Here is a 111,352-nt window from a genome sequence, read left to right on the forward strand (position 1 = left end):
TTCATCAGACCGATGAGGGGCCAGCAAATAAATCGCAGGTCGCTTTGACCTTCGTTATGTCGGCAGATGAAATTCAGTCACTCTTGAACGAAATAGAGACTGAGGCGCCGCAGATCAAAAACACTCTAGAGAGCATGCGAAGCCACAATCTCCTACATCTAAGCTTATCAGTGATCCGTGACCCCTTCGTCGCGTTCGTTGATAAGGTAGAAGTGTCCCCTTCAGGTGCGCCGGGCGGTCGCATGACGCTCTTGTCAACAGGAGATGAAGCGGGGCGGGAACTGGCTAAGCGCCACCTCACCGCGAGCTCATTGCACAGTGCAATCACGGCGGCCGAGCGAAACGCGACCCGAGTTGCGGACCGAGATGAGATTAGCCGAACCTATGCACTAAATCGAGCAGTAGAAGACATCTCTGGCGCACAAAGGATCGCCCTCCAGAGCCGCCTTGAAAGAACGAACCCGAGCCGCTGGCGCGACATATTCGAGGAGGTCGTCGGCAGCTGGAAGGACGAGCTGAAAGAGCACGACCTAGAAGAGCTATCCCATCGCCTCACTACCTTTACGGGGGAAGCAACGACGGTCCCCGATTACATCTGGCGACTTCTTGACCGTGTCAAAAGCATACGGGTTTTGTATCTTAGCGAACAACGACGACCGGTCGGCTCAAATGAAGCCCAACAGCTCCTACGATTGAAAGTAAGGCGAGGCGGAAACACAGAACTCCAGGCAATCCAGGCAACAGTCAAGAACCTTCTTAGTGTCCAAGTAGACGCATTCGAAAGTGCCACGCCGAGAATTCCAGCCCCACGAACGTTCTCAGCGAGGCCAACAAACAATGCCCTATCCGCAGAGATGGATGTAGATAACTTCCTGGTCCAGATCAACGGGTCCGGCGTGAGGGAGGCCTTACGACTCATTCTGGATGTACGCTTTCAAGAGCCCGACATCTTACTGGTAGAGGAACCAGAGGTTCACCTACACCCTGCGCTGGAATTTAATGTTCTGCAATATCTTAAGCAGCAGAGCCAACTCCGTCAGATTTTCATCACAACACATTCCACAAACTTCCTCGATTCTGCCGAAACGAGTAGCGTTTTCTTGGTGGCAAAGCCCATCAGCACGACCGCGCGGAAGATTGCTCTCGACTCTCTGGACGAGGAAATCCCTCGCGAGCTGGGGCTTCGGCTCAGCTCAGTTTTCATGTTCGACCGACTATTATTCGTTGAAGGTCCATCGGACGAGGCAATCCTGCGGCAACTTGCCTTCCGCATGAAAATTGACTTCGGAAGGCAGAGCATTGGATTTGTGCGGATGGGAGGGGCTCGGAACTTCGCCCATTACGCCAATGCCAGCACGATGTCCATACTTTCTCGCAGGCAAGTGAAGGTCTGGTTCGTTATCGACAGAGATGAACGAACGGAAGAGGAGATTTCTCGCCTGGCGTCCATGTGCGGCGATTGGGCCAACCTTCACATCCTTGCACGCCGCGAACTGGAGAACTATCTTCTGGATCCGGCAGCAATAGCAAAGTTCATTGCTAAGAAGACGAACGGCCAATCTAGACCAACGGCCGACGAGGTAGGCACGGCACTCAGCGAGGTGGCCGAGGAATTGAAAGCGACAACAGTCGCGAAAATGATTGCGCGAAAATACTGCACCCCGCTGTATTTCGATATGTCAGAGGCAAAACTTGATTCACCGGATGATATCGCGTCGCGAACGCTATCTCAGCTTGGTCGCATGTCTGCGCGACTCGCAGAATTGGCAAGCTCCGTAGAGTCTGACGTCTCCAAGATGGAAGTAGAGATGAGCGCTAATTGGAGTGAGCGGAAACTCGTTTCAGCACCAGGAACAGAGCTCCTAGACGGAGTTGCGAAGCGTTTTGGCTGTCGGTATAGGAAGGATCGCGATGGCGCAATCATCGCGTCTTTCATGGAGCCCATCAGCATAGACTCGAACTTGCAGCGGCTACTCCGTGAGGTTGTTACTGGGTAATACCCTAAGAAAGATAGACAGCCAGAGGGCGTTGTCTTGAACAACGCCCTCTTCGGCATTCTCCCTGCGAGAAGTCGAGCAGCTCGCTGGTCGGACTCGGAAATCCGCAAAGTGGCTGCTCCTCCTCCGCCGTGGCCGAGTCGTGGCCGAGTAGTGCCGTAGGGCGTGCAGGTTCGTGGTGATGCCGAGCCGAGCTGTCATCCGACCGAACCGCTGGGTGGCCGTGTCCGGCACCAGTGGCGCACCACCGTCCGGGTCCGGCGAGAACACGTAGCCGTCAGCTTGCAGCGACAAGCTGAGGGCCAACGCACGATCCTCGCAGCGGGCCAGCTGGTCACGCAGCACCTCTACCGTCTTCGCGTCCAGCGCTACACGCCGCTGCTGATGCGTCTTGGTGTCCTTCTCTCGCAGCTTCCCCGTGTCATCCACGTACAGGGCGGTCCGCAGGAGCAGCACGGCCACGTCTAGGGTCGGCTGCGGACCACCGCAGCGCGCACAGCTCGCCCGTCGCGCCCCCGTCGTCATCGCCAACCAAACGAACGCGCCCCAGTCGGGGTCCTTCCACGCCTTGGTGACCAGTCGGGCCGCTTCGGGCGCCGTTGGTGGGTGCGGGTTGGGGGGCATCCCGGTCTTCTCCGCTTGATCTGCCGGATCGAGGCCGGGGCGAGCGGCTTGCACTCATGCGGCCGACACTTGTCGGTGCAGTCGTGCGGCCCTGCCTTCTGGTGCTCGATTGCCTTGCGAGGCAAGCCTCCACAGTGGTCCCGGCACTTCCGCAGCACCGCGTAGAACGACTCCAGCGTCTCGACGTCCAGCCGGCCCACCGGTAGCTTGCCGAGCAACGGCCGTCGCTGTCCCCATGGGGACAGACCGTAGCTTGCTCGCACCACGACTAGCACCACGGAAAGATCGACAGCCAGTGTTTGCGCTGGTGGGGCGGGCGGGGTTCGAACCCGCGACCGAGGGATTATGAGTCCCCTGCTCTAACCGGCTGAGCTACCGCCCCGTCACCGCGCGTCGGATCGTAACCCGCCGATCGATCACCGGCCACCACCGCTCCGGCGCTGTGAGCCGCCGTGACGCCACGATGGGCAACGCGAGGATAACAGCGAGCAGCGGAGCGCCGAATCAACCCCGCAACTCGTCGAGCACCGCGCCGGCGGTGCGCCAGCCACTGGCCAACGCGCCCTGGATGGACGGGCTGTCCCGGTGGTCGCCGGCCACGAACAGGCCGTCGCCGAGCGCCACCGGCTTGCGCAGCCGGCCCTGCGGCGGCGGGGCGGCCGGCAGCGCGTCGGGCACCGAGACGGTGGTGAGGTGGGTCCAGTCGGCGGTGGACCGGCCGTAGAGGCGGTCCAGCTCGCGGCGGATCACCGGCTCGGGCGGGGCCTGCGGGCCGACCACCGACGTGGCCACCAGGTGCTGGCCGGCCGGCGCGTACGTGGGGGCGGCGTTGCTGATCACCACCGTGTTGACGACCAGTTCCCGCCGGTCGCCGTCGAGCAGCAGGATCGGCTCGTCCAGCGGCGGCGTGTCGGTGCGGTGGTAGTAGGTGGTGTACGCGTGCATGCGTACCCGCTCGACGGCCGGCAGCAGCGTGGCCGCCGCCTGCGGGTCGGCGGCGACCACGACGGCGCGGCAGGTGATCTCGCCGGTCTCGGTGCGGACCCGGCCGGGCGCGACTCCGGTGACCGGCGTGCGCAGGGCGAGCTGCTCGGCGGGCAGCGGCGCGGCGACGGCTCGGGGCAGCGCGCCCATCCCCCGCGCGGGCAGGCCGATCCGGCCCCGGGCGAACGAGCGCAGGATGACCGCGAACACGTGGCTGGAGGTGGCCAGCTCGCGGTCGAGCAGCACGCCGGCCAGGAACGGCCGGATCAGTTCCTCGATGATCGCGTCGGAGAGCCCGGCCCGGCGTAGCGCCGTCTCGGTGCTGGTCTCCGTGGCGGCGAGCAGCCGCCCGACGGGCAGGGTGGCGCAGCCGGCGGCGAGCGCGGCCAGGCGCAGCCGGTCGCGCAGCGACCCGACCTTGGCGGTCAGCGCGCCGGGCGCGCCGGTGGGCTCGCGCAGCGGGTTGACCAGCCGGGCCAGCCGGTCGCCGCGGCGTACCAGCACGCCGGAGGTGAACCAGCCCAGGTCGAGCGTGTCGAGGTCGAGCAGCGCGCCGAGCCGGGGGTAGGCGGTGTTGAGCACCTGGAAGCCGCGGTCCAGCAGGAAGCCGTCGACCTCGTCGGTGGCGACCCGGCCGCCGAGCCGGTCGCCGGCCTCCAGCAGTCGCCACGACACGCCGGCGCGGTGCAGCCGGCGGGCGGCGGCGAGGCCGGCCAGGCCGCCGCCGACGATCACCACGTCGGTGTCAGGCACGGTCCACTCCCGCACCGGCCCGGTCGCCGTCGCGGTGCGACCGGGACAGGCGGCTGGGCCACCACACCTTCGGCCCGATGTCGTACGCGAGCGCGGGCACCAGCAGCGAGCGGACCACGATGGTGTCGAGCAGCACCCCGACGGCGACCGCCACGCCCAACTCCACCAGCACGACGAGCGGCAGCACGGCGAGCGCGGAGAACGTGGCGGCGAGCACGATGCCGGCGGAGGTGATGACGCCACCGGTGACCGCCAGGCCGGCCAGCACCCCGGCGCGGGTGCCGCGCCGCACCGACTCCTCGCGGACGCGGCTCATCAGGAAGATGTTGTAGTCGATGCCGAGCGCGACCAGGAACACGAAGGCGAACAGCGGGAAGGACTGGTCGACGCCGGGGAAGTCGAAGACGTGTCGGAACAGCAGCGCGCAGAGGCCGAGCGTGGCCAGGAACGACAGCACCACGGTGGCGATCAGCAGCACCGGGGCGACCAGGGCGCGCAGCAGCAGCGCCAGGATGATCGCGATGACCAGCAGCACCACCGGGATGATCACGTTGCGGTCCCGGACGGACGCGTCGGCGGTGTCCACGTTGATGGCGGTGAAGCCGCCGACCACGGCGTCCGCCCCGGGCACCGCGTGCACGGCCTCGCGCAGGTCCCGGATGGTCTGTTCGGCGCCGTTGCTGTCGGGTGGGTCGGCGAGCGTGACGTTGAGCTGCACCCGGCCGTCGACGACCTTGGGCGGGGCGTTCGGGTCGGGCGGCGCGTTCTGGCCCTGCTGGCCGAGCGGCGCCACCGAGGCGACGCCCTTGACCCCCTGGGCCACCTGGGCGACCCGCTGCGCGGCGGCCTGCTCGGTGAAGATGGTGGCCGGGCTGCCGGTGCCGGCCGGGAAGTGCCTGTCGATGACCTCCTGGCCGGCCACCGAGTCGGTGCGCTGGGTGAAGAGCTGGGACTGGCCGAGGGTGGTGGCGCCGAGCTGGGTCACCCCGATCGCGAGGGCCGCCAGCACCACGGCGGTGACGATCCAGACGGTACGCGCGCGGCGCGCCACGAAGCCGGCGATCCGCCCCCACAGGCCGTGCTCGGTACGCGGGTCGGCGTCGTCGTGCCGGGGTCGCCGGGGCCAGAACGCCCACCGGCCGCCGAGCACCAGCAGGGCGGGCAGGAACGTCAGCATCACCAGCAGCGTGGCGGCGATGCCGACGGCGCTGACCGGGCCGAGCGCCCGGTTGGAGTTGAGGCTGGACAGCAGCAGGCAGAGCAGGCTGACGATGACGGTGGCGCCGGAGGCGATGATGGCCGGGGCGGCGCCCTTCCAGGCGGCCTTCATCGCGTCCCAGGGGCGTTCGTGCCGGTGCAGTTCCTCCCGGTAGCGGGCGATGAGCAGCAGCGCGTAGTCGGTGCCGGCGCCGAAGACGAGCACGGTGAGGATGCCCTGCGCCTGCCCGTTGAGCTTCACCACGTCGTGCTTGGCCAGTTGGTAGACGACGACGGCGGCCAGCGAGTACGACATCCCGGCGGCCAGCAGCGGGAAGACCCAGAGCACCGGGCTGCGGTAGACGATCAGCAGGATGATCAGCACCACGACCAGGGTGACCAGCAGCAGTGGCCCGTCGATGGCGGAGAACACCTCGATCAGGTCGCCGAGCAGGCCGGCCGGGCCGGCCACGTCGACGGTGAGCCCGTCGCGGTCCGGGCCGGTGATGGCCCGCAGCTGGTCGACCACGCTGCGGATCTGTTCGCCCTCGGCGCTGTCGATCGGGACGATCACCTGGGCGGCCTGCTTGTCCTGGCTGACGACCGGCGGTGGCAGCGGGCCGACCACGCCGGGCACCTGGGCGAAGCGGGCCGCGTCGGCCTGGATGCGCTGCTGGTCGGCGGCGGTGATGCCGCTGGTGCGCTCGTAGACGACCAGGGCCGGGGTGGTCTCCCGGTCGACGAAGCCGGCGGCGAGGTCCTGGGCGCGGGTGGCCTCGGCGTCGGCCGGGAGGAAGGACGCGTTGTCGTTGGTGGCGACGTCGCCGAGCTTGCCGGCGTACGGGCCGGCGACGCCGCCGACGATCAGCCAGCCGAGCACCACCGCCACCGCGATCAGCGTCGCGGTCCAGCGGCTGCGTCCTGCGGCCATCTCCACCACCCTCGAATCGACGCAACAATCGACGCAGCGGGAGTCTAAGTCGACCTCGACCATCCTGCCGTCCGAAACGGCGTTCGCGGGCGGAAACCGGGCGGCCGTAGCGGGCCCGGCAATGAGAAACGCCCGTCGGCGTGGCCGACGGGCGTGAGGTGGAGCGAAGCTCCCCCGATTGGACTCGAACCAATAACCTGCCGGTTAACAGCCGGCTGCTCTGCCAATTGAGCTACAGGGGACCGTGCACCGCCCGGCTCGGATCTTCCCCGCGCCGTGCGACGGGAAAAGAATACAGGACATCGGGGGGTGGCGCGCCAGGGGGTTTGCCGGCGGCGCAGAATCGGGATAAATCGTCATCTCGGCACAGGCAGGCATGAGCGGCGAGCAGGATGGGTAGTTAGCCACCAACAGAGTTCAGGGACGGAAGGAGCCGCCATGCGCGGAAAGATCATGTTTCTTGGCGGGCTGGCAGCGGGGTTCGTCCTGGGCGCCCGTGCCGGCCGCGAGAAGTACGAGGAGCTGGTGGTCCGCGGGCGTAAGGTGCTCGACCACCCGACCGTCCAGGAGGCGGCCGGCGTCGCGCAGGCTCAGGCGACCCGGCTCTACTCCGAGGGCAAGGACAAGCTCGGCCAGACCAAGATCGGTGAGAAGATCTCGACCGGCAACGGCAGCAAGCCGGGGCTGAGCGACGCCGACAAGCCGTTCGCCGGCACGCCGGCCGCGGTGGGCAGCAAGGCCGGCACCAGCGGTACGGGGTCGACCGGCGTGACCGGTTCGACCACGACCGGCACGAGCACCAAGCCCAACGGCACGAGCAGCACCCTCTGACACAGACGGACAGCGGGCCGGCTCACCCTCGGGTGACCGGCCCGCTCCCGTGTGTCCTCCCCCCGCACGTCACGCCGCCGTGACGCCGGTGTGGCACATTCTCCGGTGGGGAGGTGGACGATCACATGACGATGGTCGGACCGGAGACCGCGGATCAGGCGCGGCTGCTGCGACTGCTGCGCGACGACGGCCCCCGGTCCCGGGTCGAGCTGGTCGACGTCCTCGGCCTGCCCCGGGCACGATTCGCCGCCGAGGCGGACCGGCTGGCCGCGCAGGGCCTGGTGGAGACCGCGGGGCCGGCCGCGTCCCGGGGTGGTCGCCGCTCGTCGTTGCTGCGGGTCGGCGCGCAGGTGCGCTTCGGCGCGGTGCTCGTCGGCGACGGCCGGCTGCGGGTCGCGCTCACCGACGGCGAGCTGAACCCGCTCACCCGGATCGACGAGCCCGTCGACGTGCGACTCGGCCCCGAGGTGGTGGTCGGCCGGGCGGTCGAGCTGCTCGGCAAGCTGCGGGCCGAGGCCGGGCTGACCCGGCTGACCGGCGTCGGGGTGGCGCTGCCCGCGCCGGTGGCGGTCAGGGACGGCACGCCCGTCTCCCCGCCCGCGCTGCCCGGCTGGCACCGGTTTCCGGTACGCGACACGCTCGCCGCCGAGCTGGGCTGTCCGGTGCACGTCGACAACGACGCGAACGCGATGGCGCTCGGCGAGTCGCACGCCGGCACCGGCCGCCCGTTCGACGACTTCCTGTACGTCAAGCTCGGCGACGCGATCGGCTGCGGGCTGGTGCTCGGCGGTTCGCTCCACCGGGGCGCGACGAGCGGCGCCGGCGACATCGGGCACCTCCAGCTGGCCGAGGACGGGCCGCTCTGCGGCTGCGGCAACACCGGCTGCGTCGAGGCGTACTGCGGGGACGCCGCCCTGGTCCGGGAGGCGGTGACGGCCGCGCGGGCCGGGCGCTCGACGGTGCTGGCGGAGCGGCTCGCGGCGGCCGGCGCGCTGACGGTGGCGGACGTGGCCGCGGCGGCGACCGAGGGCGATCCGGCGGCGCAGACGCTGGTCCGGGACGCCGCCCGCCGGCTCGGGCAGGTGCTGGTCGGGCTGGTCAGCTTCGTCAACCCGGCCATCGTCATCATCGGCGGCGCGGCGCCCGGCATCGGGCCGGTCCTGCTCGCCGAGATCCGGGGCGTGGTCTACCGGCGCTCCACGCCGCTGGCCACCGGCAGCATGCCGATCGTCCTGTCCGACCTCGACGACCGCGCCGCCCTGATCGGCGCCGCCCGCCTCATCAGCGACCAGGTCTTCACCACCCGCTGACCCCGAACGCCACCGCGTCTGCCCCGCCCGCGCTGGTCGCAGCCACTACCTCAGCTCCGAACCTGACCAGCGGCTCGTTGCGGCAGCCTGTCCCCTGCGTCGGCCCGCTGGCGCGAACAGTGGTGCGACGCCGCTCGTTTGCCTTTCGCGTCCTACAAACTTGATGGCGCAGGTGGGTCACGGGCGGCGCGTCCAGCCGGACCGCCTCACGGGACCGGCGGTGGGACGCCATGGAATGCCACGCAGGCCATCAGACATCCATACCGTTCCACCCACGCCGTCACCCCGCCGGGGTGGGTGTCCGGCCGGCAGCGAGGCGGCCCGCCGGGTTGACACAGCCGTCCGGATCAATGGAACCACGACGACAGGGCAGGCCAGGGCAACGGCAGCGGCCGGACCAGCGAGACCAGGGCGGCCTGCGGCGGGCCCAGCCGGGCCGCGACAACCACCGGACGAGTGGAGTCACGGCAACCGCCGGGCGAGTGGGGCCGGGGCGGCGGGCGAGTGGGGCCGGGGCGGCGGGCGAGTGGGGCCGGGGCGGCGGGCGGGAGAGGCGCGGCGGTTGGCGACTCGTCTGTGCCATCAAGGTTGTAGGCGCCGCGAGGAATGCCCCGGGGTCGCGCCAGGGCAGCCGCGGCCGACGTGCCGGAGGGGGCACGTCGGCCGGGCCGGGGGTGTCAGTCGCGGCTGCTGAAGGCGGCGTCGAAGGCGGCGGACGGGGCGTCGAAGGCGAGGCGGCGGACGAACTGGAGCGCCTCCGGCGCGCCGACCAGGCGGTCCATGCCGGCGTCCTCCCACTCGATCGAGATCGGGCCGTCGTAGCCGATCGCGTTCAACGCCCGGAAGCAGTCCTCCCACGGGACGTCGCCGTGGCCGGTGGAGACGAAGTCCCAGCCGCGCCGCAGGTCGGCCCAGGGCAGGTGGGAGGCGAGCCGGCCACGCCGGCCGTCGCCGGTGCGGACCTTCGCGTCCTTGCAGTCCACGTGGTAGATCCGGTCGGCGAAGTCGAAGATGAAGTTCACCGGGTCCAGCTCCTGCCAGACGAAGTGCGACGGGTCCCAGTTGAGCCCGAACGCCGGCCGGTGCCCGATCGCCTCCAGCGTGCGCTTCGTGGTCCAGTAGTCGTACGCGATCTCGCTGGGGTGCACCTCGTGCGCGAAGCGCACGCCCACCTCGTCGAAGACGTCCAGGATCGGGTTCCACCGGTCGGCGAAGTCCTGGTAGCCGCGCTCGATCATGGCGGGCCGCACCGGCGGGAACATCGCCAGCGTGTGCCAGATGGACGACCCGGTGAAGCCGACCACGGTGCGTACGCCGAGCTTCGCCGCGGCCCGCGCGGTGTCCTTCATCTCCTCGGCGGCGCGGCGGCGCACCCCTTCCGGCTCACCGTCGCCCCAGATCCGGGCCGGCAGGATGTCCTGGTGCCGCTCGTCGATCGGGTGGTCGCAGACCGCCTGCCCGACCAGGTGGTTGGAGATGGTGAACACCTGGAGGTTGTGCTTGGCGAGCGTGTCCCGCTTCCGCTCGACGTACGAGTCGTCGGCGAGCGCCTTGTCGACCTCGAAGTGGTCACCCCAGCAGGCGATCTCCAGGCCGTCGTAGCCCCACTCGGCGGCGAGCCGGCAGACCTCGTCGAACGGAAGGTCGGCCCACTGGCCGGTGAAGAGCGTGATGGGTCGCGCCATTGTCGTTCTCCCCTGTCGTGATGGGGGATTCCGTTGCGGGCCGGGGCGAGGGCGACCGGGGGACGGCGACGGGCGGCACCGGTGGACGCGTGAGCGTCTGCGCCCGACGGGTTGCGCCTCCCGACGGGTCACCGGCCACCTCGCGGTCGCCGTCCCCACTCTATGGCCTACCTCACGGCAGGGTCCAGCGCTGGTTGGCGGCCCCGGTGCAGGTCCACAGGTGCACCGGCGTGCCGTCGGCCGAGTTGTTGCCGGACACGTCCAGGCACTTGCCGGACTGCGGGTTGCGGACCGTGCCGTCGGCCTGCGCCGACCAGTTCTGCGCGCCGCTGCCGTTGCACGTGTAGAGCTGGATCTTCGTGCCGTCGGCGCTGCCGCCGCCCGAGACGTCCAGGCACTTGCCCAACGCCTTCACCGGCCCGTTCGGGGTCACCGTCCACGTCTGGGCCGTGGACCCGTTGCAGGTGTAGAGCTGGATCTGGGTGCCGTCGGCGGTGGCCGCGTTGCGCACGTCCAGGCACTTGCCGGCCAGGCCCTTCACCGGGCCGGTCCCGGCCGTGCCGCCGCCCCGCACCAGCGTGAAGTCGTCCACGTCGAACAGCCCGGACCCGCTGCCGGTGAACGTCAGGTACACCGTCTGGGTTCCCGACGGCACGCCGCTCAGCGCGGTGGTGACGTCGGCGAACGTGGTCCAGCTCCCGGTGTTCGGCACCGCCACCTGGCCGAGCAGCGTGCCGGTCGGCGAGCCGGTGCGCACTCCGATGGTGCCGCCGGGCCCGCCGGAGACCACCCGGGCCCGCAGCGACGTCACGCCGGTCAGGTCCAGGTTCTGGTACGCGGCCCAGTCGCCCGGGTCGACGTACCCCAGGGTCTGCCCGCCGTTGGCGCCGGCCTTGGCGAACGCGCTGACGCCGCTGGCCGAGCTGAACGCCTCGGCCTGGACGGTGGTGGTGCCGCCCGGCGGCGGGGTGCCGCCCAGTTCCTTGATCCGGATGTTGCGGAACGACGCGTCGTCGCCGGTGCCGTGGTTCTGGATGCCGATGTGCCCGGCGAGCGACCGGACCGGGTCGGTGTTGGTGAAGTCGTTGACGCGCACGCCGTTGAGGAAGACCTGCAACCGCTCGCCCTCGACCAGGATCTCGTAGGTGTTCCACTCCCCCGCCGGGTTCAGCGCCGCGTCCCGGGCGGCCAGGTCGGCGGACTTGAAGCCGTAGATCGCGCCGGTGGTCTTGTCCGCCGAGTCGGTGGGGTCGATCTGCACCTCGTAGCCGTTGTTCACCGCCGAGTTCGGGTCGCTCGACGGTGGGAAGCCGACGAACACCCCGGAGTTGTCGTCGCCGGCCAGCCGCCAGTCCAGCTTGAGCGAGTAGTTGGTGAACTGCTTCGCGCTGTACCAGTAGAGGCCCATGCCGCCGACCGAGGTCAGCGTGGCGTCGCTGTTGGTGAAGCTGCCCGGCCCGGCCTGCGACCAGCCGGTGGTGCCGCCGTCGTAGAGCGCGGTGTAGCCGGTCTCCGGTCGGCAGTCGGCCTTCGTGCGGCCGGCGGCGTAGCGGATGCCGCCGAGCAGGTGCGCGCGGAACGCGGGCTCGGCGTACGACGCCTGGGTGTGCCCGCCGCCGGTGTAGAACGACCGGCCGCCGCTGTACGTCTTGCACCAGGCGTGCGGGTGGTCGCCGCCCATCGAGCCGCCGCTGTACGTGGACTCGTCGAGGCTGGCCAGCACGTGCGCGGTGGAGCGCGCGTTGGTGCGGTAGTCGTACCACTCGTCGGTGCGGTTCCACCGCTGCGGCAGGTGCGCGGTGGCGGCGTGCGCCCGGTCCTCCACCTTGACCGTGGCCGGCTGGATCGCCGGGTGGGACGCGAACCAGGCGCCGACCAGGTTGCCGTAGAACGGCCAGTCGTACTCGGTGTCGGCGGCGGAGTGCACGCCGACGTACCCGCCGCCACCGCCGATGTACGCCTCGAACGCGGCCTGCTGGGTCGCGTTGAGCACGTCCCCGGTGGTGTTGAGGAAGATCACCGCCTCGAAGCGGGCCAGGTTGGCGGTGGTGAACTGGGTGGCGTCCTCGGTCGCGGTGACGGTGAAGTTGTTCGCCGCGCCCAGGTCACGGACGGTCTGCGTGCCGACCGCGATGGAGTCGTGCCGGAAGCCGGCGGTCTTGGAGAAGACCAGCACGTCGTACGGGGCGTCGGCGGCGCTCGCCGGGGTGCCGGCGACGGTGGCGGCGACGGCGGTCACCGCCACCAGCGCGGTACGGAGGAGTCTCATCGGTGTTCTCCTTGCCATCCTCACGGCAGCGTCCACTTCTGGTTGGCGGCCCCGGTGCAGGTCCACAGGTGCACCGGCGTGCTGTCGGCCGAGTTGTTGCCGGACACGTCCAGGCACTTGCCGGACTGCGGGTTGCGGACGGTGCCGTCGGCCTGCGCCGACCAGTTCTGCGCGCCGCTGCCGTTACACGTGTAGAGCTGGATCTTCGTGCCGTCGGCGCTGCCGCCGCCGGAGACGTCCAGGCACTTGCCGTACGCCTTGACCGTCGAGTTCGGCGTGACGGTCCAGGACTGCGCGGCCGTGCCGTTGCAGGTGTAGATCTGGATCTGGGTGCCGTCGGCGGTGGCCGCGTTGCGCACGTCCAGGCACTTGCCGGCCAGGCCCTTCACCGGGCCGGTGCGCACGCTCGACGTGGTGATCGTGAACGCGTCCAGGTCGTAGAGCGCTCCGGTGCCGCCGGCGAACGTGAGGTAGAGCGTGGTGGTGCCGGCCGGCGGGTTGGTGATCGTGCCGGTGACCGTGGTGAACGAGTCCCAGGCGCCGGTGACCGGGACGGTGGCCGAGCCGAGCACGGTGCCGGTGGCGGAGCCGGCCCGCACCTGGAGCGTGCCGCCCGCGCCGGCCGAGGAGACCCGGGCGGTGAAGCCGGTGGCGTCGGCGAGCAGGTACGGCTGGAACGCGATCCAGTCGCCGTTGTTGATGTCGCCGACGGTCTTGCCGCCCTCGGCGGTGCCCTTGTCGAACGTGTTGATCCCGGACGAGGTCTTGAAGTGCTCGGCCTGCCGGTGCCGGGGCTGGAGCGTGTGCTGGGTGTGCGTGGTGAGGCCGCCGGCGTCGGTGTACTCGGCGTCGAAGATGGCGAAGATGTTCGCCGCGTCGTCGTGCTCGCCGTCGACCGGGATGGCGATCGTGCCGGTGCAGCCGGTGGCCGAGGTGATCTGGTGGCCGTGCTGGTCGTGCCCGAGCACGTAGGTCATCTTGACCTTGGTGCAGTCGATCGTGCCGTCCTCCGGGTCGGTGACGGTGATCCGGAACGGCACCGTGTCGCCGAAGGAGAACAGCTTGCCGTTGCCGGGCGTCTCGATGACCACGGTCGGCGCGGTGTTGCCGACGGTGATCGTGACGCTGGCGGTGCCGGTGGCGCCCTGCGGGTCGCGGACGGTCAGCGTGGCGGTGTAGCGGCCGTTCGCCGCGTAGGTGTGCGACGGGTTGGCCGCCGTGGAGGTGCCGCCGTCACCGAACGTCCAGGCGTACGTCAGCGCGCCGCTCTCCGGGTCGGACGAGCCGGCCGAGGAGAACGCCACGGTCAGCGGCGCGGTGCCGGAGGTCTTGTCGGCGGCGGCGCGGGCCACCGGGGCGCGGTTGCCGCCGCCCAGGTAGTCGAAGCGGTACAACGCCGAGTTGGCGTCCCCGTTGAAGTAGCCGGTGCCGTAGTCGAGCACGTAGTAGGCGCCGTCCGGGCCGAACGCGGAGTCCATCACCTGCTTGCCGGTCCACGGGAACGCGTCGATGGTGCCGGGTGAGCCGTCCGCGTTGACGTGGATCGGCTTGATCCAGCCGCGGCCGAACTCGGTGGCGAAGAACTGCCCGTCGAAGGACTGCGGGAACTTGGTGGTGGACGGGTTCGCCGCGTCGTACCGGTAGACCGGGCCGCCCATCGGCGACTCGGAGCCGCCGCCGAACTCGGGCGGGCTGCCGGCGTCACCGGCGTAGCGGATCCAGGCCGGCTTGGCGGCCGGCAGCGTGGTCAGGCCGGTGTTGCGGAACGAGTTGTTGGTCGGGCCGCCGGTGCAGTTGAACTTCGCGCCGGCGGTGCCGGTGGCGAAGTCCCACTCGGCGTACGTCTCGGCGGCCGTGTTGGTGCCGGTGCAGTACGGCCAGCCGTAGTTGCCCGGCCCGGTGACCCGGTCGAACTCGACCTGCCCGGACGGGCCGCGCGCCGAGGTGGTGCCGGCGTCCGGCCCGTAGTCGCCGACGTAGACGACGCCGGTGGCCTTGTCGACGCTCATCCGGAACGGGTTGCGGAAGCCCATGGCGTAGATCTCCGGGCGGGTCTTCGCGGTGCCGGGCGCGAAGAGGTTGCCGCTCGGGATCGAGTACGTGCCGTTGGCGTTGACCTTGATGCGGAGGATCTTGCCGCGCAGGTCGTTGGTGTTGCCGGCGCTGCGTTGCGCGTCGTACCCGGGGTTGCGGTTGGTCCGCTCGTCGATCGGGGCGTAGCCGGCGGAGTCGAACGGGTTGGTGTCGTCACCGGTGGAGAGGTAGAGGTTGCCGGCGGCGTCGAAGTCGATGTCGCCGCCGACGTGGCAGCAGAGTCCGCGGTCGGCCGGCACGTCGAGCACGTCGACCTTGCTGGCCTGGTTGAGCGTGAAGTCGGCGTTGAGCGTGAACCGGGAGAGCCGGTTGACGCCCTGCCAGGCGGAGAAGTCGGTGCCGGTGGCCGGCGCGTCCCCGGCCGGGGTGGACAGCGGCGGCGCGTAGTAGAGGTAGATGTGCCGGTTGGTGGTGAAGCCGGGGTCGACGCCGACGCCCTGCAACCCCTCCTCGTCGTGGGTGTAGACCGGCAGCGTGCCGATGGCGGTGGTGACGCCGGCCGCGTCGGTGCGGCGCAGCGTGCCGTTGCGGGCGGTGTGCAGGACCGACCGGTCGGGCAGCACCGCGAGGGAGATCGGCTCGCCGGTCTCGGCGACGCCGCGGGCGAGTTCGACCTGCTGGAAGTCGCTCGCCGAGATGGGGTGGGCGGACGCCGGGACGGGCGTCGTGGCCAGCGTGACGGTGCCGGCGGTGACCGCGAGCAGCAGCGCCGCGCCGGCGGCGAGCCGTCGTCGGGCCGGAGGGTGGGGGTGGTGGTGGGGGTGGCTGGACATGCCGTGCTGTCCTTCCTGACGCGCGCAGCCAGGACCGGGCGCGCGTCGCGCCGGATGCCGAAAGGGGGGAGCGTTGTGCTGGCCACGACATTAGGACCTTTCGATCAGCGTGTCCATAGCTTCTGATCGATCAGCTTTGACTTTTGACGCGTCACGACAAAAGTCGGGTCAGGCGCGGCGCTCGACGGCGTGTTCCGCGAGCGTGGCCAACGCCCGCCGCGCCGACGCCGCCAGCGGCAGCGCGTCCAGCGCGACAAGCGCCGCGTCCGCCCGCGCGCGGATCATCCGTTCCACCGTGTCCCGGGCCCCCGACGCCTCGATGAGCGCGCGGGCCTCGGCGGCCCCCGCCTGGTCCAGGGCCGGATCGCCGACCAGTGCCCGCAGCCGGGCCGCGCCGGCCGGACCGGCCGCCGCCCGGGCCAGCGCCAGCAGCACCGTCGGCTTGCCCTCCCGTAGGTCGTCCATGGTGGACTTGCCGGTCACCGCCGGGTCCCCGAACACGCCGAGCAGGTCGTCGCGGAGCTGGAACGCGTCCCCCAGCGGATCACCGAAGCCGGCCAGCGCGGCCACCACGTCCGGCGCCGCGCCGGCCAGCGCGGCCCCCACCTGGATCGGCCGGGTCACCGTGTAGCGGGCCGTCTTCAGCCGCACCACGGTGAGCGCGCTCGCCACCGAGCCGTCACCGGTCGCCGCCACCACGTCCAGGTACTCCCCCGCGATCACCTCGGCCCGCATCCGGGCCAGCAACGGATGCCCCCGGCGCAGCCGCCCGGCCGGCAACCCGCAGCCGTGGAACATCTGGGCCGACCAGGTGGCGCAGAGGTCGCCGCAGAGCAACGCCGCCGCCCGCCCGTACGCCGCCGGGTCGCCCGGCCAGCCCGCGCCGGCGTGCAGCCCGGCGAAGTGCCGGTGCAGCGTCGGCTCGCCGCGCCGCCGGTCGCTGCGGTCCAGGATGTCGTCGTGGATCAAGGCGAACGCGTGGAACAGCTCCAGCGCCGACGCGGCGACCACGATGGGCTGCCCGTCCGGGCCGCCGAAGCCCCGCCAGCCCCAGTAGCAGAACAGCGGGCGCAGCCGCTTGCCACCGGCCAGGACGAAGCGGCGCAACGCGGTGTGGACGGCCCCCGTACCGTCGTCCGGCCGACCCGGCCGCCGCGCGTCCAGGAACGCGGCGAGCGCGGCGTCGAAGCGGCCCCGCAGCAGGGCCGGGTCGGTCCGGTCGACGGCGACGGTCATGGGGCCTCCCGGGCCAGTCCGGCGAGCTGGAGCAGCAACGCCTTGACGTCGGTCGCCGCGACCCGGGAGCGGGCCGCGGCCGGGTCGGAGCAGAGCAGCACCGGCCCGTCCGCCGGGTCGGCGGGCAGCCGGCCGTGCGAGCCGCGCACCGCCCGCGCCCCGGCGTCCAGCCCGACCACGCTCATCAGGTAGCGCATCCCCAGCTTCTTGCGGGCCAGCGCCACCGCCGCCCGGCGCTTCGCGGCACCCGGGGCGGCCGGGTCGAAGAACAGCTCCGCCGGGTCGTAGCCGGGCTTGCGGTGGATCTCGACCAGCCGGGCGAAGTCGGGCGCCCGCGCGTCGTCCAGCCAGTAGTAGTAGGTGAACCAGGCGTCCGGCTCGGCCACCAGCACCAGCTCACCGGCTCGGGGATGGTCCAACCCGTACCCGGCCTGCCCGGCCGCGTCCAGCACCTCGGCGACGCCGGGCAGCGCGGCACAGCGCTTCGCCACCGCCGGCACGTCCGCCGGGTCCCGCACGTAGACGTGCGCCACCTGGTGGTCGGCGACCGCGAAGGCCCGTGACGTCCACGGGTCGAGGTACTCCATCCCGGCCTGCGTGTAGACGCGCAGCAGCCCCTCGGCGCGCAGCATCCGGTTGACGTCCACCGGGCGGGAGACGTCGGTGATGCCGTACTCGGAGAGGGCCACCACGGTCGCGTCGCGCTCCCGCGCCGCGTCCAGCAGCGGCCCGAGCACCGCGTCCAGCTCCGCCGCCGCGGCGGCGGCCTGCGGCGCGGACGGCCCGAAGCGTTGCAGGTCGTAGTCGAGGTGCGGCAGGTAGACCAGGGTCAGGTCGGGGGCGTGGTCGGCCAGGATCCGCTGCGCGGCCCGGCTGATCCACGCCGACGACGGCAGCCCCGCGCCCGGCCCCCAGTAGCTGAACAGCGGGAACGTGCCGAGCGCGTCGGTGAGCGTGTCGTGCAGCTCCGGCGGGTCGGTCCAGCAGTCCGGCTCCTTACGCCCGTCGGCGTGGTAGACCGGGCGCGGCGTGACCGTCCAGTCGACGTCCGCGCCCATGGCGTACCACCAGCAGACGTTGGCGACCCGGTAGCCCGGCTCGACCCGGCGCGCCGCCTGCCACACCTTCTCGCCGCCGACCAGCGCGTGGTGCTGCCGCCAGAGCAGCACCTCGCCGAGGTCCCGGAAATACCAGCCGTTGCCCACCACGCCGTGCCCGGCGGGCGGCTCACCGGTCAGGAACGTGGCCTGCGCCGAGCAGGTCACCGCCGGCAGCACGGTGCCCAGCTCGGCCGCGAAACCCGCCTCGGCCACCGCGCGCAGCCGGGGCATGTGCGCCAGCAGGCGCGGCGTCAACCCGACCACGTCGAGCACCACCAGCCGCCGGCTCATGCAGAGCCTGCCTTCGTTCGCGACTGCGGGGCTCGCAGGACCGGCTCACTCCTCGCGCTCACGGACACCCCCGCCGCCGTGGCCAACCCGAGGCCGGTCAGCTCGTCGCGGGCGAAGGCCAGTTCGGCGGCGATGCCGGCGGCCAGCTCCGCGTCGCCGCGCGGCCGACGCGCCGCCGGCAGCACCCCCCAGGTGTACGTCTCCACGTCGAGGTGGTCGCAGCCGGCGGCCGGGCCGGCGAACAGCGCGGCGAGCGCGGCCCGCAGCACCGGCACCGTGGAGCGCAGCGGCGGCTCGGGTGGGGCGTGCAGCGGCACGTGGTAGTGCACCCGCCACGCCCCGGGCAGCCGCGCGTCCAGTGCCGCGTCCAGGTCGTCGGCGGCGTACGCCGGGTCGGCCGGATCGGTGGCGCCGGCGCAGCCCGCCGCGCGGGTCTGGTGCAGGAAGCGTGGCTCGACGAAGCGGCGCAGCGCGGCGGTCGCGCCGGCCGGGTCGGGGGCCTCGACGGCGGCGGAGACCTGCACCTTGACCACCGGCAGGCCGGCGTCACGCAGCCGGGCCAGCGCGTCGGCCGGCGCCTCCCAGGCGCACGCCAGGTGCGCCAGGTCCAGGCAGATCCCGAGCCGCTCGGTATCCATGGCTGACAATACCGCGCGGGCCTGTCCGGTGGACTCCACCAGACACCCCGGTTCCGGCTCGAAGCCGACCCGGACCACCCGGCCGGTGTCCCGCTGCACGTCGGCCAGCCCGGCGGCGAGCGCGTCGAGCATCCGCCGCGCCGACTCGGCCCGGCCGGCGTCCCACGGCGTGCGCCAGGCCACCGGCAGCGTGGAGACCGAACCCCGGGCCGCGTCGTCGGGCAGCAGGTCGGCCAGCACCCGGGCCAGGTCCAGCGTGTACGCCAGCCGCGCCGGCGTGGTCCAGTCCGGCTGGTACACCGCGCCCTTGACCACCGGGGCCTGGAACGCCGCGTACGGGAAACCGTTGAGCGTGACCACCTCCAGCCCGCGTACGGTCAGCTCGTGACGCAGCCGGCGGCGGGCCGCCGGGTCGGCGGCGAGCGCGGCGGCGGCCGGGGCGGCCAGCCACAGTCCCAGCCCGAGCAGGTCCGCGTCGAGGCGGCGACGTACCGCGACCGCGTACGTGTCGAGCTGCGCCAGGACGCCCGGCAGGTCCTCGGCGGGGTGGACGTTGGTGCAGTAGCCGAGATGGACGGTGCTGCCGTCGGCGTGCCGCAGCCGCATCACTCGCCTCCACGCAGGATGGAGTTGCCGGCGTACGTGGGCGCGGGCGCGTCCACGTCGCTGAGGTCGAGCCGGCCGGACTGGCCGTAGAACTCCACCGGGTTGCGCCACAGCACCCGGTCCACGTCGTCGGCGTCGAACCCGGCGGCCAGCATCGCCTCCCCGGTGTCCCGGGTGAGCAGCGGGTCGGAACGCCCCCAGTCGGCGGCGGAGTTGACAAGCATCCGCTCCGTCCCGTATCTCCGCAGCAGCTCGACCATCCGCGGCGGCGACATCTTCGTCTCCGGGTAGATCGAGAAGCCCAGCCAGCAGCCGGTGTCCCGGACCAGCTTCACGGTCACCTCGTTGAGGTGGTCGACGAGCACCCGCCCGGGCGCGATGCCCGACTCGGCGACCACCGCGAGCGTGCGTTCGACGCCGCGTGCCTTGTCCCGGTGCGGGGTGTGCACCAGCGCGGGCAGGTCGTGCGCGACAGCCAGCGCGAGCTGACCGGCGAACGCGGCGTCCTCGGCCGGGGTCATCGCGTCGTAGCCGATCTCGCCGACCGCGACCACGCCGTCCTTGTCCAGGTAGCGCGGCAGCACGTCGAGCACCGGCCGGCAGCGCGGGTCGTTGGCCTCCTTCGGGTTCAGCGCCACGGTGGCGTGGTGCCGGACGCCGAACTGCCCGGCCCGGAACGGCTCCCAGCCGACGAGCGAGTCGAAGTAGTCGACGAAGCTGTCCACGCTGGTACGCGGCTGGCCCAGCCAGAACGCCGGCTCGACCACCGCGCGCACCCCGGCGGCGGCCATCCGCTCGTAGTCGTCGGTGGTCCGGGACGTCATGTGGATGTGCGGGTCGAAGATGCGCATGTCACGCCTCCGTGGTGGGGATGGTGAGCCGGTCCAGCAGGTCGGCGGCGTCGTCGGGCATGCGCCGGCCGGCGGCGTGCCGTTCGGCGGCGTACGCGGCCAGCATCTGCGCCAGCTCGCCGTCGGCCCGGTCGGTCAGACTGTCGACCACGGCCAGCGGCACGCCGGTGAAGACGCACTTGAGCACCGCCTGCCGCCAGGCCGGCTGTTCCAGGTGCCGGGCGTAGGGGCCGAGCGCGGCGGCGACCAGCCGGGTGTCGTTGGTGCGGATCGCGTCGTGCAGCAGCGGCACGCACTCCGCCCCGATCGGCAGCAGCGGCAGCGCCCGCAGCACGGCCCGCTTCTCGGCCGCGTCGCCCTCCCGGTAGAGCGTCTCGGCCGCGCCGGCGTGCCCGGTGGGCAACGCGGAGAGCAGCAACGCGCGGGCCGCCTCGTCGACCGTCCAGCCGGGCGGGTCGGGCACCGGCCCGCGCCCGCACCGCCGGGCGGCGGCGGCGAAGTAGCGCGGGATCGCCGCGGGTTCGGTCGCGACGCGGCGCAGCGCCGCGTCCAGCCACTGCGGATCGGGTACGCCCCGCAGCGCGGCGCGCAGTCGGTCGGGTGTCATGCCGTCTCCCCTCTGCCGGGTGGTGGATGGTGGTCGCCTCACCGCCCCTCGCCGCGCCGGGCGGCGGCGCGCAGGAAGTCGAGTGAGCGGGCGGCGACGGTCGGGGCGGCGTGCGAGTGCCGGGGCAGTTCCACCGCGACCAGCCCTCGGTAGCCGACGTCGGCCAGCGCGGCCAGCACCGGCGGGAAGTCGATCTCCCCGGTGCCGAACTCCAGGTGCTCGTGCACGCCCCGGCGCATGTCGTCGATCTGCACGTTGACCAGGTGGTCGGCGACCGCTGCCACGCAGTCGGGCACCGGCAGCGGCTCCAGACAGCGGCAGTGTCCGATGTCGAGCGTGATGCCGAAGCCGGGCGGCGCGTCGAGCGCGTCGCGCAGCCGCCGCCAGCCGGCGATGTCCTCGACCAGCATGCCCGGCTCGGGTTCGAAGCCGAGCGGCACACCGGCCGCCGCCGCCTCGGCGCAGACCGTGGCGCAGCCGGCGACCAGGCGCTCCCACGCGACCGGTGGCGGCACCTCCGGCGGGCGTACGCCGGCCCAGCAGGAGACCGCCTCCGCGCCCAGGTCGGCGCCGATCCGGACCGCCCGGCGGAGGAACTCGACGCGGCGGGCCGGCTCGTCGTGCAGCAGCGTCGGGGCGTGCTTGTGCCACGGGTCGAGCAGGTAGCGGGCGCCGGTCTCGACCACCACGGCCAACCCCAGCGCGTCCAGCCGGCGGCGTACGGCGGCGACCCGGCCGGCCAGCCCGCTGGCGAACGGGTCCAGGTGGTCGTGGTCCAGGGTGAGCGCCACACCCTCGTACCCGAGGTCGGCGAGCACGGCGAGCGCGTCGTCGAGCCGGTGGTTGGCGAAGCCGTTGGTGCCGTACCCGAGGCGCAGCCGGCCCGGCTCGGGCGGTGACCGGCGGGGCGCGGCGGCCGGGGTCACGGTGGTCATGTCGGCGAGACCAGCCGGGCCAGGCGGCGCCCGAGCGGCGCGGCGGCGGCCACCGCGAGGCCGAGCAGCCCGACGCCCGGTCGTGCTCCGACCGCACCACCGCCGGCGCGGGCGGTCAGCGCGCCCTGCAACGCGGGCAGCCCGGTGATGCCGGCGCCGACCGCGGCGCGCACCCGGGCCGGCGACGGGTCGGCGAGCACCCGGGCCTGCGCCCGCCCGTACCGCACGGCGTAGCCGGCCGCGAGCGCCACCGGCACCAGGGCACCGAGCCGAAGGAAGGGCCCCCTCTTAACGCATTCGGTAGAGGAGGGGGCCCCGCTTAACACGGTCGGCCGGCCCGGGGCGGCGAGCGCGATCAGCGCGGTGCCGGCCAGGGTGAGGCCCGGCAACCGCCGGTCCGCCACCCCGGTCACCTCGCGGCGGGACAGCGCGGTGACGGTCCAGGTGTGCGCGGCGACGGTAAGCGCCGCCGGCAGCGCCCGCAGCAACGCCGGTCCGACGCTCCCGCCCGACCCGCCGGCACCCCGGCCGCAGCCGGTGCCGGACGGGCCGCCGCCGGGCCACCGGTCGCCGCCTGCGGCGCATCCCCGGGCGGTCGGGGTCGTGGTCGCGCCGAGCAGGACGTCCAGCCCCCGGCAGGCGGCCATCACGGCGGGACCGGCGGCGGTGTCCTTCGCGCGCAGGTCGTACCCCCAGATGGTGGCCGCGAGCGGGACCGCGACGGCCGCCGCGCGGACGCCCCCGGCGGCGGTGGCGACGGCGAGGCCGGCGGCGGTCAGGCCACCGGCCAGGCCGAGCGCGACGCCGGGGCGGACCCGGCCGGACGGGATCGGCCGCTCCGGGCGCTCCACCGCGTCGAGCCGCCGGTCCGCCCAGTCGTTGGCGGCCATCCCGGCCCAGTAGAGCAGCACCGACGCGCCGGCCAACGCGGGCGTACGCCGGCCGAGCGTCCCGGCCGACGCGGCGCCGGCCAGCACGTCCCCGGGCACGGAGAGCGCGGCCGGCGCGCGGACCAGCTCGGCCAGGTCGGCGAGCCGGGTCACCGGGCCGCCTCCGCGTGCAGGCCGGCCACGAAGTCGCACAGCACCGCCCACTGCTCACCGAGCGCGTGGCCGGTGTCGCCGAGCGGGTCCTTGAAGAAGAACGCCAGCTCGGCGAGGGGGCCCCGGCGGCCGGCGGCGTGCGCGGCGGCGGTCAGCCGGGCCAGGTCGAGCACCAGCGGGGCGGCCAGCGCCGAGTCGCAGCCGTGCCAGGTGAACTCCATCCGCATCCCGGTGCCCAGGAAGCCGGCGAACGTGACCAGGTCCCAGGCGGTCTTGAAGTCGCCCAGCTCCTCGACGTAGTCGATCCGGGTGCTGCCCTGCGGCAGGTAGCCGAGCGTCTCCGCGAGCACCCGCTGCTTGCTGCCCACCTTGGCGGCGTTGGCGGCCGGCTCGGCGAGCGTGGCGCCGTCGCCGCCGCCGAGCAGGTTCGTCCCGGACCAGGAACGCACCGCCAGGTGCCGCATCGCGAACATCGGCGCGAGCACCGACTTGAGCAGCGTCTCGCCGGTCTTGCCGTCGTGCCCGGCGTACGGCAGGCCGCGCTCGTCGGCCAACGCGGCCAGCGCCGGCAGCCGGGCGCCGGTGGACGGGGTGAAGTCGACGTACGGGCAGCCGGCGGTGAACGCCGCGTACGCGTACCGGGAGCTGGCCGGCAGCACGTCGAGCGCGGCGCGCAGCGCGGTCAGGTCGTGGTGGGCCGGGTGCGGGGCGGGCGCCGGCTCGGTGGCGGCCACGTTGACCACCACCACCCGGTCCAGGTCGTAGCGGCGGCGGAAGTCGGTCAGGTCGTCGACCACGGCGGCGATCCGCGTGGCCGGCTCGCCCTCGGTCGGCGCGGGTCGCAGCGCGGCCTCGACGTCGGCCAGCTCCGGCGCGACGGCGGCGGCGAGCCGGCCGGGCAGCACGCCGGCGGCGGCGAGCGCCTCGGCGCGTTTGGTCAGCGGGGTGGCGACCACGTCGTGGCCGCCGAAGACGAGATCGGCGAGGCCCGGCAGCGCGGGACCCCGCAGGTCGGGCAGTTCGGTGACGCAGCCGGTCGGTGCGGTGAGCCCGGCCCGCAGGGCGAGCGCCCCGACCACGCTTGTGGTCGCGACCGAACCACGTGCTCCCACCAGCCAGACACCCGTACGCATCGCGTTACCTCCCCAGGTCGGTGCCGGTCCACCGGTGCGGCCGGGGAATCCCGGTCCGGCCGCACCGGAGGGCCGTGCTGGTCGTGCCCCCCGGAGGACTCCGGTGGCACGCTCCCCGACGCCGGCCTCGTGCCCGCCGCGGGGCGCAACCGCGGTGGGCCCTCGCCGGCCGGCGCCGGAAGGGTGTCGGCGGCGCTCCCGCGCCGCGCGGAGTGGGCGGATTGTTAAGCGGGGCCCCCTCCTCTACCGGAGGCGTTAACCGGGGCCCCTTCCTTCGCCACCTCCGTGAAGGCGGCGGCCTCGGCGGAGCGCTCGACCGCGTCCAGCACGAGCTGCACCTGCAACGCGTCGGCGAACGACGGGGTCGGGTCGGTTGCGGTGGCGACCGCCTCGACGAAGTCGCGCATCTGGTGCGTGAAGGAGTGCTCGTAGCCGATGATGTGGCCGGGCGGCCACCACGCGTCCAGGTACGGATGCTCCGGCTCGGTCACCAGGATCCGGCTGAACCCCTGCTCGGCGGCGGGCCGGGTGGCGTCCAGGAACTCCAGTTCGTTGAGGCGTTCCAGGTCGAACACCACGCTGCCGCGTGAGCCGTTGATCTCGACCCGCAGCGCGTTCTTGCGGCCGGTGGCGAAGCGGGTCGCCTCGTACGTGGCGAGCGCGCCGCCGTCGAGCCGGGCCACGAAGACCGCCGCGTCGTCCACGGTGACCTCGCCGGTGCCCCGGCCGTTGCCGTCGGCCTGCGCGGCCAGGCCGCTCGACCCGGCCGGCAACGGTCGCTGCCTGACGAACGTCTCGGTGAGCGCGCTGACGCCGGTGACGAGCTGCCCGGTGACGTACTGCGTCAGGTCGATGATGTGCGCGCCGATGTCGCCCAGCGCGCCGGAGCCCGCCCGGTCCTTCTGCAACCGCCACACCAGCGGGAACTGCGGATCGACGATCCAGTCCTGGAGGTAGACCGCCCGGACGTGCCGGATCTCGCCGAGCCGCCCGTCGGCGACGAGCTGCCGCATCAGGGCGACCGCGGGCACCCGCCGGTAGTTGAAGCCGCACATCGCGCGGACCCCGGACGCCCGGGCCCGGGCCGCGGCGGCGGTCATCTCCCGCGCCTCGGCGACGGTGTTGGCCAGCGGCTTCTCGCACAGCACGTGCTTGCCCGCGGCCAACGCGGCGAGGGCGATCTCGCCGTGGCTGTCCCCCGGCGTGCAGATGTCCACCACGTCGATCTCGTCGGACTCGACGAGTCGCCGCCAGTCGGTGGTGTACCCGTCCCAGCCGAGCCGGTCGGCGGCCTCGGCCACCTTCGGTTCGTCCCGGCCGCAGACGAGCGCCATCCGCACCCGCGCCGGCAGGTCGAACACGCGGTTCACGGTGCGCCACGCCTGCGAGTGCGCGGCGCCCATGAACGCGTAGCCGACCATGCCGACCCGCAGGATGCTGTCGTGACTGGACAAGCTGGGTCTCCCCCCCGTGTGTGTCAGAACCCGAGCTTCAGGTAGTCGCCCGAGTTCTCCTTGGTGATCGTCTCGGAGGAGAGCACGATCTCCTTCGGTACCTGGAGTTCCACCAGGTCGGACATGCCCTTGCCCTGCCCGATCAGCCGGGCCAGGGAGATGGCCGAGGAGGCCATCGACGGGCTGTAGGTGACGGTGGCCTTCAGCACCGTGTTGTCGGCGGCGATGTCCTCCATGGCCTTCTTCGAGCCGGCGCCGCCGACCATGAAGAACTCCTTGCGGTTGGCCTGGGTGACGGCGGCGAGCACGCCGATGCCCTGGTCGTCGTCGTGGTTCCAGACCGCGTCGATCTTCGGCAGCGCCTGGAACAAGCCGGTGGCGGCCTGCTGGCCGGAGTCCACGGTGAACTCGGCCGGCCGGCGGTTGGCCACCTTCAGCCCGTACGAGGCGAGCGTGTCGGCGAAGCCCTTGGACCGTTCCTGGGTCAGCTCCAGCGACTCGATGCCGGGGATCTCGCCGATCACCGGGTTGCTGACTCCCTTCGCCTTGAGCTGCTCGGCGATGTAGGTGGCGGCGGCCACCCCCATGCCGTAGTTGTCGCCCTTGATCTGGAGCCGGTAGGCCTTGGGGTCGGGGAACGCCCGGTCCAGGTTGACCACCGGGATGCCGGCCTTCATCGCCTCCAGGCCGAACGCGTTGAGTTCCTTGCCGTCGTGCGGCAGCAGGACGATGACGTCCGGCTTCTGGGAGATCAGCGTGGACAGCGCCGCCCGCTGGGCCGCCGCGTCCGCGCCGGCCTCCACCGACTTCAGCTCCACGTCGGAGTACGCCCCGGCCTGCGCCTTGGCGTTGTTGGTGATGGCGGCGATCCAGCCGTGGTCGGCGGCCGGGGCGGAGAAGCCGATGGTCACCTTCTTGCCCGGTTCGGCGGCGGCGCCGGTCGCGGCGGCCTTGGTCTGCGCCTCGGTCGGGGACTGCTCGTTGCTCGTACAGCCGGCGAGCAGCACCCCGGCGGAGACGGCGGCCCCGCCGAAGAGCAACCGACGGCGTGACAGGTCACTGGGCATGACGGCCTCCTGATGAGGTGGTGGGGGTGGTTTCGGGTGCGGTGGGCCGGGCCACCGTCTGCGCGACGGCGGCCTGGCGGTGCGGTGGGTCAGGTGGTGGTGGCCCGGTTGCGGGCGAGGAACTGGGTCAGGCTGCGGAACTGCACCTGCTGGACCAGGACGGCGGCGACGATGATGCCGCCCTTGACCATGTTCTGGGCCTCGGCGGAGAGGTTGTTGATGGCGAACAGGTTGGTGATCGTGGAGAAGATGATCACCCCGAGCAGGGAGCCGATGATGGTGCCCCGCCCGCCGCTGAGCAGCGTGCCGCCGATGATCGCGGCGGCGATCGCGTCCAGCTCGTAGAGGTTGGCCATCGCCGCCTGGGCGGAGGTGGCCTGCGCGGTCAGCATCACCGCGGCGATGCCGCAGCAGAGGCCGGAGAGCGCGTAGAGCAGCACGGTGTGCCGGCGTACGTTGATGCCGGCGAGCCGGGCCGCCTCCGGGTTGCCGCCGACCGCCACCGTGCGACGGCCGAACGTGGTCCGGTTGAGCAGCACCCACCCGGCCGCCACCACCGCGATCAGGATGTAGACCAGCAGCGGGATGCCGAGCACGTTGGTGGTGGCGATGCCGTTGATGAACGAGCTGGTGGAGACCTGGGTCTGCTTGTCGGAGATCTCCGCCGCGAGCCCTCGGGCGGCCACCAGCATGGCCAGCGTGGCGATGAACGGCACCAGCCGCCCGTACGAGATGAGCAGGCCGTTGACCGCGCCGACGGCCAGCCCGACGGTGAGCGCGCTGAAGATCATGCCGCCGGCCCCGTAGCTCTGGGTGGCGACGGTGGTGGACCAGACGCCGGCCAGCGCCACGATCGCGCCGACCGACAGGTCGATGCCGCCGCCGATGATCACGAAGGTCATGCCGACGGTGACCACGCCGACCACCGAGGCGAGCTTGAGGATGGTGAGCGTGTTGCCCCACACCCAGTTCGGGTCGCCATACAGGTCGGGACGGGTCAGGATGCCGATGACCACCAGCACCACAAGCGTGGCCAGCAGGCCGAGGTTGCGCTTCGCGCCCTCCCCGCCGTCGCCGCGCCACCAGGAGAGCCGGGCCGGGGCGTCGACCTTGGCGGTCTCCGCCCGGTCCACCGGCGGCGACTGCGCGGGGAGCGTGGTGTGGGTATCGCTCATGCCGGTGCGCCTTCCATGAGGGACCCCGCCATCACGAGGTCGAGCACGGTGTTCTCGTCGAGTTCGCCGGCCGGGGCCTCGCGGACCACCCGGCCCTCCCGCATCACCAGCACCCGGTCGGCCAGGCCCAGCACCTCGGGCACCTCGCTGGAGACCAGCAGCACCCCGACGCCCCGGGCGGCCAGGTCGCGGATCACCTGGTACAGCTCGGCGCGGGCGCCCACGTCCACGCCCCGGGTCGGCTCGTCGAGCAGCAACAGCCGGGTGTCCCCGAGCAGCCACCGGCCGACCACCACCTTCTGCTGGTTGCCGCCGGACAGCGTGCGCACCGGCCGGCGGACGTCCCGGGGGCGCAGCTCCAGCGCGGCGGCGATCCGGTCCGCCTCGGCCCGTTCCCGTCCGGCGTCGGTGAAGCCCAGGCGGGCGTACCGGCCGAACGTGGCGAGCGTGACGTTGCGGTAGATCGGCTCGCCGAGCAGCAGCGCCTGACTCTTGCGCTCCTCGGGGGCCATGCCCATGCCGGCCCGGACCGCCGCGCCCACGCTGCCCGGACGCAGTGCCTTGCCGGCCAGCCGGACCGTCCCGGCGTGCGCCCTGCGGGCGCCGAAGATGGTCTCCAGCAGCTCGGAGCGGCCGGAACCGACCAGCCCGGCGATCCCGACGATCTCCCCGGCCCGTACGCCGAGCGAGACGTCGGCGAACTCGCCGTGCCGGGTCAGCCCGTCCACCCGGAGCAGCTCCGCGCCGGCCCCGTCGTCGGCCGGGCGCTGCGGGAAGACGTACTCGATGGTCCGCCCGGTCATCCGGGCGACCAGGTCGCGGGTCGGGGTGTCACGCGCCGGCAGGCTCGCCGCCGTGGTCCGGCCGTCCTTGAGTACGGTCACCCGGTCGCCGATCTCGCGGATCTCCTCCATCCGGTGCGAGATGTAGATGACCGCGATGCCCTGCGCGGTGAGTTCCCGGATGATCCGGAAGAGGTTGCCCACCTCGTCGTGGGCCAGCACCGCGCTCGGCTCGTCCATGATGATCAGTCGGGCCTCGCGGGACAGCGCCCGGGCCATGCTGACGATCTGCTTACCGGCCGCCGGCAGGTGCCGCACCAGCCGCCCGGGCGGGATCTCCGGGTGGCCGAGCCGGGCCAGGATCTGCCGGGTACGCCGGGCCATCTGCCCGCGCCGGACGAAGCCGAGCCGGCGCGGCTCGTGGCCGAGGAACGCGTTCTCCGCCACCGACAGGTCGTCGACCAGGTCGAGTTCCTGGTAGATGGTGGCGATGCCGGCGCGCATGGCGGCCTGCGGGTTGGCGAACGCGGCCGGTTCGCCGCGCCACACCACCTCGCCGGAGTCCGGCCGGTGCACGCCGGCGAGCACCTTGATCAGGGTGGACTTGCCGGCGCCGTTCTGCCCCAGCAGGCAGTGCACCTCGCCGGCCCGCACCTCCAACTGCACGCCGTCCAGCGCGCGTACGCCGGGGAACGTCTTCACCACGTCGGTGAGGCGCAGCACCACCTCGCCCGCGACGGCGTCGGCGGGCGCCTCGACCAGTGGTTCCTTCTCCGTGCTCACCTCGACCTCCCTCATGCGGTGCTGGTCGGGCATGCCCTCACGGCCCTCGCTCCGCTCGGTGCGCTCGGTCATGCGGTGCTGGCTGGGCATGCCCTCACGGCCCTCGCTCCGCTCGGTCATGCGGCTTCCCCGAACGCGACGTCGCTGGCGAGCACGGCCGCGCCGGCGACGCCGGCGCGCGGGCCCAGCTCGGAGAGGACGACCGGCAGGTTGCCGGTGGCCAGCGGCAGCGAGCGGCGGTAGACCACGCTGCGGATCTCGGCGAGCAGGATGTGGCCGAGCTGGGCGAGCCCGCCGCCGATGACGATCATGGACGGGTTGGTGAAGCTGACCAGCCCGGCCAGCACGCTGCCGACCCGCCGGCCGCCGTCGCGGATGAGCTGGATGCAGGTGACGTCGCCCTCGATCGCGCCCTGGGCCACGTCCAGCGCGGTGACCGCGCCCCGGGCGGTGAGCCGCTCGACCAGGGCCGGTGAGACCTCGGCGCGGGCCGCGGCGGTCGCCTCCCGGGCCAGCGCCGCGCCGCTGAACACCGCCTCCAGGCAGCCGAGGTTGCCGCAGGAGCACATCGGGCCGTTCGGGTCGACCTGGATGTGGCCGATGTCGCCGGCGCAGCCGTCGGTGCCCCGGTAGACCTCGCCGTGCAGGTAGATGCCGCAGCCGATGCCGGTGCCGATCTTGATGAAGAGGAAGTCGTCGACGGAGTGGGCGACGCCGCCGTGCCGCTCGCCGATCGCCATGATGTTGACGTCGTTGTCGACCACGGCCGGGCAGCCGTGCTCGCGGGTCAGCAGCTCGCGGACCGGGAAGCGGTCCCAGCCCGGCATGATCGGCGGCGAGACCGGCACCCCGTCGCGGAAGCTCACCGGGCCGGGCACGCCGATGCCGATCGCGTCGAGCCGCTCGTACGCGCCGTCCACCTTGGCCTTGTGCAGCAGGTCGTTGACCCGTTGCAGGGTCACCTTGGGGCCGGAGCGGATGTCGGCCGGTTCGGTGTACGCGGTCACCGGCTCCAGCCGGCCGTTGACCACCTCGACGTCGATCGAGCTGGCGCCCAGGTCGACCGAGGCGAAGCGCAGGTGCGGGCTCAGCTCGACCAGGGTGGAGCGGCGTCCGCCCCGGGAGGCGGCCAACCCGGCCTCGGCCACGTAGCCGAGGGAGACCAGCCGCTCCAACTCGGCGAGCAGCCGCGGGCGGGGCATCTGGAGGCGGTCACCGAGCTCGGCGCGGGAGATCGCGCCCTGGTCCCGGAGCAGCCGCAGGAGCCGTACGTGCAGGGGATCGACCGTCCGCACCGGCAGTCACCTCCGCATCGGAGTCGTTCACATCGACGCAATGCCGAGGTGTTGTGTCCGACACAGTAGGAGCCTTCCGGGTCGCCTGTCCATAGCTTCAGCGCATTTGGCGAAAACTTCTGTCCGTATGAACAAAAGCGTCTTCCGGATCATGAAAACGCGCCGCCCCGCCCGGTCGAACCGGGCGGGGCGGCGACGTTCGAGGTCAGCGTGGTGCGGGCGCGTTGCGCTTCTTCCGCAGCTTGCGGTCGTCGCGCAGCTCGACGTAGGGCTCCTTGTCCTCGGGGAGGCCGGCGGCGATGGCGCGACTGCGCTCCAGCTCGGCGTCGAACTCGGCGCCGAGCAGGATGGCCACGTTGCTCAACCAGAGCCAGACCAGGAAGATGATCACGCCGGCCACCGCGCCGTACGTCTTGTTGTACGAGCCGAAGTTGCTCACGTAGAGCGCGAACAGGCCGGACACCACCAGCCAGAGCACCACGGCGAGCACCCCGCCCGGGCTGACCCAGCGGAAGCCGCCGTGCCGGGCGTTGGGCGAGGCCCAGTAGAGGATCGCGAACATCAGGCTGACCAGCAGCAACAGCACCGGCCACTTGGCGATGTTCCACACCGTGACCGCGGTGGAGCCGAGCCCGATGGCGTTGCCGGCCTGCTCGGCCAGCCCGCCGGTGAACACCACGATCACAGCGCTGATCAGCAGCAGCACGCCGATCACCGCGGTCACGCCGAGCCGGATCGGCAGCGTCTTCCAGATCGGCCGCCCCTCCGGCACGTCGTAGATGCTGTTCGAGGCGCGCATGAAGGCCGCCACGTAGCCGGACGCCGACCAGAACGCGGCGATCACACCGACGACCGCCGCGACGCTCGCCAGCCCGCCCGCCTGACCGGCCTGGTCGATCGCCGTCTCGATGATCTTCCGGGTGTTCTCCTCCGGAACCGCCTGACCGACCGTGTCCCGGACGCCGTTGGTGGCCCGGTCACCGAGCAGGCCGAGCACCGAGATCAGCACCAGCACGCCGGGGAAGATGGAGAGCACGCCGTAGTAGGTGAGCGCGGCGGCCCAGTCGGTCAGGCTGTCGTCCTGGAACTCCCGGACGGTCCGCTTGAGCGTCGCCACCCAGCCCGGACCGGTCAGGTCGGTCGGGCTGTCCGGACCGTCGTCCGGCCCCACCGGCCCGGTGCGCTCGCGCCCCTCGCGGGCGGGAGACTCGTCGCTGGCCATCGCACCTCCCTCGTCGTCGTGTCGTCACTGCACGACTTGCCCCGAGGTCGGGTCGGGTAACCAGCCACCTCCCGGACAACCTGCCGGTACGCCGGAACGGGCGGGGCCGCATGAGCGGGGCGGCCCCGCGGGGGTCATCCCCGTCACACCGCCCCGGTGTGGGTCAGCGGGCGGGGAGCCGGTCGACGAACGCGCGCCAGGCGTCGGGCGCGAAGGCCAGCACCGGGCCGGCCGGGTCCTTGGAGTCACGCACCGCGACCACGCCGATCATGCCGTCCGCCACCTCCACGCAGGCTGCGCCCTGGCCGTTGCTGCGGCTGCTCTTGCGCCACCGGGCACTGCTCAGGTCCATGTCTCCGCCACCTCCGTCAAAAAGTCGAGGGACTGCTGGTGCGACAGTGCCTCGCCGCGGATCGACTCCCACACCTCGACCATCTGCCGCACGTGGTCGGCTCGGTCGATCACCTGCGCGTGGAGCTGCCCGTCCTGATAGACGACGTCCTCGCCGTGCGGCGGGGTGGCGAGCACGAACGGGCCACTCAGGCCAGGGTAGGCCCCGACGGTGAGCGGCACAACGTGGATCCGCACCCGGGGCAGCCCCGTGCCGGCCTTCACCAGGTGGCGCACCTGCTCGCGCATCACCTCCGCCCCGCCGACCCGGCGGCGCAGCACGTGCTCGTCGACGACGAACGTGAGCAGCGGGGGCCGCTCACGGGTCAGCAGCGCCTGGCGGTCCAGCCGCATCGTCACCTGCTGCTCCACCTCGTCCGGCGCGAACAGCCCGTCGCCTGAGAGCAGCGCGCGGGCATAGCCCTCGGTCTGGAGCAGGCCGGGCACGCAGAGCGGCTCGAACCAGCGCAGTGCGGTGGCCTCCGCCTCGATGCCGGGCCAGTCGCGGAACCACGGCACCACGGCCTCCCGGCCGATCCGCCGCTGGATGCGCTCGAAGCGCCCGTCGGTGCCGAGCACTGTGTCGCAGCGGCGGGCGAAGTCCAGGCTCGGACGGCGCTCGCAGGTCTCCACCTTGGCCACCAGCGCGCCGGAATAGGTAAGCGCCTCGGCCAACGACGTCTGGGACATGCCGTTGGCCGCGCGGGCGAGCCGTAACTCCTCCGCGAAGTGCTCCAGCATGGACGACAGTTCCACGGACAGCCTCCGTACATCCTCGACACACCCGGGGCCGGCCGCCGGACGCGCTGGTCGTCGCCGTGCCGGACGCCCCACCGTAGCCGCCCCGTCACCACACTGTCACGCAGCGGAACCGCTCACGGGATCGGACGGCGGGCGGAACCAGGCCGGGGGCGTCGGCGCACGACGAGGTCCGCCGACGCCCCCTCCCCACCGCGACGGAGGTTCACAGATGCCCCGGTACCGTCCGCACGTGGCGGCCCGCCCGTCCTGGCGCTGCCGGATCTGCGGCGCGGCGTGGCCGTGCTCCCCCGCCCGGCTGGCGCTGCTCGGTTCGTTTCGCGAGGACCGGATCGGGCTGCTGATCTATCTCGGGACGCTGCTGTGCGAGGCGACCGCCGACCTGACCGCCGGTCGGGACGGCGCCACGCCGCAGGGCCTGGCCGACCGCTTCATCACCTGGGCCCGGGCCCGCTGAACGGACACACTCTTCGATATGCTGCTCGTCAGCAGCCGCCGAGATAGTCGCGGGGGATGATGAGACGCCGATTCTCGTCGTACGGTCGTGGGCCGCAAGGCCACCGCTTGGTGCTGACACTCGGGATGGCGAGCGCCATCCTGCTCATCCTCGTCGGGGTCTCCACCAACCTGGTGAGCGAATACGTCGCCGAACTGGGTCTGCCCAGAGCGTTGGTGATCGGCGTCTTCCTCGGCTCGGCCGTGCTGGTGCTCCTGGTCACCGGCCTGCAGTTGCGGCATCAGACGGCGCAGGAGAGACGCTCCCCCGAGCGGCGGACGAAGGAACGTCGACAGGCGCTCGCCCGGGTGAGCGCCGCCATGCGCTCCGCCCTTGACCGGGCGCTGGGTTCGGTCCCCCGGCTGGCCCTCGCCACCGAGGCGCGGCCCGACCTGGTCCGGCACCCCGACGCGCTACCGGACGCGGCGATCGGCGAGGCGGGCAGGCCGAAGGTGCATGAGGAACCCCTCGTGCAGGTCTTCGACGACACCGGGCAGGCGCTTCTCCTGCTCGGCCAGGGCGGCAGCGGTAAGAGCACCCTGCTCGCCCGGCTCTGCCTCGACCTGTGCGAACGGGTGACCCCGGCGGACACCACCCCGTACGTTCCCGTGCTGGTGAACCTGACCTCCTGGACCGACGAGCGGCGGTCGTTCGCGCAGTGGCTGGCCGAGGCGATCGTCGACACCTACCCCGGCGTCGGCCCGGATCTGGCGCGTGAACTGATCGAAAATCGCGCGCTGGCCGTGCTCCTGGACGGCCTCGACGAGATCCCGACCGCGCGCCGCCGCAAGCGAGCGCTGCACGAGATCGACGCGTTCCTGGCCGCCGGAGCCTGCCCGCTGGCCATCGCCTGCCGCACGGAGGACTTCGACAGGCTCATCACGCCGACCGGCATCACCTACGCCGTCGAGGTCCTTCGCCCCTCGCGGGAGCGGGTCCAGGAGTTCCTGACCGGGCTGGGCACGCCCGCCGCCCTCTCGGTGCGGGACGTGCCGGCCACCGACCGGAAGTGGTGGTCGATGATGCGGTCGGTCATCATGCTGGGGATCGTGGCCCGGGTCTCCGCCGTTGACGCGCACGCCGACCTGGTCAGCGAGGGGACGCTGAGGGAACGCCGCCAGCACCTCATGGCGGTCTACGTGGACACCCTGCTGCGCCGGCGCGGGGGCCGCCGGGACGGCTACCCTCCCGACGACGCGCACCGGTGGCTGGCCTGGCTGGCGACGTGGATGGCCCGCCACGATCAGACGGAGTTCTACGTGGACCGCCTGCCGGTCGAGTGGATCCGGGACGTCAGCGAGGTGGCGAAGATCAAGCCACCGGCGCGGGATCCGGCGATCTTCGCCCTTTACGCGGGGGCCGGTTATCTCCTGGTGGTCAAGGGTGGGGCCATCGAGATCGCGGCGGTGACGCTGAGCTACATGACGGCGAGCATGGCTGCGGTGACGAACGCGCACATCCACCACTCGTCGACGACCGAGCCGATCCGGCTGGTGTGGCGGCTCCGCTGGTCCTGGGCCTTCCCCGCGCTGGTGGTGGTGCCATTCGTCACGTTGGGCGCGCTGGTCGCGGCCAGCGCGGCGGACAACGGGGTGCTCCGCATCGTGGCCTACATGCTGCTCAGCACGCCGGTGGCGATGCTCTCCTATGCCATCACGCCGACCAGCGCGCCGGACCAGGCCGGCCTGCCACCCGGAATGCGACTGCGCTGGTCGCGACGCAGGGCCCGTCGGGGCGCGCTGCTGGTCGGCCTACCGCTCGCGCTCGCCCTGGGCGTCCCGGTGGCGCTCGGCGCGCAGAGCGTGACGCACGGCCTGGTCGCCGTGGCACTGATGGCGGTCTTTCTCATGCTCGCGTGCTGGGACATCTGCGGCGGCGTCCCCGCCCGGCAGTACGCCCGGCTCTTCGCCGAACTCCGTCGTACCGGAAGGGGCCCCGGGGACTATCTCGGTTTCCTCGACTGGGCGCGGGAGCGTCTCCTTCTGGAGGCCAACGGCAGCGCGCTGCGGTTCCCGCACCGGGAGATCCAAAACCACCTGGCCGAGACGTGGGACGACGGAGCGACGCGGGCCGCGCCCGCGTGACCCCCACCTCTGCGCGGCGGGCATGCCGAACCGGGTGACGGGTCGGGACGCGCTGGTCGCGCACATGCGCAACTTCCCCGAGACCTTCCACGTGGAGTTCGTCGACCTGGTGTTCCACGAGACGCTCGACCCGAGCCGCGTGATCGTCGAGTTCGGTTCGACCGGCACGGCAGTGCCGACCGGCAAGCCCGTACGAGCAGCGGTGCATCTCCGTCGTCCGCACCGACGACGAGGGTCAGCCGTCACCGTCGCCGAGATCGGCTGCGGGAACCGCCACCGAAGAACCCTGAGCGGCCAGCACGTAAGGATGTCAAGGCGTCCAGTCGCGCCGGAGGAGGACCGGCTCGGGCTGCTGGTGCATCTCGGCACGCTGCTGTGCGAGGCCACCGCCGATCTTTTTGCCGACCGGGACGGCACCGCCGCTCAGGGCCTGTGGCAGCGCTTTGTCGGCTGGGCCCGGGCCCGCCGACCCGGGCAGATGGTGCTAGCATTGCTCTCAGTCGCCCGGGTCGGAGGAAATTCGATGGCAGCCCTCAGCATCAGAGATCTCGACGACGTGGTGCGGGAGAAGTTGCGCATTCGCGCCGCGCAACATGGCAAATCCATGGAATCCGAGATCCGGGACATCCTCACCGCGGCCGTCGCCGAGGACGCACCGGGGACCGATCTGTTCAGCGCACTCGCCGACCGATTCGCCAGACTCGGCGGCGTCGAGCTCGACCTACCGGCCCGTTCCACTGCGCCTCGCCCGGCGAGCCTGCCCGAGTGATGATCGTTCTCGACACCAACGTCGTCTCCGAGCTGATGCGGGCCGAGCCCGCGCCAGCGGTCCTCGCGTGGCTCCGCCGCAGCTCCAGTGCCGGCCTCTACACCACCGCGGTCACCGTCGCCGAGATCCGCTTCGGCATCGCTCGGTTGCCACAGGGCCAGCGCCGGGAATCACTGCACCAGTCCGCCAACGAGATCTTCGCCGCATTCCCCCGCCAGGTGCTGCCCTTCGACCTCGCGGCGGCCGGCGCCTATGCCGACGTGGTGGCCGGCCGGGAAATGCTCGGCCGCCCCATCGACGGGTTCGACGCCCAGATCGCCGCCATCTGCCGCACCCAGGTCGCCACGCTCGCCACGCGAAACACCAAAGACTTCGCTGATACCGGCATCGAGGTCACGGATCCCTGGCAGGAGAGCGTCGCCGACGAGCCGTGAACCGCCGGCACGCACGAATGTCAGGGCGTCCAGTCGCGCCGCAGCAGGCCGTAGATCACCAAGTCAGCGAAGCCGTCGCCGTCGTACGCGCGCTCCCGCTGGGTGCCCTCGTGGACGAAACCGCACGCCTCGGCGGTCCGCCGCATGGCGGTGTTGCCGGCCAGCGTCTCCAACTCCAGGCGGCGGAGGTTCCGGCTGCGGAAGCCGTACCGGCAGAGCAGCCGGATCACCTCGGTCCCGTAGCCCTGGCCACGTGCCTCGGGCACCAGCGAGATACCGAGGTGGGCGAACCGCTCGAACGCGCTGATCCCCCACAGCGTGCACCCGCCGAGGAACGTGCCGTCGGCCACGGTCTCAGCCAGGAACGACACCCAGGTGCGGCTGTCCGGCGGCTCGGTGACCTGCTTCTCCAGGCGGGCCCGTTCCTGCCCGACGTGGCGCGGCAGGAACGGCTCGTCGTCCGTGAGCAGGTGCAGCTCGGGGTCACCGTGCAGCCGGAACATGCTCGGCGCGTCGTCGGGTGTGGGTGGGCGCAGCCGGACCCGGTCGGTGGCGAACATCCCGCGACGCTAACAGCCGGCGTGGAACCCCGACGAGCGGTTTTGCCGGTGATCGGCTCCCACCGCCTCCGCGTCGCTCCTGGGCCTGAGCGATGGTGTAACACCAGGCGGTGGACCGTCCGACAAGCATGCTCGCGAGCTTGTACAATTTATTGTACGTAACGTTGGGAGGCAGCATGCGGACCGTGCCCTACTCAGAAGTCCGACAGAACCTGGCCAAGATGCTCGACCATGTCGTGGACGACGCCGAGGAAGTGGTGGTCACCCGCTCCGGCCGGGAGGCCGCGGTCATCATCTCGCTGCGTGAGTACGAGTCGTTGAAGGAGACGGCCTACCTGATGGCCAGCCCTGCGAACGCGCGCCGCCTGAATGAAGCCGTCGAAGAGCTGCGCAACGGGGGTGGGGAGATGCACGATCTGATCGACCCCGACGCCAGTTCAGGCGAGGCGTCGGCAGCGTGAAGGTCCAGTTCGCCGGTCGAGGCTGGGAGGATTATCTGACCTGGCAACGAGATCGCCAGATGCTCAAACGAGTGAACAGCTTGATCGAGGATATTCGACGCAACGGCCATCAGGGCATCGGCAAACCGGAGCAGCTTCGCGGCAACTGGGCCGGCTTCTGGTCGAGGCGCATCGATCAGGAACACCGCCTCGTGTACCGGATCACGGACGACACCGTGCAGATCGCGCAGTGCCGTTACCACTACGAATGAGGTAACCCACTGGCGCGCATCATCGAACGGTCGGAACACGGCGAGGAAATCGTCATCGGTCGGACGGACACCCCGGCGGCCAAGGCCATACCGCTGGTCCGGCGGGTCAGTCGCACCGCAGTCGGCTCCCTCGCCGGCCGACTGGACCTCTCCGGTGACTGGGACTCACCACGGACCAACGCCGAGATCGCCGACGACTTCGGCATCGGCGCATGAAACCGCTGCTGGACACTCACGTCGCGCTCCGGGCCATCCCCGCGTGACACCCGCGAGAGGCTCAGGCCCATCCACCCGGACCCGCGCCGGCTGCGGTCAGACGTCGGCGGGCGTGGTGGCGGCGCGGGCCTCGGCCACCAGACGGCCGGTCTCGGCGACCACCGCCTCGTCGTCGGCCGGCGTTCCCGGGTCGTAGCGGACCGTCCAGGTCAGACCGTCCACGCCGGACACCCGCCGGGCCGCGATCCGGCCCGCGCCGCCGGGCACCGGGTGGTGCGCGGTGTACGCCACCGAACCGGTGACCCGGGTCCGCACCTGGTACGGCAGCTCCCCGGGATCGAGCAGCAGATACGTCTCGGCCGGGGCGTCGGCGACCACCAGGTAGTCGTCCCGCTCGGTGACCGGCTCGGCCGGCGTGACGGTGAGTTCCCGGCCGGACCAGACCGCCTTGAGGACGTCGTGCCAGCCGAGGCGCTCACCCCGGCCCGGCAGCCAGAGCCCCCGGTTGCTGGCGACCAGCACGCCGTCGCCCTCGCCGTTGCCGGCGGCGGCCCAGGCGAGCACCCGCTCGTCGGCGGCGAGCGGCGGACGGTCGGCCGACGGCAGCTTCGAGCGGCGGCGGAAGAGTCCCATCACAGTCCTCCGGCGGCCTGCTCGCGCAGGGCCCGCGCGTGTTGTTCGAGCGAGAGCAGCTCCCCGAACAGGGCGAAGTATTCGTCCTTGTTGCTCACCGGGTTGACCCGCTGGATCTTCGACTTGAGGTCGCGGATCCGGCCGGTGACCGAACTCCACTGCAACCGGGCCATCGTCACCGAGACGTACCTCGGGTCGGGCTCGCCGTCGATGCGCAACGGCTCCACCGCCAACTCCCCCACCAGGGCCTGGGCGGCCAGGCCGGCGCAGGCGTCGCGGACCCGCTCGATCCAGACCGCACCGCCGGTGGCGCCGGCCGCACCGCCGGCCTCGGCGACGGCGACGCGCACCGCGGCGTGCACCGGATGCTGGTAGTCGCCTGCCTCGACCGCGTCGAACATCGGGCCGGCCAGCACCGGCTCCTGCAACGCCAGCTTCAGCGCCTCCCGCTCCACCATGGAACGGGGACTGTCCACGGCGGGCGTGGCGGGGCCGGGGCGGGTCGGCGCGGGCCGACCGTTGGCCGGCTGCCCGTTGCCGGCGGTCAGCACGGCGCGCTGCACCGGCTCGATCTCCATGCCGAGGTCGCCGGCGAGCTTGCGGACGTACTCCGGGCGCTTCTCCCGGTCCTTGATTTTCGCGACCAGCGGCGCGGCGCGGCGCATCGCCTCGACCCGGCCGTCGACGGTGTCGAGGTCGAACCGGTTGATGACGTGCCGGAGCGCGAAGTCGACGAGCGGCTCGCGGCGGGCCACCAGGTCGCGCACGGCCAAGTCGCCCTTGGCCAGCCGCAGGTCGCACGGGTCCATGTTGTCCGGGCTGACCGCGATGAACGTCCGCCCGACGAAGCGTTGGTCGTCCTCGAACGCGCGCAACGCGGCCTTCTGGCCGGCGGCGTCGCCGTCGAACGTGAAGATGATCTCCCCGGCCCGCTCGTCGCTGTCGAAGAGCACCCGGCGCAGCACCGAGATGTGGTCGCCGCCGAACGCCGTGCCGCACGTCGCCACCGCGGTCGGGACGTCGGCGAGGTGGCAGGCCATCACGTCGGTGTAGCCCTCGACCACCACCACCTTGCCCTGCTTGGCGATCTCCCGTTTGGCCTGGTCGATGCCGTAGAGGACGTGCGACTTCTTGTAGATCGGCGTCTCGGGGGTGTTGAGGTATTTCGGGCCGTCGTCGTCGTCGAACAGCTTGCGGGCGCCGAAGCCGATCACGTCACCGGTGATGTCGCGGATCGGCCACATCAGGCGACGGCGGAACCTGTCGATCAGCGAGCCGGACCGGGCCGGGCGGGACAGGCCGCCGGTGACCAGCTCGTCGTGGCTGAAACCCTGTTGGCGCAGGTGCCTGGTGAGCAGGTCCCACCCGTCGGGGGCGAAGCCGCAGCCGTAGCGCTCGGCGGCGGCCCGGTCGAAGCCCCGCCGGGCCAGGAACTCCCGGGCCGGGCGGGCGCCGGCGGTGGTGAGCTGGGCCCGGTAGAACTCGACGGCGGCGGCGTGCGCGGCCACCAGGCGCTGCCGCTGCCCCTGCTGCGGCCGGGCGCGCGGGGTGGACCGGTCGTCCTCGACGTAGCGAAGCTGGATGCCGGCGCGGGCGGCGAGGCTCTCCACCGACTCGATGAAGCCGAGATGCTCGGCGTCCATCAGGAACTTGATCGCGTCGCCGCCGACCCCGCAGCCGAAGCAGTAGAACACGTTGCGGGCGGGCGACACGTTGAACGAGGGGCTCTTCTCGTCGTGGAACGGGCAGAGCCCCTTGAGGTTGCCGCCCCCGGCCGACTTGAGCGTCACCACCTCGGAGATGACGTCCGCGATGGAGGTGCGCTCGCGGACCAGCGCGATGTCCTCGTCCCGGATCCGCCCCGCCATGACCGCCACCTCCTCGGCGTACATCCTGCCCTGCCGGACCGACGATCCGGCGGCCGGGGGGACGGACGTGTGGCGGACGCCGCCCGTCCCGCCGGCCTCACGCCGAGCGGCCGGCCCCGGCCGCGGCGTCGCCGATCCGGGGGAACGGTTCGATGGAGAAGACCACCTCGACCGGCACCTCGAAGTACGCGGCGATGCGCAGTGCCAGGTGCAGGCTGGGCCGGAACTCACCGCGTTCCAGGTAGCCGACGGTCTGGTAGTGCACCCCGAGCGCGTCGGCGAGCTGCCGGCGGGAGACGCCCCGTTCGGCGCGCAGCACCGCGATCCGGTTGTGCACGGTCTCGCTCATCGCCGCCCTCTCATCCGACCCGCTGCATGGCCCGCTCCCGCCGGGCCGCGACCCGCGAGCCGGACTCCCGGCGGGCCATCCGGCGCAGCACCACCGGGGCCAGCACCAGCCCGAGCACCGCCCAGGCGCCGAGCACGCCCAGCGTCTCCAGGTGCCGCCAGGAGCCGCCCAGCTCGACCGCCGCCAGGTCGGCCGGGAGCAGCGCCGAGCGCATGCCCAAGCCTAGCCAGTAGAGCGGGAAGACCTGCGCGACGCCCTGGAGCCAACCGGGCAGGCCGTTGATCGGGTAGAAGATGCCGGAGAGCGCGATCAGGCCGAAGATCGGCAGCACCACCAGGCCCATGTTGCGCGGATTCTCGATCACCGAGCCGATCACCGCGCCCAGCGGCAGCGTCGCGACCAGCCCGAGCGGCACCACCCAGGCCAGGGTGAGCCAGGCGCCGGGGTCGCCGAGCCGCAGCCCATCCAGGAAGAACAGACCGGGCACGAGCTGGATGACCACGCCGATCAGCGAGATCGCCGAGATCAGCACCAGCTTGCCGACCAGGTAGCCGAGCATGCCGTTGGGGATCGCCTTGGCCCGCAGCAACGTGCCGTCCTCCCGGTCGACGATGAGCTGCTGGGCCAGCCCGAGCAGGCCGCCGAAGAGCAGGCCCATGCCGAGCGCGCTGGGCAGCGTCCGGGCGCCGAGCGAGAAGTCGGTGCCGGGCACGGTCGAGCCGCGCATGAAGAACATGGCGACCAGCAGCACCGCCGTGGGGAAGAAGTAGTTCCACAGGTCCTGGCCGTTGGTGAACGTGGCGCGCAGCTCGATCAGGCCGCGCCGCAGCCCGGCCCGGAGCGCGGTGGTGGTCGGGGTCATCGCGTCGCCTCCTGCTGCCACGCCCGCTCGGCCCGGCCGGTGCGGATGCCGGTCTCCTCCTCGTGCACCAACGCCAGGTACGCGTCCTCCAGGCTGGCCCGGCGCACCTCCAGCTCCCGGACCCGGTCGCCGTGCTCGCGGAGCAGGTCGCGCAGGAACGCGGTGGCGTCGGCGGTGGCGTGCACGTACCGCTCGCCGTCGCGGGTCCAGCGGACCTCGGCGTCGGAGGCGACGCGGCGGGCCAACTGGTCCGGTGACCCCTCGGCGACGATCCGGCCGCCGGCCAGGATGAGGATGCGGTCGGCCAGCTTCTCCGCCTCGGCCAGGTCGTGCGTGGTCAGCACGATGGTGGTCTCGTCGAGGTCGGTGAGGCGGTGCACCAGCTCGTGGAACTCGCGCCGGGCCGCCGGGTCGAAGCCGACCGTCGGCTCGTCCAGGAACAGCAGCTCCGGCCGGCCGACGATGCCGACCGCCACGTCGAGCCGGCGGCGCTGCCCGCCGGAGAGCCGGGCCACCCGGGTGTCGGCGTGCCCGGTCAGCCCGACGGTGGCCAGCAGGTCGTCGACCGGCCAGGGCCGCGGCGTCCGGTCGGTCGCGTACGGCGCGTAGAAGTCGCCGAGGTGGGTGAGCAGTTCCCGGACCCGCCACTTGCCGTGGTCGCGCCAGGACTGGAGCACCACGCCGAGCCGGGCGCGCCAGCGCTCGTCGCCGCGGGCCGGGTCGACGCCGAGCACCCGGACCGTGCCGGCGGAGGGCAGCCGGAAGCCCTCCAGGATCTCGATGGTGGTGGTCTTGCCGGCGCCGTTGGGCCCGAGCAGCGCGACCACCTCGCCGCGCCGGGCGGTGAGGTCGACGCCGTGCAGCACGTCGACGGCGCCGTAACGCATGCGCAGGTCGCGGACGTCGAGGACCAGATCCTCGTCGGGAGGCCGGGGGGCCGCGACCGCCCCCGGGAGTTCGACCGCAGTCATGCCTCGGAATGTAGCACTCCTACTACATTCCGAGGGATACCCACTCACTCGCGGGGGTGGGGGTGGGTTCCTCGGCCTCGGCTTCGGCGTTCCAGGTGCGCTTGGTGGCGCGCCAACCCTCGTCGTCCAGGCCCAGGCGCCAGTAGCCGGAGATGGACAGGTCGGCCCGGGGCACGCCGCGCTCGACCCGCAGCAGCCGGCGCAGCTCCTTGACCGCGCCGGCCTCGCCGTGCACGAACACGTGCACCCGGCCGGGCGGGAACTCCAACGCCCGGACCGCCTCGACCAGTGCCGCGCCGACCGGACGCCCGGCCCGGTGCAGCCACCGCAGTTCCACCGCGCCGTCGCTGGCCAACGGCAGCTCGTCGGCCGGCCCCTCGACCTCGACGAAGACCCGGGCCGGCGCGCCGGCCGGCAGTCGCTCCAGCGCGGCGGCGATCGCCGGCAGCGCGCTCTCGTCGCCGGCCAGCAGGTGCCAGTCGGCGGTCGGGTCCGGCGCGTACGCGCCGCCCGGCCCGGTGAACAGCACCCGGTCGCCGGGGCGCAGCGCCGCCGCCCACGGCCCGGCCAGCCCTTCTTCGCCGTGGTGGACCACGTCGACGGTCAGCTCGCCGGCCGCCGCGTCCCAGGCCCGCACCGTGTAGGCCCGCAGCCGCGGCCACTGCGCCGCCGGGAAATCACGTTTGATGGTGGCCAGGTCGGCGGGGTGCGGGTAGGTCACCCCGGCCGGCGGGAAGACGAACTTCACGTAGTGGTCGGTGTACGCGCCCACCGGCAGGCCGGTCAGCTCGTCGCCGCCGAGCACGAGCCGGATCAGGTGCGGGGTGGGCCGCGCGGTCCGGACGACCGTGGCGGCGGTGAGCGTCTTCGGGCGATCCGTCATGCAACTGAGGCTACCCTCACCTGCCCGCCGGGCCGGGCGGGCGGTCAGCTCGCCGACACCAACCGGGCGTGCCAGGCCAGCGCGGCCGGATCGGTGAGCGAGGCGACCTGGTCGATCACCACACGCAGCCGCGCGGCGTCGTCCGGGGCGTCCCGCCAGAGCGGCGCGAAGACCTCGTCGAGCGCGTCCGGCGCCCGGTCGAGCAACACGGCGACCAGCTCGGCGAGGAGTTCCCGCTGCCGGTCGTAGCGGCCACTGGCGCCCGGCCGACGCATCACGTACCGCAACGCGATGCCCTTGAGCAGCGCACACTGCGCCCGGATCCGGCGCGGCACCACCAGGTCGGCCGCGTAGCGGCGGTGCGGGCCGGGACCGTGGCGCGCCTCGGTGGCGGCCACCACGCTCGACACGAACCGGCCGGTGAGCACGCTGGTGGTGGCCTTCAACGCGGCGAGCGCCCGGTGGCTGCCGTCGTACGCGGCGAGCGGGGCGAGCACCGGATCGGCGAGCAACTCGGCCAGCACCCCGCCCAGGTCCTCCGGGGCCTCGCCGGAGTATGCCGCCGCCACGTCGGCGCAGAGCGCCCGCCGCTCGTCCTCCTCGGCCAGCAGCGGGCGCAGGTCGACGTAGCCGCCGTGGATGCCGTCCTCGACGTCGTGCACCGAGTACGCCACGTCGTCGGCCCAGTCCATCACCTGGGCCTCCAGGCAGCGCCGGTCGCCGGGCGGGGCGCCGGCGCGCAGCCAGTCGAAGACCGGGCGGTCGTCGGCGTACAGGCCGAACTTGCGCTGGCCGGGGCGGCGCGGCCACGGGTACTTGCCGACCGCGTCGAGCGCGGCCCGGGTCAGGTTCAGCCCGGCGGACCGCCCGTCCGGGGTGAGCACCTTCGCCTCCAGCCGGGTGAGCACCCGCAGCGTCTGCGCGTTGCCCTCGAAGCCGCCGCAGCCGGCGGCCAGCGCGTCGAGCGCGTCCTCGCCGTTGTGCCCGAACGGCGGGTGCCCCAGGTCGTGGGCCAGCCCGGCGGTGTCCACCACGTCCGGGTCGCAGCCGAGCCGGGCGCCCATCTCGCGGGCGATCTGCGCCACCTCCAGCGAGTGGGTCAGCCGGGTACGCAGGAAGTCGTCGGTGCCGGCGGCGTGCACCTGGGTCTTCGCGGCGAGCCGGCGGAACGCCGCGCAGTGCAGCACCCGGGCCCGGTCCCGCTCGAACGGCGACCGACCGTACCCGGTGTCCTTCGGCGCCTCGGCGACCAGCCGCGCCGCGTCGTCGGTCAACGCGGTGGGAGAACGCAGAACTCGTTGCCCTCCGGATCGGCGAGCACCGTCCACCCCGCCTCGCCCTGCCCGACGTCGACGTGCCGCGCGCCCATGTCGACGAGCCGTTCCACCTCGGCCTCCAGGTCGGTCGGGCGCAGGTCGACGTGCAGCCGGTTCTTTCCCTGCTTCGGCCCGGAGACCGGGACGAAGACAAGGCCGGGGAGCGTGTCGGGCGTGCGGCGGATCTCCACCTCGTCCGGCTTGTCGGCGATCACCTGGTAGCCGAGCGCCTCGGCCCACCAGCGGGCGAGCCGGGACGGATCCCGGGCGTCGACGGTCAGGTTCTCCCAGACGGCGGTCATGCGGCCACCCCTCCTGTCGACACGTGGCGGAAGCTCAGGTTACGCCCGGGTGGCCGGAAAGGCGCGCCGGGCGGGGCCGCCGGTGGTCACCGGCGGGCCCGCCCGGGGAGTGCTCAGCGGGAGTCGGAACCGGTGGTGCTGACGGCCGCGCGGCCGGCCTCCAACCGGGCCACCGGCACCCGGAACGGCGAGCAGGAGACGTAGTCCAGTCCCACCTCGTGGAAGAAGTGCACCGAGTCCGGGTCGCCGCCGTGCTCGCCGCAGACGCCGAGCTTCAGCCCGGGCCGGGCCGCCCGGCCCTCCTCGGCGGCGATCCGGACCAGCCGGCCGACGCCGTCGGCGTCGATCGACTCGAACGGGGAGATGCCGAAGATGCCCAGCTCCAGGTAGCGCCAGAAGAACGCACCCTCCACGTCGTCGCGGGAGAAGCCCCAGGCCATCTGCGTCAGGTCGTTGGTGCCGAAGGAGAAGAACTCGGCCGCCTCGGCGATCTGTCCGGCGGTCAGCGCCGCCCGGGGCACCTCGATCATGGTGCCGATCAGCACCTCGACGCCGCTGTCGCCGACCACCTCAGCGATGATCTTCTCGGCCTCCGCGCGTACCGTCTCCAGCTCCTGGACGGCGCCGACCAGCGGCACCATGATCTCCGGACAGGCCGTGCCGCCGTCGCGGGTGACCGCGACGGCGGCCTCCGCGATCGCACGGACCTGCATCGCGAACAGGCCCGGGATGACCAGGCCGAGCCGGACGCCGCGCAGGCCCAGCATCGGGTTCTCCTCGTGCATCCGCCGGACGGCGGAGAGCAGCGCCTCCTCCTTGGCCACGTCCTCGCCGCGCTCCTGGGCGACCGCGACGTTGACCGCGAGCTGCTCCAGCGGGGGCAGGAACTCGTGCAGCGGCGGGTCGATCAGCCGCACCGTGACCGGCAGGCCGTCCATCTCCCGGAAGATCTCCACGAAGTCGGCCCGCTGGAGCGGCAGCAGCGCGGCGAGCGCGTCCTCCCGCTCCCGCTCGCCGGCGGCGAGGATGAGCCGCTCGACCAGCTCCCGACGGTCGCCGAGGAACATGTGCTCGGTGCGGCACAGGCCGATGCCCTCGGCGCCGAAGCGCCGGGCCCGCGCCGCGTCCGCGCCGGTGTCGGCGTTCGTCCGCACGCGCAGCCGCCGCGCCGCGTCGGCGTGCGTCATGATCCGGTGTACGGCGCGGACCAGCGGGTTGTCGATGTGCTCCGGGTCGAGGCTGCCTTCGAAGTACTGCACCACCTCGGACGGCATGACCGGCACCTCGCCGAGATAGACCTTGCCGGTGGTGCCGTCGATCGAGACCACGTCGCCCTCGCCGACGGTGTGCCCGCCGACGGTGAACTTCTTCGCCGGGACGTTCACCTCCAGCTCGTCGGCGCCGGAGACACAGGTCTTGCCCATGCCCCGGGCCACCACCGCGGCGTGGCTGGTCTTGCCGCCGCGCGAGGTGAGGATGCCCTTGGCGGCGATCATGCCGTTGAGGTCGTCCGGGTTGGTCTCCCGGCGGACCAGGATCACCGACTCCCCCTCGGCGGCCAGCTCGACCGCGCGGGCCGAGGTGAAGACCACCTTGCCGGAGGCGGCGCCCGGGGACGCGCCGATGCCCTTGGCGACCGGCGGGACGTCGTGGTCGAGCTGGAAGCGCGGGAACATCAACTGGGCGAGCTGCGCGCCGTTGACCCGGTGCAGCGCCTCGTCCAGGTCGATCAGGCCCTCGTCGACGAGCTGCCCGGCGATGACGAACGCGGCGGCGGCGGTGCGCTTGCCGACCCGGGTCTGGAGCATCCAGAGCTTGCCGCGCTCGATGGTGAACTCGATGTCGCAGAGGTCCTTGTAGTGCTCCTCCAGCCGGGCCATGATGCCGAGCAGCTCGTCGTAGGAGCGCTTGTCGAGCTGCTCCAGCTCCTGCAACGGCACGGTGTTGCGGATGCCGGCCACCACGTCCTCGCCCTGGGCGTTGGCCAGGTAGTCGCCGTAGATGCCCTGCGCGCCGCTGCCCGGGTCGCGGGTGAACGCGACGCCGGTGCCGGAGTCGGGGCCGAGGTTGCCGAACACCATGCTCACCACGTTGACCGCGGTGCCCAGGTCGGCCGGGATGCGCTCCTGCCGGCGGTAGAGGATGGCCCGCTCCGCGTTCCACGAGTCGAAGACCGCCCGGATGGCCAGGTCGAGCTGCTCGCGCGGCTCCTGCGGGAACTCCCGCCCGGTGTGCTTGGCGAAGATCTTCTTGTACGCGTCGACCAGTCCACGCAGGTCGTCGGCGTCCAGGTCGAGGTCGTTCCGCGTGCCCTTGGCGTGCTTGGCCTCGTCCAGCGCGTGCTCGAACTCCTCGCCCGGCACCTCGCAGACGGTCTTGCCGAACATCTGGATCAGCCGGCGGTAGGAGTCCCAGGCGAACCGGTCGTTCTGGCCGGCCTGCTTGCTCAGCCCGATGACGCTGCGGTCGTTGAGGCCGACGTTGAGGACGGTCTCCATCATGCCGGGCATGGAGAACTTGGCGCCGGAGCGTACCGAGACCAGCAGCGGGTCGCCCGGGTCGCCGAGGCGGCGGCCCATCTCGCGTTCCAGGGACTCCAGGTGCGCCTCGATCTGGCCGGCCAGCCCGTCCGGCTCGCGCCCGGTCGTCAGGTACGCCTGGCATGCCTCGGTGGTGATGGTGAAGCCGGGTGGGACGGGCAGGCCGAGGTTGGTCATCTCGGCCAGGTTGGCGCCCTTGCCACCGAGCAGGTCCTTGAGGTCCTTGTTGCCCTCGGCGAAATCGTAGACGTACTTGTGCTCGACCGTTTCCTGCGTTGCCACCAGAGCCTCCCACGCGCGCCATTGACACTTAACGAAGGTTCAGTTCGGACATACCCCGGGAGCCACCACCGGCAATCCCGGCTCGTCAGCGATCGGTGGGCGAAGGTTAAGCGAACTTCGCAGGACCTGGGACCGTTCGGTGACGATCGGCACAAGAGTCACCACTGCCCACGTCCGTACCGGTTTTTGGGAACGCTTCCACGCGCAGGATCACGCAATTCCGGATTCCCCTCGTACCCTTGACGGCACTGGATATCGCCGAACCTGACCTTTGCCATATCCCGCACGAATACACCCCCGGAGCCGTCGCCGTGCCGACCAACCCCACCGCCCCCGAGACCGGGCCGCAGCCACGCCCCCTGCCCGCCGACGCGCCGTCGCCCGGCGTCGATTTGCCCGCCGCGCCGGCCACCGCCGCCGAGCTGGCCCGCATCGCCGCCGATCGGGCCACCGGGCAGCTCGCCCCGCCCGCACCGGCCCGCCTCCACGACGTGGTGCCGGCGCCCGAGCAGGTGCGACCCGACCCGGCCGGCGACTTCACGCTGTCGCCGGACGCGGCGATCCGGGTCAGCGCCGCCGCCCGGGACGTGGCCGGGCAGCTCGCCGACTGGCTGCGCCCGGCCACCGGCTTCCCGCTCCCGGTGACCGACTCGGCCGGCCCGGGGCCGGACGGCCCGCTGACGCTCACCCTGTCGTCGATCGCCGCCCCGCCCGCGGGCTCACCGGCCCCCGCCCCGCCGACCGACCGCACGAGCGCCGCCGGCGCGGCCGGCGGCGACGTGGCGCTCGGGGACGAGGGCTACCGCCTCGACGTCACCGCCACCGGCGTCCGGATCACGGCCGACACGCCGGCCGGGCTGTTCCACGGCGCGCAGACGCTGCGGCAGCTCCTGCCGGCGGCGATCGAGAGCGCCACCCCGGTCGCCGAGCGCTGGGCGGTGCCCGGCGGCACCATCGTCGACCGGCCACGCTTCGCCTACCGGGGCGCGATGCTCGACGTCGCCCGGCACTTCTTCGGCGTGGACGACGTGCTGCGCGTGGTCGACCACCTGGCCCGGTACAAGCTCAACCACCTGCACCTGCACCTCACCGACGACCAGGGCTGGCGGATCGCCGTCGACTCCTGGCCCCGACTCGCCGAGGTCGGCGGCGTCACCGGCGTCGGCGGCGGCCCCGGCGGCTGGTACACCCCTGACGACTACCGGCGGATCGTCGCGTACGCCGCCCGCCGGCACGTGACAGTGGTGCCCGAGATCGACCTGCCGGGGCACACCAACGCGGCGCTCGTCGCGTACCCCGAACTGGCCCCGGGCAAGACCGCGCCACCGCCGTACACCGGCACCGACGTCGGGTTCAGCTACGTCGACCCCACCGACGAGCGGACGTACGCCTTCGTCGCCGACGTGTTCGGCGAGCTGGCCGCGCTGACCCCCGGTCCGTGGCTGCACCTCGGCGGCGACGAGGCGTTCAAGGTGCCGGCGGAGCGCTACCGCGCCTTCGTCGAGCGGGCCCAGGCCCTGGTCGCGGCCACCGGGAAGACGGTCGTCGGCTGGCACCAGCTCGCCCCGGCCGCACACGTCGACGGGCGCGTCCTCCAGTGGTGGGGCACGAACGGCGACGACCCCGGGACAGCCGACGCGGTACGCCGTGGCGCCCGGCTGATCCTCTCCCCCGGCAACCACGCCTACCTGGACATGAAGTACGCCCCGGACACCCCGATCGGGCACGACTGGGCGGGCCTCGTCGACGTGCGGCGCGCGTACGACTGGGACCCCGGCACCCACGTCCACGGCGTACCGGTCGAGGCTGTGCTGGGGGTGGAGGCGCCGCTGTGGACCGAGTCGGTCACCACCCGCGCCGAGATCGAGTTCATGATGTTCCCCCGCCTGCCCGCCGTCGCCGAGCTGGGCTGGTCACCCCGGTCGACGCACGACTGGGCCGGGTTCCGGGAACGGCTCGCCGGTCACGGCCCGCGCTGGGCCACCGCCGGCATCACCTTCCACCCCTCTCCCGAGATCCCCTGGCCGCACTCCGCGACCGCCGGCATCCCGCGCCAGCCCGCGCACGGCCAGACCGACACCGTGGCGTGATCCACCCGAGACCCGACACACCGGCCATCGGCACTCCGGGCGGGCGACGGGTGCGCTCTCGACGGCCTGTCGACCTGATGGCGTGAACGACTCACCCCGGCTCTGACCCGTCCACGCCATCAGGTTCGTAGGCACGTCCCCGCGTACGCGGGCCGTACTCCGTCACGCTCCGGCGCTCCGGCGGCGACATGTCCGTTCCGGGTGGGTGGTCGACGCCACCGCCACCACGGAATCGACCCCGGGGCGGGGGCGTTGTACCTGGCTGACCGTGCCGCACCCGCCCGCCGACCTCGCCGCGAACCGGCGGGGAATGACCCCGGGCCGCCGGTCGTTACACCCCCGAGCCGCCGGAGCAGGCCCCCTGGCCGCCCGCGCTGGCCACCACACTTCCGCGGCATCCCCCGATCGCCGCGCGCCCCCGACAGAGAGGCAACTGATCATGGCTACCACTCTGCTGCGCAAGACCGTGCTGACCGCCGCCGGGATCGCCGCCACCGCCGGTGGCATCGCCGGCCCCGCCATCGCCGCCCAGGCCACCCCCGCCGAGCGCGCCGCTGCTGTGGTCGCCGACCGCAAGAGCGGTGAGCGTGAGCTGGGCGTGCGCTACGAGGCCCAGCCCAACTTCTACTTCTGCGGCCCGGCCGCGGCCCGCAACGCGCTCAGCGTGCAGGGCAAGAACATCGACGTGGCCGCCATGGCCGAGGAGATGGGCACCACCGAGGCCGGCACCAACTCCATCAACGACATCACCCCGGTGCTGAACAAGGAGACCGGCAAGGACGTCTACAAGTCCACCGAGATCCCTGTCGACAAGGCCGGTGACAAGGTCGACAAGCTGCGCGCCGACGTCGTGCGCGCGGTGGACGACGGCCGGGCCGTGGTGGCCAACATCGCCGGGACCGCCACCGACACCGACGGCACCGTGCACTCCTTCGAGGGCGGCCACTACATCAGCGTGGTGGGCTACCGCGACGGCGGGAAGGTCGTGACGATCGCCGACTCGGCGAACCCGGACCAGGCCTCCTACCGGATGGACGTGGACGCCCTGGCGCACTGGATCGCCAGCCGCGGCTACAGCTCCTGACCGCAGGACATGACGAAGGGCCCGACCCCACCCGGGGTCGGGCCCTTCGGCGTACCGGGATCAGCCGCCGGAGTCGTCCAGCTCGGCGCCCTCCGGCGGGGTGTCGTCGTCGCGGCTGGCCAGCCAGCCGTCGGGCAGGAAGACCTTGCCCGGGGAGTTGGTCCGGCCGCGTGGCTGGCCGAGCGTCTCGACCGGGAAGGGCACCTCCGGGTCGAGCTTGCCGAGCAGGTCGTCGAGCTGGGCCAAGCTCTCGATCATGGCGAGCGAGCGGCGCAGCTCACCGCCGATCGGGAAGCCCTTCAGATACCAGGCCACGTGCTTGCGGAAGTCGGTGCAGCCGTCCCGTTCGCCGCGGGCCGGGTTGCGGGCCCCGGCGACGAACTGCTCCACCAGCAGCTCAGCGTGCCGCCGCATGGTCACCGCCACCTCGCCCAGCGTGGGCAGCCGCCGGTCGGTGCGCCCCTCGAACGCGGCCTCCAGGTCGGCGAAGAGCCACGGTCGGCCCAGACAGCCACGCCCCACCACCACGCCGTCCACGCCGGTGTGGGCCACCATCCGCAACGCGTCGTCGCCCTCCCAGATGTCGCCGTTGCCGAGCACCGGCACGTCCAGCGCCGCCTTGAGCGTGGCGATGGCGTCCCAGTCGGCGGTGCCCGAGTAGCGCTGCGCCGCCGTACGCCCGTGCAGGGCGACCGCCGCGACGCCCGCGTCCTGGGCGGCGAGCCCGGCCTCGACGTACGTCAGGTGGTCGTCGTCGATGCCCTTGCGCATCTTGACCGTGACCGGCACCCCGGCGGGTGACGCGGCGTCCACCGCGGCCTTGACCAGCCGGGCGAAGAGCCGGCGCCGCCACGGCAGGGCCGAGCCGCCGCCCCGGCGGGTGACCTTCGGGACCGGGCAGCCGAAGTTGAGGTCGATGTGGTCGGCGAGGTCCCGCTCGACCACGATCCGCACGGCGGCGGCGGTGATCTCCGGGTCGGTGCCGTAGAGCTGGAGGCTGCGCGGGTGCTCGTCGGCGCCGAAGGCGATCATGCGCAGCGTCTTCGGGTTCCGCTCGACCAGCGCGCGGGTGGTGATCATCTCGCAGACGTAGATGCCGCCGCCCTGCTCGCGGCAGAGGCGCCGGAAGCCGACGTTGGTGATCCCGGCCATCGGCGCGAGCACCACCGGCGGCCACACCGCATACGGCCCGATCTTCAGCTCACTCACCGCCCAAGTGTAAGGAGGGGCCCCCTGTTAACGCCTTCTGCATAGGCGGGGCCCCCGCTTAACACGGCGCATATCACAGATCAGGCAGGGCGGCGGCCTTCGGGGATGGTTGACTTCACCACCGAACTCGCGGAGACGGCGCACCGGCAGCAGCAGATCCTCACCCGCGCCCAGTTGCTCGCCGCCGGCTTCGACGACATGTACCTCTACCGGCAGACCCGCCGAGGGCTGTGGCAGCGTGTGCTGCCGGCCACGTACGCGCTGGTCACCGGCACCTTGACGGAGGAGCAGCGACGGATCTCCGCGGCCCTGTACGCGGGTCCGGAGGCTCAGCTCACCGGGCTGGCCGCGCTGCGCTGGTACGGCTTCCGGTACAGCCCGCGCACGGACGACGTACACCTGGTGGTGCCGCACCGGACGCGGCGGAGGTCTTCCGGTCACGCGGTGATCGCCCGCGCGCTGGCGGTCGACGGCAAGGCCCGGCACACCGCCCTCTACCCGGTCTGCTCGCCCGCCCGCGCGGTGGTCGACGCGGCCCGCGACCTGCGACAACTGCGGCCGGTACGGGCCGTCGTGGCCGAGGCCGTGCAACGCGGGTTCACCGACCTCGCCGCGCTCGACGAGGAGATCCGGCGGGCCCGGCGGAGCCGGACGGCCCTGGTCAGGAAGGCGTTCTCCGAGGTCGTCGCCGGTGCCCGGTCCGCGCCCGAGGCCGAGCTGCGGGAGTGTCTGGCCGGCAGCCAGCTGCTCCCGGACCTGCTCTGGAACCCGGGGCTGAGCGCCGGGGACGGGCGGCGGCTCCCCACGCCGGACGGCTACCTGGCGGACGCGGCGGTGGCGCTGGAGGTGGACTCGCAGGAGTTCCACTTCACGCCCGACGACTGGGCGCGCACGCTCGACCGGCACAACGAGCTGAGCCGGTTGGGGTGCTCATCCTGCACTTCACTCCGGCGCAGATCCGGCGGAGCCCGACGCTGGTGCGGCGGACGGTCGAGGAGGCGTACGAGTCGCGGCGGGGCTTGGCGGCCACCCTCGACGTACGCGTCTCCCGAACAGGTGTGAGAAGGGGCCCCTTCTCGACCGGAAACGTTAAGAAGGGGCCCCTGCTTACACCGTCAGCAGCCGGGGAGGCGCTCGATCAGGTAGCGCTCTACCTGGTCCAGGGAGATCCGCTCCTGGGCCATGGTGTCCCGGTTCCGGACCGTCACCGCGTTGTCGTCGAGCGTGTCGAAGTCGACGGTGACGCAGAACGGCGTGCCGATCTCGTCCTGGCGGCGGTAGCGGCGGCCGATCGCCTGCGAGTCGTCGAACTCGACCACCCAGCGCTTACGCAGGTCGGCGGCGAGCTGCTTGGCCTTCGGCGAGAGCGCCTCGTTGCGGGACAGCGGCAGCACCGCCACCTTGACCGGGGCCAGTCGCGGGTCGAAGCGCATCACGGTGCGCTTGTCCACGCCGCCCTTGGTGTTCGGCGCCTCGTCCTCGTCGTACGCCTCCAGCATGAACGCCAGCACCGCGCGGGTGAGGCCGGCGGCCGGCTCGATCACGTACGGCATCCAGCGTTCCTGCTTCGTCTGGTCGAAGTACGACAGGTCGACGCCGGAGTGCTTGCTGTGCGTGGAGAGGTCGAAGTCGGTGCGGTTGGCGATGCCCTCCAGCTCGGCGAACTCGGTGCCGCCGAAGCGGAACTTGTACTCGATGTCGACGGTGCGCTTCGAGTAGTGGGAGAGCTTGTCCTTGGGGTGCTCGTAGAAGCGCAGGTTCTCCTCGGACAGGCCGAGGTCGAGGTACCAGTTCCAGCGCTCGGAGAGCCAGTACTCGTGCCACTGCTCGTCGGTGCCCGGCTCGACGAAGAACTCCATCTCCATCTGCTCGAACTCGCGGGTGCGGAAGATGAAGTTGCCCGGGGTGATCTCGTTGCGGAACGACTTGCCGGTCTGCGCGATGCCGAACGGCGGCTTCTTGCGGGCGACCGTCTCCACGTTCTTGTAGTTGACGAAGATGCCCTGGGCGGTCTCCGGGCGCAGGTAGTGCAGGCCCTCGTCGCTCTCCACCGGGCCCAGGTAGGTCTTCATCAGGCCGTTGAACATCTTCGGCTCGGTGAAGGTGCCCTTGTTGCCGCAGTTGGGGCAGTTCAGCTCCGTCAGCGAGGTGAGCGGCTTGCCGTGCTTGGCCTCGTACGCCTCTTCCAGGTGGTCGGCCCGGAACCGCTTGTGGCAGGACTGGCACTCGGTCAGCGGGTCGACGAACTCGGCGATGTGGCCGCTGGCCTCCCAGACCTTGCGGGCCAGGATGACCGCCGAGTCGAGGCCGACCACGTCGTCGCGCTGCTGGACCATGGTCCGCCACCACTGCCGGCGGACGTTCTCCTTCAGCTCGACGCCGAGCGGACCGTAGTCCCACGCCGACCGGGTGCCCCCGTAGATCTCACTGGAGGGGAAGACGAAGCCCCGGCGCTTGGCGAGGCTGACGACGGCGTCGATACGGTCGGCTGGCATGTTTCCTCCTACGCCGGCTGGCGGTCGGCGCGGTCGAGATGGATGGAACCGGGCTGTTCGGGACCACGGTACGACCGCCGCTGCCCCGAGCCCAGCAGAATACCGGGGGCCGGTCAGCTCACCCCGCAGACCTCCATGCCGCCGGTCTGCCGGTCGGGCGCCAGCGTGACGGTCTGCGCCTCCCGGCGCCCACCGGCCAGCGTGACGTCCACCGGCACGGTCAGCGTGGCGGTGTCGACCTTGCCCACCCGGTAGCCGGAGATCTGCGGCTCGGTGGCGGCCCGCCGCGCGAACTCCGGCCGGGACTCGCGTCGCCGGGCGTCGTCGCAGAGCCGGTCGTACGCCTTGGACCACTCCCGGGCGACAAGCGCCTGGTAGTAGTCGTCGGTGACGGCCCGGCCCTGCTCGCCGACCGCCTGCACGTTGCTCACCGCGAGCCCGACCACGGCCGCTCCGCCCCCGCCGCAGCAGAGCACCACGGCCAGCGCGCCGACGCCGAGGCCGAGCCAGAGCCGGGCCCGCCCGCCCTCGGTGGGCGGGGCGGCGAACGGCGGCGCGACGCCGGGACCGGGCGGCGGCGCGGGCACGCCCGGCTCCGCCGGGGCGGCCGGCGGCGTGCCGGGCGGCACGGGTGGCGGGGGCGGCGCGGCCGGTCCGGGAGCGGTCATACGCGCCAGGGTAGTGCCCCCGGACTCAGCGGTACGGGCCTGCGGCACGATCACTGGCGACGACGACGATCTCGCCCTGCGGGGCGGCGTTGGCGAGCGTCTCGTACGCCGACGGCTCGTCCACCGAGCGGGCGAGCAGCGGCACGGCGGTGACCTTGACGTCGAACCCGCCCAGCGCCCGCCGGTACGCCCCGACCGACTCCCACTCGGTGAGCAGGCACCAGTGGGTCGGGTCGTCGAGCGCCCGGAGCAGTTCGCCGCGCAGGTAGCCGGGGCGGGCGGCGAGCGCGGCCAGCGCGGCGTGCGCCTCCCGGGTGAACTCGTCAGCCGTTTCGGCGTCCACCACGAACCGGTTGGTGACCAGCACGGCGTTCCTCCTCGTAGAGTTTGTGGCATGCAGCGTACGCAGAGTCCCGTGCTGTCCCGGTTGGCCCGGCTCAACCCGACGACGGTGTTCCTCGCCGCGCTGGTGCTGGTGCTGGTCGGCCTCTTCGCGCCCGGCCCGGCCGGCGGCGTCCTGCTGTTGGTGCTGGCGGCCGGGCTGGTCGCGTTGATGTCGGTCACCTGGCCGGTGCAGCGGCCGGCGACCCGGGTGCTGCGGCTGTTGATGCTCACCCTGTTGATCGCGGTGGCGCTGGCGAAGCTGACGGTCGGCTGAGCCGCTCCGGGTCGGGCCGACCCGCGCTGACATGCAAGCATGCGTTTTTGACAATAATTTTCGTTATCGCGGACAGTTGCTTCCATGACCGCCCGTGCCACCCCCCGCGTCCTGACCGTCGCCACCGCCGCCCTGCTCGCCCTGGGCGGGCTCAGCGCCTGCTCGGACAGCGACGGCGGCGGTAAGGACCCGGACCGGGTCGACGTGGTGGCCGCGTTCTACCCGCTCCAGTTCCTGACCGAGCGCATCGGCGGCGACCGGGTCGTGGTCGGCAACCTGACCAAGCCCGGCGCGGAGCCGCACGACCTGGAGCTGAACCCCCGCCAGGTCGGCCAGGTGGTCGACGCCGAGCTGATCGTCTACCTGACCGGCTTCCAGCCGGCGGTGGACGAGGCGGTCGAGCAGAACGGCGGCGACCGCGCGTTCGACGTGGCCGGTGTCGCCCCGCTGCTCGACGCCGCCGCCGGCGGCCACGAGCACGAGGGCGAGGGTGAGGCCGGCCACGAGGAGAAGGGCGGCGGCAAGGATCCGCACCTCTGGCTCGACCCGACCCGGCTGGCCACCGTCGGCGACAAGCTCGCCGAACGCCTCGGCGCGGTCGACCCGGACCACGCCGCCGACTACACCGCCCGGGCCGGCGCGCTGCGCGCCGAGCTGACGACGCTCGACACCGAGTACGCCGAGGGCCTGCGTACCTGCCTGCGCCGGGAGATCGTGACCAGCCACACCGCCTTCGGTTACCTGGCCGAGCACTACAAGCTGGAGCAGATCGGGCTCACCGGCCTCACCCCGGAGGCCGAACCCTCCCCGCAGCGGCTCGCCGAGGTCGCGCGGGAGGCCCGGGAGCACCAGGCCGGTACGATCTTCTTCGAGACGCTGGTCAGCCCGAAGGTCGCCGAGACGATCGCCCGGGAGGTCGGGGCGAAGACCGCGGTCCTGGACCCGATCGAGGGCCCGCCCGCCGAGGGCGACTACCTGTCGGCCATGCGCGCCAACCTCCAGACCCTGCGAACCGCCCTGGACTGCTCATGACCTCATCACCCGTGATCGACATCGCGCACGCCACCGTCGGCTACGACGGCCGGCCGGTGCTGCGGGACGTCTCGCTGACGCTGACCGCCGGCGAGGTGGTCGCCGTGCTCGGCGCCAACGGCTCCGGCAAGTCGACGCTGGTCCGCGCCGCGCTCGGCCTGGTGCCGCTCGGCGCCGGGTCGGTCACCCTGTTCGGCTCGCCGCAGCGCCGCTTCCGGCAGTGGCACCGCATCGGGTACGTCCCGCAGCGGCTCGGCGCCGGCGGCGGGGTGCCCGCCACGGTGGCCGAGGTGGTGGCGTCCGGGCGGCTGGCCCGCCGGGGTGTGCTCCGGCCGGCGGGGCGCGCGGACCGGGAGGCGGTGGCGGCGGCGCTGCGCGCGGTCGGGCTCGCCGACCGGGCCGGTGACCCGGTGGCCACGCTCTCCGGCGGGCAGCAGCAGCGCGCCCTGATCGCCCGCGCGCTGGCCGGCGGCCCGGAGCTGCTGGTGCTGGACGAGCCGACCGCCGGCGTGGACGCGGCCAGCCAGGAGGCGTTCGCCGGGGCGCTGCGCGGGTTCCGCGACGGCGGCGGCACGGTGCTGCTGGTCGCCCACGAGCTGGGGCCGCTGCGCCCGCTGATCAGCCGGGCCGTGGTGGTGCACCAGGGCGGCATCGCCCACGACGGCGCGGTGCCCGAGCCGGCCGGCCACCACGCCGACCCGGACCACGAGCATGTGCACCCGCACTGCGACGAGGAGCCCGCCGGGCTCTGGAGGAGCATCTGAGATGGACCTCTTCCAGTACGACTTCATGCTCCGTGCCCTGGTCGGCGCGCTGGTCATCGGCCTGGCCGCGCCGGCGCTCGGCATCTACCTGGTGCAGCGCCGGCTGGCGTTGATCGGCGACGGCATCGGGCACGTGGCGCTCACCGGCGTCGGCGCCGGGTTGCTGCTCAACCGTTCCCCGGTGCTGGTGGCGGTGCTCGCCGCCACGCTCGGCGCAGTCGTGATCGAGCTGGTCCGCGCGTACGGGCGCACCTCCGGCGACCTCGCGCTGGCGCTGCTGTTCTACGGCGGCATCGCCGGCGGTGTGATGCTCGTCGGCCTCTCCGACGCCAGCAGCGGGTCGCTCAACGCGTACCTCTTCGGGTCGCTGACCACCACGTCGCAGGGCGACCTGGTCACCATCGGCGTGCTCGGCGCGGTGCTGCTGGTGACCATGCTGGTGCTGCGCCCGGCGCTGTTCGCGGTCTGCCACGACGAGGAGTACGCGCGCGTCTCCGGCCTGCCGGTGCGGGCGCTGAACCTGCTCGTCGCGGTGGGCACCGCGGTGACCGTGACCATCGCCATGCGGGCGGTCGGCGTGCTGCTGATCAGCGCGTTGATGGTGGTGCCAGTGGCCACGGCCCAGCAGGTGACCCGCGGTTTCCGGTCCACCATGACGGCGGCCATGGCGTTGGGGCTGTTCGCGGCCGGGGCCGGGGTGTGGGTGGCCGCCACGGCCGACACCGCGCCGGGCGCCTCGGTGGTGCTGGTGGCGATCGGCTCGTTCCTGGTGGTGGCGCTGCTGGCGGCCGGCGGGCGGACGCTGCGGCGGCGTCGCGGCCGGGCGACGCCGACTCCCGCGCCGGTCGAGCCGGCCGAGCACGAGGTGCTGCTCGGATGAGAGCGCCCCAACCGGCAGTGGTTATCGTTACGGGGTGACCGGGACCAACGGGTACGACGCCTTCGAGGGCGCGGGCGAGCTGCTCCGTGCCCTCTCGGCCCCGATCCGGCTCGCCATCGTCAGCGAGCTGGCCGAGGGTGAGCGCTGCGTGCACGAGCTGGTCGAGACGCTCGGCGCCCCGCAGCCGCTGGTGTCCCAGCACCTACGCGTGTTGCGCGGCGCCGGGGTGGTGCGCGGCTCGCGACGCGGTCGGGAGATCGCGTACGCGCTCGTCGACGAGCACGTCGCGCACATCGTGGCGGACGCCGTCAGCCACGCCGGGGAGGGATCGGCATGACCACCGGCACGCCGCGTACCACCCGGCAACGCAGCGCGGTGAGCGCGCTGCTGGACGAGGTCGAGGGCTTCCACAGCGCCCAGGACCTGCACGCCATGCTGCGCCGACGGGGCGACCGGATCGGGCTGACCACGGTCTACCGGACGTTGCAGGTGCTCGCCGACGCCGGCGAGATCGACGTGATGCGCCCGCCGGGTGGCGAGCACCTCTACCGGCGGTGCAGCGACGACGGGCACCACCACCACCTGGTCTGCCGGGGCTGCGGTCGTACTGTCGAGGTGGCCGGGCCGGCGGTGGAGAAGTGGGCGGACCGCATCTCCGCCGAGCACGGCTTCACCGAGGTCAGCCACACCCTGGAGATCTTCGGCACCTGCCCGGCCTGCGCCGGCCGGTAAATCCGACCGGTGCCGCCGGGGCCGCGCCGTGGCAGGCTGTCCCGCGTGAAGATCTACGCCGACCGTTTTCCGACCGCCCTCCGCCAGCTCCTGACCGACCTGCTCGTGGTCGTCTGGGTGTACGCGGCGATCCGCTTCGCGCTCTGGCTGCACGACCTGGTCGAGAAGCTCGCCGTACCCGGGCAGAAGCTGGAGGGCGCCGGCGGCGGTCTCGCCGACAACCTGGCCGACGCCGGCGGCAAGGTGGGCCGGGTGCCGCTGGTCGGCGACGAGCTGACCGCGCCCTTCACCCGGGCCGCCGACGCCGCGCGCGCGATGGCCGAGGCCGGCCGGGACCAGCAGGAGCTGGTCGGCCAGTTGGCGCTCGCGTTGACCGTCGCGGTGCTGGTGTTCCCGCTCGGCCTGGTGCTGTTCGGCTGGCTGCCGCTGCGGGTGCGCTGGATGCGCCGGGCCGGCGCGGCGAAGGCCATGTCCGCCGCGCCCGCCGGCCGGGACCTGCTGGCGTTGCGCGCGCTCGCCGGTCAGCCGCTGTCGAAGCTCCAGCGGATCGCACCGGACGTGGCCGAGGCGTGGCGGCGCGGCGACGACGCCACCGTCGACGCGCTCGCCGCGCTGGAGCTGCGCGGACTGGGGTTGCGCACCGGCCGGTAGGGTGTCCCGGTGCTGTACTTCCTGATCGTCGTGGCCGTGCTGCTGCTGGCCTACGCGGGCGTGCTGGTGAGTTTCGTCCGCAAGGGTCGCAAGATCCCGCCGGCGGCCTACCTGGTGCTGGCCGCCCTCAACGGCCTGATCCTCGCCGCGGTGATCGCCTGGGCCATCGCCCGCCGCTGAGCGGGTGTTGGAAGGGGCCCCCTCCTATACCGGAGGCGTTAGCAGGGGGCCCCTCCTTTCACAGTCGGCGGCGGACGTCGTCGGCGGTGGAGGGGCCTGGGGTCCAGGGGGCCACCCAGGGGAGGTCAGTTGGTGGGGTGATCACGCCGGCCTCCACGGAGGCGTACCGGCCGGCGACGATCCGCTTCGCGGCGGCCACGTCGACCGAGTCGGTGTTCGACCAGAGGCCGGTGAACAGCTCGTCGACGCGCAGCCGCGCCTGGCGGCAGAACAGGTCGGCCAACTCGATGTTCTCCGGGTGTTCGAGCCGCTCGGCGTACGCCCGGACGCAGACCGCGGACATCGCGAACAGCTCCGCGCCGATGTCCACCACCCGGCCGAGGAACGCCTGCTTGCGCTCCATCCTGCCCTGCCACCGGGACATCGCGTAGAACGTCGACCGGGCCAGCTTGCGGGAGGTCCGCTCGACGTGCCGCAGGTGCCCGGCCAGCGGCCCGAACTCTTGGTACGCCCCGGGCGCCTGCCCCTTGCCGACCGCGAGCGTGGGCAGCCACTTCGCGTAGAAGGCACCGGCCCGCGCGCCGGCGGCGGCCTTGCGGCCCAGCCCGGCGTCCGGGTCGATGATGTCGCCGGCCACCGAGAGGTGCGCGTCGACCGCCTCACGGGCGATCAGCAGGTGCATGATCTCGGTGGAGCCCTCGAAGATCCGGTTGATCCGCAGGTCCCGCAGGAGCTGCTCGACCGCGGCCGGTCGTTCGCCCCGGGCTTCGAGCGAGTCGGCCGTCTCGTAGCCGCGCCCGCCCCGGATCTGGATCAGCTCGTCGGCGATCCGCCACGCCATCTCGCTGGCGTAGAGCTTGACCAGCGCCGCCTCGATCCGGATGTCGTTGCGGTCGTCGTCGGCGAGCAGGCAGGACAGGTCCAGCATGGACTCCATGCCGTACGTGGTGGCGGCGATGAACGACAGCTTCTTCGCCACCGCCTCGTGCTCGCCGACCGGCCGGCCCCACTGGACCCGGTCGGCGGCCCACTCCCGGGCCACGTTCAACGCCCACTTGCCGGCGCCCACGCACATCGCCGGCAGCGACAGCCGGCCGGTGTTCAGCGTGGTCAGCGCGATCTTCAGGCCCTTGCCCTCGCCGCCGATCACGTTCTCGGCCGGCACCACCACGTCGTGGAACCGGGTGAGGCTGTTCTCCAGGCCGCGCAGCCCGACGAAGGAGTTGCGCCGTTCCACCGTGATGCCCTCGCTGTCGCCCTCCACCACGAACGCGGTGATCCCGCCGCGCCGCCCCTCGGTGGCCGGCACCCGGGCCATCACCACCAGCAGGGTGGCGACCGTGCCGTTGGTGGCCCAGAGCTTCACCCCGTTGAGCCGGTAGCCGGTGCCGTCCTCGGTCGGCTCGGCGGTGGTGGCCAGCCGCGCCGGGTCGGAGCCGACGTCCGGCTCGGTGAGCAGGAACGCGGAGACCTCGCCGGCGGCCAGCCGGGGCAGGAAACGGTCCTTCTGCTCGGGCGTGCCGAACATCTTCAGCGGCTGCGGCACGCCGATCGACTGGTGCGCGGAGAGCAGCGCGCCGATCGCCGGGCTCACCGAACCGGCGAGCATCAACGCCCGGCAGTAGTGCAGGTTGCTGAGCCCGAGGCCGCCGTACTTCCGGTCGATCTTCATGCCGAACGCGCCGAGCCCGGCCATGCCGTGGAACACGTCGTCCGGGATCCGCGCGTCGCGCTCGATCGCCGCGCCGTCCACCTCGGCGCCCAGGTACGCCCCGAACGCGTCGAGGAACTCCGCCGCGCGGGCGGTGTCGGCCGGGTCGGACCGGGGCCACGGGTTGATCAGGTCGAGCCGGAACCGGCCGAGGAAGAGTTCCTTGCCGAAACTGGGCCGGTCCCAGGCCGCCTCGCGGGCCGCCTCGGCGACCTGGCGGGCCTCCTTCTCGGAGACCTGGCCGGCCTCGGTGGGCAGCGGTCCCACCCCGTCGGCGTTGTTCTGTGTCGTGGTCACGGCTGCCTCCTGGATGGTCGGTCCGGCTGCGATCGACGCGCTCGACGAAAACGACGCTACCCCCGGGTGTTACCCAGGGGTAGCGTCGCGTGCACGTCCGATTTGGCGGACCGTCAGTCGCCGGCCAGCGTCTGCGGGTCGTCGTCATCGTCGTCGATGTCGTCCTCACCCCAGTTGCGCCGCGCGAACGGCAGGATCGCCCAGAACGTCAGGAACCAGATGCCGGTGAGCGCGCTGAGCAGGAACGCGATCGGCCGGTCCAGCACGAAGTCGCTGACCAGCAGCACCGAGCTGACCATCGCGATCAGCATGAAGAACAGGCCGCCGGTGGCCATCCGGTGGGCGAAGCGGACCAGCTCCGGCTTGCGGCCCTGGCGGAACAGCGCCCGGTGGAACGCCACCGGCGAGATGATCATCGCGGCGGACGCGGCGGCGGCCAGCAACGCCAGGATGTAGACGTCGCGCTGGAACTCGGTGGTCCGGGTGAACCCGTTGCTGAACGGCAGCGTCAGCAAGAAGGCGAAGAGGATCTGCACGCCGGTCTGCGCGACGCGCAACTCCTGGAGCAGATCGGCGAAGTTGCGCTGCCAGCGCTGCTTCTCGGATTCCTTGGACACTCGCGAACCTCCGGTGAAGACGGCACGGCCGGCGGGTGAACGCCCGCCGGCAGCAGCGCCTGTGCCCGATTCCGGTGATCGCGAAACCGGCTCAGGATCCCCGGCGGATCCGTCCTGCGTACCGGGCTTCCAGCTCCGCGTTGTGCTCGTCGCCGCCGGTGATGTTGGCGGACAGGTAGACCGGCGGCCGCTCTCCCGCCGCCACCAGCCGGGCCACCACCTCGACGGTGATCTGCTGGGCCAGCAGCGCCGCGGTGATCGACGAGACCGCGCCGACCGCGCCGCCGCCGGGCAACGGCAGCGTCGCGTCGCCGTACGGGGCGCCGTTGTCCAGCACCACGTCGGCGAAGTCGGCCAGCTTCCGCCCGGACGGGTGCCGCGAGGTCATCCGCGCCGAGTGCCGCGCCGAGGTGATCGCCACCAGCCCGTGCCCGCGCTGCTTCACGATCGACGCGAACTCGACCATCGCCCCGTTCACGCCCGAGTTGGAGGCGAGCACGAACACGTCCGGCGGCCGAACCGGGGCCAGCTCGTAGAGCCGGCGCGCCACCGCCGGCTCGCGTTCCAGCTTCGGACCGAGCACGTCGGCCGGCTCGCCGCCGTGCAGTACCAGGTCGCGCAGCGCGATGCGGTTGGTGGGCACCAGCCCGCCGGCGCGGCCGGCGATCTCCATGGCGAGCGCCTCGGAGTGCCCGGTGCCGAACGCGTGCACCACCCCGTCGGCACGGAGCGCCGCCACGATCAGATCGGCCGCCTCCGCCACGTTCCCCCGCTGCTCGGTGGCCACCTGCTGCATCGTCGACGTCACCGTCGCCAGGTACGCCTCGGCGCTCACCGTCATGCCTCCTCCGTCCCTCGGACCCGGGCCAGGACCGCCTCGGCCAGCGGGCCCGGGGCCTCGTCGGGGATCCAGTGGCTGACGCCGGCCAGGGTCACGAACCGGTAGTCGCCGGTGACGTGTCCCGCGCACGCCTCGGCGGCGGTCCGGCCGACCGCCACGTCCTTGTCGCTCCACACGTACGTGGTCGGCACCGCCACCGGGCCGACCGCCTTCATGTCCGACCCGCTCATCGCGCGGTACCAGTTCAGCGCCGCAGTGAGCGCTCCCGGCTCCCGCATCGGGTCGGCGTACCGGGCGACGGTGGCCGCGTCGCCGACGCCGCGCAGCATCCGGCGCAGCACGGCGCCGTGCAGCGCCAGCAGGACCTTCTCCGCCTTGCCCGGCATCCGGAACAGCGCCATGTAGGCGGACTTGGCCTTCTGCCGGGGATCGTTGGCGAGCGCGTGGCCCATCGCGGCCGGGTGCGGCACCGACACCGCGGTCAGCGTCCGCACCCGCTCCGGGTGCGCCGCCGCCAGGCCCCAGGCCACGATCGCGCCCCAGTCGTGGCCGACCACGTGTGCGGCGGTCACCCCGAGCGCGTCCAGCACGGCCGCCGCGTCGGCCACCAGCTCCGGAATCCGGTACGCCTCGACCGCCGCCGGCCGCGCGCCGGGCGAGTAGCCGCGCTGGTCGAGCGCGTACGTGCGCAGCCCGGCGGCGTGCAGCGCGGGCGTCACCGCGTCCCACTCGCCGGAGTGCTGCGGAAAGCCGTGCAGCAGCAGGACGGGGTCGCCGCCCTCGGGGCCGCCGGTGCGTACCTCGAACGTCAGATTTCGCGTCTCGACCCGCATGATCGCCAGCCTACCGACAGTCGCCCTGCTGGGCCCGGCCCCGACGTCGGTGCTAGCGTCTGCGACGAGACAACTTCACATCCGACAGGGGAGCGCACAGCGCTGAGAGTGCGGGCCGGTGCCCGCAGACCCTCGAACCTGATCTGGGTAATGCCAGCGCAGGGAGTTCGGTCGACCTCCAGCCGCGTCGACGTCCGGCATTCCGGGCGCGGCGTGCGTCTTCTCCTGGTTCCTCACCACGAACTGGGAGCCACCGTGAACCACACCGACAGCAACCGCTGGCGTACCGTCGACATCGTCGTCGCCTCGGTCATCGCCGTCGCCTTCGGCGTCGTCTTCTGGGCCTGGGGCCTGCTCTGGAGCGCCACCGACGCGGCGTTCGCGTTCTTTCCGCCGGCGCAGGCGGTGCTCTACGGCGTGTGGCTGATCCCGGCGGTGCTCGCCGGCCTGATCATCCGCAAGCCGGGCGCCGCGCTCTACTGCGAGACGGTGGCCGCGATCGTCTCCGCGCTGCTGGGCAGCCAGTGGGCGGGCATCGTGATCCTCCAGGGCCTGATGCAGGGCATCGGCGCGGAGTTGGCGTTCGCCGCGTTCCGCTACCGCTCGTTCAAGCTGCCGGTGGCGGTGCTGGCCGGCGCGCTGACCGGCCTGGGCGCGGCGATCTTCGACTTCGTCTACTGGAACAAGGCGTACGAGCTGACCTCCTACCGCATCCCGTACGCGCTCATCACGATCGTCAGCGCCACGGTCGTCGCCGGCCTCGGCGCCCACCTGCTGACCCGCGCCCTGGCCAACACCGGCGTCCTGGACCGTTTCCCCGCCGGCCGCGACCGCGCCCTGGTCTGACGGCGTCCGCCGTTGATCAAGGAGTTTGCGTCGGCGGCGGGCGGTTTCCCTGACGCGAACTTCTTGATCAACGAGGCTGGGGAGGGGGTGGCGCGGTGAGCGGGGTGGTTCTGCGGGGGTTCGGGTGGCGGCACGGGGGGCGGAAACGCTGGGCGGTGCGCGGGGTGGACCTGCGCGTCGAGAGCGGGGAGCGGGTGCTGCTGCTGGGGGCGTCGGGGGCCGGGAAGAGCACGCTGCTGGCGGCGCTGGCCGGGCTGCTGCCGGAGGACTCCGGCGAGCAGGAGGGGGCCGTCGAGATCGACGGGCTGGACCCGCGCAAGGCCCGCGAACGCGTCGGCGTGCTGTTCCAGGACCCGGAGACCCAGCTCGTGATGGCCCGCTCCGGCGACGACGTCGCGTTCGGGCTGGAGAACCGCGGCGTGCCGGCCGGGGAGATCTGGCCCCGGGTCGACCACGCGTTGCGCCGGGTCGGCTTCCCCTACCACCGGGACCGCCCGACCGCCGCGCTCAGCGGCGGCGAGCAGCAGCGGCTGGCCCTCGCCGGGGCGCTCGCGCTGCGGCCGGGGCTGTTGCTGCTCGACGAGCCGACCGCCAACCTCGACCCGGCCGGCGCCGCGCTGGTCCGCCGGGCGGTCGCGGACGGGCTCGACCCGGACACCACGCTGATCCTGGTGGAGCACCGGGTCGCCGAGGCGCTGCCGCTCGTCGACCGCGTGGTGGTGCTGGAACCGGGTGGCGGCGTGCGCGCCGACGGGCCGCCCGGCGCGGTCTTCGCCGCGCACGGCGAGGCGCTCGCCGCCGCCGGGGTCTGGGTGCCCGGGCACACCGTGCCGCCGCGACACGCCACCGCGCCGGCCGGCGACGTGCTGCTCACCGCCGACCGGCTCGGCCTGCCGCCCCGGCTGGCCCCCACCGACCTCCGGGTACGCGCCGGCGAGGCGCTCGCCGTCCTCGGCCCGAACGGCGCCGGCAAGTCCACGCTGGCACTGCTCCTCGGCGGCCTGCTGCGCCCCGGCACCGGCACGGTCACCGCGGCCACGGAGCTGGCCGGGCGGGACGCGCGCACTCCCCCGCACCGCTGGCGGGCGCCGGCGCTGGCCCGCCGGATCGGCTCGGTCTTCCAGGACCCGGAGCACCAGTTCGTCACCGGTACGGTCCGCGACGAACTGGCGCTCGGCCCGCGCCGGACCGGGCAGCCCGAGGTGGCGGTCACCGCCACCGTGGACGCGCTGCTGCACCGGCTGCGACTGGACCGGCTGGCCGGCGCCAACCCGTACACCCTCTCCGGTGGCGAGGCGCGGCGGCTGAGCGTGGCGACCGCCCTGGCCACCGCGCCCCGCCTGCTGATCTGCGACGAGCCCACGTTCGGCCAGGACCGGCGCACCTGGCGGGAACTGGTCGACCTGCTCGCCGAGCTGCGCGACGCCGGCCACGGCGTGGTCACGGTGACCCACGACGCGGACTTCGTCGCCGCGCTGGCCGACCGGACGCTCACCCTGGACCGCCCGGCCGGGTCCGACGAGCCGGGCCGGTCTCCCTCGCCGCCGGGCCGAGGGGCGGGTACGCCGTGATCGACCTGGAGCCGGTGGCGACGCCGGGCGCCCCGCTGGCCCGGCGCAACCCGGTGGCGAAGCTGGCCGCCGCGATGGTGTTCACCATCGTGCTGGTGGCGACGCTGGACCCGGTCGCGCCGGCCATCGCCATCGCGGTCGAGCTGGCCGTGCTGCCGCTGTTCGGGGTCCGCTACCGGGTGCTCGCCCGCCGGGCGTGGCCGCTGCTGGCCGCCGCCGTCGGCATCCTGGTCACGCTGGTGCTCTTCGCCGCCGACCGGTCCGGGCCGGTGCTGGTCGAGGCCGGGCCGGTGCTGGTCACCCAGGGCGTCCTGGTCACCGCGCTCGGGCTGGTGCTGCGCATGCTCGCGGTGGCGCTGCCCGGCATCATCGTGTTCGCCACCACGGACCCGACCGAACTGGCCGACGCGCTGATCCAGAACGCGAAGGCGCCGGCCCGGTTCGCCATCGGCGCGCTGGCCGCGTTCCGGCTGGTGCCGCTGCTCGAACAGGAGTGGCGGATGATCAGCATGGCCCGCCGGGCCCGGGGGGTGGACGCCGGCCGCAACCCGGTGGCCAAGCTGCGGCTCTTCGCGTCCACCGCGTTCACGCTGCTGGTCGGCGCGATCCGGCGCGGTACCCGGCTGGCCGTGGCGATGGACGCCCGCGGCTTCGACGCGGGCACCCCGCGTACGGTCGCCCGCCGACAGCGCTTCACCCGCGCGGACGCCCTGCTCGTGCTCGCCGCCGCCCTGCTGGCCGGTGCCGCCCTGACCACCAGCATCCTCCTCGGCACCTTCCGCCCCCTGATCGGCTGACCCCCTCCCCTCCCGGCCCGGCGATCATGAAGTTGACGGCATTCCCTGTCCGTTTTGCCGCCGCCAACCTCATGATCGACGCACCGCGGGGCGATCTTGGAAGGAAACGGCCCGTGGAGGGGCCGGGAGCTTCCAAGATCTATTGCGATCTCCGCGCACCCCCCGTGACGGGGCACGCAGAGATCGGGGACGGATGAGGATCAGCTGCGCCGGAAGGCGTAGAACCGGTTCTGGCCGGCTCGCTGGCTACGGCCGGCCAACCGGGCGTCGCGGCCGGCGGACGGGCCGGCCTTCGGTGCCGAGCGAGCCGACGTCGAACCAGCCGACGTCGAACCAGCCGGCTCCGACCCGACCGGCGCTGAACCAGCCGACACCGGCCCGGCCGACGCCGAACCGGGCGTCGAAACGGACAGGGTCACCGGTGTCGACGGGGACACGGTGAGCGCGTCGAGATCCGTCGGCGTCAACCCCAGCGGGGACGACGACGGCTTACGGGACTTCTTCGGGTTGCGCTTCGCGGGCATCCGCGGGCCTCCTGTCTGTCGGGCGCGCCGACCACGGTCGCGCCGGGGGCGCGCCGTTCGGGGACGCGCCGAGCGGGTGCGATCCGGTGCGATCCGACCGCGACAGACACCGCGAACAACGGCGACGGGAAGGGATGCGGACGCCCGGAGCAGGACGGGTCCGCGGCATCTGCGGCGGCGGACCGGCTCGGAGGAAGGGCGTCAGTTGCGCATGCCGACACGCTAACCCGACGCCACCGACACCCGCACCCGAATTACTGACACCATCGTCGGCATGCTTGTCGCGTTCTCCATCACCCCGCTCGGCGTGGGTGAGTCCGTGGGCGACCCGGTCGCCGACGCCGTCCGGGTGGTCCGCGATTCCGGCCTGCCGAACCGGACCGATGCCATGTTCACCACTGTCGAGGGTGAGTGGGACGAGGTGATGGCGGTGGTGAAGCGGGCCGTCGACACCGTCGCGGCCCAGGCGCCCCGGGTCAGCCTGGTGCTCAAGGCCGACCTGCGCCCCGGCGTGACCGACGCGTTGACCGCGAAGGTGGCGCACATCGAGGCGCGTCTCGCCGAGGGATGAGACGCGCCGCCACCGCCTCCTCACCCCTCGTCGCGGTGTGATCCCCTCACGCCACGACCGCGATACGGTCGCAGGACGGCAACGAGGACGGCCGCGGTCAGCGGCGCGGACGAGAGGTGGCGGTACGCATGGCAGAGCAGGCGACGGCGCAGATCGGGGTCACCGGTCTGGCCGTGATGGGTCGCAACCTGGCCCGGAACCTGGCCCGCAACGGCTTCGCCGTGGCGGTGCACAACCGGTCGCCGGAGCGCACCCGCAGCCTGGTCGCCGAGCACGGTGACGAGGGCACGTTCGTGCCGTCCGAGTCGCTCGCCGACTTCGTCACCTCGCTGGAGCGGCCACGCGCGGTGATCGTGATGGTGAAGGCCGGCGCGCCGACCGACGCCGTGATCGACGAGCTGATCCCGCTGCTGGAGGAGGGGGACATCGTCGTCGACTGCGGCAACGCGCACTTCGCCGACACCCGCCGCCGGGAGGAGGCGCTGCGCGCGCACGGGCTGCACTTCGTCGGCACCGGCGTCTCCGGCGGCGAGGAGGGCGCGCTGCGCGGCCCGAGCATCATGCCGGGCGGCTCGGCGGAGTCCTACCAGAAACTCGGGCCGATCTTCGAGAAGATCGCCGCACAGGTGGAGGGCGCGCCCTGCTGCCGGCACGTCGGCCCGGACGGCGCCGGCCACTTCGTGAAGATGGTGCACAACGGCATCGAGTACGCCGACATGCAGCTCATCGCCGAGGCGTACGACCTGCTGCGGGCCGGCCTGCCGGCGAGCCCGGCGGAGATCGCGGACATCTTCCGGGAGTGGAACGGCGGCGAGCTGGAGTCGTTCCTGATCGAGATCACCGCGGACGTGCTCGGGCACACCGACGCGGCGACCGGCCACGCGTTCGTGGACGTGGTGCTCGACCAGGCCGAGCAGAAGGGCACCGGCCGCTGGACCGTGCAGAGCGCGCTGGACCTGGGCATCCCGATCACCGGCATCGCCGAGGCCACGTTCGCCCGCTCACTGTCCGGCCACGCGGACCAGCGCGAGGCGGCCCGTCGCGTGTTCGCCGACGCCGGCGAGAAGTGGCAGGTGGAGGACCGGGACACGTTCGTCGAGGACGTGCGCCGCGCGCTGCTGGCCAGCAAGATCGTCGCGTACGCGCAGGGCTTCGACCACATCCGGGCCGGCAGCCGGGAGTACGACTGGAACATCGACCTGGGCGGCACGGCCACCATCTGGCGGGGCGGCTGCATCATCCGGGCCCGCTTCCTGGACCGCATCCGGGAGGCGTACGACGGCGAGCCGGAGCTGGCGACGCTGCTCGTCGCGCCGTGGTTCGCCGACCGGGTCAGCGCCGGTGTCCCGGCCTGGCGGCGGGTGGTGGCCGACGCGGCCCGGGCGGGCGTGCCGACCCCGGCCTTCGCGTCGTCGCTGGCCTACTTCGACGCGCTGCGGGCGCAGCGGCTGCCGGCCGCGCTGATCCAGGGGCTGCGGGACAACTTCGGCGCGCACACCTACCACCGGGTGGACCGGGACGGCGCGTTCCACACCCGCTGGGCCGGCGACCGCTCCGAAGTGGAGGGCTGAGCCCCACCACGCTCACCCGGCGGGCGGCCCGGGTCACGGCGCGGCACCGGACGCGCCGGGCCGGGGCCGTCGCCGGGTCACCGGGCCCAGTCCGCCGCCGGCTCACCGGCGGCCAGCTCGCCGATCTCGCCGGAACGGACGGTGGGGGTGTGTCCGAGGTCGGCGCACCACCGCTCGGCGACGCCGGCGCACAGCTCGGCGACCGTCTCCCGGCGGCTCGGCTCCACCAGGTCGGCGGCGGCCAGGGCGGCCGTCATCTCGTACCGGAGATCGCGCATCTTCCACCCCCGTGGCGGCGCGTCCCGGCGGCGCGCCCTGCGCCGATGGTAAAGCGGAACGCCCCACGGATGCGGGGCGTTCCGCCGATGGCCGGCCGACGCCGGCCGGCAGGTCAGAAGAACCGACGCCGCTTGGCCTTCTGCGGCCGGAGCAGGTCCGCGCCCTTGGTCAGCAGGCGGCTCACCCCGGTCGGCCCGCGACGGGCCTCCAGCGTGTGGCTGAGCCGGCGGGCGCCGGCCGCCGCCAGCGGCACGGCGACCGCCATGACCGCCCACTGCCCGATCCGCTTCTGAATCATGTGGCTCACCTCCGCGTTTGCTGTTGTCCCTACCGGTACCCAGCGCGTCGCCTCGGTAAGCGTGAGCTCAGACTCCCGGGGCCACCGGGTTGGGCAGCGCGCCGCCGAAGCGGCGGTCCCGCTGGGCGTACAGCTCGCAGGCGTACCAGAGATGACGGCGGTCGAAGTCGGGCCAGAGCGTGTCCAGGTAGACCAGCTCCGCGTACGCGGTCTGCCAGAGCAGGAAGTTCGAGATGCGCTGCTCGCCGGAGGGACGCAGGAACATGTCCACCTCGGGCACCTCGGGGTGGTAGAGGTAACGTGCCACCGTCTTCTCGGTGACCTTGTCCGGATGCAGCTTGCCGGCGGCGACGTCCCGGGCGATCGCGGCGGCGGCGTCGGCGATCTCCGCCTGGCCGCCGTAGTTGACGCAGAACTGGAGCGTCAGCGTCGAATTGTCCCGCGACATCTCCTCGGCGGTCTGCAACTCGGAGATGACGCTCTTCCAGAGCCGCCCGGCCCGGCCCGACCACACCACCCGGACGCCCAGGTCGACGAGCTGGTCCCGGCGGCGGCGGATGACGTCGCGGTTGAAGCCCATCAGGAAGCGGACCTCGTCCGGCGAGCGACGCCAGTTCTCGGTGGAGAACGCGTACGCGGACAGGTAGGGGATGCCCATCTCGATCGCGCCCTCGACGGTGTCGAACAGGCTGTGCTCGCCCTGCTCGTGCCCCTTGGTGCGGGGCAGCCCCCGCTCCTTGGCCCAGCGGCCGTTGCCGTCCATCACGATGGCGACGTGCCGGGGCACCGCGGCGGGTGGCAACGCCGGCGGCCGGGCACCGGACGGGTGCGGGGTCGGCGGCACCGGCTCACGGCGGTGCGCCCTCGTCGATCGGATCACTCGGTCATCTCCCTGTTCACACCAGCGACGGCGGGCCCGTCGCCGGTGCGCGGCGGGACCACACCCGGCCCCGCGCCGCCGGGCGGCGGGACCGCGCCGGGCGCCGGGGCACCCCGGTCGACCAGCGGCAGCGAGCGTAGCGCGCGCTCCAGATGCCACTGGAGGTGCGCCGCGACCAGCCCACTGCACTCCCGGCGTACGCCGTTCTCGGCGGCGTCGGCGTACGCCCAGTCGCCGGTGGTCAGCGCGGACATCAGCACGAACGTGGCCGGCGCGGGATGGGCGGCGCCGGGCGGCCGGCAGTCCGGGCAGACGGCGCCGCCGGCCGGCACCGAGAACGCGCGGTGCGGACCCGGCTCGCCGCAGACCGCGCAGGCGGCCAGCGCCGGCGCCCAGCCGGCGAACGCCATGCCGCGCAGCAGGTACGCGTCGAGCACCAGCGTGGTGGCGTGATCGCCGCGGGCCAGGGACTTCATCGCGCCGAGGGTGAGCTGGAACAGCCGCAGCGACGGCTCCCGCTCGACCGGGGTCAGCCGTTCGGCGGTCTCGGCGATCGCGCTGGCCGCCGTGTAGCGGGGGTAGTCGCCGAGGAACCGCTTGCCGTACAGCTCGATCGCCTCGACCTGGCTCACGGTGTGCAGCGAGCTGCCCTGGTTGCCCTTGGGGTCGCCGGCGAGCTGGAGGTCGACGTGGCCGAACGGCTCCAGCCGGGCGCCGAACCTGCTGGTGGTGCGCCGGACGCCCCGGGCCACCGCGCGCAACCGGCCGTGCCGCCGGGTGAACAGCGTGATGATCCGGTCGGACTCGCCCAGCTTCTGCACGCGCAGCACCACCGCGTCGTCGCGGTAGAGCTGTCGGCGGTACCCGGCCATCGGTCCATTCTCCCTCGGGGTGCGATCTCAGGGTCGGCTCGGGGTGGACCGGCGGGCGATCCCGGATGTGGCGGTCACCCGGCCGGCCCTAGTGTGCTGGCCATGGCTTCGCTCCGAACGGCGCTCCGGCCGCGTGGCACCGCTTCCCGGCCGTACGGCGCCGCTTCCCGCCCGCGCACGGTGGTGGCGGCGACCGCGATCGCCGCGCTCATCGTGCTCGCCGGGTGTGACACCCTCTCGTTCCGCCGGCTCGACTACGACCAGTCCGAACGCGCGAAGATCACCCGGATCACCGTGGACGGCAACGGCGACGGCTCCGGGGACGTGGTGGTGCGCGCCACCGGCCCGGTCGACCAGGTGCAGATCAAGCGCGTGGTCCGCTACCAGGGCAGCGAGCCGGACAGCCGGTACGAGATCAGGGGCGACGAGCTGGTGCTGCCCACCGACTGCGGGCAGCGGTGCAGCATCTCCTGGGAGGTGACCGCGCCGCCCGGCGTGGCGGTCCGGGGCGGCACCGGCTCGGGCAACGTCGACCTCACCGAGGTCGGGACGGTGGAGTTCACGCTCAGCTCCGGGGACCTGACCATCAGCGGAGCCCGCGGCGAGGTCCGCGCCTCCACCGAGTCGGGCAACATCCGGCTGACCGAGGTGGCCGGTCCGGTCCGGCTACGGACCGGCTCCGGCGACATCGAGGCCCGCCGGCTCGCCTCCGCGGTCGACGCGGAAGCGGCCCCGGGCAACCTGACCGTCGAGCTGGACCAGCCGGCCCCGGTCCGACTGCACGCCACCAGCGGGAACATCGACCTCGCCGTGCCGGCTGGCCGATACCGGGTGCGGGCCGACGCGAAGTCCGGCGACACCGACGTGCGGGTGTCGAACGACCCCGGTGCGTCCCTGCTGCTCGACGTGACGGCCACCAGCGGCAACGTCACCGTCAGCAGCCGCTGAGCCGGCCGCCGCTCAGTTGGCGGCGCGGACGCCGGACGATCCGGCGGCGCGGCCCGCGGACGACCCGGCGGCCCGGTCCCGGGGCGCGTCGGCGTCGGCGGGCGGCCCGTCGGATCGGCCGGGCGTCGGCCCGGGAGCACGGCGGGGTGCCGGCACCCGGGCCCCGGCGCCGACCAGCCGGCCGGCCGCGCCGGCCGGGGCCGGGCTGGCCGGCGCGTCCGCCGCCCGCGCCGGCACGGTCCGCCGTGGCCGGCCGGGCACCAGTTCCGGGGTACGCCGAGCAGCCACGTCCTCGACCCAGCCGACCAGCAACGTCACCACGCCGACGAGCACGAAGACCAGCCCCACCCGCAGCCACAGGCCGACCGGGTCCCGCGGCGACCAGCCGACCAGGCCGACCAGCGGGGTGAGCGCCACCACGAACGGCATGTGCCAGAGGTAGACGGTGAGCGCCCGCCGGTTCACCACGGTCACCGCCCGGCCGAACACCGGGAACCGGTCGATCCACGCCGCGCCCGTGGGCGCCCGTCCGATCGCCACCAGGATGAACGCGGTCGCCCAGAGCGCATTGCCCAGCGGGATGTCGTTGATGTCGTAGCCGCGCGGCCCGGGATGGGTGACGATCCAGGCCAGACCGGCCGCGCCGAGCACGCCGGCGACCGGCAGCAGCACCCGGTTGCGCATCCGGCGCAGCAGGCCGTCGTGGTGGGCGAAGCCGAGCAGCCACGCGCCGAAGTAGAGGCCGAACTCGCGCAGCACCGTCGGCGGGTTCAGCAGGATGCCGAACTCGATGGCGGCGAGCAGCGCGTACGGGGCGACCAGCGTGGGCAGCGGCGCGCGGCGGAACAGCCACAGCGCCACCGGCGAGGCGAGCACGAACCAGAGGTAGTCCCGCAGGTACCAGATCGGGCTGAGCGCCAGCCCACCCCAGTAGTTGGCCGGCGGATCACTGATCGGGAAGAGCCAGAGCAGCACCTTCGGCTCGAACGCCAGCCCGGTGAGCAGCATCGCCGGCACGAAGACCGCCGCCGCCACCCAGAGCGAGGGCAGCAGCCGACGCAGCCGGCGCCCCACGGCGGACACCCCGCTGCGGTCCAGCGACGCGGCCATCAGCGACCCGGCCAGGGCGAACATCACCGCCATCGCCGGGAACACCAGTGTGAGCGTGGCGTAGCCGGTGACGTGGTAGGTGACGACGCGCAGGATGGCCAGGAAGCGGAGCAGGTCGAGGTAGCGGTTTCGCATCAGCTCGCAGCGGGGTCCGGGGGCAGAGACAGAAGTCCCTACCCTGCTCCCGCCGCCTGTGAAACGTGTAAGAACGCCCACGGAACGTGAGATGCCCCATAAGACTGACTGATCCGGCCCTCAGAAGCCGAGCTTGCGCAACTGCTTCGGGTCGCGCTGCCAGTCCTTCGCCACCCGCACGTGCAGGTCCAGGTAGACCCGGGTGCCCAGCAGCTCCTCGATCTGCCGGCGCGCGGTGGTGCCGACGTGCTTGAGCCGGCTGCCCCGGTGACCGATGACGATCGCCTTCTGGCTGGACCGCTCCACGTAGAGATCCGCGTAGATCTTCGTGAGGTTGCCCTCCGGGATCATCTCCTCCACCACCACGGCGATGGAGTGCGGCAGTTCGTCCCGGACCCCCTCCAGCGCCGCCTCCCGGACCAGCTCGGCGACGAGCACCTGCTCCGGGTCCTCGGTGAGCATGTCGTCCGGGTAGAGCTGGGGCGACTCCGGCAGGTATCCGGTCATCACGTCGACGAGCGTGTCGACCTGGTGGCCGGAGACCGCGCTCACCGGCACCACGGCCGCGAACTCGCCCAGCTCGCTCACCGCGAGCAGTTGCTCGGCCAGGCGCTTCTTGTCCACCAGGTCGGTCTTGGTGACCACGGCCAGCACGGTCGCCTTGAGGCTGGCCAGCTCGCCGGTGATGAACCGGTCGCCCCGGCCGACCGGCTCGTTCGCCGGCACGCAGAGCCCGATCACGTCGACCTCGCTCCAGGTCTCCCGGACCAGGTCGTTGAGGCGCTCGCCGAGCAGCGTGCGGGGACGGTGCAGGCCGGGCGTGTCGACCAGCACGAGCTGCGACTCCGGCCGGTGCAGCACCGCCCGGATGACGTGCCGCGTGGTCTGCGGCTTGCTCGACGTGATGGCGATCTTGGTGCCGACGATCGCGTTGGTGAGCGTCGACTTGCCGGCGTTCGGCCGGCCGACGAAACAGGCGAAACCGGCCCGGTACGGGCGGTCCACGGGGGCCGTCACTCGACCACCGTGCCGAGCACCGAGCCGTCCGGCGCGGCCACGTGGATCGGCGCGTCGGCGGAGAGGTCACGCACCGCGGCGTGTCCGGCGCCGTCCAGCGTCGACGCCTCGGTCACCACCACCGCGGCCTCCAGCCGGCTCGCGCCCGCGGCCACCGCCGAGGCGACCGCCAACTGGAGCGCGGTCAGGGTCAGCGACGGCAGCGCCACGCTGGCCGCCGCGTACGTCCGGCCGTCCTGGTCGCGGACCGCCGCGCCCTCCACGGCCCCCACCCGGCCCCGGGCGCCCCGGGCCAGCACGACCAGCTTGCCGTCCTCGGCGCTCAGCTCGGCCGGATCGGCGGGGGTGGGCCGGGCGGCCGGCACGGCGGGTGACTCAGGCATCGGCGGGTTGCCTCTCCTCGGAACGGTTGTGGTTGCCACGGGACTCGGTCGGATCGGGCCGCCCCGCGCCATCCGGCGCGGAACCCGGCTCGGACCGGCTCACCAGCACGGTGTCGATCCGGTTGCGTCGGCCGGTGGTGCCCTCGGCGATCAGCCGCAGGCCGGCCACCTCGGCCTCGGCGCCCGGGATGGGCACCCGGCCGAGCGCCTGGGCGAGCAGGCCACCGACCGTCTCCACCTCGTCGGTGGGCAGGTCGGTGTCGAACAGCTCGCCCAGATTCTCCACCGGCAGCCGGGCGGTCACCCGCACGGCCCCGTCCGGCAGATGCTCCACCGGTGGGCGCTCGACATCGTACTCGTCGGTGATCTCACCGACGATCTCCTCCAGGATGTCCTCGATGGTGACCAGCCCGCCGGTGCCGCCGTACTCGTCGACCACGATGACCAGGTGGTTGCGGGCCGCCTGCATCTCGGAGAGCAGGTCGTCCACCGGCTTGGACTCCGGCACGAACGTCGCCGGGCGCATCAGCTCGGCCACCGGCATCTGCCGCGCTCCCCGGTCACCCTGGGTCCGCCGGATCAGATCCTTGAGGTAGAGCACGCCGAGCACGTCGTCGACGTTCTCGCCGATCACCGGGATGCGGGAGAACCCGGACCGCAGGAAGAGCGCCAACGCCTGCGCGAGCGTCTTACGTTCCTCTATCCACACCATCTCGGTACGCGGCACCATCACCTCACGGGCGATCGTGTCGCCGAGCGCGAAGACCGAGTGGATCATCTGACGCTCGCCGTGCTCCACCACGCCGCGCTGCTCGGCCAGGTCGACCAGCTCACGCAGCTCCACCTGGGTGGCGAACGGCCCCTCGCGGAAGCCCTTGCCCGGGGTCACCGCGTTGCCGATCAGGATCAGCAGCGACGCCAGCGGGTTGAGCGCCCGCCCCAACCAGCGCACCAGCGGCGCGACCGCCCGGCCGACCGCGTAGGCGTGCTGCCGGCCCAACGTGCGCGGCGCGACACCGACCACCACGAAGCTGACCACCGTCATCGCCCCGGCGGTGACCAGGGCCGCCCGCCAGCCGGCGCCGAACGTGTCCACCGCCACCAGCGCGACGAGCGTGGTGGCGGTCAGCTCGGCCAGCAGGCGGAGCAGGAGCAGCAGGTTGAGGTGGCGGACCACGTCGCCGGCGACCGCCTGGAGGGCACGCGCGCCGCGCGCCCCGTCGCGGGCCAGCTCGGCCGCGCGCGCCGGGGAGACCGCCGCCAGCGCCGCCTCGGTCATCGCGATCAGGCCGGCGAGCACCACCAGCCCGGCCCCGAAGAACAGGAGCTGAAGATCGGGCAGGCCGGCCGGGGCCGCCGCCGCGAGAGTGACCATCACCGGGACCGGGTCGACCGCCAGCTGGCCAGCAGCCGGGCCTGGAGACCGAACATCTCCCGCTCCTCCTCGGGCTCGGCGTGGTCGTAGCCGAGCAGGTGCAGCACGCCGTGCACGGTGAGCAGGTGCAGCTCGTCGGCGGCGGAGTGCCCGGCGGTGGCCGCCTGCTTGGCGGCCACCTCCGGGCAGAGCACGATGTCGCCGAGCAGGGCCGGCTCGCCGCCGGCCGGGCTGCTCTCGCCCGGGCCGTGGTCGACGCTTCCCTCGTCCATCGGGAACGCGAGCACGTCGGTCGGGCCGTCGCCGCCCATCCAGCGGTGGTTCAGCTCCGACATGTATTCGATGTCGACAAGCAGCACGGACAGCTCGGCGAGCGGGTTGACCCCCATCTCGTCGAGGGCGTGCCGGGCGACGGCGAGCACGGCGTCGGTGTCGACGTCGGCACCGGACTCGTTGGCGATCTCGATGGACAACTGTCTTCCTCTGGTGGTTAGCGGCGCCGACCGGCCCGGCCGCCCTGGGCGGTCCGCCCCGGCACGGCGTGCACGCTCTGCGCCTGCTGGTTCTCCCGCTCGGCGTCCCAGCGGGCGTACGCGTCGACGATCTCACCGACCAGCTTGTGGCGGACCACGTCGGAGCTGGAGAGCTGGGCGAAGTGCACGTCCTCGACGTTGTTCAGGATCTCCCGGACCACCCGCAGGCCGCTGCTCGTCCCGCCGGGAAGGTCCACCTGGGTGATGTCGCCGGTGACCACGATCTTGGAGTTGAAGCCGAGTCGGGTGAGGAACATCTTCATCTGCTCGGGCGTGGTGTTCTGCGCCTCGTCGAGAATGATGAACGCGTCGTTGAGCGTGTTGTGGGTGACCAGGAAGTCGTCGGTGACGTAGAGCGAGTCCTCCGCCGCGACCTGGATGCACATCGTCTCCCGCACCCCGGCCGGGATGATCGAGTCGATGAAGCGCATCGGCCGGCCACCGCCGTGCTCGTCGTACAGATGGCGCTTGCGCGACAGGCGGAACGGCGCGACACCGGCCGGAAGACGGATCTCCACGGCATAGGCGTCGGAACGGTAGGGAACCGGGCGGCCGTTCGCCAGGCCGGGCTTGCGGCCCTCGGCCGGGCGGACCCGCGCCGTCGCCACCCCGCCGAGCGACTCGACCAGGTGGACCACGTCGTCCGCCAACTGGGCGGACGTGGTCGTGTACTGCACCCGGCAGGTGCGTCCGGCCTGGGTGACCGGCCCACCGTCGGTGTCCAGCAGCCCCTGGAGCACCGCCAGCCGGACGCCGACGCTGTTGTTCAGGTAGACCTCGGGGACGAACTTCGTGCCCGACTTCGCTCCGGCGAGGCCCAGCTCGCGGAGCGCCGCCGTCACCGGGTTGACCACGATCACCCCACCTCGACGCCCGTTGACGTGCCGGAGGACGTAGTCGTAGTCGTTCTTGCGGACCAGCTCGATGTCGACCAGCGCCTCCTCCAGCGCGACCGCCAACTCGGGGTCGGCGGTGCAGAAGGCCGGCGTCGCATGAGTGGAGAAAGCGCCGTCGCCGAGCAACAGCCCCACCGCGTACGGGTCGAGCGGAACCGCACGCGACGCCATCTGCACCGGTTCGACAAGCGGCAGCTCGTAGCGGCGGGTGCGGCCCCGCCACTCCTTGCCGATCATCTCCTGCGTCTCGATGGTGCGCCGCCGGCCACGCCGCTTGTCGTCCGGCGTGGCGACGGTCCACAGGTGCTCGCCGCAGCAGAGCGTGGACGCCCCGTCCTGCGTGGTGACCCGGTAGACCTGCTTCGGGCCCTGGGGATAGATGCCGATCACCGGCGTGGGCGTCCCGTTCGAGCCGATGACCAGGTCACCGACCTGGAGCGAGCCGAACGGCCGGAAGCCCTCCGGGGTCAGCACCCGGGCGTCGTACGGCTGCGCCCGGCCGCGCATGTATGCCAGCGGCGCGACCTCGATCGTGCCGGCGGCCATCAGCTTCGGGATGGACTCCGGGTCGAGCATGTCGTGCAGCGCGTCGTAGAGCGGGCGCAGGTAGGGGTCGATCTTCTCGTTCAGCGTGCCGGGCAGGAAGCCCAGCCGCTCGCCCGCCTCGACCGCCGGCCGGGTCAGGATGATCCGGTTGACCTGCTTGGCCTGGAGCGCCTGGACCGCCTTCGCCATGGCCAGGTAGGTCTTGCCGGTGCCGGCCGGGCCGATGCCGAAGACGATGGTGTGCGAGTCGATCGCGTCGACGTAGCGCTTCTGCCCGAGCGTCTTGGGACGGATGGTGCGACCGCGCCGGGAGAGGATGTTGAGCGTCAGGACCTCGGCGGGCCGCTCGGCGCCGCCCTGCTCGAGCATGCCGACGGTACGCCGAACGGCGTCTGTGGTCAGGGTCTCGCCTTTCTCGATCAGTTCGAGGAGCTCACTGAAGAGACGCTCGGCGAGGGCGTTGTCGGCGGGCGCACCGGTGATGGTGATCTCGTTGCCGCGCACGTGGACGTCGCTGTTGACCGAGCGTTCGACGAGACGCAGGATCTCGTCGCCCGCGCCGAGCAGGTTCACCATGATCTTCTGGTCTCCGACCGTGATCCTGGTCTGCACCCGGGGCGGGTCGGGAGGTGGGGTGCCGGTCATAGGTCGGGCCCGTCGGGCCCTGCGCCACCTGCTCTCCGATCTCGGCGCCGGGCCCTGCTGGCGCGGCGTACGGTGACCTCCATCGTATCGGGTCCGCACCGTACGCACCGCGCCCATTTCCGGTGCCCGGCGGTCAGCCGCCGGCGCGGAAGTCGTACCCGTCGAACGCCTCCTGCCGCCGGGTGAAGCGGTAGGTCGCCCAGTGCATCCGGACCACCTCGCCCCGCTCGTCCCGGGTGAGCCGGAGCAGCTCGCCCGCCTCCCGGCCGGAGACCGTGCGGAACACGTCCGGCCGGTCCGGCAGCGGCGCGAACACCGACGGCGGCTTGCCGGCCGGGTCGTCCGCGCCCCGGGCCCGCAGCGCGCCGTCGTGCCAGGAGAAGACGGACTCGAACCCCTCGCCCCACCAGCGGCCCAGCATGCCGCGCAGGTGTTCCGGGGCGGGTGGGCCGGGACACCACGGCTCGATCTCCGCCGGGTCGTGCTCGGCGGCGGCGGCGAGCAGCTCGTGCGCCAGGTCGAGCACCTCGACGCCGGTGCCGGACGAGCCGAGCACCGCGCAGCCCATCGCCCCGGCCGTGCCCTCGCCGCCACGGCGACCGTAGACGGCGGCCAGGAAGCCCGGCATCGCACCGTCGTGCCCGACGTGGGTCACCCGGCCCGGTCGGGGCACCAGGATCAGCCCGAGCCCGAAACCGGCCGTCCAGAGCGACTCGTCGGTGGTGGTGAGCGGCCAGCGCATCTCCTCGACGGTGGTCGGGGCGAGCACCGCGCCGGCCGGGTCCAGCGCCGCCGGGTCGGCCAGGAACGCCGCCCAGCGGGCCATGTCCGGCGCGGTGCTCCAGAGCTGGGCGGCCGGCGCCACCGCGCCGAAGTCGACGGGCGGCTCCGGGTGCGCCTCGTCGGAGTACGCGTCCACCAGGAAACCGGTGACGGCCCGCTCCCCCGGCGTGACGCCGGTGGCGGTCAGCCCCAGCGGGGCGAGCACCCGCTCGGCGAGCACCTCGGCCCAGGTGCCGCCGCGCCGCCGCGCGACCGCCGCGCCGAGCAGTGCCAGGCCGAGGTTGGAGTAGTGGAAGCGACGGCCGGTGGGCAGCACCCGCTCCACCCGGGCCAGGTCGGCCAGCAGCTCGTCGACGGCCGGGGCACGCAGCGTGTCCCACACGTCGCCGTACGGCTCGCGTTGCAGGCCGGCGGTGTGCGACAGCAGCCGACGGACGGTCAGCTCGCCGTACGCGGGCAGGTCCAGGTGCCGCCCGATCGGGTCGTCCAGGTCGAGCAGCCCGTCGTCGCGGCACTGCATGACCAGCACCGCGGTGAACGTCTTGGTGACCGAGCCGATCCGGAAGACGCTCTCCGGATCGAGCGCGGTGTCGTTGCCGGTGCCGCCCACCGCGCAGGCCCAGAGCGGCCGGTCGGCCCGGTGCAGCGCCGCCGACAGCGCCGGGACCCGCCCGTTCGCCTGGGCCCGCCGGGCCATCCGGTCGAGCCGGTCGGAGATCGAGGTCATGCCTCAGCGGCAGAGCATCGGGCCGAGTGGCGCGCCACCCAGCAGGTGGGCGTGCACGTGGAAGACCTCCTGGCCGCCGTACGGGCCGGTGTTGAACATGAGGCGGAACCCGTCCACGGTCAGGCCCTCCTCCTCGGCCACCAGGGCGGCGGTGTGGAGCACCTCACCGGCCAACGTGGGGTCACCCTGGGCGAGGGTGGCCACGTCCGCGTAGTGCTCCTTCGGGATCACCAGCACGTGGGTGGGGGCCTTCGGGTCGATGTCCCGGAAGGCGAGGGTGGTGGCGGTCTCGCGGACGATGGTGGCGGGGATCTCCCCGGCGACGATCCGGCAGAACAGACAGTCCATCGCAGCAGTGTAGGGAACGTCCGGCAGGATGGCCGACATGGCGGGACGGGCGGTACTGGTGACGGGGGCCTCGCGGGGCATCGGGCGGGCGGTGGCGCGGGCGTTCGCGGCCGGCGGCGACCGGGTGGCGGTCCACCACCGGGACTCGGCCGGGCTGGCCGAGGCGTTGCGCGCCGAACTGCCCGGCGACGGCCACGTGGTGGTCCGCGCCGACCTGGCGGACCCGGACGCCGTACGGGCCATGGTGGACGAGGCGGCCCGGCTGCTCGGCGGTCTTGACGTGCTGGTCAACAACGCCGGTGTGTTCGGGCCGGCCGACCCGCCGCACCCGGTCTTCGAGAGCAGTTACGAGCAGTGGCGGGCGCGCTGGCGCGAGGTGCTGGACACCAACCTGGTCGGCGCCGCCAACGCCGCCTGGTGCGCCGCCCAGCACATGCGGGAGCGGGGCGGTCGGATCGTGAACGTCTCCTCCCGGGGCGCGTTCCGGGGCGAACCGGCCAATCCGGCGTACGGGGCCAGCAAGGCGGGGATGAACGCGATGGCACAGTCGCTCGCGGTGGCGCTGGCGCCGTACGGCATCGGGGTGGCCTGCGTGGCCCCGGGCTTCGTCGAGACCGACATGACCAACGAGCACCTGAAGAGCGAGCGCGGCGAGGCGGTCCGGGCGCAGTCGCCGTTCCACCGGGTGGCCCGCCCCGAGGAGATCGCCGCCGCGGTCCACTGGCTGGCCAGCCCCGACGCGGAATGGGCCGCCGGCACCATCGTCGACCTGAACGGCGCCTCCTACCTCCGCACCTGACCGCCCGGAGGGGTTGGGGGTTACCAGCGGGGGAGGCGGGTGGAGAGGACGGCGAGGGCGGCTACGCCGGCGGTGGAGGTGCGCAGGACCGAGGGGCCCAGGCGGACCGGGCGGGCACCGGCCTCGCGGAACGCGGCCAGCTCCTGCTCGGCGATGCCGCCCTCGGGGCCGACCACCAGGACGATCTCGCCGGTCGACGGCAGCGCGACGGTGGTCAGCCGCTCGTCGGCCTCCTCGTGCAGCACGAAGGCGGCGTCGGCGCCGGCGATCCGGCGGGCCACCGTGACGGTGGACTCGTCCGGGGCGCCGGCCACCACCGGCAGCCACGGGCGGCGGGCCTGCTTGGCGGCCTCCCGGGCGGTGGCCACCCACTTCTCCCGGGCCCGGACGCCCCGGTCGCCGCGCCACTGGGCGACCGAACGGGACGCCGCCCAGGGCACGATCTCGTCCACCCCGACCTCGGTCATCGCCTGCACGGCCAGCTCACCCCGCTCGCCCTTGGCGATCCCCTGCACCACCACCAGCCGGGGGACGCACGCGTCGGCGTACCCCCGGGAGGTGACGCGCAGGTCGAGCGTGCCCCGGCCGACGGCGGTGACGACGGCGGCGGCGGTGCCACCCCGGCCGTCGGCGAGCAGCAGTTCCTCGCCGACGCGCAGCCGCTGCACGGTGGCCGCGTGGTGGCCCTCCGGGCCGTCCAGCGTCACCGTGTCACCGGCGGGCAGCGCCTCGACCAGGAACAGCGGCGCCGACACCTCAGGCGTGCCCGTTGAACGCGTCGCGCATCCGGGAGAAGAAGCCGCCCTGCTTGGTCAGCTCGGCGACCTCCTCGCCGCGGGTCTTGGCGAAGTCGCGCAGCATCCGCTCCTGGTCGGCGTCGAGCTTGGTCGGGGTCCGCACGTCCAGGTGGACGTAGAGGTCACCCCGGCCGGTGCCGCGCAGGTGCGGCACGCCGCGGGCGCGCAACCGCATCGTGCTGCCGGGCTGGGTGCCGGCCTTGACGTCGACGATCTCCTCGCTGTCCAGCGTCTTGATGGTCAGCCGGGTGCCGAGCGCGGCGGCGGTCATCGGCACCGTGACCCGGCAGTGCAGGTCGTCGCCCTTGCGCGAGTAGACGTCGTGGGTCCGCTCGTGGATCTCGACGTAGAGGTCGCCGGCGGTGCCGCCACCCGGGCCGACCTCGCCCTGCTGGGCCAGCCGGATCCGCATGCCGTCCTCGACGCCGGCCGGGATCTTGACGGTCAGCGAGCGGCGGGTCCGCACCCGCCCGTCACCGGCGCAGGTCGGGCAGGGGTGCGGGATCGTGGTGCCGTAGCCCTGGCAGACGGTGCACGGCCGGGCGGAGACCACCTGGCCGAGGAACGTCCGCTGCACCGACTGCACCTCACCGCGGCCACCGCACGCCTCACAGGTGGCCAGGTGGGTGCCGGCGGCGGTGCCGGCGCCGGAGCAGGTGGTGCAGAGCACCGCGGTGTCGACAGTGATCGGCGCCTCGACGCCGAACGCGGTCTCGTTGAGGTCCAGTTCCAGCCGCAGGATCGCGTCGGCGCCCGGCCGGGTACGCGGCCGGGGACCCCGGCTGCCGCCCGCCGCGCCGCCGAAGAACGCGTCCATGATGTCCTGGAAGCCGACGAACGGGCCGGCGCCGCCCGGGCCACCCGCGCCCGCGCCCCCGCCGCCCGGGGCGAGCGGGTCGCCGCCCAGGTCGACGATCTGCCGTTTCCGGTCGTCCGAGAGGACCTCGTACGCGGCGTTGATGTCCTTGAACTTCTCCTGTGCCTCCGGGTCCGGATTGACGTCCGGGTGGTACTGCCGCGCCAACTTCCGGTAGGCACGCTTGATGTCGTCGTCGGAGGCGTCCCGGCTCACGCCGAGAATTCCGTAGTAGTCCCTGGCCACTGCGTTCGGTGTCCTCATGTTCGTCTCGCGTCGCCGGTCGCCGGCCGTTCCCGGCCGTCGGCCCTGACTGGTCAGTTCTGGGCCAGCAGTTCGCCCACGTAGCGTGCCACGGCCCTCACCATGGCGATATTGCCGGGGTAGTCCATCCGGGTGGGCCCGAGCACGCCGAGCCCACCGACGATCGTGGCACCCGGGCCGTAACCGGTGCTGACCACCGAGGCGGCCCGCAGATTGTCGATCTCGTTCTCGTCGCCGATGAGCACCCGGGTGGTGTTGCTCGGCTCGGTCTCGCCGATCAGCTTGAGCAGCACGACCTCCTCTTCGAGCGCCTCGAGGATGGGGCGCAGCGAGCCCTGGAAGTCGAGCAGGCCGCCCCGGGTGAGGTTGGCGGTGCCGGCCAGCGCGATCCGCTCCTCGTGCCGCTCGACGAGCGTCTCCAGCAGCACGGTGGAGAGCGTGGTCATGGCCGGGCGCAGGTGCGGCGCGGACTCCTCGACCAGCGCCTGCACCAGCGGGGGCGTCTCGGCGAGCTGGCTGCCGACCAGTTTCTCGTTGACCAGCCGGCGCAGGTCCGTCACGTGTTCGGCGGGGACCGGGGCGGGCAGCTCGACCAGCCGCTGCTCGACCCGCCCGGTGTCGGCGATCATGACGACCATCAGCCGGGTGGTGGAGATCGGCACCAGTTCCAGGTGGCGCACCTTGGAGCGGGCCAGGCTCGGGTACTGCACCACGGCCACCTGCCGGGTGAGCTGGGCCAGCAGCCGGACCGTGCGGTGCACCACGTCGTCGAGGTCGACGGCGCCGACCAGGAAGCGCTCGATCGCCCGGCGCTCGGCCGGGCTGAGCGGCTTGACCCGGGAGAGCCGGTCCACGAAGAGGCGGTACCCGCGGTCGGTGGGCACCCGGCCGGCACTGGTGTGCGGCTGCCGGATGTAGCCCTCCTCCTCCAGCACCGCCATGTCGTTGCGCACGGTGGCCGGTGAGACGCCGAGCTGGTGGCGCTCGACCAGGGCCTTGCTGCCCACCGGCTCCTGCGTGGCGACGTAGTCCTCGACGATGGCGCGCAGCACGGCGAGCTTGCGGTCGTCGAGACCCATCTCCCCACCTCCTGACGCACCTCGGCCGGGTGACGCGCGGCATCCGGCGGGCAACTGGCACTCGACTGTAGCGAGTGCCAGTCTACGTCGGCACCCCCGCCGGCGCGATGATCAGCGCCGCACCCCGGGTGCGGTCCGCCGGGGTCGGGCGGCGCGTCGGGCCGAACAGCCCTGGTGCCGCTTGCCCCCGGGACCTACCGTGACGTCCATGACTGAACCTCCTCGCCCTCCCGGAGCGGGGGACCCCGGCCCCCAGCCCGACCCGTTCCCGCCGTCGGCGCCGTACGGCTCCTCGCCGGCCGACGAGCCCCCCACCGCACCACTGTCCGGGGCGCCGGGCGGGGGCGGCTATCCCCCGCCCGGCGGTTATCCGCCCCCGGGCGGCCAGCCTCCGCCGGGCGGCTACCCCCCGCCGGGCGGCTATCCCCCGGCCGGTGGTGACACGCCGGGCTACGGCGCGCCCGGCGGTGGCGCCCCGGGCTACGGCGCGCCGGGCGGCGGCTACCCCGCCGGCGGCTCCTACGGCCCGCCGGCCGGCTACGCCAACAACGACGACAAGACCTGGGCCCTGGTGGCGCACTTCGGCGGCGCGGCCGGGATGCTGATCGGCGGCGGCGTGCTGGGCTGGGTCGCGCCGCTGGTGGCGCTGCTGGCCCGGGGCAACCAGTCCCCGACCGTCCGGGCGCACGCGGTCGCCGCGCTGAACTTCCAGCTCATCTGGTCGATCATCGCGCTGGTCGGCTGGATCCTCACCTGCATCCTGATCGGCCTGGTGGTCGGCTTCGGCGCCATGATCGTCGGCATCATCTTCGGCATCCTGGCCGGCGTGAAGGCCAACGAGGGGCAGCTCTACCGCTACCCGATGTCGGCCAGCCTGATCAAGTGACAGCCGCCGGCCGGTCCCGCACGGCGGGGCCGGCCGGACCGGTCAGGGCAGCAGGTCGCGGACCACGCCGTCGGCCAGCAGTCGACCGCGCAGCGTGAGCACGGCGCGACCGTCCGCGTACGCGTCGGCGTCCAGCAGCCCGCCGGCCCGGGCCCGCTCGGCACCCACCCGGCCGGCTTCGTCCAGCACGACAAGCGGCAGCCCGGAGTCGAGCCGCAGCCGCAGCATCACGTCCTCCATGTGCTGCTCGTCGGCGGTGAGCCGTTCCCGGGCCAGCGCCGGCGAGGCGCCGCCGGCGAGCCGCTCCGCGTACCCGGCCGGGTGCTTGACGTTCCACCAGCGCACGCCGCCGACGTGGCTGTGCGCCCCCGGGCCCAGGCCCCACCAGTCGGCGCCGGTCCAGTAGAGCAGGTTGTGCCGGCACCGGGCCGCCTCGGAGCGGGCCCAGTTGGAGACCTCGTACCAGGAGAAACCGGCCGCGTGCAGCGCCGCCTCCGCGGCCAGGTAGCGGTCCGCCGCCACGTCGTCGGAGGGGTACGGCAGCTCGCCCCGGCGCATCCGCGCGGCCAGCCGGGTGCCGTCCTCCACGATCAGGGCGTACGCGCTGACGTGGTCCACGCCGGCGTCGACCACCTGGGCCAGCGAGGCGGCGAAGTCGTCCGCGGTCTCCCCCGGCGTGCCGTAGATCAGGTCCAGGTTGACGTGGTCGAACCCGGCGTCGCGGGCCTCGGCGGCGGCGGCGGCGGCCCGGCCCGCGCTGTGCCGCCGGTCGAGCACGGCGAGCACGCCCGGGGCGGCGGACTGCATGCCCAGCGAGATCCGGGTGTAGCCGGCCGCCCGCAGCGTCTTCAGCGACTCCGGGGTGACCGACTCGGGGTTGGCCTCGGTGGTCACCTCGGCGTCGGCGGCCAGCCCCCAGGTGCGGTCGATGGCGTCCAGGATCCGGGCCAGGTCGTCGGCGGGCAGCAGGGTGGGTGTGCCGCCGCCGACGAAGACGGTGTCCACCCGGGGCGGCGGGGAGTCGCCGAGCACCCGGCCGGCGAGCGCCAGCTCGGCCAGCACGCTGTCGGCGTACGTCTCCCGGCTCACCCCGCCGCCCAGCTCCGCGGCGGTGTACGTGTTGAAGTCGCAGTAACCGCACCGGCTGGCGCAGAACGGGACGTGCACGTACACGCCGAAGCCGCGGGCGCCGACGGCGCGGCGGGCGGTGGCGGGCAGCGACCCGTCGCGCGGGACGGGTTCGCCTTCTGGAAGGACGCCGGGCATGGCCACTAGTGTGCCCGGCATGACCTCTCCGGACGCTCTCGTGCGGGTCGCCACGGCCCGTGGGGTGACGACCCTCACCCTGGACAGCCCGCACAACCGCAACGCGCTCTCCACGCCGCTGATGACCGAGCTGCTGGCCGGGCTGGCCGCGGCGGTCGCCGACGACACGGTCCGGGCGATCGTGCTGGACCACACCGGCCCGGTCTTCTGCTCCGGCGCCGACCTGAAGGAGACCGCCGCCGCGTACGCCAGCGGGACCGTGCCGGCCGGCATGCTCGGCGACGTGCTGGTCGCCGTCCGGGAGTGCCCGAAGCCGGTGCTGGCGAAGGTGGCCGGGCCGGCCCGGGCCGGCGGGCTGGGCCTGATCGCCGCCGCCGACCTGGTGGTCTGCGCCGAGGAGGCGACGTTCGCGTTCACCGAGGTCCGGATCGGCGTGATCCCGGCGGTGATCTCGGCGACCGTGCTGCCCCGGCTGAGCCCGCGGGCCGCCGCCGAGCTGTACCTGACCGGGGAGACGTTCGACGGCCGGCGGGCCGCCGAGATCGGCCTGGTCACCGCCGCCGTGCCGGCGGACGGGCTGGACGCCGCCGTGGAGCGCTACCGCGCGGCGCTGGTGAAGGGCGCGCCGAAGGCCCTCGCCGGGGCGAAGGAGCTGCTGCGCCGGCCGGCCGCCGCCGACCTGCGGGCGGAGATCGCCGCGTTGGCGGCGCTCTCCACCGGGTACTTCCTCTCCGAGGAGGGGCGGGAGGGGGTGCTCGCGTTCCGCGAGAAGCGTCCGGCGGCGTGGGTGCCCGCCGGAGAATAGAAGGAGGGGCCCCCTGTTAACGCCTCCGGTATAGGCCGGGGCCCCGCTTGACAGCGACCCGTCACGGGGCGGTGACGCGGCGGCGAGCAGGCCGGTCGGCCGAGCCGGAAAGTGGGACGGGCGACGTACGCTGGTCGGACTGTCAGGAACAGGGGGTGCGGGTGCGGACGCGACCGGCGATCGTGGCATCTGGTGTGGTGGTGTGCGTGCTGGCCCTGCTCGCGATCTGGTTCGTGACCAAGCAGTTCGGTCACCACCTGCGGCTGCCGCTGGCCAGCCGGACCTGCACCGTCCAGGCCGACGGCGAGGTGGTGCTGGGCGCCGACCAGATGGCCAACGCGGCCACCATCGCCGCCATCGGCGCCCAGCGCCGGATGCCCGAGCGCGCGGTGGTGGTGGCGCTGGCGACCGCCTACCAGGAGTCGCACCTGCGCAACATCGCGCACGGCGACCGGGACTCGCTCGGCCTGTTCCAGCAGCGCCCGAGCCAGGGCTGGGGCACGCCGGAGGAGATCCAGGACCCGCGCTACGCGGCCCGGAAGTTCTACGCCGCGCTGAAGAAGGTCAAGGGCTGGGAACGGATGCGGGTCACCGAGGCCGCCCAGCGGGTGCAGCGGTCGGCCTACCCCGAGGCGTACCAGAAGTGGGCGGACGAGTCGGAGGTCCTCACCCGCGCGTTGCTCGGCCAGGCGACCGGCGCGGTGGCCTGCACGGTCGGTTCGACTCCGACGCTGCGGGGCCCGGCCGCCGCCAGCGCGGTGCTGGAGGGTCTGACGCTGGACTGGGGCCTGCCCCGCCTGACCGCGGCGACGACGCTGACCGGGCTGACCGTGCCGGCCGGTGACGACCGCGACGGCTGGCGCTACGCGCACTGGCTGGTCTCGCACGCCGACGACAACGGCGTGAAGCGGGTCCGCTTCGGCAGCCTGGAGTGGACCGCCGAGCAGGGCACCTGGGGCCGGGTGAAGGGCGACCCGGCGACGCAGGTGCTGGCCGAGGTCTTCGCCGACACCTGAGCCGACACCTGAGCCGGCGACGGGCCGCCGGCGTCCCGCCGACGGCCTGTCATCGAGGTCGACCGGGGATCAGCCCTTCACCGCGCCGGCGACCAGCCCGGAGACCATCCGGCGCTGGACCAGCAGGAAGAAGATGATCACCGGCAGCGTGAACAGCGTGGACGCGGCCATCACCGAGCCCCACGCGGTGTCGTCCCGGCCGAAGAAGAACGTCATCGCCACCGGCAGCGTGTACCGCTGCTGGTCGTTGATGAACGTCAACGCGAAGATCAGCTCGTTCCAGGCGGTGATGAAGGAGAAGATGCTGGTCGCCACCAGACCGGGCGCGACCAGCGGGAACAGCACCTTGCGGAACGTCTGCGCCCGGCTGGCCCCGTCGATCGCGGCGGCCTCCTCCAACTCCTTCGGCACCGCCGCGACGAAGCCGCGCAGCATCCAGACCGCGAACGGCAGCGAGAAGCCGAGGTAGGTGAGGATCAGGCTGGGCAGCGTGTTGTAGAGGCCGAGCCGCTGGATCATCAGGAACAGCGGGATGACCAGTGCCTCCAGCGGGATCATCTGCACCACCAGGAGCAGGATCAGGAAGCTGGTGCGCAGTTTGAACCGGAACCGGGCCACCGCGGTCGCGGCGAGCAGCGCGACCAGCCCGCTCAGCAGCACGGTGGCCACCGCGACCAGCACGCTGTTGAGGAAGAAGTCGAGGAACGTCACGCCGGGGATCAGGTTGCCGGTGAGGATCTCCCGGTAGTGCTCCAGGGTGGGCTCCGCCGGCACCGGGCGCGGCGTGGCCGAGAATATCTCCCGGTTGGGCTTCAGCGACGTCGCGATCATCCAGTAGACGGGGAACGCGGCGAAGAGCGCGACCAGCAGGCCGGCGCCGTTGAGCGCGATCTTCTTCACGACTCGTCCTCCTGCTTGAGCACCATGCGGACGTACAGGGCGGTCACCGCGAGCAGGATCACGGTGAGGATGACGGCGATCGCCGAGCCGAGGCCGTACTTGGGCGGCGGCGAGAACGCCTCCGCGTACGAGTAGATCGACAGCATGAACGTCGACCGGTCCTGGGTGCCGCCGGCGAGCACGAACTGCTGGGTGAAGACCTTGAAGTCCCAGATCGTCGAGAGCACCACCAGGATGCCGAAGACCGGCCGGAGCATCGGGAACGTGACCGACCAGAAGACGCGCCACGGCCCGGCGCCGTCGACGCGGGCCGCCTCCTGCAACTCGGTGGGCACGCTCTTGAGCCCGGCCAGCACGCTCACCGCGATGAACGGGAACGAGTGCCAGACCACCACCAGCGTCAGGATGCCGAAGAACAGCAGCGGGTCGTTGAACCAGCCGTAGCCGGTCCAGTCGCTACGCCCGAACAGCGTCGTGGAGAGGCCGTCGGGCAGCTTGTTGAACAGCCAGGTGACCAGGCCGCTCGTGTCGTCGAAGATCCACTTCCAGACGATGGTGCCGGTCAGCGCCGGGGTGGCCCAGGCGAGCATCACGCAGCTCGCCACGAACGTGGCCATCTTCTTGCCGAGCCGGTTGAGCAGCAGCCCGACCAGCGTGCCGAGCACCATGGTGAGCGCCACGTTGGCGACCGCGAAGAGCACCGTGTTGCGCAGCACGGTCCGGAAGAACGGGTCGCCGAGGATCTGCGCGTAGTTGGCCAGGCCGACCCAGGGCCACTCGCGGTCCCCCCGGAGCTGCCGGACGCTGTCCAGCTTGTAGAAGGACATCATCACGACCTGGCCGAGCGGCCAGAGCAGCAGCACGGCGATGATCGCCAGGCAGGGCAGGAGCAACAGGTACGGGAGGCGGTCCACCTTGCGGCGGCGCCGCCGCGCGGGGTTCTCCCGCGCGGCGGCCTCGCCGGTGGCCTTGGTCAGCGTTGTCACTTGGCGTTGAGAATGCTTTCCATCTCGGTGGCCGCGTCGGCGGTTGCCTTCTCGACCGTCTTCTGACCCTTGATGACCGAGCTGTTCATCGCCTGGGTCACCGTCTTGGTGCGGCTGACCTCGACCCACTTCGGGGTGAGCGGGGTCAGCTTGGTGTTCTGGATGGCGGTCGCGAACGCGGCCATCACCTTGTCGTTGGCGTAGTTCCCGCCGCTGACCAGGTCCTGGTAGACCGGGAAGAAGCCGAGGCTGCTGGCGAACTCCTGGTCCTTCTGCTTGCTCAGCAGCACGGTCATGTAGTCCCAGGCCAGCGCCTGCCGCTCGCTGTCCTTCCAGACCGCGATGTCGGAACCGCCGGCGAACGCCGGGGCGGCCTTGCCGTCCGGGCCGGGGATCGGGAACGTGCCCCAGACCTTCTCGATGTCGGGGTTGTCCTTCTTCATCGCGCCGCCCTGCCAGCTACCGGCGAACGCCATGGCGGCCTTGCCGGTGGCGAACTGGGTCCGGGCGTCGACCTCGTTCCAGCCGGCGGCGGCCGGCGGGGCGACCTTGTGCACGGTCACCAGGTCGGTCCAGAACTTGACCGCCTTCTGCGCCTCGGGCGTGTTGTAGCCGGACTTCCAGCTGTCGCCGTCCTTGGTGGCGATCTCGCCGCCGGCACCCCAGAGGAAGGAGTAGAACGGCAGCTCGGAGTTGCCGGGCAGGGCGATGCCGTAGGTGCCGGGCTTCTTGGCCTGGACGGCCTTGGCGGCGGCGACCATCTCGTCCCAGTTCGTCGGCGGCTTCACACCCGCCTCGGCGAACCAGTCGGTGCGGTAGTAGACGGCGCGCACGCCGGCGTACCACGGCACGCCGTACTGCTTGCCGTCGAGCTGGGCGTTCTTCACCAGGTCGGGCAGGATGTCCTTGCCCTCGGACCAGCCGTTGAACTTGTCCGTCACGTCGGCCAGGGCCTCCTGCGCGGCCCACCCCTGGGTCTCGGTGTTGCCCAGCTCGGTGACGTCCGGGCCCTCGCCGCCGGCGAGCGCGGCCTGGAACTTCTTCGGCGCCTCGAGCCAGGGAATGTACTGCACCACGACGTCGGTCTCGGGGTGCTTCTTCTTGAACTCCGCCTCGACCGTGTCGAGGAACGTGGTCTGGGCGTCGCCGCCCTCGCCCATCATCCAGACCGTCAGCTTGCTGTTGTCGGCGGCCTTGTCATCGTCGCCGGAGCCACCGCAACCGGTCAGCACCAGCGCGGCCGACGCCACGATGGCGGTGACCGGAGCCAGCCGCTTCCACCTGTTCACGCCATATCTCCCTCAGGGCCGTTTGGCACTAACCTTCTCCGCCGCACCTTAGTAGGAAAATTTCCTTTACAACAGGGGGTGGGCCCGGCGGGCGACCGAGGCGACCGTATCGCAGCCGAACGCCCGGCCGGCAGGGGTGCCGTCCGGGCAGGTCAGAGCGGGAGTACGCGGACGGGCGCCCGGCCGGTGGCCGGGCGCCCGTCGAGCGTCGTGGTGGGGGTCAGTAGCGCGAGACGCCACGCCGACGGCCGACACCGGCCACCAGGGCGACGCCGATGGCGGCGAAGAGCACCTGCAGCAGCAGCTCGCGCCAGTCGATGCCGGCGGTCTCGGCGAAGCCGGAGGCCCGGGCGACGATCGTGCCCAGCAGCGCGGCGCCGACGCCGATCAGCATGTGCAGCCACATCGGCATGTTCTGCCGGCCCGGCACGACCAGGCGGCCCAGCGCGCCGACGATCAGACCAACGACCAGCGCCGTGATGATGCCCCAAACGGTGAGCTCCATGGTCGCCCTCCTCCTTCAGATCGAGTCACACGATGTCGTGTGGTTTCTGTCGTGACCGCTAAGTTCCCGACCGGCGAAAAATCCAAACCGACTCCGGTGACGAATTGTTCATCCCTACCCTGAGCTTTGGTTTCCCGCCCAAAGTCCGGCCGGGGCTGCCGTCGTCCATACCGTCAGCGAACCGACCAACTTCAATGCCAAACGGCGACGGGCACCCGGCCGGTCGGCCGGGCGCCCGTCGCGGCGCGTTGGTACGCGGTCAGTGGTGGGTGACGCCCCGCCGACGACCGACCCCGGCCACCAGGGCCACGGCGATGGCGGCGAAGAGCACCTGCAGCAGCAGCTCGCGCCAGTCGATGCCGGCGGTCTCGGCGAAGCCGGAGGCCCGGGCGACGATCGTGCCCAGCAGCGCGGCGCCCACACCGATCAGCATGTGCAGCCACATCGGCATGTTCTGCCGGCCCGGCACGACCAGGCGGCCCAGCGCGCCGACGATCAGGCCGACGATCAGCGCGGTGATGATGCCCCAGACGGTGAACTCCACGGTCGGTCCTCCTATAAGCGGTTTCGCACGTTCTGTGCGGTTGCTGTCGTGACCGGTAAGTTCCCGACCGGTCGAAAACCGAAACCGGCCGAATCCGCGACACGCCGGAAGTCGCCCGACCGCCGAGCCAAAACCGCAGGTGGGAGCGGTTCCGGAAGCTGAAAATTTCCTGAGTACGCGAACCGGCCGGCACCCTCGACGGAGGGTGCCGGCCGGTTTCGTGGGTCGCCGGGGCTACTTCTTGCCGGCGGGCTTACCGTCGCCGGAGTCGGACGAGAGCGCCGCGATGAAGGCCTCCTGGGGAACCTCCACCCGGCCCACCATCTTCATCCGCTTCTTGCCCTCCTTCTGCTTCTCCAGCAGCTTGCGCTTCCGGCTGATGTCACCGCCGTAGCACTTGGCGAGCACGTCCTTGCGGATCGCGCGGATCGTCTCCCGGGCGATCACCCGGCTGCCGATGGCCGCCTGGATCGGCACCTCGAACTGCTGACGGGGGATCAACGAGCGCAGCTTCGCCGCGATCGTGGTGCCGTAGTTGTACGCCTTGTCCTTGTGCACGATGGCGCTGAACGCGTCCACCGGCTCACCGTGCAGCAGGATGTCCACCTTCACCAGGTCGGACGCCTGCTCGCCGGAGGTCTCGTAGTCGAGCGAGGCGTACCCCTTGGTGCGGCTCTTGAGTTGGTCGAAGAAGTCGTAGATGATCTCGGCCAGCGGCAGCGTGTAGCGCAGCTCCACCCGGTCGGCGGAGAGGTAGTCCATGCCGAGCAGGTTGCCCCGGCGGCCCTGGCACAGCTCCATCACCGCGCCGACGTAGTCGTTCGGCGTCAGCACGGTGGCCCGCACGGTCGGCTCGTACACCTCGGCGATCTTGCCGGTCGGGTACTCGCTCGGGTTGGTCACCACGATCTCCTGGGCGTCCTCCGTGATGGCCCGGTAGACCACGTTCGGCGCGGTGGAGATCAGGTCGAGGTTGAACTCCCGCTCCAGCCGCTCCCGGATGATCTCCAGGTGCAGCAGGCCGAGGAAGCCGCAGCGGAAGCCGAACCCCAGCGCGCCGGACGTCTCCGGCTCGTAGACCAGCGCCGCGTCGTTGAGCTTGAGCTTGTCCAGCGCCTCACGCAGGTTCGGGTAGTCCGAGCCGTCGATCGGGTAGAGGCCCGAGTAGACCATCGGCTTCGGGTCCTTGTAGCCGCCGAGCGCCTCCTTGGCCGGGTTGCCGTTGATGGTGACCGTGTCACCGACCCGCGACTGGCGGACGTCCTTCACGCCGGTGATCAGATACCCCACCTCGCCGACGCCGAGCGCGTCGGCCTTCACCATCTCCGGCGAGATGACGCCGATCTCCAGCAGCTCGTGCACCGCGCCGGTGGACATCATCTTGATCCGGTCCCGGGCCGAGATGCGGCCGTCGATCACCCGGACGTACGTGACCACGCCGCGGTAGACGTCGTACACCGAGTCGAAGATCATCGCGCGGGCCGGATCGTCGGCCTCCCCGACCGGCGGCACGAACTGCCGGACGATCTCGTCGAGCAGGTACGGCACGCCCTCACCGGTCTTGCCGGAGACCCGGATGCAGTCCGCCGGGTCACCGCCGATCAGGTGCGCCAACTCCTCGGCGTACTTCTCCGGCTGGGCGGCCGGCAGGTCGATCTTGTTGAGCACCGGGATGATGCGCAGGTCGTTCTCGAGCGCCAGGTAGAGGTTCGCGAGAGTCTGCGCCTCGATGCCCTGCGCGGCGTCGACAAGCAGGACCGCGCCCTCGCAGGCGGCCAGCGAGCGGGACACCTCGTAGGTGAAGTCGACGTGGCCGGGGGTGTCGATCATGTTGAGCACGGCGGTCTCGCCGGCCCGGTCCCCCTCCCGGATCGTCCACGGCATCCGGACGGCCTGGCTCTTGATGGTGATGCCACGCTCGCGCTCGATGTCCATCCGGTCCAGGTACTGCGCGCGCATCTGCCGGGGGTCGACCACGCCGGTCAGCTGCAGCATCCGGTCGGCCAGGGTCGACTTCCCGTGGTCGATGTGGGCGATGATGCAGAAGTTCCGGATGCGCGCCGGGTCGGTGGCACCAGGAGCGTTCGCGCCGGGATCGAGCTTCGGTGGCACAGCGGTCCGTTCTGGTCGGCTGACGTGAGCGGGCCGGCGCGCCGCCGGCCCCCTCTATGCTCCCACGTCGTCCGGCGCGCGCCCGGGCTCCCCCAGCACTGCCCGGCCACCCGCCGCCACGCGGGGCGTCACTCCGCCGGCGGTTCGACGAAGAGCGCGGCGAGCCGGGGCAGCCGGCGGCGGGCCTCCTCCTCGTCGTCGAAGTCCCAGAAGTCGTTCAGGTCCGGCACCTTCACCGGGTCCCGGTCGGCCGGCAACTCGGACGCGGTGGCCTGCCGGTACGCCTCCCAGGGCACCGACAGCATCCGCTCGCACTCGAACTCCTCGCCGCTGAGCGCGGCGGAGCGGACCCGGGGCAGCTCGGCCAGCGAATCCGGCTCGGTCACCGCCCGCGCGAAGACGGCCCGACCCTGCGTCATCAGCCAGCCGCGGAAATATTCGAAGCCGTCGTCCGAGGCGCCCCCGTTGATCAGATACGCCGCGCCCCACAGGTCGACCCGGTAGGAGGCGGCGAGCACCCGCCGCTGGTGGTGGGCGTACCCGACGATCTCCTCCGGATCACGCGCGGCGAGCAGCGCGACCGCCCGCACGGCGACCGCGTCGGCCTCTCCCCCGGCCCCGGCCCGGGCCTGGTCGATCAACTGCCAGAAGTCCTCGGTCCTCATGGTCGGCAGTCTGGCAGAGCCCACCGACGCGCCGCCCGCACCGGCGGTGGTGGCGGTGCGGCAGCATGGTGCGGTGCGTGCGATCTCGCTACCACCCGTTCCGTACGGGGAGACGGCCGAACGACCCGGCTGGGCCGACCTGCCGGACGGGCTGCGCGACGCGCTGACGGCCCGGCTCGGCGGTCCACCGGCCGAGGTCCGGGTGGCCGGCGGCGGCTTCACGCGCGGCTTCGCCGCCGTGCTGACCGGCCCGGCCGGCGACCGGGTGTTCGTCAAGGCGGCGGCGCTGGCCGGGCAGCGGCACCTGGTCGACTGGTACGCCCACGAGGCCGCGATCCTGGCCCGGCTCCCCGCCGGCCTGCCGGTGCCCCGGCCGCGCTGGGCGTTGACCGAGTCCGGCTGGTACGCGCTCGCGCTCGACGCGATCGACGGGCACACTCCCCGGCTGCCCTGGGACCCGGCCGAGCTGGCGGCGGCCCTCGCCACGTACGCCGAGGTGGCCGCCGCGCTCGCCGAACCGCCCGGGGACCTCGTCGCGCTCGGCCTGCCGCGCCTGGCCGACCTGGCCCGGGACGACATCCTGTGGTGGGGCGAGGTGGCCGCCGGTCGCGAACCGCTGCCCGCGGCGGCGGCGGGCGTCCCGCTGGCGGAGCTGGTCGCGCTGGAGTCCCGCCTCCCCGGCTATGCCGACGCCGCCCCCGGGCTGGCCCACGGTGACCTGCGGGTGGACAACCTCCTGCTGGACGCCGACGGCCGCGCCTGGCTCTGCGACTGGACCTGGCTCTGTCACGGGCCCGCCTGGTTCGACCTGGCCGGCCTGCTGCTCACCGGGTACGCCAGCGGCCTCGACGCGGACGCCGCCTTCGCCCGCCACCCGGCGACCGCCGGTGCGCCCGCGGACGCGCTGGACGTGAGCCTCGCCGCACTCGCCGGCTACTTCCTCACCGGCGCCGCCGCCGGCCCGTCGAGCGCCTCCCCACACCTGCGCTCCCACCAGCAGTGGAGCGGCACCCAGGCCCTCACCTGGCTCACCGCCCGCCGCGGCTGGGCCCGGGGGCAAGGAGGGGCCCCCGCTTAACGTTTCCGGTAGAGAAGGGGCCCCTTCTCACCCCTGCTGACCGGTGCGTTCGGGAGGCGTTTTGGCTCGTCCGGGAACGACCTGGTAGCCTGACCATTCGCGCGGCGATGACGCATGCTCGTCGCGCACGCAAGCTGACCAACCCGAGCTATCAAGACGAGGCTGTCGCGTGGCGAACATCAAGTCCCAGATCAAGCGCAACCGGCAGAACGAGAAGCGCCGGCTGCGTAACAAGTCGGTCAAGTCGTCGCTGAAGACCGCCATCCGCAAGTTCCACGAGGCTGCCGAGGCGGGCGACACCGAGAAGGCCGCCGTGCTCATGCAGGAGGCCACCCGGAAGCTGGACAAGGCCGCCAGCAAGGGTGTCATTCACGCCAACCAGGCGGCGAACCGGAAGTCGGCGATCGCCAAGCGCGTCGCTTCGTTCTCGGCCTGACGAGACCGTAGACCTGACCGGAAGCCCCGGGGCCACCGCCTCGGGGCTTCCGGCTGTCCGCGTTTCCCGCCGGGGGCGAGGTCAGGCACGCGGTCCGGCTGGCTGGGCTGCATGGGCCGCGGCCTGACTGAGTGGCGCTGCTTACTGACTGGCGCGGCTGGGCGGAGCGGGCGGCGGTCAGCGGAAGGAATCGGGCCAGGTGATCTCGGAGGCGGTCTGCCGCCCCCGCTCCTCGGGCCGGTCGAGCGGCGGCGCCGAACGCCCCGCCCGGTGGTAGGGAGCCGCCGAGCGGGTGGCACTGTCGCCGGTCAGGCTCAGGCCACCGGACACCGCCCGGACCGTGGCCGGCACCCGGGCCCGCCCGACGACCGGCTCCATCTGCCGGCGGAAGCGGTCCCGCTCCTGGTCGGGCACCTGGGCCGCGGTGCGGATCACGATCTCGGCCACCACGTCGTTGAGCTTGACCATGACCGCCACGGCGGTCGGCAGCACCAGCACCGCCCACCAGCTCACCAACTCGGCGAGCGAGAGCAGCACGGCCAGCGCCACCGCGCCCTCGAAGAAGAGGAAGCAGAGCACTCCGCCCGGGTTGACGAAGCGCAGGCCGAGCACCCGGGCGTAGAGGGGCCGGTAACGGTCCTCGTCCGTCGGCACGGTCGACCACGCTCGGGTCACCGGGCGCCGCCCTGCCGGGCTGCGGCCACCGAGAAGACAGCCCGCTCCAACGCGTACGCCCGGTCGTCGGCACCGCCCTTGACCGCCGCGTTGCACTCGGCGGCGGCCCGCATCGCCGTGACCAGGCCCTCCGGCGTCCAGCCCCGACCCTGGCGTTGGGCCCGCTCGATCTTCCACGCCGGCATGCCCAGGCTGCTGGCGAGCTGGTAGGCGCTGCCCCGCCCGGCCGAGGCGACCCGGGCCACGGTCCGTACGCCGTCGGCGAGCGCGTCCGCGATGGGCACCGGATCGACCCCGACGTGCAGCGCCCAGCGCAGCGCCTCCAGGGCACCGGGAACGTCACCGACCATCGTCGCGTCGGCCACGGTGAAGCCGGTCACCTCGACCCGGCCCCGGTAGTAGCGGGCGACCGTCTCGGCGTCGATCCGACCGTCGGTGTCGGCAACGAGCTGTGAGCAGGCGGCGGCCAGCTCACGCAGGTCGTTGCCGACGGCCGCGATCAGCGCCTCGGCCGCGTCCTCGGCACACTTCCCGCCATGGCGGCGGATCTCGTCCCGGACGAAGGCGACCCGCTCACGGTGCCCCTTGAGCTTGCCCGCCGGCACCACGGTGGCGCCCGCCGACCGCAGGCCGTCGGCGAACGCCTTGCCCTTGGCGCCGCCCAGGTGCAGCACCACGAGCTGCACGTCCGGGTCGGGATTCTTCGCGTACGCCAGCAGCGCGGCGGACAGGTCCTTGCGGGTGTCCTGGCCGGATCGGAGCACCAGCACGCGGCGACCGCCGAACAGGGACGGGCTCAGCATCTCGTCGATCTCACCGACCGCCAGCGAGCCGGCCTGGTATTCCCGCACGTCCACGTCGGGGTCCACCGCGCGGGCCCGGGCGACCGCGTCGGAGACCGCGCGCGTGGCGAGCAGCTCCTCGTCGCCGAGGACGAGCAGAATGGGAGGCAGGCTGGCGGGGGTCACGTCGCACATACTCGCACGCCCTCGGGGCGGATCGTGCCTGCTCATCGCGGACTGTGACGGCCCAGCCCGCACTCAACGCAAATCCAGACATTTCCCTTGATCCCGCACCTATAGCAACAGAACCCCAGCACGTTCACCACGACCGTCCGGGCCCGCTACCGCGCGCCACCACCGCCAGACCGGCGCCGACCCGGGCGGCCTTCACCGGGGCGGCACCCCTGCGGGAGAGTAGGTTCCGCTCGGCTCTGCCGCGTCCAGCAGCACCGCGCTCGTCCAGTCGACCAGCGCGCGCACCGACCGGGAAGCATCCCGGACCGTCAGCGACCAGGAGACCTCCGGTCCGGCCGTGGGCGTCGACACCGCACGCCTCGCCGGAGGTCTCGCCTGGTCTCAGGCCGTCACGCCGTCGACGAGGCCCATGGTCGCCACGACTAGCCGATGCAGATGGCGACGGCCCTGATGGTCTGGACCGTCGCGCCCCGGTTGCTGCCGCGCACCGCCCAGCCGTTGCCGGAGGCGAAGGAGTCGGTGATGAAGATGTCGAAGGCGGATGTCTGGCCGCCACCGCCGGTCACAATCGTGCCGGACGGGCAGGTGACGGTGGCGACCCCGTTGGCCCCCGGCGACACCGACACGGAGGTGCCGGTCCGCTGGGACATCGGAGCCATCGCCGCCTGCGACTTGGCTGCCGTGGTCGAGCCGGGGTCGGCGGCGGCGGCAGTCAGGGGTACGGCCAGCAGGAGGCCGCCGGCCAGTGCCGCCCCCGCGCCGGCGAGGATCAACTTCTTGTTCTTCATGGCTGGAATTCCCTTCGCTTGTCGAGACATGGTCGCCCGTACGGTGGCCCCAGGTTGGCTCACTCCGGGGGATCAAATCCATAGATGACCGGCTAAATTCCAGATAAGACAAATCTATCGACATTCATCTGGTTTGGCCCACGGCAGTATCCTCTGACCAGGGTTTTTGCCCCGCCTGACCGCCGTTGGCCGCCTGGTCGTCAGCAGGCCACTCCGGCGGATGGGTCTGCCAGCGGCCGCGGCAGTGTGGCGGGCAGAGCTTCAGCGCGACCGTCCGGGCCCGGTGCCGCGCGCCACCACCGCCAGGCCGGCTCCGGCCCGGACGACGGCCACGTCCCCGTCGGTGTCGGTACGCATCACCCGGGCGCCACCCCTGCTCAACCGCCCCAGCAGACCGGGGTTGGGATGCCCGTAGTCGTTGTCGACACCGACGCAGACCAGCGCGACCGCTGGGCGCACCGCGGCGAGGAAGTCCGGATCCTGGTAGGCGGACCCGTGATGCGCCACCTTCAGCACCTCCGCCCGGAACGCGCCGGCCGGCACGGTCTCCAGCAATGCCCGCTGCTCCTCGGTCTCGGCGTCCCCGGCCAGCAGGATCCGCACCCCGGCCACCGTGGCGGTCAGCACCAGGGAATTGTTGTTCGGGTCGGAGCGGCTGCCGCGCAGCGGGTACGGCGGCCCGACCGCGACCAGCTCCACCGCACCGGCCCGCCAGCGCCAACCCGCCGACGCCGGGGCGAGCGACGCACCACCCCGACGGGCCGCCTCGCGCACCTGGGCCACCCCGTAGGGCGGCTCGGACCAGGGCGGGCCCACCACCGCGCCGACCCGGCGGCCCCGGAACACCCCGGCCACCCCGCCCACGTGGTCGGCGTGGAAGTGGCTGACCACCAGCAGCGACACCTCGCGTACGCGGAGGCGGCGCAGACAGGCGTCCACGCCGGACGGCTCCGGGCCGGCGTCGACCACCACGACCCGGCCGGGGGTGACCGGCAGCACCACGGCGTCGCCCTGGCCCACCGCGCACGCCACCACCACCCAGTCGCGCGGCGGCCACCCGGAGGCGAGCAACCGGATCGGCAGCGCGCCCAGCGCCACGGCGAGCGCCACGACCGCGACCAGCCGTCGGGCCCGACGTCGCCGGGCGGCGAGCAGCAGCGCCACGCTCACGGCGGTCAGCAGCAGGCCGCCGGTCACCCCGCCCGGCCAGGGCAGGTTCCCGGCCGGCAGCCCGGCCCCGTGGGTCGCCACCGCCACCAGCCAACGCGCCGGCCAGCTCGCCAGCCAGGCGAGGAACTCCGCGCCGGCCGGCCACACCGGTGACAGCACCGCGGCGAGCACACCCAGCACCGTGGCCGGCGCGACGGCGGGCACCACCAGCAGGTTCGCCGGCACCGCCACCAGGCTGACGGTCGCGGACAGCGCGGCGATCACCGGGCCGCAGGCGAGCTGCGCGGCGGCCGGCACCGCCAACGCCTCCGCCAACCCCGGCGGTACGCCCCGGCGACGCAGCGCGTCCCGCCAGCCCGGCGCGAGCAGCAGCAGCCCGCCGGTGGCACAGACCGACAGCGCGAAGCCCGGGTCACCGGCCAGATCCGGGTCCAGCAGCACCAGCCCGGCGACCGCCGCGGCCAGGGCGGGCAGCGCGGCCCGGGGCCGCCCGGCGGCCAGCGCGGCGAGCCCGATCGCACCCATCGCCGCGGCCCGCACCACGCTCGGCGAGGGTCGCACCAGGATGACGAAGCCGACAAGCGCCAGGCCGCAGAGCGCCACGGCGGTACGCGGACCGGCGCGCGCCCAGCGGGCCAGCAGCAGCACCGCTCCCACGACGATGGCCACGTTGGACCCCGACACCGCGTTGAGGTGCGTCATCCCGGTGGCCCGGAAGTCCTCCTCCACCTCGGGCAGCAGCCGGCTGGTGTCGCCCACCACCAGGCCGGGCAGCAGCCCACCCGGGGCGTCCGGCAACGGTTCGCAGGCCCGCTGCAACCCGGACCGCAACGCGCCGGCCGCCCGCTGCGGCCACGACGCGGCGCCGTGCCGGGTGGGCGGCCCGGTGGCCGAGAGCACCGCCGCGGTCAGGTCGCCGCCGCGCGGCGCGGCGAGCCGTCCCCGGGTGGTGACCCGCTGCCCCGGCAGCAGCCCCCGCCAGCCGGGGTCGGTGGCGAGCACCAGACCGCGCACCGGGCCGGTGACCTGACCGCCGTCGGCGCCGGTGAGGCGTACCAGATCGACCCGGACCAGCAGGGTGGCCGCGCGGCCGGGCGCGCCGCGCACCGGGCGGGGGTCGTCCCGGACCACCAGGTCGGCGGTGACAAGCGCGCGTTCGGCGACGAGCGCGCGGACCGGGGCGGCGTCGCGGACCGCGACCCGCGCCCCGGTGGCCGCCGCCCCGCAGAGCGCGCCGAGCAGGACGGTGACGGCGATCCAGCCGTACCGGCGCGCCGGGCCGACGGGGTGACCCAGCACGCCACCGAGGTGCAGGCCCGCGACGAGCGCGAGCGCGGCGGCGACGGCGGCCAGCCCGGCGGTCCACGGGAGGGAGAGGTGCAGCCCGGCCAGCGCGGCGAGCCAGGCCGCCACCGCGAAGCCGGCCAGTCGCAGGTCCGGACCGGCCTCCCCACCGTCGGCGCTCACACCGTCACCAGTTCCTTGAGCTGCTCGTAGCGGGCGTCCCCGATGCCGTCGACCTGACGCAGGTCGGCCACGGACCGGAACCCGCCGTGCCGGTCCCGGTGGTCGAGGATCCGCTGGGCGAGCACCGGGCCGACGCCGGGCAGCGCGTCGAGCTGGGCCAGCGTGGCGGTGTTCAGGTTGACCGGCCCGGCCGCCGGTCCACCGGGCGCACCGCCGCCGGCCGCCGGACCGGGTGCGGGCTGTCCGGGTGGGGCAGTGACGCCGACCAGGATCAACTCACCGTCGGTGACCTTGCGGGCGGGGTTGAGCAGCGCCACGTCGATTCCGGGCAGTGCTCCCCCGGCCGCCGTCAGGGCGTCGGCCAGCCGGGCGCCGGCCGGGAGCCGGACCAGCCCGGGGCGGCGGACCTTGCCGGCGACCGTGACGACCACCTGGCCGGACGGACCAGCCAGGTCGGCCGCTTCGGTCGCCGCGCCGACCGCCGCCCGCGTCGCCGCGCCGGCCGGCGTCTCGCCGACCGGCGCGGCCGGCCGGACCGGTTCGGCGCTCGGACGGGATCGCCACGCCCAGACGGCGGCCACCAGGACGACGATCGCGGCCACCACGGCCAGGACGCGGACGCCCCGCCGCCCCGGGTCGAACGCGCCCGGCCCGGGCAGCCGGGACGTCAGCCCGGGCCCGGCCTCCGGGTCCGGGCTGTCCTCGTGGGACCCGTCAGCATCGTCCGTCGTCGGTGTCCCCGACAGGGGCGCCAGGTGTCCACGTCGCGGTCCGGGGCGGCGGTCCGGCTCGGCGAACGGGTAAGCCGGTGGCGGCTCGGGCACCGCCGCCCGGACGGCCTGCTGTGCACTGCCGGCGGGAGCCGGGACGACAGCGCTGCCCGCCGCCGGCGTGAACAGCCGGGTGAGCCTCCGCTGTACCGTCGTCTCCTCGTCGTCTGACACGGCCGGGACGCTAGCGGCGACGCCGGGCCGAGAGCTGTCCCGCGTACCCTCGCCTGTGGACACCGGGGCGGTTGTGGACAACCACCCGATCATGCGAGCGATGTGCTGGCGATGACTGGGCGGGTGGATGGTCCGCGGTGGGTGGAACGTCATGGTTGCCAAAACGGGCCGGAGACAGCCATGGCGTTCCAGTCACGGGCCGGGTGGGGCTTGAGTGGAATGGCACGGGTGTCTCCGGCGCGCCCGTCACTCACGGCCAGCACGATCCGGAGGAGCGCGCCGGTCAGCGTGCCTCCGGGTCCAGCCCGAGCGCGGCCCGACCACCGTCGACCGGCAGCGTCACACCGTTGACGAACGAGGCCGCCTCCGACAGCAGGAACGCGACCACGTCGGCCACCTCCCCGGTACGCCCCATCCGGCCCACCGGGTGCAGCCGGGCCAGCTCCGACTCGACGTGCTCCACCCCGGCCCGGTCCAGCCCGGCCAGGTAGGCGGTATGCCGTTCGGTGTGGATCGAGCCGAGCGCGACCGCGTTGGTGCGGATGCCGTGCCGGCCGTAGTCGACCGCGAGCGCCCGGGTCAGCCCCTCCACGGCGGCCTTCGCGGTGGCGTACGGCAGGGCGCCCGGCACCGCCCGGCGGGCCTGGTGGGAGGAGACGTTGACGATCGCGCCGCCGCTCCCGGCGGCCAGGAACCGGCGTACGGCCGTGCCGGCACCCACCACGGCGGGGCGCAGATTGGCCGCGATCAGGTCGAACACCTCGGTCGCGGGCACCCGGTGCAGGTCGCCGTCGCGGAAGACCGCGGCGTTGTTCACCCAGCCGGCCAGCGGCGCGGACGCCTCGGCGCGGTCGGCGGCCCGGCCGGTGACCGCCTCGTCGGCGGCGTCCCCGGTGACGGCGTGCAGCCGGTCGGCGGCCGGATGCCCGGTCAGCCAGTCGAGCGCGCTGCCGTCCCGTTCGACCACGACCACCACCGCACCGTCGGCGGCCAACCGTTCGACGACGGCCCGACCGACCCCCCGTCCGCCTCCGGTGACGACGTACGATCGCGCGTTCATCCGGCCAAGCTAGCGTGCGGGCGACCGCGGCGTGCCCGGTGACCGCCCGCCACCGGGACCGTCACGGGCGGCGGTGGACGACCACGCAGGCCAGCCCGGGACCGGCGTGCGCGGCGACCACCGCACCGGCCTCGGTGACGTACGTGTCGTGCAGCCGGTCCCCCAGCCGCTCGGTCAGCGCCGCCAGCAACGCCTCGGCACGCTGCGGGGCGGCGAGGTGGTGCACGCCGAGGTCGACGTCGTGGTCGCCGGCCGCCTCGACGGCCAGGTCGACCAGGCGCGCCACGCCCCGGCTGGCGGTGCGGACCTTGTCCCGCACCACGATCGCGCCGTCCGGCATGTGCATGATCGGCTTGACCGAGAGCGCGGTGCCGAGCAGCGCCTCCGCCGCGTTGATCCGGCCGCCCCGACGCATGAACTCCAACGTGTCGACGTAGAAGAAGATGGTGGTCCGGTCGATCGCGTCCAGCGCCGCCGCGCGTACCCCGGTCAGGTCGTCGCCCCCGGCGGCGGCCGAGGCGGCGGCGAGCGTCGGGAAGCCGAGTCCCATGCCGGTGGAGCGGCTGTCCACCACCGCGACCCGGTCGTCGCCGACCTCGGCGGCGGCGAGCCGGGCGGCGTCGACGGTGCCGGACAGCTCGGCGGAGAGGTGCACGGAGACCACACCGTCCGCGCCGTCGGCGAGCAACGCGCGGTAGACCTGCGCGAACTGTTCCGGCGCGGGCCGGGAGGTGCTCACCGAGACGCGCCGGGCACCCAGCGCGCGGGTGGCGTCCGCCGGGAAGGTCTCGATGCCCTCCAGCCCTTCGGCGCCGTTGAGCACGACGGTCAGCGGGACGACGGTGAGCCGGTACGCGCGGACCAGCTCGGGGGGCAGGTAGGCGGTGGAGTCGGTGACGACCGCTACGGGCATGACCGGCACGCTAGCCGATGTCGCGGTGCCGCGCCGGGGCCGACCGGCTCAGACCGCGTCGGTCAGCGCCGGCTGGGTGATCAGCCCGACATTGTGCGCGCGCAGGTGCCAGCCGCGGACGTCGTCGTGGCGCAGCTCGGTCCAGTGGCAGTTGCCCAGCGAGCCGACGCTGCGCAGCACCGCATGGTCCCAGCCGAGCAGGTGACCGATGCCCTGCCGGGCCCCGCCGCCGTGGGTGGTGACCACCACGGTGCCGCCGGTGGCCAGGTCGGCCGCGTCGCGGAACGCGGCGCCGAGCCGCCCGCCCAGGTCGTCGAGGCTCTCGATGCCGGCGCCGGGGTCGGGGTCGCCGGCCCGCCAGCGGGCGAACTCGTCGGGGAACCGCTCGGCGGCCTCGGTCAGGGCCAGGCCCTGCCACTCGCCGAAGTGCCGCTCGCGCAGTCGCGGGTCGGAACGGACCGGCAGCCCGGTCGACGCGGCCAGCGCGGCGGCGGTGTCGGCGGCGCGGCGCAGGTCGCTGGCGACGATGGCGTCCGGGCGCAGCGCGGCCAGCACCGGCGCGGCGGCGCGGGCCTGCTCCCGGCCGAGGTCGTTGAGCGGCACGTCGGTCTGGCCCTGGACGCGGCTCTGCGCGTTCCAGTCGGTGTTGCCGTGCCGCCAGATGATCAGACGGGTCATTCGGCGGTGGCGGTGCCGGCGGCCGAGTCGGCGAGGTCGCGGTCCACGAACGGGATCTGCGGGCAGTCCTTCCAGAGCCGGTCGAGCGCGTAGAACTCGCGCTCCTCGGTGTGCTGGACGTGCACCACGATGTCGACGTAGTCGAGCAGCACCCAGCGACCGCCCCGCTCACCCTCGCGGCGGACCGGCTTGGCCTTCTCCGGCAGCTCCAGCAGGCGCTCCTCGATGGCGTCGACGATGGCGAGGACCTGACGCTCGTTCGGAGCGGAGGCCACCAGGAACGCGTCGGTGATCGCGAGCTGGTCGCCCACGTCGATGATGACGATGTCCTGTGCCTTCTTGTCGGCCGCGGCCTGGGCAGCGGCCATCGCCAGCTCATAGGCGCGTTCCGGAATGGTGGTCACCGTTCTCCTTCGATCAACCGTGCGACTCTCCAAGCCTCTCACACCGGGCGGCGTGACGACCTGTCAGTTCTGGCCGGTTATCGGCACGAACGGGGCGGTAACGGGCGAGATCATCGCTGGTAGAGGCGACGTTTGGCGATGTACTGCACCACACCGTCGGGTACCAGGTACCAGACCGGCTCGCCCCGGGCGACCCGGGCGCGGCAGTCGGTCGAGGAGATGGCCATGGCGGGCACCTGCACCAGGCTGACCGAGTCGGCCGGAAGGTGCTTGTCGGTCAACTCGAAGCCGGGGCGGGTCACCCCGATGAAGTGGGCCAGCTCCAGGACGTCGTCCAGGTCCTTCCAGGAGAGGATGCGCTCCAGCGCGTCCGCGCCGGTGATGAAGAAGAGCTGCGCCTTCGGGCCGTACTCGGCGTGCAGGTCGCGCAGCGTGTCGACGGTGTAGGTGGGCCCGCCGCGGTCGATGTCGACGCGGCTCACCTGGAAGCGGGGGTTGGAGGCGGTGGCGATCACGGTCATCAGGTAGCGGTCCTCGGCCGGGCTGACCGGTTCGTCCGCCTTCTGCCACGGTTGCCCGGTCGGCACGAAGACCACCTCGTCCAGCCCGAACCGGTCGGCCACCTCGCTCGCCGCCACCAGGTGACCGTGGTGGATCGGGTCGAACGTGCCGCCCATGATGCCGATCCGCCGGATGTCTTCCTCCACCCCGCGATCCTAGGCCGCGCCCCGGTGTCGGTCGGCCGGGGTCGCCGGCTCGCGCCGGGCGGGCGGTCGGCCGCCCGGCGCGATGCGTCGGTCAGGCGCCCACGGCGGCCACCGCCGTCCGGGCCACCAGCGCGCGGCGCAGGTCGTCGTCCAGGTCGACGACCCGCCGGCGCAGCCCCGGCGTCAGGTCGTCGCGGGCCAGCAATGCCGCGGCCAGTTCCCGGGTGGACTGCGTCACGGCGTAGCGCGGGAACGCCACGGCCGCCACCCGGTCGGCCACCCACGCGGTACGCAGACGCGCGGTCGCCGGCATCTCGGCGAAGTAACGCTCGACGTAGCCGGCGGTCAGCTCCGCCTGCTCCGGCTGCCAGAACCCCTCGGCGGTGGCCTCCACCAACCGGTTCGACAGCTCGGTATTGCTGACGATGACCTCCCAGGCCGCCCGCTTGGCGTCAGCGTCCGGCAGGGCCGCCCGGCAATCGGCCGCCCGCTCGGCGCCGGTGGCACTGCGGTCGGCGGCCGACTCGGCGGCGATCTCCGCCTCGCCGGCGCCACCCAGCACCACCAGCCGGTGCAACAGCGCCCAGCGCAGGTCGGCGTCGACCGCCAGGCCGTCCGGCACGCCCGCGCCGGCCAGCCAACCGTGGAGCAGGTCGGCGTCCGTGGTGGCGCCGATCAGGCCCCGCACGGCGGCGAGCTGGAGCGAACCGCCGGCGGGGGCGCCGACCAGCAGCGCCCGGCACGCCTCGGCGATCCGCAGCAGCGCCGCGTCCCGGGCCAGCGGCTCCAGGTAGCGGTCGACGAGGTTGCGGCTGAGCGCGAGCACGTCCTCCGCGATGATCACCTCGGTCTCGGCCGGCAGCGCGGCGGTGATCAGGGCGACCAGCTCGGCGACCGGCCGCTCGCCGTCGGTCGCGGCGTCCAGCGCCTCACCCCAGAGCAGCGCCCGGGCCAGCGAGTCGTCGAGCCCGGGGAGCAGCATCGGCACCGCGTCGGCGGAGGCCGCGTCGAGCCGGATCTTGGCGAACGTGAGGTCGCCCGCGTTGGGCAGCAGCAGGCCGGTGGCGGGCCGACCGGTCAGCTCGGGCAGCGGCGTCCGGCCGCCGTCGGCGTCCGGGTCGAGGTCGACCTCGAACCGGCGCGTCGGGCCCTCGGCGGTGTGGTGGGCCACGCCGATGCGGTGCGGTCGCAGCACCGGATGGGTCGTCGGCGCGGTCTGCGTCACGGCCACCTCGGCCCACCGGCCGTCGGCGTCCACCACGGCCTCCATCCGCAGCGTGTTGACCTGCGCCCGGCGCAGCCACCGCTCGGCCCAGCCGCTGAGGTCCCGGCCGGCGGCCGAGGCGAGGCTGTCGAGCAGGTCGGCGAGGGTGGCGTTGCCGAACCGGTGCGTGGCGAAGTGGGCGTTCAGGCCGGCGAGGAACACGTCGTCACCGAGCCAGGCGACGAGCTGGCGCAGCACGCCGGCGCCCTTGGCGTACGAGATGCCGTCGAAGTTGAGCAGGCCCGCCGCGGCGTCGGCGACCTCCTCGGGTGCCACCGGGTGGGTGGAGGGGCGCTGGTCGGCGGCGTATCCCCACGCCTTGCGGCGCAGCGCGAAGGTGGTCCAGGCCTGGTCGAAGCGGGTGGCCTCGGCAGTGACGCGGGTGCCGAGGTACTCCGCGAACGACTCGTTCAGCCACAGGTCGTCCCACCAGCGCATGGTGACCAGGTCGCCGAACCACATGTGCGCCATCTCGTGGGCGATCACGGTGGCCCGCTGCTCACGCTGGCTGTCGGTGACCGCGGAGCGGAAGACGTAGTCGTCGCGCAGCGTCACCAGGCCCGGGTTCTCCATCGCGCCGGCGTTGAACTCGGGCACGAACGCCTGGTCGTACTTGTCGAACGGGTAGCGCTCGGCGAAGAGCTGGTGGAAGCGGTCGAGGCACTGCCGGGTGACGGTGAGGATCTCGTCCGCGTCGGCGTCGAGGTGCGCCGCGAGCGAACGCCGGCAGTAGAACCCGAGCGGGATGCCGTCGTGCTCGGCACGCAGCACGTGCCAGGGCCCGGCGACCAGCGAGACGAGGTAGGTGGCCAGCGGCGCGGTCGGGGCGAACTCCCACCGACCCGGCGCCGGCCGGTCGGCGAGCTGCCCGTTCGCGGCCACCGTCCACTCCGGTGGCGCGGTGACCGCCAGCGTCACCGGGGCCTTCAGGTCGGGCTGGTCGAAGGCGGCGAAGATGCGCGGCCCGTCGTCCAGGAAGGACATCGCGTAGAGGTACGTCTCGCCGTCGGCCGGGTCGACGAAGCGGTGCAGCCCTTCGCCGGTGTTGGAGTAGGCCATCTCGGCCTCGACGGTGATCTCGTTGGTCCCGGCCAGCCCGGTGAGCGGCAGTCGCCCGTCGGTCAGCAGGGCCGGATCGAGGTCGCGGTCGTTGAGGCGGACCCGTAGGAGTCGGCGGGGCTTGACGTCGACGAACGTCTCGGCGCCGGGGGTGGCCCGGAACCGGATGGTGGTGGTGGAGCGGAACCGCTCGACGTCGCCGGTCACGTCGAGGTCCACCTGATAGGACTCGACGGTGATCGACGCGCCACGCGCGGTCGCCTCTGCACGGGTCAGGCTCGGCATCCGCTTATCCTGCCCGATGAGGTCCGCACGGGCCTTCCCGTGACGCGTGGCGATGGAGGTAAAACGATGGGTCAACACCCCAAGGGCGATTTCGACCTTTCTCGGGCGGTTTGGCAGCGAGCGGAGGGCGACACGTCCGAGGGCGCGGTCGAGGTGGCTTTCGTCGACGACCTGATCGGGATGCGCAAC

107 protein-coding genes, 2 tRNA genes, 3 pseudogenes and 1 riboswitch (2 of these 113 running past the window's edge) are annotated in these 111,352 nt (G+C 72.9%); of the genes and pseudogenes, 34 read left to right on the forward strand and 78 right to left on the reverse strand.

Annotated features, from left to right (window positions below):
- Window positions 1–1,997 carry the 3' portion of an AAA family ATPase gene (locus tag AB0B02_RS15950; RefSeq protein ID WP_357300823.1) on the forward strand. It extends 244 nt beyond the left edge of the window, so only the last 1,997 of its 2,241 coding nucleotides appear in the window; its start codon lies off the left edge, out of view; its stop codon occupies window positions 1,995–1,997.
- 929 nt (window positions 1,998–2,926) lie between these two features.
- On the opposite strand, the gene AB0B02_RS15955 is transcribed toward AB0B02_RS15950, so the two are convergent.
- The 4 genes from AB0B02_RS15955 to AB0B02_RS15970 form a co-directional block, all read right to left on the reverse strand.
- Window positions 2,927–3,003, reverse strand: a tRNA-Ile gene (locus AB0B02_RS15955).
- Window positions 3,004–3,125: 122 nt separating this feature from the next.
- Entirely contained in the window at window positions 3,126–4,358 is a 1,233-nt protein-coding gene (locus AB0B02_RS15960) for an NAD(P)/FAD-dependent oxidoreductase (protein WP_357300825.1), read from the reverse strand.
- The gene (locus AB0B02_RS15965; protein ID WP_357300827.1) at window positions 4,351–6,486 is read right to left on the reverse strand and encodes an MMPL family transporter; all 2,136 of its coding nucleotides are present in this window, start codon (window positions 6,484–6,486) and stop codon (window positions 4,351–4,353) included. Before AB0B02_RS15965 ends, AB0B02_RS15960 begins: the two co-directional genes overlap by 8 nt.
- Before the next feature lie 169 nt (window positions 6,487–6,655).
- Window positions 6,656–6,728: transfer RNA gene (locus AB0B02_RS15970), tRNA-Asn, on the reverse strand.
- Between the two features lie 196 nt (window positions 6,729–6,924).
- Here AB0B02_RS15970 and AB0B02_RS15975 point away from each other — a divergent pair.
- Together AB0B02_RS15975 and AB0B02_RS15980 are read left to right on the forward strand one after the other, a co-directional pair.
- Window positions 6,925–7,317: a hypothetical protein gene (locus AB0B02_RS15975; protein WP_281937089.1), complete on the forward strand. Its 393-nt coding sequence runs from the start codon at window positions 6,925–6,927 to the stop codon at window positions 7,315–7,317.
- A gap of 125 nt (window positions 7,318–7,442) precedes the next feature.
- Window positions 7,443–8,627 (forward strand): ROK family transcriptional regulator, encoded by a 1,185-nt coding sequence (locus AB0B02_RS15980; RefSeq protein ID WP_357300830.1) that lies wholly within the window; start codon window positions 7,443–7,445, stop codon window positions 8,625–8,627.
- A 677-nt stretch (window positions 8,628–9,304) separates the two neighbouring features.
- Here AB0B02_RS15980 and AB0B02_RS15985 read toward each other — a convergent pair.
- The 19 genes from AB0B02_RS15985 to AB0B02_RS16075 form a co-directional block, all read right to left on the reverse strand.
- Window positions 9,305–10,312, reverse strand: a complete 1,008-nt coding sequence (locus tag AB0B02_RS15985) for a sugar phosphate isomerase/epimerase family protein (protein ID WP_357300832.1) — start codon at window positions 10,310–10,312, stop codon at window positions 9,305–9,307.
- 172 nt (window positions 10,313–10,484) lie between these two features.
- The gene (locus AB0B02_RS15990) at window positions 10,485–12,581 is read right to left on the reverse strand and encodes a ThuA domain-containing protein (protein ID WP_281937095.1); all 2,097 of its coding nucleotides are present in this window, start codon (window positions 12,579–12,581) and stop codon (window positions 10,485–10,487) included.
- Window positions 12,582–12,601: 20 nt separating this feature from the next.
- Complete coding sequence (locus AB0B02_RS15995) at window positions 12,602–15,448, reverse strand: RICIN domain-containing protein (protein ID WP_357300834.1); 2,847 nt, start codon at window positions 15,446–15,448, stop codon at window positions 12,602–12,604.
- A gap of 168 nt (window positions 15,449–15,616) precedes the next feature.
- Window positions 15,617–16,684 carry a polyprenyl synthetase family protein gene (locus tag AB0B02_RS16000; protein WP_357300836.1) on the reverse strand — a complete coding sequence of 356 codons (1,068 nt, stop codon included), beginning with the start codon at window positions 16,682–16,684 and terminating at the stop codon, window positions 15,617–15,619.
- Entirely contained in the window at window positions 16,681–18,075 is a 1,395-nt protein-coding gene (locus tag AB0B02_RS16005) for a nucleotide pyrophosphatase/phosphodiesterase family protein (protein WP_281937100.1), read from the reverse strand. The genes AB0B02_RS16000 and AB0B02_RS16005 overlap by 4 nt, the downstream gene beginning before the upstream one ends.
- The gene (gene eboE, locus AB0B02_RS16010) at window positions 18,072–19,319 is read right to left on the reverse strand and encodes a metabolite traffic protein EboE (protein ID WP_357300839.1); all 1,248 of its coding nucleotides are present in this window, start codon (window positions 19,317–19,319) and stop codon (window positions 18,072–18,074) included. The genes AB0B02_RS16005 and eboE overlap by 4 nt, the downstream gene beginning before the upstream one ends.
- On the reverse strand, window positions 19,319–20,170 hold the full coding sequence (locus AB0B02_RS16015; protein WP_281937105.1) for a TatD family hydrolase: 852 nt from the start codon (window positions 20,168–20,170) through the stop codon (window positions 19,319–19,321). The genes eboE and AB0B02_RS16015 overlap by 1 nt, the downstream gene beginning before the upstream one ends.
- A 1-nt stretch (window position 20,171) precedes the next feature.
- Window positions 20,172–20,777 (reverse strand): EboA domain-containing protein, encoded by a 606-nt coding sequence (locus AB0B02_RS16020; RefSeq protein WP_281937107.1) that lies wholly within the window; start codon window positions 20,775–20,777, stop codon window positions 20,172–20,174.
- A gap of 38 nt (window positions 20,778–20,815) precedes the next feature.
- Window positions 20,816–21,712 carry a sugar phosphate isomerase/epimerase family protein gene (locus tag AB0B02_RS16025; protein WP_357300842.1) on the reverse strand — a complete coding sequence of 299 codons (897 nt, stop codon included), beginning with the start codon at window positions 21,710–21,712 and terminating at the stop codon, window positions 20,816–20,818.
- Window positions 21,709–22,755: an SCO3242 family prenyltransferase gene (locus AB0B02_RS16030; RefSeq protein ID WP_357300844.1), complete on the reverse strand. Its 1,047-nt coding sequence runs from the start codon at window positions 22,753–22,755 to the stop codon at window positions 21,709–21,711. Before AB0B02_RS16030 ends, AB0B02_RS16025 begins: the two co-directional genes overlap by 4 nt.
- On the reverse strand, window positions 22,752–23,888 hold the full coding sequence (locus AB0B02_RS16035; protein ID WP_357300846.1) for an inositol-3-phosphate synthase: 1,137 nt from the start codon (window positions 23,886–23,888) through the stop codon (window positions 22,752–22,754). Before AB0B02_RS16035 ends, AB0B02_RS16030 begins: the two co-directional genes overlap by 4 nt.
- A 224-nt stretch (window positions 23,889–24,112) precedes the next feature.
- Window positions 24,113–25,342 carry a Gfo/Idh/MocA family oxidoreductase gene (locus tag AB0B02_RS16040; RefSeq protein ID WP_357300848.1) on the reverse strand — a complete coding sequence of 410 codons (1,230 nt, stop codon included), beginning with the start codon at window positions 25,340–25,342 and terminating at the stop codon, window positions 24,113–24,115.
- Window positions 25,343–25,365: 23 nt separating this feature from the next.
- Window positions 25,366–26,409 (reverse strand): substrate-binding domain-containing protein, encoded by a 1,044-nt coding sequence (locus AB0B02_RS16045; protein ID WP_281937117.1) that lies wholly within the window; start codon window positions 26,407–26,409, stop codon window positions 25,366–25,368.
- An 89-nt stretch (window positions 26,410–26,498) separates the two neighbouring features.
- The gene (locus tag AB0B02_RS16050; RefSeq protein WP_357300850.1) at window positions 26,499–27,584 is read right to left on the reverse strand and encodes an ABC transporter permease; all 1,086 of its coding nucleotides are present in this window, start codon (window positions 27,582–27,584) and stop codon (window positions 26,499–26,501) included.
- The gene (locus tag AB0B02_RS16055; RefSeq protein WP_357300991.1) at window positions 27,581–29,164 is read right to left on the reverse strand and encodes a sugar ABC transporter ATP-binding protein; all 1,584 of its coding nucleotides are present in this window, start codon (window positions 29,162–29,164) and stop codon (window positions 27,581–27,583) included. The genes AB0B02_RS16050 and AB0B02_RS16055 overlap by 4 nt, the downstream gene beginning before the upstream one ends.
- Before the next feature lie 101 nt (window positions 29,165–29,265).
- Window positions 29,266–30,444 carry an ROK family protein gene (locus tag AB0B02_RS16060; protein WP_107155761.1) on the reverse strand — a complete coding sequence of 393 codons (1,179 nt, stop codon included), beginning with the start codon at window positions 30,442–30,444 and terminating at the stop codon, window positions 29,266–29,268.
- A gap of 205 nt (window positions 30,445–30,649) precedes the next feature.
- Window positions 30,650–31,666 (reverse strand): YihY/virulence factor BrkB family protein, encoded by a 1,017-nt coding sequence (locus AB0B02_RS16065; protein WP_357300853.1) that lies wholly within the window; start codon window positions 31,664–31,666, stop codon window positions 30,650–30,652.
- 163 nt (window positions 31,667–31,829) lie between these two features.
- Window positions 31,830–32,018 (reverse strand): DUF397 domain-containing protein, encoded by a 189-nt coding sequence (locus tag AB0B02_RS16070; protein WP_357300855.1) that lies wholly within the window; start codon window positions 32,016–32,018, stop codon window positions 31,830–31,832.
- Window positions 32,009–32,812 (reverse strand): helix-turn-helix transcriptional regulator, encoded by an 804-nt coding sequence (locus AB0B02_RS16075; protein ID WP_281937126.1) that lies wholly within the window; start codon window positions 32,810–32,812, stop codon window positions 32,009–32,011. Before AB0B02_RS16075 ends, AB0B02_RS16070 begins: the two co-directional genes overlap by 10 nt.
- Before the next feature lie 214 nt (window positions 32,813–33,026).
- On the opposite strand from AB0B02_RS16075, the gene AB0B02_RS16080 reads away from it, so the two are divergent.
- The 4 genes from AB0B02_RS16080 to AB0B02_RS16095 all read left to right on the forward strand — a co-directional run bounded on the left by AB0B02_RS16080 (window position 33,027) and on the right by AB0B02_RS16095 (window position 36,598).
- Window positions 33,027–33,272: a flavin reductase gene (locus AB0B02_RS16080; protein ID WP_357300857.1), complete on the forward strand. Its 246-nt coding sequence runs from the start codon at window positions 33,027–33,029 to the stop codon at window positions 33,270–33,272.
- Window positions 33,273–33,397: 125 nt separating this feature from the next.
- Window positions 33,398–35,395, forward strand: a complete 1,998-nt coding sequence (locus tag AB0B02_RS16085) for an NACHT domain-containing protein (protein WP_357300859.1) — start codon at window positions 33,398–33,400, stop codon at window positions 35,393–35,395.
- A gap of 22 nt (window positions 35,396–35,417) precedes the next feature.
- The gene (locus AB0B02_RS16090) at window positions 35,418–36,164 is read left to right on the forward strand and encodes an Arc family DNA-binding protein (RefSeq protein WP_357300861.1); all 747 of its coding nucleotides are present in this window, start codon (window positions 35,418–35,420) and stop codon (window positions 36,162–36,164) included.
- On the forward strand, window positions 36,164–36,598 hold the full coding sequence (locus AB0B02_RS16095) for a type II toxin-antitoxin system VapC family toxin (protein WP_357300864.1): 435 nt from the start codon (window positions 36,164–36,166) through the stop codon (window positions 36,596–36,598). The genes AB0B02_RS16090 and AB0B02_RS16095 overlap by 1 nt, the downstream gene beginning before the upstream one ends.
- A 20-nt stretch (window positions 36,599–36,618) precedes the next feature.
- On the opposite strand, the gene AB0B02_RS16100 is transcribed toward AB0B02_RS16095, so the two are convergent.
- Window positions 36,619–37,158, reverse strand: coding sequence for a GNAT family protein (locus tag AB0B02_RS16100; RefSeq protein WP_357300866.1), 540 nt, complete (start codon window positions 37,156–37,158; stop codon window positions 36,619–36,621).
- A gap of 176 nt (window positions 37,159–37,334) precedes the next feature.
- Between AB0B02_RS16100 and AB0B02_RS16105 the strand changes: the two genes are divergently transcribed.
- Genes AB0B02_RS16105 through AB0B02_RS16115 form a run of 3 tightly spaced genes read left to right on the forward strand, consistent with a single transcriptional unit; the run spans window position 37,335 to window position 38,086 of the window.
- Window positions 37,335–37,619, forward strand: a complete 285-nt coding sequence (locus AB0B02_RS16105; RefSeq protein WP_018787151.1) for a type II toxin-antitoxin system prevent-host-death family antitoxin — start codon at window positions 37,335–37,337, stop codon at window positions 37,617–37,619.
- Window positions 37,616–37,870: a Txe/YoeB family addiction module toxin gene (locus AB0B02_RS16110; protein ID WP_357300869.1), complete on the forward strand. Its 255-nt coding sequence runs from the start codon at window positions 37,616–37,618 to the stop codon at window positions 37,868–37,870. The genes AB0B02_RS16105 and AB0B02_RS16110 overlap by 4 nt, the downstream gene beginning before the upstream one ends.
- Window positions 37,871–37,879: 9 nt before the next feature.
- Entirely contained in the window at window positions 37,880–38,086 is a 207-nt protein-coding gene (locus tag AB0B02_RS16115; protein ID WP_357300993.1) for a prevent-host-death protein, read from the forward strand.
- Window positions 38,087–38,182: 96 nt separating this feature from the next.
- Here the strand turns inward: AB0B02_RS16115 and AB0B02_RS16120 are convergent, their stop codons facing one another.
- The 9 genes from AB0B02_RS16120 to ppdK form a co-directional block, all read right to left on the reverse strand.
- The gene (locus AB0B02_RS16120) at window positions 38,183–38,719 is read right to left on the reverse strand and encodes a hypothetical protein (RefSeq protein ID WP_357300871.1); all 537 of its coding nucleotides are present in this window, start codon (window positions 38,717–38,719) and stop codon (window positions 38,183–38,185) included.
- Window positions 38,719–40,611 carry a DNA primase gene (dnaG, locus tag AB0B02_RS16125; RefSeq protein WP_357300873.1) on the reverse strand — a complete coding sequence of 631 codons (1,893 nt, stop codon included), beginning with the start codon at window positions 40,609–40,611 and terminating at the stop codon, window positions 38,719–38,721. The genes AB0B02_RS16120 and dnaG overlap by 1 nt, the downstream gene beginning before the upstream one ends.
- Before the next feature lie 73 nt (window positions 40,612–40,684).
- Window positions 40,685–40,936, reverse strand: coding sequence for a helix-turn-helix transcriptional regulator (locus AB0B02_RS16130; RefSeq protein WP_091071236.1), 252 nt, complete (start codon window positions 40,934–40,936; stop codon window positions 40,685–40,687).
- Window positions 40,937–40,946: 10 nt separating this feature from the next.
- Window positions 40,947–41,798 (reverse strand): ABC transporter permease, encoded by an 852-nt coding sequence (locus tag AB0B02_RS16135; RefSeq protein ID WP_107155748.1) that lies wholly within the window; start codon window positions 41,796–41,798, stop codon window positions 40,947–40,949.
- Window positions 41,795–42,769, reverse strand: coding sequence for an ABC transporter ATP-binding protein (locus tag AB0B02_RS16140; RefSeq protein WP_281937143.1), 975 nt, complete (start codon window positions 42,767–42,769; stop codon window positions 41,795–41,797). The genes AB0B02_RS16135 and AB0B02_RS16140 overlap by 4 nt, the downstream gene beginning before the upstream one ends.
- Before the next feature lie 22 nt (window positions 42,770–42,791).
- Complete coding sequence (locus AB0B02_RS16145; RefSeq protein WP_357300878.1) at window positions 42,792–43,652, reverse strand: siderophore-interacting protein; 861 nt, start codon at window positions 43,650–43,652, stop codon at window positions 42,792–42,794.
- A 44-nt stretch (window positions 43,653–43,696) separates the two neighbouring features.
- On the reverse strand, window positions 43,697–44,926 hold the full coding sequence (locus AB0B02_RS16150) for a deoxyguanosinetriphosphate triphosphohydrolase (protein WP_357300880.1): 1,230 nt from the start codon (window positions 44,924–44,926) through the stop codon (window positions 43,697–43,699).
- Entirely contained in the window at window positions 44,923–45,270 is a 348-nt protein-coding gene (locus tag AB0B02_RS16155; protein WP_357300882.1) for a VOC family protein, read from the reverse strand. Before AB0B02_RS16155 ends, AB0B02_RS16150 begins: the two co-directional genes overlap by 4 nt.
- Window positions 45,271–45,383: 113 nt before the next feature.
- Window positions 45,384–48,092: a pyruvate, phosphate dikinase gene (gene ppdK, locus AB0B02_RS16160; protein ID WP_281937149.1), complete on the reverse strand. Its 2,709-nt coding sequence runs from the start codon at window positions 48,090–48,092 to the stop codon at window positions 45,384–45,386.
- A gap of 359 nt (window positions 48,093–48,451) precedes the next feature.
- Between ppdK and AB0B02_RS16165 the strand changes: the two genes are divergently transcribed.
- Window positions 48,452–50,182 carry a beta-N-acetylhexosaminidase gene (locus tag AB0B02_RS16165; protein WP_357300995.1) on the forward strand — a complete coding sequence of 577 codons (1,731 nt, stop codon included), beginning with the start codon at window positions 48,452–48,454 and terminating at the stop codon, window positions 50,180–50,182.
- Window positions 50,183–50,621: 439 nt separating this feature from the next.
- Window positions 50,622–51,266, forward strand: coding sequence for a C39 family peptidase (locus tag AB0B02_RS16170; RefSeq protein ID WP_281937151.1), 645 nt, complete (start codon window positions 50,622–50,624; stop codon window positions 51,264–51,266).
- A gap of 60 nt (window positions 51,267–51,326) precedes the next feature.
- Here AB0B02_RS16170 and dusB read toward each other — a convergent pair whose 3' ends face one another.
- The gene (gene dusB / locus AB0B02_RS16175; protein ID WP_281937154.1) at window positions 51,327–52,475 is read right to left on the reverse strand and encodes a tRNA dihydrouridine synthase DusB; all 1,149 of its coding nucleotides are present in this window, start codon (window positions 52,473–52,475) and stop codon (window positions 51,327–51,329) included.
- A 105-nt stretch (window positions 52,476–52,580) separates the two neighbouring features.
- On the opposite strand from dusB, the gene AB0B02_RS16180 reads away from it, so the two are divergent.
- Complete coding sequence (locus AB0B02_RS16180; protein WP_357300886.1) at window positions 52,581–53,537, forward strand: type IV toxin-antitoxin system AbiEi family antitoxin domain-containing protein; 957 nt, start codon at window positions 52,581–52,583, stop codon at window positions 53,535–53,537.
- A gap of 53 nt (window positions 53,538–53,590) precedes the next feature.
- Here AB0B02_RS16180 and AB0B02_RS16185 read toward each other — a convergent pair whose 3' ends face one another.
- From AB0B02_RS16185 to AB0B02_RS16195, 3 genes are all read right to left on the reverse strand, one after another.
- On the reverse strand, window positions 53,591–54,970 hold the full coding sequence (locus AB0B02_RS16185) for a glycine--tRNA ligase (protein ID WP_357300888.1): 1,380 nt from the start codon (window positions 54,968–54,970) through the stop codon (window positions 53,591–53,593).
- A 113-nt stretch (window positions 54,971–55,083) separates the two neighbouring features.
- Window positions 55,084–55,557, reverse strand: coding sequence for a hypothetical protein (locus AB0B02_RS16190; RefSeq protein WP_281938539.1), 474 nt, complete (start codon window positions 55,555–55,557; stop codon window positions 55,084–55,086).
- Window positions 55,558–55,663: 106 nt separating this feature from the next.
- Window positions 55,664–56,005, reverse strand: a complete 342-nt coding sequence (locus tag AB0B02_RS16195) for an antibiotic biosynthesis monooxygenase family protein (RefSeq protein ID WP_281937158.1) — start codon at window positions 56,003–56,005, stop codon at window positions 55,664–55,666.
- A gap of 27 nt (window positions 56,006–56,032) precedes the next feature.
- Between AB0B02_RS16195 and AB0B02_RS16200 the strand changes: the two genes are divergently transcribed.
- The 8 genes from AB0B02_RS16200 to AB0B02_RS16235 all read left to right on the forward strand — a co-directional run bounded on the left by AB0B02_RS16200 (window position 56,033) and on the right by AB0B02_RS16235 (window position 60,535).
- Window positions 56,033–56,296: a DUF6703 family protein gene (locus AB0B02_RS16200; protein ID WP_281937159.1), complete on the forward strand. Its 264-nt coding sequence runs from the start codon at window positions 56,033–56,035 to the stop codon at window positions 56,294–56,296.
- A gap of 84 nt (window positions 56,297–56,380) precedes the next feature.
- Window positions 56,381–57,328, forward strand: a complete 948-nt coding sequence (locus tag AB0B02_RS16205; RefSeq protein ID WP_357300891.1) for a metal ABC transporter substrate-binding protein — start codon at window positions 56,381–56,383, stop codon at window positions 57,326–57,328.
- Entirely contained in the window at window positions 57,325–58,092 is a 768-nt protein-coding gene (locus AB0B02_RS16210; RefSeq protein ID WP_357300893.1) for a metal ABC transporter ATP-binding protein, read from the forward strand. The genes AB0B02_RS16205 and AB0B02_RS16210 overlap by 4 nt, the downstream gene beginning before the upstream one ends.
- 1 nt (window position 58,093) lies before the next feature.
- A complete protein-coding gene (locus AB0B02_RS16215) occupies window positions 58,094–58,972 on the forward strand; it encodes a metal ABC transporter permease (RefSeq protein WP_281937162.1) in 879 nt (292 codons plus the stop codon).
- Window positions 58,973–59,006: 34 nt separating this feature from the next.
- Entirely contained in the window at window positions 59,007–59,309 is a 303-nt protein-coding gene (locus tag AB0B02_RS16220) for a metalloregulator ArsR/SmtB family transcription factor (RefSeq protein WP_281937164.1), read from the forward strand.
- A complete protein-coding gene (locus AB0B02_RS16225) occupies window positions 59,306–59,704 on the forward strand; it encodes a transcriptional repressor (protein ID WP_281937165.1) in 399 nt (132 codons plus the stop codon). The genes AB0B02_RS16220 and AB0B02_RS16225 overlap by 4 nt, the downstream gene beginning before the upstream one ends.
- 45 nt (window positions 59,705–59,749) lie before the next feature.
- A complete protein-coding gene (locus AB0B02_RS16230) occupies window positions 59,750–60,355 on the forward strand; it encodes a hypothetical protein (RefSeq protein WP_281937166.1) in 606 nt (201 codons plus the stop codon).
- A 9-nt stretch (window positions 60,356–60,364) separates the two neighbouring features.
- Window positions 60,365–60,535 (forward strand): hypothetical protein, encoded by a 171-nt coding sequence (locus AB0B02_RS16235; RefSeq protein ID WP_199199561.1) that lies wholly within the window; start codon window positions 60,365–60,367, stop codon window positions 60,533–60,535.
- A 58-nt stretch (window positions 60,536–60,593) separates the two neighbouring features.
- Here the strand turns inward: AB0B02_RS16235 and AB0B02_RS16240 are convergent, their stop codons facing one another.
- From AB0B02_RS16240 to AB0B02_RS16255, 4 genes are all read right to left on the reverse strand, one after another.
- The gene (locus AB0B02_RS16240; RefSeq protein ID WP_281937170.1) at window positions 60,594–62,543 is read right to left on the reverse strand and encodes an acyl-CoA dehydrogenase family protein; all 1,950 of its coding nucleotides are present in this window, start codon (window positions 62,541–62,543) and stop codon (window positions 60,594–60,596) included.
- A gap of 113 nt (window positions 62,544–62,656) precedes the next feature.
- Window positions 62,657–63,160, reverse strand: a complete 504-nt coding sequence (locus tag AB0B02_RS16245) for a DUF6328 family protein (protein ID WP_281937172.1) — start codon at window positions 63,158–63,160, stop codon at window positions 62,657–62,659.
- Between the two features lie 91 nt (window positions 63,161–63,251).
- Window positions 63,252–64,001: an SIS domain-containing protein gene (locus tag AB0B02_RS16250; protein WP_281937174.1), complete on the reverse strand. Its 750-nt coding sequence runs from the start codon at window positions 63,999–64,001 to the stop codon at window positions 63,252–63,254.
- Window positions 63,998–64,834: an alpha/beta hydrolase gene (locus tag AB0B02_RS16255; RefSeq protein WP_281937177.1), complete on the reverse strand. Its 837-nt coding sequence runs from the start codon at window positions 64,832–64,834 to the stop codon at window positions 63,998–64,000. Before AB0B02_RS16255 ends, AB0B02_RS16250 begins: the two co-directional genes overlap by 4 nt.
- A 76-nt stretch (window positions 64,835–64,910) precedes the next feature.
- Window positions 64,911–65,017, forward strand: a riboswitch (TPP riboswitch).
- Window positions 65,018–65,089: 72 nt separating this feature from the next.
- Between AB0B02_RS16255 and AB0B02_RS16260 the strand changes: the two genes are divergently transcribed.
- From AB0B02_RS16260 to gndA, 5 genes are all read left to right on the forward strand, one after another.
- A complete protein-coding gene (locus tag AB0B02_RS16260) occupies window positions 65,090–65,680 on the forward strand; it encodes an ECF transporter S component (RefSeq protein ID WP_281937179.1) in 591 nt (196 codons plus the stop codon).
- A 95-nt stretch (window positions 65,681–65,775) separates the two neighbouring features.
- Window positions 65,776–67,251 carry an ABC transporter ATP-binding protein gene (locus AB0B02_RS16265; protein WP_357300900.1) on the forward strand — a complete coding sequence of 492 codons (1,476 nt, stop codon included), beginning with the start codon at window positions 65,776–65,778 and terminating at the stop codon, window positions 67,249–67,251.
- Window positions 67,248–68,048: an energy-coupling factor transporter transmembrane component T gene (locus AB0B02_RS16270; protein ID WP_107155722.1), complete on the forward strand. Its 801-nt coding sequence runs from the start codon at window positions 67,248–67,250 to the stop codon at window positions 68,046–68,048. Before AB0B02_RS16265 ends, AB0B02_RS16270 begins: the two co-directional genes overlap by 4 nt.
- 798 nt (window positions 68,049–68,846) lie before the next feature.
- The gene (locus AB0B02_RS16275; protein ID WP_357300902.1) at window positions 68,847–69,143 is read left to right on the forward strand and encodes an MTH1187 family thiamine-binding protein; all 297 of its coding nucleotides are present in this window, start codon (window positions 68,847–68,849) and stop codon (window positions 69,141–69,143) included.
- Window positions 69,144–69,271: 128 nt separating this feature from the next.
- Window positions 69,272–70,714, forward strand: coding sequence for an NADP-dependent phosphogluconate dehydrogenase (gene gndA / locus AB0B02_RS16280; protein ID WP_357300905.1), 1,443 nt, complete (start codon window positions 69,272–69,274; stop codon window positions 70,712–70,714).
- A gap of 77 nt (window positions 70,715–70,791) precedes the next feature.
- On the opposite strand, the gene AB0B02_RS16285 is transcribed toward gndA, so the two are convergent.
- The 4 genes from AB0B02_RS16285 to recO form a co-directional block, all read right to left on the reverse strand.
- Complete coding sequence (locus AB0B02_RS16285; protein ID WP_281937190.1) at window positions 70,792–70,992, reverse strand: thioredoxin reductase; 201 nt, start codon at window positions 70,990–70,992, stop codon at window positions 70,792–70,794.
- Between the two features lie 113 nt (window positions 70,993–71,105).
- Entirely contained in the window at window positions 71,106–71,291 is a 186-nt protein-coding gene (locus AB0B02_RS16290; protein ID WP_107155717.1) for a hypothetical protein, read from the reverse strand.
- A 67-nt stretch (window positions 71,292–71,358) separates the two neighbouring features.
- On the reverse strand, window positions 71,359–72,135 hold the full coding sequence (locus tag AB0B02_RS16295) for an isoprenyl transferase (protein WP_281938541.1): 777 nt from the start codon (window positions 72,133–72,135) through the stop codon (window positions 71,359–71,361).
- Between the two features lie 32 nt (window positions 72,136–72,167).
- Window positions 72,168–73,043, reverse strand: coding sequence for a DNA repair protein RecO (recO, locus tag AB0B02_RS16300; RefSeq protein ID WP_281937193.1), 876 nt, complete (start codon window positions 73,041–73,043; stop codon window positions 72,168–72,170).
- A 102-nt stretch (window positions 73,044–73,145) separates the two neighbouring features.
- On the opposite strand from recO, the gene AB0B02_RS16305 reads away from it, so the two are divergent.
- Window positions 73,146–73,991 carry a DUF4097 family beta strand repeat-containing protein gene (locus AB0B02_RS16305; protein ID WP_357300908.1) on the forward strand — a complete coding sequence of 282 codons (846 nt, stop codon included), beginning with the start codon at window positions 73,146–73,148 and terminating at the stop codon, window positions 73,989–73,991.
- A gap of 12 nt (window positions 73,992–74,003) precedes the next feature.
- On the opposite strand, the gene AB0B02_RS16310 is transcribed toward AB0B02_RS16305, so the two are convergent.
- From AB0B02_RS16310 to AB0B02_RS16355, 10 genes and pseudogenes are all read right to left on the reverse strand, one after another.
- Complete coding sequence (locus AB0B02_RS16310) at window positions 74,004–75,236, reverse strand: acyltransferase (RefSeq protein WP_357300910.1); 1,233 nt, start codon at window positions 75,234–75,236, stop codon at window positions 74,004–74,006.
- A 120-nt stretch (window positions 75,237–75,356) separates the two neighbouring features.
- Entirely contained in the window at window positions 75,357–76,253 is an 897-nt protein-coding gene (gene era, locus AB0B02_RS16315; protein WP_107155713.1) for a GTPase Era, read from the reverse strand.
- A complete protein-coding gene (locus AB0B02_RS16320; RefSeq protein WP_281937199.1) occupies window positions 76,250–76,636 on the reverse strand; it encodes a cytidine deaminase in 387 nt (128 codons plus the stop codon). The genes era and AB0B02_RS16320 overlap by 4 nt, the downstream gene beginning before the upstream one ends.
- Complete coding sequence (locus AB0B02_RS16325) at window positions 76,629–78,035, reverse strand: hemolysin family protein (protein ID WP_199199575.1); 1,407 nt, start codon at window positions 78,033–78,035, stop codon at window positions 76,629–76,631. Before AB0B02_RS16325 ends, AB0B02_RS16320 begins: the two co-directional genes overlap by 8 nt.
- Window positions 78,011–78,484 carry an rRNA maturation RNase YbeY gene (ybeY, locus tag AB0B02_RS16330; protein ID WP_281937201.1) on the reverse strand — a complete coding sequence of 158 codons (474 nt, stop codon included), beginning with the start codon at window positions 78,482–78,484 and terminating at the stop codon, window positions 78,011–78,013. Before ybeY ends, AB0B02_RS16325 begins: the two co-directional genes overlap by 25 nt.
- A gap of 17 nt (window positions 78,485–78,501) precedes the next feature.
- Window positions 78,502–78,864 (reverse strand): annotated as a pseudogene (locus AB0B02_RS16335) (PhoH family protein); the annotation flags it as partial.
- A gap of 312 nt (window positions 78,865–79,176) precedes the next feature.
- Window positions 79,177–79,947: pseudogene (locus AB0B02_RS16340) on the reverse strand (LAGLIDADG family homing endonuclease); the annotation flags it as partial.
- A pseudogene (locus AB0B02_RS16345) lies at window positions 79,936–80,631 on the reverse strand (PhoH family protein); the annotation flags it as partial. The pseudogenes AB0B02_RS16340 and AB0B02_RS16345, both read right to left, overlap by 12 nt.
- A gap of 133 nt (window positions 80,632–80,764) precedes the next feature.
- The gene (locus tag AB0B02_RS16350) at window positions 80,765–82,141 is read right to left on the reverse strand and encodes a serine hydrolase domain-containing protein (RefSeq protein WP_357300914.1); all 1,377 of its coding nucleotides are present in this window, start codon (window positions 82,139–82,141) and stop codon (window positions 80,765–80,767) included.
- A gap of 3 nt (window positions 82,142–82,144) precedes the next feature.
- Window positions 82,145–82,489 (reverse strand): histidine triad nucleotide-binding protein, encoded by a 345-nt coding sequence (locus AB0B02_RS16355; protein ID WP_107155707.1) that lies wholly within the window; start codon window positions 82,487–82,489, stop codon window positions 82,145–82,147.
- 37 nt (window positions 82,490–82,526) lie between these two features.
- Between AB0B02_RS16355 and AB0B02_RS16360 the strand changes: the two genes are divergently transcribed.
- Window positions 82,527–83,288 carry an SDR family oxidoreductase gene (locus AB0B02_RS16360; RefSeq protein WP_357300916.1) on the forward strand — a complete coding sequence of 254 codons (762 nt, stop codon included), beginning with the start codon at window positions 82,527–82,529 and terminating at the stop codon, window positions 83,286–83,288.
- 20 nt (window positions 83,289–83,308) lie between these two features.
- On the opposite strand, the gene AB0B02_RS16365 is transcribed toward AB0B02_RS16360, so the two are convergent.
- The 3 genes from AB0B02_RS16365 to hrcA form a co-directional block, all read right to left on the reverse strand.
- Window positions 83,309–84,043 (reverse strand): 16S rRNA (uracil(1498)-N(3))-methyltransferase, encoded by a 735-nt coding sequence (locus AB0B02_RS16365; protein ID WP_357300918.1) that lies wholly within the window; start codon window positions 84,041–84,043, stop codon window positions 83,309–83,311.
- Window position 84,044: 1 nt separating this feature from the next.
- Window positions 84,045–85,187, reverse strand: a complete 1,143-nt coding sequence (dnaJ, locus tag AB0B02_RS16370) for a molecular chaperone DnaJ (RefSeq protein ID WP_199199573.1) — start codon at window positions 85,185–85,187, stop codon at window positions 84,045–84,047.
- Window positions 85,188–85,258: 71 nt separating this feature from the next.
- Window positions 85,259–86,284 (reverse strand): heat-inducible transcriptional repressor HrcA, encoded by a 1,026-nt coding sequence (gene hrcA, locus AB0B02_RS16375; protein WP_107155704.1) that lies wholly within the window; start codon window positions 86,282–86,284, stop codon window positions 85,259–85,261.
- Between the two features lie 208 nt (window positions 86,285–86,492).
- On the opposite strand from hrcA, the gene AB0B02_RS16380 reads away from it, so the two are divergent.
- Window positions 86,493–87,170: a DUF4870 domain-containing protein gene (locus tag AB0B02_RS16380; RefSeq protein ID WP_281937212.1), complete on the forward strand. Its 678-nt coding sequence runs from the start codon at window positions 86,493–86,495 to the stop codon at window positions 87,168–87,170.
- Between the two features lie 42 nt (window positions 87,171–87,212).
- On the opposite strand, the gene hemW is transcribed toward AB0B02_RS16380, so the two are convergent.
- Entirely contained in the window at window positions 87,213–88,436 is a 1,224-nt protein-coding gene (hemW, locus tag AB0B02_RS16385; protein WP_357300998.1) for a radical SAM family heme chaperone HemW, read from the reverse strand.
- Window positions 88,437–88,455: 19 nt separating this feature from the next.
- Here hemW and AB0B02_RS16390 point away from each other — a divergent pair, with 19 nt between their 5' ends.
- Complete coding sequence (locus AB0B02_RS16390; protein ID WP_357300922.1) at window positions 88,456–89,241, forward strand: enoyl-CoA hydratase-related protein; 786 nt, start codon at window positions 88,456–88,458, stop codon at window positions 89,239–89,241.
- Window positions 89,242–89,396: 155 nt separating this feature from the next.
- Window positions 89,397–90,257 (forward strand): hypothetical protein, encoded by an 861-nt coding sequence (locus AB0B02_RS16395; protein ID WP_281937215.1) that lies wholly within the window; start codon window positions 89,397–89,399, stop codon window positions 90,255–90,257.
- A gap of 69 nt (window positions 90,258–90,326) precedes the next feature.
- On the opposite strand, the gene AB0B02_RS16400 is transcribed toward AB0B02_RS16395, so the two are convergent.
- From AB0B02_RS16400 to AB0B02_RS16430, 7 genes are all read right to left on the reverse strand, one after another.
- Complete coding sequence (locus AB0B02_RS16400; RefSeq protein WP_357300924.1) at window positions 90,327–91,157, reverse strand: carbohydrate ABC transporter permease; 831 nt, start codon at window positions 91,155–91,157, stop codon at window positions 90,327–90,329.
- Entirely contained in the window at window positions 91,154–92,143 is a 990-nt protein-coding gene (locus tag AB0B02_RS16405; protein ID WP_281937219.1) for a sugar ABC transporter permease, read from the reverse strand. The genes AB0B02_RS16400 and AB0B02_RS16405 overlap by 4 nt, the downstream gene beginning before the upstream one ends.
- Window positions 92,140–93,432 carry a sugar ABC transporter substrate-binding protein gene (locus AB0B02_RS16410; RefSeq protein WP_281937221.1) on the reverse strand — a complete coding sequence of 431 codons (1,293 nt, stop codon included), beginning with the start codon at window positions 93,430–93,432 and terminating at the stop codon, window positions 92,140–92,142. Before AB0B02_RS16410 ends, AB0B02_RS16405 begins: the two co-directional genes overlap by 4 nt.
- 220 nt (window positions 93,433–93,652) lie before the next feature.
- On the reverse strand, window positions 93,653–93,937 hold the full coding sequence (locus tag AB0B02_RS16415) for a GlsB/YeaQ/YmgE family stress response membrane protein (protein ID WP_107155698.1): 285 nt from the start codon (window positions 93,935–93,937) through the stop codon (window positions 93,653–93,655).
- A 259-nt stretch (window positions 93,938–94,196) separates the two neighbouring features.
- The gene (locus tag AB0B02_RS16420; RefSeq protein WP_091572003.1) at window positions 94,197–94,481 is read right to left on the reverse strand and encodes a GlsB/YeaQ/YmgE family stress response membrane protein; all 285 of its coding nucleotides are present in this window, start codon (window positions 94,479–94,481) and stop codon (window positions 94,197–94,199) included.
- Between the two features lie 234 nt (window positions 94,482–94,715).
- Window positions 94,716–96,593 carry a translation elongation factor 4 gene (gene lepA / locus AB0B02_RS16425; protein WP_281937223.1) on the reverse strand — a complete coding sequence of 626 codons (1,878 nt, stop codon included), beginning with the start codon at window positions 96,591–96,593 and terminating at the stop codon, window positions 94,716–94,718.
- Between the two features lie 128 nt (window positions 96,594–96,721).
- Entirely contained in the window at window positions 96,722–97,258 is a 537-nt protein-coding gene (locus AB0B02_RS16430) for a DUF4240 domain-containing protein (protein ID WP_357300928.1), read from the reverse strand.
- Here AB0B02_RS16430 and AB0B02_RS16435 point away from each other — a divergent pair.
- Together AB0B02_RS16435 and rpsT are read left to right on the forward strand one after the other, a co-directional pair.
- Window positions 97,257–98,336 carry a phosphotransferase gene (locus AB0B02_RS16435; RefSeq protein WP_357300930.1) on the forward strand — a complete coding sequence of 360 codons (1,080 nt, stop codon included), beginning with the start codon at window positions 97,257–97,259 and terminating at the stop codon, window positions 98,334–98,336. The two genes, AB0B02_RS16430 and AB0B02_RS16435, sit on opposite strands and share 2 nt — an antisense overlap.
- Window positions 98,337–98,505: 169 nt before the next feature.
- Complete coding sequence (rpsT, locus tag AB0B02_RS16440; protein WP_089158054.1) at window positions 98,506–98,772, forward strand: 30S ribosomal protein S20; 267 nt, start codon at window positions 98,506–98,508, stop codon at window positions 98,770–98,772.
- A 177-nt stretch (window positions 98,773–98,949) separates the two neighbouring features.
- On the opposite strand, the gene AB0B02_RS16445 is transcribed toward rpsT, so the two are convergent.
- The 12 genes from AB0B02_RS16445 to pepN all read right to left on the reverse strand — a co-directional run bounded on the left by AB0B02_RS16445 (window position 98,950) and on the right by pepN (window position 111,163).
- Window positions 98,950–99,447, reverse strand: coding sequence for a hypothetical protein (locus AB0B02_RS16445; RefSeq protein WP_281937228.1), 498 nt, complete (start codon window positions 99,445–99,447; stop codon window positions 98,950–98,952).
- The gene (holA, locus tag AB0B02_RS16450) at window positions 99,444–100,424 is read right to left on the reverse strand and encodes a DNA polymerase III subunit delta (protein WP_281937229.1); all 981 of its coding nucleotides are present in this window, start codon (window positions 100,422–100,424) and stop codon (window positions 99,444–99,446) included. Before holA ends, AB0B02_RS16445 begins: the two co-directional genes overlap by 4 nt.
- Window positions 100,425–100,616: 192 nt before the next feature.
- Window positions 100,617–100,775 carry a hypothetical protein gene (locus tag AB0B02_RS16455; RefSeq protein ID WP_357300933.1) on the reverse strand — a complete coding sequence of 53 codons (159 nt, stop codon included), beginning with the start codon at window positions 100,773–100,775 and terminating at the stop codon, window positions 100,617–100,619.
- 71 nt (window positions 100,776–100,846) lie between these two features.
- Complete coding sequence (locus AB0B02_RS16460; protein WP_281937232.1) at window positions 100,847–101,212, reverse strand: hypothetical protein; 366 nt, start codon at window positions 101,210–101,212, stop codon at window positions 100,847–100,849.
- 261 nt (window positions 101,213–101,473) lie between these two features.
- On the reverse strand, window positions 101,474–103,849 hold the full coding sequence (locus AB0B02_RS16465) for a ComEC/Rec2 family competence protein (protein ID WP_357300936.1): 2,376 nt from the start codon (window positions 103,847–103,849) through the stop codon (window positions 101,474–101,476).
- The gene (locus tag AB0B02_RS16470) at window positions 103,846–104,793 is read right to left on the reverse strand and encodes a ComEA family DNA-binding protein (protein WP_357300938.1); all 948 of its coding nucleotides are present in this window, start codon (window positions 104,791–104,793) and stop codon (window positions 103,846–103,848) included. Before AB0B02_RS16470 ends, AB0B02_RS16465 begins: the two co-directional genes overlap by 4 nt.
- 283 nt (window positions 104,794–105,076) lie before the next feature.
- The gene (locus tag AB0B02_RS16475) at window positions 105,077–105,853 is read right to left on the reverse strand and encodes an SDR family oxidoreductase (RefSeq protein WP_281937238.1); all 777 of its coding nucleotides are present in this window, start codon (window positions 105,851–105,853) and stop codon (window positions 105,077–105,079) included.
- Between the two features lie 61 nt (window positions 105,854–105,914).
- Window positions 105,915–106,766 carry a DegV family protein gene (locus AB0B02_RS16480; RefSeq protein WP_357300940.1) on the reverse strand — a complete coding sequence of 284 codons (852 nt, stop codon included), beginning with the start codon at window positions 106,764–106,766 and terminating at the stop codon, window positions 105,915–105,917.
- Between the two features lie 48 nt (window positions 106,767–106,814).
- Entirely contained in the window at window positions 106,815–107,444 is a 630-nt protein-coding gene (locus AB0B02_RS16485) for a histidine phosphatase family protein (protein WP_281937242.1), read from the reverse strand.
- A complete protein-coding gene (gene rsfS / locus AB0B02_RS16490; protein ID WP_107155880.1) occupies window positions 107,441–107,812 on the reverse strand; it encodes a ribosome silencing factor in 372 nt (123 codons plus the stop codon). Before rsfS ends, AB0B02_RS16485 begins: the two co-directional genes overlap by 4 nt.
- A 146-nt stretch (window positions 107,813–107,958) precedes the next feature.
- Window positions 107,959–108,555 carry a nicotinate-nucleotide adenylyltransferase gene (gene nadD, locus AB0B02_RS16495; RefSeq protein ID WP_281937244.1) on the reverse strand — a complete coding sequence of 199 codons (597 nt, stop codon included), beginning with the start codon at window positions 108,553–108,555 and terminating at the stop codon, window positions 107,959–107,961.
- 91 nt (window positions 108,556–108,646) lie between these two features.
- A complete protein-coding gene (gene pepN, locus AB0B02_RS16500) occupies window positions 108,647–111,163 on the reverse strand; it encodes an aminopeptidase N (RefSeq protein ID WP_357300943.1) in 2,517 nt (838 codons plus the stop codon).
- Window positions 111,164–111,229: 66 nt separating this feature from the next.
- Between pepN and AB0B02_RS16505 the strand changes: the two genes are divergently transcribed.
- Window positions 111,230–111,352, forward strand: the 5' portion of a protein-coding gene (locus AB0B02_RS16505) for a DUF397 domain-containing protein (RefSeq protein WP_013287999.1). The gene runs 96 nt beyond the window's last position; 123 of the gene's 219 nt are visible here — the first part of the coding sequence; its start codon is at window positions 111,230–111,232; its stop codon lies off the right edge, out of view.

Source organism: Micromonospora sp. NPDC049240, from assembly GCF_040647835.1.
In the GTDB taxonomy this organism is placed as follows: Bacteria; Actinomycetota; Actinomycetes; order Mycobacteriales; family Micromonosporaceae; genus Micromonospora.

What these genes read in the sequence shown, in the direction of transcription:
- AB0B02_RS15965 (WP_357300827.1), bottom strand. Translation starts at nt 6,486, where the DNA reads ATGGCCGCAGGACGCAGCCGCTGGACCGCGACGCTGATCGCGGTGGCG.
- AB0B02_RS15975 (WP_281937089.1), top strand. Translation starts at nt 6,925, where the DNA reads ATGCGCGGAAAGATCATGTTTCTTGGCGGGCTGGCAGCGGGGTTCGTC.
- AB0B02_RS15980 (WP_357300830.1), top strand. Translation starts at nt 7,443, where the DNA reads ATGACGATGGTCGGACCGGAGACCGCGGATCAGGCGCGGCTGCTGCGA.
- AB0B02_RS15985 (WP_357300832.1), bottom strand. Translation starts at nt 10,312, where the DNA reads ATGGCGCGACCCATCACGCTCTTCACCGGCCAGTGGGCCGACCTTCCG.
- AB0B02_RS15990 (WP_281937095.1), bottom strand. Translation starts at nt 12,581, where the DNA reads ATGAGACTCCTCCGTACCGCGCTGGTGGCGGTGACCGCCGTCGCCGCC.
- AB0B02_RS15995 (WP_357300834.1), bottom strand. Translation starts at nt 15,448, where the DNA reads ATGTCCAGCCACCCCCACCACCACCCCCACCCTCCGGCCCGACGACGG.
- AB0B02_RS16000 (WP_357300836.1), bottom strand. Translation starts at nt 16,684, where the DNA reads ATGACCGTCGCCGTCGACCGGACCGACCCGGCCCTGCTGCGGGGCCGC.
- AB0B02_RS16005 (WP_281937100.1), bottom strand. Translation starts at nt 18,075, where the DNA reads ATGAGCCGGCGGCTGGTGGTGCTCGACGTGGTCGGGTTGACGCCGCGC.
- eboE (WP_357300839.1), bottom strand. Translation starts at nt 19,319, where the DNA reads ATGCGGCTGCGGCACGCCGACGGCAGCACCGTCCATCTCGGCTACTGC.
- AB0B02_RS16015 (WP_281937105.1), bottom strand. Translation starts at nt 20,170, where the DNA reads ATGCGCATCTTCGACCCGCACATCCACATGACGTCCCGGACCACCGAC.
- AB0B02_RS16020 (WP_281937107.1), bottom strand. Translation starts at nt 20,777, where the DNA reads ATGACACCCGACCGACTGCGCGCCGCGCTGCGGGGCGTACCCGATCCG.
- AB0B02_RS16025 (WP_357300842.1), bottom strand. Translation starts at nt 21,712, where the DNA reads ATGACCACCGTGACCCCGGCCGCCGCGCCCCGCCGGTCACCGCCCGAG.
- AB0B02_RS16035 (WP_357300846.1), bottom strand. Translation starts at nt 23,888, where the DNA reads ATGCGTACGGGTGTCTGGCTGGTGGGAGCACGTGGTTCGGTCGCGACC.
- AB0B02_RS16045 (WP_281937117.1), bottom strand. Translation starts at nt 26,409, where the DNA reads ATGCCCAGTGACCTGTCACGCCGTCGGTTGCTCTTCGGCGGGGCCGCC.
- AB0B02_RS16050 (WP_357300850.1), bottom strand. Translation starts at nt 27,584, where the DNA reads ATGAGCGATACCCACACCACGCTCCCCGCGCAGTCGCCGCCGGTGGAC.
- AB0B02_RS16055 (WP_357300991.1), bottom strand. Translation starts at nt 29,164, where the DNA reads ATGAGGGAGGTCGAGGTGAGCACGGAGAAGGAACCACTGGTCGAGGCG.
- AB0B02_RS16065 (WP_357300853.1), bottom strand. Translation starts at nt 31,666, where the DNA reads ATGGCCAGCGACGAGTCTCCCGCCCGCGAGGGGCGCGAGCGCACCGGG.
- AB0B02_RS16070 (WP_357300855.1), bottom strand. Translation starts at nt 32,018, where the DNA reads ATGGACCTGAGCAGTGCCCGGTGGCGCAAGAGCAGCCGCAGCAACGGC.
- AB0B02_RS16080 (WP_357300857.1), top strand. Translation starts at nt 33,027, where the DNA reads ATGCCCCGGTACCGTCCGCACGTGGCGGCCCGCCCGTCCTGGCGCTGC.
- AB0B02_RS16085 (WP_357300859.1), top strand. Translation starts at nt 33,398, where the DNA reads ATGGCGAGCGCCATCCTGCTCATCCTCGTCGGGGTCTCCACCAACCTG.
- AB0B02_RS16090 (WP_357300861.1), top strand. Translation starts at nt 35,418, where the DNA reads ATGCCGAACCGGGTGACGGGTCGGGACGCGCTGGTCGCGCACATGCGC.
- AB0B02_RS16095 (WP_357300864.1), top strand. Translation starts at nt 36,164, where the DNA reads ATGATCGTTCTCGACACCAACGTCGTCTCCGAGCTGATGCGGGCCGAG.
- AB0B02_RS16100 (WP_357300866.1), bottom strand. Translation starts at nt 37,158, where the DNA reads ATGTTCGCCACCGACCGGGTCCGGCTGCGCCCACCCACACCCGACGAC.
- AB0B02_RS16105 (WP_018787151.1), top strand. Translation starts at nt 37,335, where the DNA reads ATGCGGACCGTGCCCTACTCAGAAGTCCGACAGAACCTGGCCAAGATG.
- AB0B02_RS16120 (WP_357300871.1), bottom strand. Translation starts at nt 38,719, where the DNA reads ATGGGACTCTTCCGCCGCCGCTCGAAGCTGCCGTCGGCCGACCGTCCG.
- dnaG (WP_357300873.1), bottom strand. Translation starts at nt 40,611, where the DNA reads ATGTACGCCGAGGAGGTGGCGGTCATGGCGGGGCGGATCCGGGACGAG.
- AB0B02_RS16130 (WP_091071236.1), bottom strand. Translation starts at nt 40,936, where the DNA reads ATGAGCGAGACCGTGCACAACCGGATCGCGGTGCTGCGCGCCGAACGG.
- AB0B02_RS16135 (WP_107155748.1), bottom strand. Translation starts at nt 41,798, where the DNA reads ATGACCCCGACCACCACCGCGCTCCGGGCCGGGCTGCGGCGCGGCCTG.
- AB0B02_RS16140 (WP_281937143.1), bottom strand. Translation starts at nt 42,769, where the DNA reads ATGACTGCGGTCGAACTCCCGGGGGCGGTCGCGGCCCCCCGGCCTCCC.
- AB0B02_RS16145 (WP_357300878.1), bottom strand. Translation starts at nt 43,652, where the DNA reads ATGACGGATCGCCCGAAGACGCTCACCGCCGCCACGGTCGTCCGGACC.
- AB0B02_RS16155 (WP_357300882.1), bottom strand. Translation starts at nt 45,270, where the DNA reads ATGACCGCCGTCTGGGAGAACCTGACCGTCGACGCCCGGGATCCGTCC.
- AB0B02_RS16170 (WP_281937151.1), top strand. Translation starts at nt 50,622, where the DNA reads ATGGCTACCACTCTGCTGCGCAAGACCGTGCTGACCGCCGCCGGGATC.
- AB0B02_RS16180 (WP_357300886.1), top strand. Translation starts at nt 52,581, where the DNA reads ATGGTTGACTTCACCACCGAACTCGCGGAGACGGCGCACCGGCAGCAG.
- AB0B02_RS16185 (WP_357300888.1), bottom strand. Translation starts at nt 54,970, where the DNA reads ATGCCAGCCGACCGTATCGACGCCGTCGTCAGCCTCGCCAAGCGCCGG.
- AB0B02_RS16200 (WP_281937159.1), top strand. Translation starts at nt 56,033, where the DNA reads ATGCAGCGTACGCAGAGTCCCGTGCTGTCCCGGTTGGCCCGGCTCAAC.
- AB0B02_RS16205 (WP_357300891.1), top strand. Translation starts at nt 56,381, where the DNA reads ATGACCGCCCGTGCCACCCCCCGCGTCCTGACCGTCGCCACCGCCGCC.
- AB0B02_RS16210 (WP_357300893.1), top strand. Translation starts at nt 57,325, where the DNA reads ATGACCTCATCACCCGTGATCGACATCGCGCACGCCACCGTCGGCTAC.
- AB0B02_RS16215 (WP_281937162.1), top strand. Translation starts at nt 58,094, where the DNA reads ATGGACCTCTTCCAGTACGACTTCATGCTCCGTGCCCTGGTCGGCGCG.
- AB0B02_RS16225 (WP_281937165.1), top strand. Translation starts at nt 59,306, where the DNA reads ATGACCACCGGCACGCCGCGTACCACCCGGCAACGCAGCGCGGTGAGC.
- AB0B02_RS16250 (WP_281937174.1), bottom strand. Translation starts at nt 64,001, where the DNA reads ATGACGGTGAGCGCCGAGGCGTACCTGGCGACGGTGACGTCGACGATG.
- AB0B02_RS16255 (WP_281937177.1), bottom strand. Translation starts at nt 64,834, where the DNA reads ATGCGGGTCGAGACGCGAAATCTGACGTTCGAGGTACGCACCGGCGGC.
- AB0B02_RS16275 (WP_357300902.1), top strand. Translation starts at nt 68,847, where the DNA reads ATGCTTGTCGCGTTCTCCATCACCCCGCTCGGCGTGGGTGAGTCCGTG.
- gndA (WP_357300905.1), top strand. Translation starts at nt 69,272, where the DNA reads ATGGCAGAGCAGGCGACGGCGCAGATCGGGGTCACCGGTCTGGCCGTG.
- AB0B02_RS16285 (WP_281937190.1), bottom strand. Translation starts at nt 70,992, where the DNA reads ATGCGCGATCTCCGGTACGAGATGACGGCCGCCCTGGCCGCCGCCGAC.
- AB0B02_RS16290 (WP_107155717.1), bottom strand. Translation starts at nt 71,291, where the DNA reads ATGATTCAGAAGCGGATCGGGCAGTGGGCGGTCATGGCGGTCGCCGTG.
- recO (WP_281937193.1), bottom strand. Translation starts at nt 73,043, where the DNA reads ATGGCCGGGTACCGCCGACAGCTCTACCGCGACGACGCGGTGGTGCTG.
- AB0B02_RS16305 (WP_357300908.1), top strand. Translation starts at nt 73,146, where the DNA reads ATGGCTTCGCTCCGAACGGCGCTCCGGCCGCGTGGCACCGCTTCCCGG.
- AB0B02_RS16310 (WP_357300910.1), bottom strand. Translation starts at nt 75,236, where the DNA reads ATGCGAAACCGCTACCTCGACCTGCTCCGCTTCCTGGCCATCCTGCGC.
- AB0B02_RS16320 (WP_281937199.1), bottom strand. Translation starts at nt 76,636, where the DNA reads ATGCCTGAGTCACCCGCCGTGCCGGCCGCCCGGCCCACCCCCGCCGAT.
- AB0B02_RS16350 (WP_357300914.1), bottom strand. Translation starts at nt 82,141, where the DNA reads ATGACCTCGATCTCCGACCGGCTCGACCGGATGGCCCGGCGGGCCCAG.
- AB0B02_RS16355 (WP_107155707.1), bottom strand. Translation starts at nt 82,489, where the DNA reads ATGGACTGTCTGTTCTGCCGGATCGTCGCCGGGGAGATCCCCGCCACC.
- AB0B02_RS16360 (WP_357300916.1), top strand. Translation starts at nt 82,527, where the DNA reads ATGGCGGGACGGGCGGTACTGGTGACGGGGGCCTCGCGGGGCATCGGG.
- hrcA (WP_107155704.1), bottom strand. Translation starts at nt 86,284, where the DNA reads ATGGGTCTCGACGACCGCAAGCTCGCCGTGCTGCGCGCCATCGTCGAG.
- AB0B02_RS16380 (WP_281937212.1), top strand. Translation starts at nt 86,493, where the DNA reads ATGACTGAACCTCCTCGCCCTCCCGGAGCGGGGGACCCCGGCCCCCAG.
- hemW (WP_357300998.1), bottom strand. Translation starts at nt 88,436, where the DNA reads ATGCCCGGCGTCCTTCCAGAAGGCGAACCCGTCCCGCGCGACGGGTCG.
- AB0B02_RS16390 (WP_357300922.1), top strand. Translation starts at nt 88,456, where the DNA reads ATGACCTCTCCGGACGCTCTCGTGCGGGTCGCCACGGCCCGTGGGGTG.
- AB0B02_RS16415 (WP_107155698.1), bottom strand. Translation starts at nt 93,937, where the DNA reads ATGGAGCTCACCGTTTGGGGCATCATCACGGCGCTGGTCGTTGGTCTG.
- AB0B02_RS16435 (WP_357300930.1), top strand. Translation starts at nt 97,257, where the DNA reads ATGGTCGGCAGTCTGGCAGAGCCCACCGACGCGCCGCCCGCACCGGCG.
- AB0B02_RS16430 (WP_357300928.1), bottom strand. Translation starts at nt 97,258, where the DNA reads ATGAGGACCGAGGACTTCTGGCAGTTGATCGACCAGGCCCGGGCCGGG.
- holA (WP_281937229.1), bottom strand. Translation starts at nt 100,424, where the DNA reads ATGTGCGACGTGACCCCCGCCAGCCTGCCTCCCATTCTGCTCGTCCTC.
- AB0B02_RS16460 (WP_281937232.1), bottom strand. Translation starts at nt 101,212, where the DNA reads ATGAAGAACAAGAAGTTGATCCTCGCCGGCGCGGGGGCGGCACTGGCC.
- AB0B02_RS16475 (WP_281937238.1), bottom strand. Translation starts at nt 105,853, where the DNA reads ATGAACGCGCGATCGTACGTCGTCACCGGAGGCGGACGGGGGGTCGGT.
- AB0B02_RS16480 (WP_357300940.1), bottom strand. Translation starts at nt 106,766, where the DNA reads ATGCCCGTAGCGGTCGTCACCGACTCCACCGCCTACCTGCCCCCCGAG.
- AB0B02_RS16485 (WP_281937242.1), bottom strand. Translation starts at nt 107,444, where the DNA reads ATGACCCGTCTGATCATCTGGCGGCACGGCAACACCGACTGGAACGCG.
- rsfS (WP_107155880.1), bottom strand. Translation starts at nt 107,812, where the DNA reads ATGGCCGCTGCCCAGGCCGCGGCCGACAAGAAGGCACAGGACATCGTC.
- pepN (WP_357300943.1), bottom strand. Translation starts at nt 111,163, where the DNA reads ATGCCGAGCCTGACCCGTGCAGAGGCGACCGCGCGTGGCGCGTCGATC.